Raw genomic sequence first — 87,882 nt, 5'->3', positions numbered from 1 at the left:
TTTCAGAACCCCCTGGCGAATTAAGCATCGGTTTGTTTCCTATATATATGAATTCCTTATGTTTAATTTGGAAAAAGGCAATTCCTATAAACGAATGTTAAACGACTCGTTTTTTCTTATGACCCAAAAAAGACTTCTGGATGGCTGAAAAATTGGTTGAAATTTGTGCTATTACTTCAGGATGTAATAATCGCAATAAGAATGAGGTTAATTTTTTGTGGCTGGATATTTCGCGGAAACAAAACGTAACAGGTAGCGGTTGTGACGGGGTAGTGGTTTAAAAACGCTGACTTTACGCTGACAAAAACTGACAGGGCAGAATAAAATAATGGCCAGCAAATGCTGGCCATTTTCTGTTACGTTGCTTAGAAGCTGGCGTTGCGTGGTGTACGCGGGAACGGAATTACGTCACGCACGTTCTGAACACCAGTAACGTAGGCGATCAGACGCTCGAAGCCCAGACCGAACCCAGCGTGCGGAACGGTGCCATAACGGCGCAGATCGCGATACCAGCTGTAGTCCGCAGGGTTGAGCCCCATCTCTGCCATGCGCGCGTCAAGCACGTCCAGACGCTCTTCACGCTGAGAACCACCAATGATTTCACCGATGCCCGGCGCCAGTACGTCCATCGCTGCCACGGTTTTCCCGTCTTCGTTAAGGCGCATATAGAAGGCCTTAATGTCTTTCGGGTAGTTTTTAACGACAACCGGCGCTTTGAAATGTTTCTCGGCGAGATAGCGTTCGTGCTCAGATGCCAGATCAACGCCCCAGTAAACCGGGTTCTCAAACTTCTCACCGCATTTCTCGAGGATCGCCACCGCGTCGGTATAGTCCACCTGCGCAAAGTCGGCAGAGACGAAACGCTCCAGACGCGCTACAGCATCGCTGTCTACGCGTTCGGCGAAGAACTTCATGTCGTCAGGACGCTCTTCCAGCACCGCTTTGAAGACGTACTTCAGCATAGCTTCTGCGAGACCTGCAACGTCATTCAGATCGGCAAACGCCACTTCCGGCTCCAGCATCCAGAACTCCGCCAGGTGGCGGCTGGTGTTGGAGTTTTCGGCGCGGAAGGTTGGGCCGAAGGTATAGATCTTAGACAGCGCACAGGCGTAGGTTTCGCCGTTGAGCTGGCCGGATACCGTCAGGAAGGCTTCTTTACCAAAGAAGTCTTTGTCGTAGTCGACTTTACCTTCCGGCGTGCGCGGCAGGTTTTCCATGTCCAGCGTCGAGACGCGGAACATTTCGCCTGCGCCTTCCGTATCGGACGCGGTGATCAGCGGGGTAGACACCCAGAAATACCCCTGCTCATCGAAGAAGCGATGCAGCGCCTGGGCCAGCGTATGGCGCACGCGAGCCACCGCACCAATCAGGTTGGTACGCGGACGCAGGTGTGCGACTTCACGCAGGTATTCAATGCTGTGACGTTTTGCCGCCATCGGGTAGGTGTCCGGATCTTCAACCCAGCCAGTCACTTCAATGGCAGAGGCCTGGATCTCGAAACTCTGGCCCTGGCCCGGAGATGCCACGACCACACCGGTGACGATAACGGAACAACCCGTCGTCAGGCGCAGAACGTCATCATTGTAATTGGGCAGAGAATTATTAATGACGGCCTGTACAGGATCAAAGCAGGAACCGTCATAGACGGCAAGGAAGGAGATGCCAGCTTTAGAATCTCGGCGAGTACGCACCCATCCGCGCACGGTGACCTCCTGGTCAACGGCGACACGGCCCTGGAGTACGTCGGCTACAGGCACAACGCTCATAATATTCTCTCTGTTAATAGTCGGAAAAAATAAACACTTGTCCACCCCAAGACGGGGGGATATCTATGTTACCTGCCAACCGCTATCAGACAAGTAAATTTCGCAGTCAAAAGAGAAGAATTGAGAAATAAATAAGGGAAGGGAGCCCTGAAGGCTCCCGTAAGCGCTTAACTGGCTTTTTTGATCTGGGGGAGATCGAACGCTTTGCGCAATGCGCGAACAAACGCTTTGTCATGGCAGATGGTTTTACCCGGGCTGTCAGAGAGCTTAGCCACCGGCTTGCCGTTACATTCCACCAGCTTTATCACGATATTCAGAGGTTTTACCTGAGGAATGTCGCAGGTCAACCGGGTACCGATCCCGAAGCCCAGATTAATTCTGGCATTGAAATGACGATACAGTTCGACGGCTTTCGCCAGGTCGAGATTATCGGAGAAGACCAGCACCTTGCTCATCGGGTCAATGCCGAGTTTTTGGTAATGAGCAATCGCCTTTTCGCCCCATTCAACCGGATCCCCTGAGTCGTGGCGTAACCCCTGGTAACGCTCAGCGAACTCGGGACCAAAGTCGCGCAGGAAGGCATCCATCGTAATACAGTCGGTCAGGGCGATCCCGAGTTGATTCGGGTACTCTTCAAGCCACGCAGCCAGCGCCGCACGCTGGCTGTTAGCCAGGTCCGGGCTAATTTGCTGATGCGCCTGGAACCACTCGTGCGCCTGAGTGCCCATTGGCGTCAGGTTGAGGCGACGCGCCAAATCGTAGTTGCTGGTACCCACGAACCACGGCTCCTGCTGCAGACGTTCAACGATAGCCTGCTGAACCTCGCGAGAGAAGCGGCGACGGGTGCCGAAATCCATCAGGCGGAAGCGGGACATATCCAGCCCTTCGGTCAGCGTTGAGAATGCCTCAAGTTTGTTCTCCAGTGAGGCGACCGCCTGTTCGACGCCCGTTTCAGGCGAACGGTAGCGGTGAGCCAGCTCGCTGATGACGGCCAGAAGCGGCACTTCCCACATGATCACTTCCCGCCACGGACCTTCAAGACGAATATCCAGCTTGCCGTTTTCGTTGGTCACGGTGACCTGTTCAGGCTTATAGCGGAAGTCGCGCAGCCAGTTCAGATAGTCCGCTTTAAAGAAAGGCAGGCCAGAAAGCCACTGATATTCGTCATCGGTGAGCGCCAGATGCTGCATCGCATCGACCTGTTCACGAATGGAGTCTGCGTAGATACCGAGCAAGTCGTCACCACGGCAGCGGAATTCCGCCGCGACGTGAACGTCATAGTAATGGTGGAAAACGGCTTGCTGCATATGCAGTTTATACGCGTCGGTATCCAGCAACGTATGCAGAACCGGAGAAGCGAATTGAGTCATAGGTGCGCTGTAGCATCCTCTCACGGGAGCGTTTAGTACAATAAACAACTCCGGAGTATACCTTGTTTAGTGATTTATTGAACCCCGATCACAACATAAGCACACTTTATGGTCGAGAGCATTTCGTGCCCCGTGTTATACAAATGTAGCGAAAAAGGTGTTTAAGCCTGAAAAGATGAAGATTCTGCATAGCGCGTTTTACGCAACAGGAATATATTGAAACGTTACTCGACAAACGATGCATAAGGTTTTCTATGACACAACAGCCACAAGCCAAATACCGCCACGACTACCGTGCGCCGGAATACCTGATTAGCGATATCGACCTGACTTTTGACCTGGATGCCACAAAAACCGTTGTGACGGCGGTAAGCCAGGTGACGCGCCACAGCGCGACTGCCGTACCGCTGCGTCTGGATGGCGAAGACCTGACGCTGGTCTCCCTGCACATTAACGATGAAGCCTGGTCAGATTATAAAGAAGAAGGCAACCAGTTGGTCATCGACAACCTGCCGGAACGCTTTACGCTGCGCATCGTGAATGAAATCAGCCCTGCCGCCAACACGGCGCTGGAAGGGCTCTACCAGTCAGGCGTGGCGCTCTGTACCCAGTGTGAAGCCGAAGGCTTCCGCCACATTACCTGGTACCTGGACCGCCCGGACGTGCTGGCGCGCTTTACCACCAAAATCATTGCCGATAAAACCCTCTATCCGTTCCTGCTCTCCAACGGTAACCGCGTGGGTGAGGGCGAGCTGGAAAATGGCCGTCACTGGGTGCAGTGGCAGGATCCGTTCCCGAAACCGTGCTACCTGTTTGCGCTGGTGGCGGGTGATTTCGACGTGCTGCGCGATACCTTCAAAACCCGCTCTGGCCGCGAAGTGGCGCTGGAGCTGTTCGTTGACCGCGGCAACCTTGATCGCGCGCCGTGGGCGATGACTTCACTCATTAACTCCATGAAGTGGGATGAAGAGCGTTTCGGCCTTGAATACGATCTCGACATCTATATGATCGTTGCTGTCGACTTCTTCAACATGGGCGCGATGGAGAATAAAGGCCTTAACATCTTTAACTCCAAGTACGTGCTGGCGCGTACCGATACCGCTACCGATAAAGACTACCTCGATATCGAACGCGTTATCGGCCACGAGTATTTCCATAACTGGACCGGTAACCGCGTCACCTGCCGCGACTGGTTCCAGCTGAGCCTGAAAGAGGGGCTGACCGTCTTCCGCGATCAGGAGTTCAGCTCCGATCTGGGCTCGCGGGCGGTCAACCGCATCAACAACGTGCGCACCATGCGCGGCCTGCAGTTTGCGGAAGATGCCAGCCCAATGGCGCACCCGATCCGTCCGGATAAAGTCATTGAGATGAATAACTTTTACACCCTGACGGTGTACGAGAAGGGCGCTGAAATTATCCGCATGATCCACACCCTGCTGGGTGAAGAGAATTTCCAGAAAGGGATGCAGCTTTACTTCGAACGTCACGACGGCAGCGCGGCTACCTGCGACGACTTCGTGCAGGCGATGGAAGACGCGTCCAACGTTGATCTTTCTCACTTCCGCCGTTGGTACAGCCAGGCCGGGACCCCGATTGTCACCGTTAAGGACGACTACAACCCGGAAACCGAGCAGTACACTCTGACCATCAGCCAGCGCACGCCGCCAACCGCCGAGCAGGAAGAAAAATATCCGCTGCACATTCCGTTCAGTATTGAGCTGTACGACAACGAAGGCAACGTCATCCCGCTGCAGAAGGGCGGCCACCCGGTGCACCACGTGCTGAACGTGACCCAGACAGAGCAGACCTTTATCTTCGATAACGTCTACTTCCAGCCGGTGCCTGCGCTGCTGTGCGAGTTCTCCGCGCCGGTGAAGCTGGAGTACAAGTGGAGCGACCAGCAGCTGACGTTCCTGATGCGTCACGCCCGCAACGATTTCTCCCGCTGGGACGCGGCGCAGAGCCTGCTGGCAACCTACATCAAGCTTAACGTGAACCGTTACCAGCAGGGCCAGCCGCTGACGCTGCCGGTGCATGTGGCAGACGCGTTCCGCGCCATCCTGCTGGACGAGAAGATTGACCCGGCGCTGGCGGCTGAAATTCTGACGCTGCCGTCCGCGACTGAAATTGCGGAGCTGTTCGACATCATCGACCCGATTGCCATCGTGGCGGTGCGCGAAGCGCTGACCCGCACGCTGGCGACCGAACTGGCGGATGAATTCCTGGCGCTCTACAACGCTAACAAGCTTGACGCGTATCGCGTGGAGCATGCGGATATCGGCAAGCGTACCCTGCGCAATACCTGCCTGCGCTATCTTGCGTTTGGTGAGGCCGAACTGGCGAACGCGCTGGTGAGCAAGCAGTATCACGAAGCGGATAACATGACTGATGCGCTCGCGGCCCTGGCGGCAAGCGTTGCCGCTGAACTGCCGTGCCGCGATGCGCTGATGCAGGAGTATGACGACAAGTGGCACCAGGATGGTCTGGTGATGGACAAGTGGTTTATTCTGCAGGCGACCAGCCCGGCGGCCGATGCGCTTAGCAAGGTTCGCAGCCTGCTTAAGCACCGTTCGTTCACCATGAGCAACCCGAACCGCGTTCGCTCGCTGATTGGCGCATTTGCCAGCAGTAACCCGGCCGCGTTCCACGCCGAAGACGGCAGCGGATACCAGTTTATGGTGGAAATGCTGACCGAGCTGAACAGCCGTAACCCGCAGGTTGCATCACGTCTGATTGAGCCGCTGATCCGCCTGAAACGCTATGATGCGCAGCGCCAGGCGAAGATGCGCGCCGCGCTTGAGCAACTGAAAGGGCTGGAAAATCTGTCTGGCGATCTGTACGAGAAGATTGCTAAGGCGCTGGCCTGATGTAAAAAGCCCGGTGGCGCTACGCTAACCGGGCCTACGTGGGGGCGCGGGGCATCGGTTTTCTCCCTCTCCCTGTGGGAGAGGGCATCAGGCATTGGCCTTTATCCGCTGAATCTCCGCTTCCCCACGTTTCATCACCCGATTCAGCACTTCGGCTTCCAGCTCCGCCAGTCTCGCCGAGCCCACGCGACGAGGGCGCGGGATGTCCACCGTCAGATCCAAACCGATTTTCCCGTTTTCTATAAGCAATACCCGGTCCGCCATCGCCACGGCTTCGCTCACGTCATGCGTCACCAGCAGTACCGTAAAGCCGTGCGCCTGCCAGAGGGATTCAATCAGATCCTGCATTTCTATCCGCGTCAGGGCATCAAGAGCGCCGAGCGGCTCATCAAGCAGCAGCAGGCCGGGACGGTGAATCAACGCTCGCGCCAGCGCCACGCGCTGCTTCTGGCCGCCCGACAGCGCCGCAGGCCATTCACCTGCACGGTTTTCCAGCCCGACGGCGGCCAGCGCCTGACGGGCTTCATCCCGCCAGTTGCCTTTGAGCCCCAGCCCGACGTTATCAATCACCGTTTTCCACGGCAGCAGGCGCGCATCCTGAAACATCATGCGCGTATCGTCCTGAATATTGGCCAGCGGCGTGGTTCCTGCCAGAATCTCTCCTCCGTTGGGGGCTTCCAGCCCGGCTAAAAGACGCAGGAGTGTGCTTTTTCCGCCGCCGCTGCGCCCGACTACAGCCACAAACTGGCCGGCGGGAATGTGCAGATCCAGCCCGTTAAGGATAGTGTTTTCGCCGTAGCGTTTGGTTACGCCGTTCAGCAGCAGCGGCGTGCCCTGATTTAGTCGTGCGGTATTCATGCTTTCGCCTCCTGAAGGGTATAGGCCGGGTTCCAGCGCAGCCAGCTGCGCTCCAGCCACTGTGCGCTGACGTCGGCGAGTTTGCCGAGCAGTGCATACAGAATGATGGCGACCACCACCACGTCCGTTTGCAGGAATTCGCGGGCGTTCATCGCCAGGTAGCCAATACCGGAGTTGGCTGAGATGGTTTCCGCCACAATCAGCGTCAGCCACATCAGGCCGAGCGCAAAGCGCACCCCGACCATAATGGAGGGCAGGGCGCCCGGCAGAATCACGTGAGCAAAGAGGGAAAAACCCGATAAGCCGTAGCTGCGCGCCATCTCCACCAGACCGCGATCGATATTGCGGATGCCGTGCCAGGTGTTGATGTATATCGGGAACAGCGTGCCCAGCGCCACGAGGAAGATTTTGGCGCTCTCATCGATCCCAAACCACAAAATGACCAGCGGGATCAGCGCCAGATGCGGCACGTTGCGCAGCATCTGGATGGAGGTATCCAGCAGCCTTTCCCCCCAGCGTGAAAGGCCGCTGATCAGACCCAGCACCAGACCGATGCTGCCGCCGATGGAAAACCCAATCACCGCGCGCCAGGAGCTGATCGCCAGATGTTGCCACAGCTCTCCGCTGACGCTCAGCGACCAGAACGCTTCGATAACGCCCTCCGGAGAGGGCAAAATGCGGCTCGACAGCCAGCCGGTAGACGATGCGAGCTGCCAGAGCGCCACAATGCCGACGGGTAAAAACCACGGCGCGGCGCGCAGCAGCCATTTTTGTGAGGTGGCAGACATGGTCACTCCTTAGCTCTGTGCGGCTTTACGGGGAATGAATTCGTTCGCCACGGCTTCGCCCTGCAGCTGGAGCCGCTGCGGCTGCGGAACCTCCGGAATGGCGACATCCAGGTGCGGGAACAGCAGTTCGCCCACCTTGTACGCCTCTTCCAGGTGCGGGTAACCGGAGAGAATGAAGCTGTCGATGCCCAGCTCGGCGTATTCATTGATGCGCGCGGCCACGGTCGGCCCGTCGCCCACCAGCGCCGTGCCCGCACCGCCGCGCACCAGGCCGACGCCTGCCCACAGGTTCGGGCTGATCTCCAGATTCTCGCGCTTGCCGTTGTGCAGGGAGGCCATCCGGTGCTGTCCGACGGAGTCGGTTTTGGCAAACGCAGCCTGCGCCTTTGCGATGGTCTCGTCGTCCAGATGGGAAATCAGGCGGTCTGCGGCCTGCCAGGCTTCTTCATTGGTTTCGCGCACAATCACGTGCAGGCGAATCCCGAAGCGCACTTTGCGGCCATGGGCGGCGGCTTTGGCGCGGACCTGGGCAATTTTCTCTTTCACCAGCTCGGGCGGCTCGCCCCAGGTCAGATAGAGATCGACCTGCTCGGCGGCCAGATCCTGGGCCACATCCGACGATCCGCCAAAATAGAGCGGAGGGCGCGGCTGCTGCACCGGCGGGAAGTAGAGCTTCGCGTCGCGAACGTGAATATGCTTACCTTCAAAGGTGACGGTTTCGCCTTCCAGCAGGCGTCGCCAGACGCGGGTAAATTCGGCGGAGGCTTCATAGCGCTCGGTATGGTCGAGGAACACGCCGTCACCCGCCAGCTCCTGCGGATCGCTGCCCGTCACCAGGTTAAACAGAGCGCGGCCGTTGGAGAGCCTGTCCAGCGTTGCTGCCTGACGCGCCGCCACGGTGGGTGAAACGACGCTCGGACGCAATGCAACCAGGAATTTAAGGCGCTGGGTGACCGGGATCATCGACGCGGCCACCAGCCAGGCATCCTCGCACGAGCGTCCGGTCGGGATCAGCACGCCGGTAAAACCGATTCGGTCCGCCGCCTGGGCAATCTGCTGAAGATAGCCATGGTCAACCGGGCGCGAGCCCTCTTCTGTACCAAGATAGTGTCCATCACCGTGGGTGGGTAAAAACCAGAAAAGATTCAGACTCATGATTTAGCTCCTTCTTTGCCAGCGGGCTGCCAGATGCGTTCGCGAATATTGACCTGTTTTGGTACCAGGCGGTTTTGATAGAAGAGGTCAGCAGTCTGTTGCTGAAGCGCGGCGACGTGTGCGTCGACAGGCGCAATGGTGGTAGGCGGACGGTGACTGAGGTAGCTCGCGATCACCGGCTCAGGTAAGCCCATGGTTTTTGCCAGCAGGGCGATGCTCGCCTGACGCTGGCTCTGGGTCAGGGCATCTGCCTGCGTAAAGGTATCCAGTACGCCCTGAATAAACGCGCCGTTTTTTTCGGCATAAGGGCGTGAGGCGAGGTAGAACGAACCGGTTTGCTTCAGCGTGGTACCGTCTTTCAGCACCCGTACGCCACCCTGCAGTAATGCCGCAGAGTAGTACGGATCCCAGATAGCCCAGGCATCAACGTTCTTCTGCTGGAACGCGGCGCGCGCGTCGGCGGGCGTCAGGTAAACGGGCTGAATGTCGGTGAACTTGAGCCCGGCTTCCTGTAAGGCGCGCAGCAGCAGGTTGTGCGAGCTGGAACCTTTCTGGAAAGCGACCTTACGCCCTTTAAGGTCGGAGACGCTTTTAATGTCACTGTTTTCAGGTACCAGGATGACTTCGGCTTTCGGCTTAGCGGGTTCTACACCGACGTATACCAGGTCTGCCCCGGCAGCCTGAGCGAAAATAGGCGGGATGTCGCCCGTACTGCCCAGATCGATACTGCCGACGTTCAGGGCTTCAAGCATCTGCGGCCCTGCCGGGAACTCCACCCATGAGAATTTGGTGTCCGGGAAGCGTTTTTCCAGCAGCTGGTGGCTTTTTGCCAGCACCATACTGACGCTGCCTTTTTGGTAGCCAATCCGTAAACTGTCCGGTGCGGTTTCTGCGGCATGTGCCAGCGCGGTAAACGCCATCAGGCCAGCCAGTCCGAGGCGGGTTATGGTTTTAAACATGTGCGACTCCCTGCGGCGGATTAAAAGAAGGAACCTGGATATCCCGGCGATGCAGCGCGTGCCAGAAAGTTTCCAGCGAGGCATCAAGGCGCGTTTGCAGATTCGGCGTGAAGTGCGGCTTATGCTGGTAGTCAATGACCTGCGAATCATCCGCGAAAACGCCGTGAAGGATCTCCTGCGCCTTCAGGGCGTTCAGCACCGGCTTCAGGGCGTAATCCACCGCCAGTAAATGGGCCACCGTGCCGCCCGTTGCCAGCGGCAGAACCACTTTGCCGTCCAGTGCGCGCTCGGGGAGAAGATCGAGCAGCGTTTTCAGCGCGCCCGAAAAAGAGGCTTTATAAATCGGGGTCGCAACGATGAGGCCGTCCGCTTCCTTGAGCTGCTCAGTGAGGGTTTTCAACGCGGGGCTGTCGAAGCGGGCATACAGCAAATCTTCAGGTTCGAAGTTATGCAGATTCCAGTGGCACACTTCCACGTCCAGGGCATTGAGCTTGTCGCGGGCATATTCCAGCAGGGCGCTGGAACGCGAAGGGAATCGTGGACTTCCGGCCAGGGTAATGACGCGCATACTTCCTCCTTATAACTAATTGTTTGCTTTTATCTAACATTCATAACAATTTTCAGGAGTGTGACACTGCTCGGTTATTCCACTAAATGATTTATCCGCAATTAAACTGCGAAAAACTGCATAAGAAAGAGAGTGGGAGGTAAACGATTGCGTTTTACGCCGATTTTTTTGCCGCAGGTCAATTCCCTTTCGTGACGGGATCGCCCATAATCCCCTCCCGGTTTGCACACCGGGAATCCAGGAGAGTTCATGTACTACCCCTTCGTTCGTAAAGCCCTTTTCCAGCTCGACCCCGAGCGCGCTCATGAATTTACATTCCAGCAATTACGTCGTATTACAGGAACGCCTCTGGCGGCCCTGGTGCGTCAAAACGTGCCGGAAAAGCCTGTGCAGTGCATGGGGCTGACCTTTAAAAATCCGCTGGGTCTGGCGGCTGGTCTGGACAAAAATGGCGAGTGCATTGATGCCCTGGGCGCGATGGGCTTTGGCTCCATCGAAATTGGTACCGTCACGCCGCGCCCGCAGCCGGGAAATGACAAGCCGCGCCTGTTCCGCCTGGTCGAAGCCGAAGGGTTGATCAACCGCATGGGCTTTAATAACCTCGGCGTTGATCATCTGGTAGAGAACGTGAAAAAAGCCCATTTTGATGGGGTGTTAGGCATCAATATTGGCAAAAATAAAGATACGCCGGTTGAGCAGGGTAAAGATGACTACCTGATTTGTATGGAAAAAGTCTACGCCTATGCCGGGTATATCGCGGTGAATATTTCCTCACCCAATACCCCGGGGCTGCGCTCCTTACAATATGGCGAAGCGCTGGACGATCTTCTGAGTGCCATTAAAAATAAACAAAATGAACTCCAGGCGATCCACCATAAATATGTTCCGGTCGCGGTGAAGATCGCGCCGGATCTTTCTGTCGAAGAATTGATCCAGGTTGCCGACAGTTTGGTTCGCCATAATATTGACGGGGTGATTGCAACGAATACCACGCTCGATCGTTCGCTCATTCAGGGAATGAAAAACTGTGACGAAGCGGGTGGGTTAAGTGGCCGTCCGGTACAATTAAAAAGCACCGAAATTATTCGCGCGCTGTCTGCGGAATTAAAAGGCCGTTTACCGATTATTGGCGTCGGCGGTATCGACTCGGTGATTGCTGCGCGCGAGAAGATGGCGGCCGGTGCGTCACTGGTGCAAATCTATTCCGGCTTTATTTTTAAAGGCCCGCCTTTGATTAAAGAAATCGTTACGCATATCTAATCTTTTTTCTTAATCAGACAACCAGGGCTTTATTTCCAGCCCTGGTTGTTTTATATTCCGTCACTGTTGCTTATTTAGACATTATCGTCTTTTATTACTAGTGTTATAAACGAAGCGGCGAACAGGACATTTTTAGTACAGGACGTTTGGGGACGGGAGAGACACATGCGAATTAAACCTGACGATAACTGGCGCTGGTATTTTTGCGACGAGCATGACCGTATGATGCTCGATTTAGCCAATGGCATGTTGTTTCGTTCTCGTTTTGCCCGCCGAATGTTAACCCCGGACGCGTTTTCTCCATCGGGCTTTTGCGTTGACGATGCGGCGCTTTATTTCTCCTTTGAAGAAAAATGCCGCGACCTGATGCTCTCTAAAGAGCAGCGTGCCGAACTGGTATTAAATGCGCTGGTGGCTATCCGTTTCCTGAAACCGCAAATGCCGAAAAGCTGGCATTTCCTGCCTCACGGCATGGACTGGACGCCAGCAACGGGCGATGCGGCCAGCGTTAACCTGAGCGATACCGCCGAAGAGGTGAGCCTGTTAGTGGTTGAACCGGGCGAAAACGCCGCACTCTGTCTGCTGGCGCAGCCCGGCGTGACGATTGCCGGGCGCGTAATGCAGTTAGGTGATGCGATCAAAGTCATGAATGACAGGTTGAAGCCACAGCTGCGCGTCGATGCCTTCAGCCTCGAACAAGCGGTTTAAGCTTCCAGTTGTACCGACGTTTTCGGTACGCAGCTACAGCACAGGATTGTGCCGTCATTTCCAATTGCAGATTTTTTCAGCGCACTCACTTCTCCCTCCAGCAGCTTGATGCGGCAGCATCCGCAAATTCCCGCGCGGCAGGAATACGGTACGCGAATACCGGCTTGCTCCAGCTGCTCCAGTAAAACCTGCTGATTGTTGCCACGAATAACCTTGCCCTGCCAGTGAATATCCACCCCAGTGGCGACATTCGTCTCAACCTCGACCATTTCTTCTTCCTGGCCTGAGCCGTACACTCGCGCCGGCCCGCGGGCGAGAATTTCAACTTCATCGCCTACGCGGATTGCGCCGCTGGATCGCGGGATCAGGTTCTGGCCGAAATCGACATCGCCGTTGTCCTGCGCGGTACGGAACGATTGCAGCGTTTTCAGCGGCTCGCCGGAAGGATGCTTCTGGCCTTTCTCAGGGCTTACCGTGGTGAAAATGCAGCGGCTGCAGGGTTTGACGACATCAAAGATGACGCTGCCGATGCGGATGACTTTCCAGGTGTCTTCATCCCAGGCGTCCGCTCCGGTCACGACCAGATTCGGGCGGAACTGTTCCATCTGTACGCTGGCTTTACAGCGATTCTGTAAATCACGCAGAGACGCTTCGTTGGTGAGCAGGAACGGGAAGCCATCCGCGAAGGAGAGGGGAACGGCGTCGTGGCGCTTTACGCGACGCGTCAGTTCCGGCCCAACCCACCGCAGCTGCACGTCGCGGGAGAAGAAGCCGCTCAGCCAGCGGTTAATTTCATCCGGGGCGATGCGCGCGGTAAAATGGTTGCCCCATACTTCCGTTGGCGCGTCGACAGCCGCAAAATCCGCAAAGCGAATCACCGCGCTGGAACCGTCCGGCGCGGTAAGGTGCAAACCGTCATGAAGCGGGGAAGGGGTAAAACGAACCATCTGAGGGAACTGGCGTGCGGTGATAAACGTACCGTCAGGCTCGGTGACCATAAAAATACGATCGAAGGCGAACCCGCTCATGTCTGCCAGCGCGTGAGTGACGCCGATGCCGCGCATGGATTTCACCGGATGAATAAAAAGCCTGGATAACGTCGCCACTGCACACTCCCTCGAATGAAAATAAGCCTTCAACTTTATGACATACACGCCATATTAGCTATAATGCGCGACAATTTTCTAAGAGTAAAAGTGACGATATGAATTCTCTGTTTGCCAGTACGGCCCGTGGGCTGGAAGAGCTGTTAAAAACTGAACTGGAAGCCCTGGGCGCGCAAGAGTGCCAGGTGGTTCAGGGTGGTGTCCATTTTGAGGGCGACACGCGGCTTATTTACCAGAGCCTGATGTGGAGCCGTCTGGCGTCGCGCATCATGCTGCCGATGAAGGAATGCAAGGTCTATAGCGACCTGGATCTCTACACCGGCGTACAGATGATCGACTGGACAGAGATCTTCACGCCTAACGCCACCTTCGCGGTGCATTTCAACGGCGTGAACGACGAGATCCGCAACAGCCAGTACGGCGCCCTGCGCGTAAAAGACGCCATTGTGGACTGCTTCACGCGTAAAAATAAGGAACGTCCGAACGTCGATCGCGAAAACCCGGACCTGCGTATCAACGTCTGGCTGAACGGCGACACGGCGAGCATCTCCCTCGATCTGAGCGGCGCGGGTCTGCACCTGCGCGGCTACCGCGATCGCACCGGTATGGCACCAATCAAAGAAACCCTGGCCGCCGCCATCGTGATGCGCTCCGGCTGGCAGCCGGGCACGCCGCTGCTTGACCCAATGTGTGGCTCCGGTACGCTGCTGATTGAGGCCGCAATGCTGGCAACCGACCGTGCGCCGGGGCTGCACCGCGGCCACTGGGGCTTCAAAGGCTGGGCGCAGCACGACGAAGCGCTCTGGAAAGAGGTTAAAGACGACGCGCAGACCCGCGCGCGTAAGGGCCTGGCGGAGTATACCTCTCACTTTTACGGTTCGGATAGCGACCCGCGCGTAATAGAACGCGCGCGCAGCAACGCCCGTCGCGCCGGTATCGGCGAGCTGGTCACCTTCGAGGTGAAAGACGTAGCGAACCTGACCAACCCGCTGCCGAAGGGCCCGTACGGGACCGTAATCAGCAACCCGCCATACGGCGAGCGTCTGGACAGCGAGCCTGCGCTGATTGCCCTGCACAGCCTGCTGGGCCGCAATATGAAGGACTACTTCGGCGGCTGGAACCTGTCTCTGTTCAGCGCCTCGCCGGAGCTGCTGAGCTGCCTGCAACTGCGAGCCGATCGCCAGTTTAAAGCGAAAAACGGCCCGCTGGACTGCGTGCAGAAAAACTATCATCTGGCAGAGAAAGCGGCGGACAGCAAGCCAACCGGCGTGGCAGAGGATTACGCCAACCGCCTGCGCAAAAACCTGAAGAAATTTGAAAAATGGGCGAAGCAGGAAGGGATCGAGTGTTATCGCCTGTACGATGCCGACCTGCCGGAGTACAACGTGGCGGTTGACCGCTATGCGGACTGGGTGGTGATTCAGGAATATGCTCCACCGAAAACCATCGATGCGCAAAAAGCGCGCCAGCGCATGCTGGACGTCATTGCGGCCACCATTGCCGTACTGGGGATTGCGCCGAACAAGCTGGTGCTGAAAACCCGCGAGCGTCAGAAGGGTAAAAACCAGTACCAGAAGATGGGCGAAAAGGGCGACTTTATCGAAGTGGGCGAATACAACGCTCGCCTGTGGGTGAACCTGACCGACTATCTTGATACCGGCCTGTTCCTCGACCACCGCATCGCCCGCCGCATGCTCGGCCAGATGAGCAAGGGTAAAGATTTCCTCAACCTGTTCTCCTACACCGGGAGCGCCAGCGTGCATGCCGGTCTCGGCGGCGCGCGCAGCACTACCACGGTGGATATGTCCCGCACCTATCTGGAGTGGGCCGAGCGTAACCTGCGTCTGAACGGCTTAACCGGACGTCAGCATCGCCTGATGCAGGCCGACGTGCTGGGCTGGCTGCGCGATACCGACGAGCAGTTCGACCTGATCTTTATCGATCCGCCGACCTTCTCTAACTCCAAGCGCATGGAGGATAGCTTTGACGTTCAACGCGATCACCTGCGCCTGATGACCGACCTGAAGCGCCTGCTGCGCAAAGGCGGCACCATTATGTTCTCGAACAACAAACGCGGCTTCCGTATGGATCATGACGGCCTGGCAGCCCTGGGACTGAAAGCACAAGAAATCAGTCAAAAAACGCTGTCTCAGGACTTCGCCCGTAACCGTCAAATTCATAACTGCTGGTTGATTACCGCGGTCTGAAAGGAAAAATAAATGTCATTAATTAGTATGCACGGCGCGTGGCTCTCTTTCAGCGACTCACCGCTTCTCGATAATGCAGAGCTGCATATCGAAGATAACGAGCGCGTCTGTCTGGTGGGCCGTAACGGCGCGGGTAAATCCACGCTGATGAAAATCCTCAACCGCGAGCAGGGGCTGGATGACGGCCGCATCGTATACGAGCAGGATCTGATCGTCTCCCGCCTCCAGCAGGATCCGCCGCGTCATGTGACCGGCAGCGTGTACGATTTCGTGGCGGAAGGCATCTCCGAGCAGGCGGAGTACCTGAAGCGCTATCACGAGATTTCGCATCTGGTGATGACCGACCCGAGCGACAAGAATCTCAACGAACTGGCGAAAGTACAGGAGATGCTCGATCACCACGGTTTGTGGCAGCTGGAAAACCGCATTAACGAGGTGCTGGCGCAGCTCGGGCTGGAACCCGACATGGAGCTGTCGGCGCTCTCCGGCGGCTGGCTGCGTAAAGCGGCGCTGGGGCGCGCGCTGGTCAGCGGCCCTAAGATACTGCTGCTGGACGAACCAACCAACCACCTGGATATCGAAGCGATTGACTGGCTGGAAGGTTTCCTGAAAACCTTCAGCGGCACCATCATCTTCATCTCGCACGACCGTTCGTTTATTCGCAATATGGCGACGCGCATTGTCGACCTCGACCGCGGCAAGTTGGTCACCTATCCCGGCGATTACGACACCTATCTGCTGGAGAAAGAAGAAAACCTGCGCGTGGAAGAGCTGCAGAATGCAGAGTTCGACCGTAAGCTGGCGCAGGAGGAGGTCTGGATCCGCCAGGGCATCAAAGCCCGCCGTACCCGTAACGAAGGCCGTGTGCGTGCCCTGAAGGCGATGCGTCGCGAGCGCAGCGCGCGCCGCGAAGTCATGGGCAGCGCCAAAATGCAGGTGGAAGAGGCGTCCCGCTCCGGCAAGATTGTCTTCGAAATGGAAAACGTTAACTACCAGGTTGACGGCAAGGTGCTGGTGAAAGATTTCTCTGCGCAGGTTCAGCGCGGGGACAAAATTGCGCTCATCGGCCCGAACGGCTGCGGCAAAACCACGCTGCTGAAGCTGATGCTGGGCCAGCTGCAGGCCGACAGCGGTCGCATTCACTGTGGCACCAAGCTGGAAGTGGCCTACTTCGATCAGCACCGCGCGGAACTGGATCCGGACCGCACGGTGATGGACAACCTCGCCGAAGGTAAACAGGAAGTGATGGTAAACGGCAAGCCGCGTCACGTGCTGGGCTACCTGCAGGACTTCCTGTTCCACCCGAAACGCGCCATGACGCCGGTGCGCGCGCTGTCCGGCGGGGAGCGTAACCGTCTTCTGCTGGCCCGTCTGTTCCTGAAGCCAAGTAATCTGTTGATCCTCGATGAACCGACGAACGATTTGGATGTCGAAACGCTGGAATTACTCGAAGAGCTGATCGATGGGTATCAGGGAACCGTGATGCTGGTTAGCCACGATCGTCAGTTCGTGGATAACACCGTGACCGAGTGCTGGATCTTCGAAGGTGAAGGGCGAATTGGCCAGTACGTGGGCGGTTATCACGACGCAAAAGGGCAGCAGTCGCAGTCTCTGGCGCAGAAACAGTCGAAGTCCAGAACAAGTTCTGAACCTGCTGTAACAAAAGCAGAAACTGTCAAGAAAACCTCGGCTAAACTAAGCTATAACCTGCAGCGCGAACTGGAGGGGCTACCTCAGCGTCTTGAAGAGCTGGAGGCCGCGCTTGAGGAGCTGCAAGCGCAGGTTGCTGATGCCTCATTCTTTACCCAATCGCATGACTATACTCAGAAAGTACTGGCTGAAATGTCCGCGGCTGAAAAAGCCCTGGAAGAAGCATTTGAGCGCTGGGAGTACCTTGAGTCTCTGAAAAACGGCGCATAACAGGGATTAAATATGTGTGACCAGCACCATGCCGACAGGCATATATTATGCTCGCAATGCGATATGCTCGTGGCGTTGCCAGAGCTTGGTCACGGACATAAAGCCCAGTGTCCACGCTGTGGCGCGACGTTGACAACCGAGTGGGACGCGCCGCGGCAGCGTCCCACCGCTTACGCGCTGGCAGCACTGTTCATGCTGCTGCTCTCCAATCTCTTCCCCTTCGTCTATATGAAGGTGGGCGGGATGACAAGCCAGGTGGATCTGCTTGAAATCCCGGGCGTGATGTTCTCGGAAGATTACGCCAGCCTCGGCACCTTTTTTCTGCTATTCGTCCAGATAGTCCCGGCGTTTTGCCTGGTCGTCATCCTGCTGCTGGTTAACCGCGTCAGGATGCCGTCATCGCTGAAAATCCGGCTCGCGCGCATCCTTTTTCAGCTCAAAAGCTGGGGGATGGCCGAGATCTTTCTCGCAGGGATACTGGTCAGTTTCGTGAAGCTGATGGCGTACGGCGACGTGGGGATAGGCAGCAGTTTTATTCCCTGGTGTCTGTACTGTGTCCTGCAGCTGCGTGCTTTCCAGTGCGTGGACAGGCGCTGGGCCTGGGACGATATCGCCCCGGCACCGACGCTCGCGCAGACGGTGAAGGTCGGCGTGCCGGGTATCCGCCAGGGGCTCCGTTCTTGTCCGTGCTGTACCGCCGTGCTGCCTGCCGATCTTGAGGTTTGTCCGCGCTGCGAAACGAAGGGCCATGTTCGCCGTAAAAATAGCCTGCAGTGGACGATGGCACTGCTGGTCACGTCCGTCATGCTGTATCTGCCCGCTAATATTCTGCCGATTATGATCACCGATTTGCTCGGCGATAAAATGCCCTCGACGATCCTCGCCGGGGTCATACTGCTGTGGAGCGAAGGATCCTATCCTGTCGCCGGCGTGATTTTCATCGCCAGTATCATGGTGCCCACTTTAAAAATGATCGCCATTGCCTGGCTCTGTTGGGATGCAAAAGGCCACGGAAAACGCGACAGCGAACGCATGCATCTGATTTACGAAGTGGTCGAATTTGTCGGTCGTTGGTCAATGATCGACGTGTTTGTGATTGCCGTTCTCTCTGCGCTGGTGCGGATGGGCGGTTTGATGAGTATTTATCCCGCGATGGGGGCTTTAATGTTTGCACTGGTGGTGATTATGACCATGTTTGCGGCCATGACCTTCGACCCTCGTTTATCGTGGGATCGTGAGCCTGAATCAAGCCATGAGGAAGAGTAAGAGCATGGAAAATAAGAGTGGAGAGGCGAAAGTGCAGAAGGTCAAAAACTGGTCGCCGGTGTGGATTTTCCCCATCGTGACCGCGCTGATCGGTGCATGGATCCTGTTTTATCACTACAGCCATCAGGGACCGGAAGTGACGCTGATTACCACCAATGCCGAAGGAATTGAGGGCGGTAAAACGACCATCAAAAGCCGCAGCGTGGATGTGGGCGTGGTGGAAAGCGCAACCCTGACCGACGATTTAACCCATGTGGAGATTAAGGCGCGTCTTAATGCCGGCATGGAAAAACTCCTGCACGGCGATTCTGTTTTCTGGGTGGTTAAACCGCAGGTGGGACGTGAAGGGATCAGCGGCTTAGGAACGCTGCTCTCAGGTGCCTACATCGAACTGCAGCCGGGTGCAAAAGGCAGCCAGCCGGCGCAGTACCAGCTTCTGGATTCACCGCCGCTAGCACCGCCTGATGCAAAAGGTATCCGCGTGATCCTCGACAGTAAAAAAGCGGGCCAGCTCACGGCGGGCGACCCGGTACTTTTCCGCGGCTATCGCGTGGGTTCGGTGGAGAAGAGCACCTTCGATCCTCAGAAAAGATCCATCAGCTATCAGCTGTTCATCAATGCGCCTAACGATCGTCTGGTTACCAGCAACGTCCGTTTCTGGAAAGACAGCGGCATCGCGGTGGATCTGACCTCGGCGGGCATGCGTGTAGAAATGGGCTCGCTGACAACACTGTTTGGCGGCGGCGTAAGTTTTGACGTACCCGAAGGTCTGGACCTGGGGCAGCCAGTTGCGGAGAACACCGCTTTCCGCCTGTTCGACGATCAAAAAAGCATTCAGGATGCACTCTATACCGATCACATCGACTACCTGATGTTCTTTAAGGATTCTGTTCGCGGCCTGCAGCCTGGGGCGCCCGTTGAGTTCCGCGGTATTCGTCTGGGGACGGTGGGACAAGTGCCTTACTTTGTTCCAGGCCTTAAGCAGATGCTTGATGATGATTACCGTATTCCGGTGCTGATCCGCATTGAGCCTGAGCGCCTGATCAACCAGATTGGTGAGAATCAGGATATCGGCGAGCACATCACCGACCTGATGAATCGCGGTCTGCGCGGCTCGTTGAAAACCGGTAACCTGGTGACCGGCGCACTGTATGTCGATATGGACTTCTATCCAAAAGCGCCGCCGATTACCGGTATGCGTGAATTTGGTGGTTACAAGATCATCCCAACGGTAAGCAGCGGTCTGGCCCAGATCCAGCAGCGTCTCATGGAAACGCTGGATAAAATTAACAATCTGCCTCTGAACCCAATGATTGAGGCGGCGACAGGTTCGTTACATCAAAGCCAGGCGACAATGCAGCGCCTGCAGACCACGCTGGATAACATCAACAAGATCACTGCAAACCAGAGTATGCAGCAGCTGCCGCAGGATATGCAGAAAACGCTGCGCGAGCTGAACCGCAGTATGCAGGGCTTCCAGCCTGGCTCGGCGGCGTACAACAAGATGGTGGCAGATATGCAGCGTCTCGATCAGGTCTTGCGTGAACTGCAGCCGGTTCTGAAAACGCTCAACGAGAAGAGCAACGCGCTGGTGTTCGAAGCGAAAGATAAAAAGGATCCTGAGCCGAAGAGGGCGAAACAATGAAAAAATGGCTAGCGATTGCAGGAGCGATGGTACTCACGGCCTGTAGCTCCGGGAGCGAAACGAAAAGCTACTACCAGCTGCCTCTGGTGACGCAGGCGGTTACGCAAAGTTCCGCCTCGCAGGGTAACCGTCTGCTGTGGGTTGAGCAGGTCGCCGTTCCGGATTACCTGGCCGGCAACGGGGTGGTCTATCAGACCAGCGATGTACAGTACGTTATCGCCAACAACAACCTGTGGGCCAGCCCGCTGGACCAGCAGTTACGCAATACGTTGGTGGCGAATCTGGGCAGCCAGCTTCCGGGCTGGGTTGTTGCCTCCCAGCCTTTGGGAAGCGATCAGGACACGCTGAACGTCACGGTAACGGGCTTCCACGGCCGTTATGACGGTGCCGTTGTCATCAGCGGCGAGTGGCTGTTGAATCATCAGGGACAGCTGATTAAGCGTCCTTTCCATCTGGAGCTAAAGCAGCAGAAGGATGGCTATGATGAAATGGTGAAAGTGCTGGCTCAGGGTTGGGCGCAGGAGTCAGCCAGTATCGCCAGGGAAATTTCACGACTGCCATAAGTAAAATTCATCGTCAAAAACCGCAATCGGCCTGGTGCTGATTGCGGTTTTTTTTTCGTTTTTGCGTCAGGTTGTTACTTGTGCCGGGTCACAATTTTTGTACAAATGATCTTCTGGCTAGCTCACAAATATGACACCCGTATGAATTTTGAACATTGACGCTGGGACTAATTCGGGGTATTCGTTATCTGTGCCTGCGCATCTGGCGCGGACACTGTTTTCTTTCCACCAGACAAAAGAATGAGGGAAACGAGGCATGAAGAGACAGAAACGAGATCGCCTGGAACGGGCTCATCAACGTGGTTATCAGGCCGGCATCGCTGGACGTTCGAAAGAAATGTGTCCTTATCAGACGATAAATCAAAGGTCACAATGGCTTGGAGGCTGGCGAGAAGCCATCGGCGACAGGGCACTTATAGCCTGATAACGTCTCTTTAAAAAAAGAAACCTCCGCACTGCGGAGGTTTCGCCTTTCCGGGGTCGCTTAAAGCGATATCAGAACGCGGAAGTGTCCTGGAACAGACCCACTTTCAGGTCGTTCGCGGTATAGATCAGACGACCGTCTACCAGCACTTCGCCATCCGCCAGGCCCATAATCAGGCGACGGTTAACGATGCGCTTGAAGTGAATACGATAGGTGACTTTCTTCGCCGTAGGCAGAACCTGACCAGTGAATTTCACTTCGCCCACGCCCAGCGCGCGGCCTTTACCTTCACCACCCAGCCAGCCCAGATAGAAGCCAACCAGCTGCCACATGGCATCCAGGCCCAGGCAGCCAGGCATTACCGGATCGCCAATAAAGTGGCAACCGAAGAACCACAGGTCCGGGTTGATATCGAGTTCTGCTTCTACGTAACCCTTATCGAAGTTGCCGCCGGTTTCGGTCATTTTCACGACACGGTCCATCATCAGCATGTTCGGGGCCGGTAACTGTGGGCCTTTCGCGCCAAACAGTTCTCCGCGACCAGAGGCAAGAAGATCTTCTTTTGTATAGGATTCGCGTTTATCTACCATGTTCTCAGTAAGCCTTATTTTAGTGAAGGACGCAGGATAGCTAACACGTGTACGCTGAACAAGTCCGATCAGTTCGAACTGAACCAGCCCAGCCAGCGTAACGGCCATGGATAACGATGGCGAGCATCCTGCTGCGTCGCCTGAGCAATGCGCTCCTGGATAGTCTGCATCAAAGTTGTCTGACCTTCGCCATCCCAAACCAGGTTTGTCAGTAAGGGTAGTGCATCCTCAATCCCTTCGATGGCCCAGATGGCGAATTGTTCCTGTTCAACCGCGTCCAGAATATCCTGGCACAGGCTGAGATGGCGTACGTTAGGCGCCGGAATAATCACACCCTGTTTGCCGTTTAAACCGCGCTGCTGACAGACAGAGAAGAAGCCTTCAATTTTTTCGTTCAGACCGCCAACGGGCTGAGCACGACCAAATTGATCGACCGAACCGGTAATAGCAATGTTCTGGTTGATCGGCACGTCCGCCAGGGCGCTGATTAAGGCGCACAGCTCCGCCATTGAGGCACTATCGCCATCCACTTCGCTGTAGGACTGCTCAAACGTCAGCGAGGCGGAGAAGGGGATTTGCTGCTCAAGCTGCAGCTCAGACATCAAAAATGCCTGCATGATCATCATGCCTTTGGCGTGAATGTTGCCGCCCAGTTCGGCCTTGCGTTCAATATCGGTAAACTCGCCGTCGCCAATATGCACAACGCAGCTGATTCGCGAGGGTTCACCGAACGCGCGCGGATGGCCAGGAAACTCGATCACCGAGAGGGCGTTGATCTGCCCAACGCGTTCGCCTTCTGTCTCGACCAGAATTTGTTCCAGCAGAATTTCATCCTGCATGCGGTCAGCAAGATAGCCTTCGCGCCACTCTCGCTGCGCCAGCATCTGCGTGAGCTGTTCGCCAGTAAACGCACCGTTACCGCTGATCGTACCGACTTCACGCAGCTGCTTGCCGATCCAGAGCGGGCAGAGCGGCAAGGTTTCCTGGTCACCGGTATAGCGAACAGCTTCGCGGATTAAACCCGGCCACGCGTCGGCGGCAGGCGCTGGCAATGCAAAACGTTCCGCCACGGCCATCACCCACTGACACCACTGCGCCATGTCGTCCACATCGGCAATCTGAATGTTGTCTTCGTATTCGCTGTAAACTGCCTGTTCGGCCAGTTCCGGCTCCATCTCCTGGAAGTCCGCCAGCGATTCGCGGTCACCCATCAACACGACGGTCAGCGACAGCGGCATTGACGGCACGGAGACAGGAAGAGGACGAGACTCGTCGTAACCGACCCAGTCAAAGCGCTGTTGGGTCACAACGGTTTTCAGACGCATCCACAGCAGCGGCTGCGAGAGCAAAGTGCGCAGAGAGATGATGAGCACGCCGCCGTTTGCACGATGCACCAGCCCCGGCTGCAGGGAAAGCTCGCCGTTAAACTGACGCAGACAGCCAAACAGCTGTTCAGCCTCGACCCAATTAGCGGTAATTACCTCGCCGTTAGCAGCAAAACGACCGTCGGCCTGGTCCGCCGGTCCGAAGGTAATATTATGCCCCGCGATACGATACTGGCCGCCAAATACCGCGGTGGTGTCCGGCCGCAGCTGGCGCGTGGCATCCCCAAGCAGCGACAGATATTCCGCTTCTTCCGGGGCTTTCAGCAGCATGAAGGGCGATGTCGCCCACGGGCTTAACGTCTGCTCCAGCGCATAATGTAAGCGTGGTTGCGTATCGCTAAGGATGAATTCGTGTTCTTTTGCGAGATCGGGCTGTGCAAACAGTTCCTGATAGCTCTCGGCATCCGGAACAAGGTCACGCCATGCTAGTTTCGTAATGGTCAAAGTTGATGTTTTTTAGTCAGATGTAAAAGAGTGGAGTATACCGTAAGCGGGGGGCTCTACCCAAGCAGGATTGGTGTTTCAGCAGGCGGATTGGCTGCAGTCACTCACAGGATATGATTTCTTTTCAGCAGATCGCTAAAAAACTGATATTCTGAACAGAGTTACGTGGTAACACTGAGATCGCAATGAAATATCAACAACTGGAAAATCTCGAAAGCGGCTGGAAATGGAAGTACCTGGTCAAAAAGCACCGTGAAGGGGAGCTGATCACCTGCTACATCGAAGCCAGCGCTGCGCAAGAAGCCGTGGATATTTTGCTGACCCTCGAAAATGAACCGGTACAGGTCAATGGCTGGATTGAGAAGCACATTAATCCTGCGTTGTTAAACCGGATGAAGCAAACTATCCGCGCGCGACGTAAACGGCATTTTAATGCTGAGCATCAGCATACCCGGAAAAAATCCATCGACCTGGAGTTCGTGGTCTGGCAGCGTCTGGCCGGGCTGGCACAACGGCGTGGTAAGACCCTGTCGGAAACCATCGTGCAGTTGATTGAGGATGCCGAACATAAAGAGAAGTACGCCAACCAGATGTCGTCGCTAAAAAACGACCTTCAGGCGTTGTTGGGCAAAAAATAGATTTTAGTTTTCTTCAGACAATAAAAAACCCCGCATGGCGGGGTTTTTTTATAAGACGATAACTTATGCCGCTGGCTGAGTTACAACGTCTTTAACGCCTTTAACTTCGATCTCTACGCGACGATCTGGTGCCAGGCAGTCGATCAGTGCAGCGCGAGCTTTAACGTTGTCACAGGTGTTGCCAGTAACTGGGTTAGATTCGCCCATACCACGTGGGGAGATCTTGTTAGCTGGGATACCTTTAGAGATCAGGTAATCAACAACAGACTGAGCACGTTTCTCAGACAGTTTCTGGTTGTAAGCGTCAGAACCGATGCGGTCGGTGAAGCCCAGAACCACTACAGAACCGTCTTTAGGATCCAGGTTGCTCAGCTGGGTGTACAGCTGATCCAGTGCCTGCTGACCTTCTGGTTTCAGAGTAGCTTTGTTGAAGTTGAACAGAACGTCAGACTTCAGAGTGAAGTGCTTGGTCTGTACTTCTGGAGCTGGAGCCGGCGCTGGAGCAACAACTGGTGCTGCATCTTCCTGCTGGCCGAAACGGTAGGAAACACCTACGCTCAGCATGCCGTTGTCTGGACGAACGCCAACGGTAGCACCGTCACCGATGTTGTTAACCCACTGGTATTCCAGACGGGTAGCGATGTCACGGGTCATAGCCCACTCAACGCCACCAGCGAATACTGGGGAAACGCCAGTGTCATGGTCGTCGCCAGCGATGTTGTTGCTGGAGTCTGCACGCCATACCATGCCGCCCAGACGGGTGTACACGTCCAGATCGTCAGTTACTGGGTAACCCAGTTTAGCGGTCAGCTGAACGCCCTGAGCTTTGAAAGCGCCATTGATGGTGTCGCCTTTGTATGGCATACGACCTAACCAGTCGTAACCCATTTCAAAGCCAACATACGGGTTAACCTGATAGCCACCGAACGCACCTGCACCAAGCTGGCTCTCGTGAGTAGGGCCATCGTTGTTCAGGCTGCTGTTGTACCAGCCAGTGTCATGGAACTGAGACCAGCCCAGTTTACCACCTGCATACCAGGTATTATCTTTCGGAGCGGCCTGCGCTACGGTAGCGAAGCCAGCCAGTGCCACTGCAATCGCGATAGCTGTCTTTTTCATTTTTTGCGCCTCGTTATCATCCAAAATTCGCCATGAAGGTCTCAAGAGAGAATCACGGTTAAATCCTTCACCGGGGGGCGTGGTCAAATATAAATCTACCGATATCTTCGGCTTAGGCCGAGCACCCCTGGCGATGTAAAGTCTACAACGTAGCTGAAAACTTACAAGTGTGAAGTCTGTCAGGCATATGAAAAAAAAAGTTCCGTATACCTATTATTTAACATTTTTAGAACGAATTTTGTGCAATAAAATTAAGGAGAACCGCACCAGACAAGCCTTGCCGCAATTTTGAGGCCGGGAACTAAAACCGCATCCTGCGGTCAAAAAAAATTCCAGGAAAAATCTTAATTTCACTCAATGATACAAATTTGAGTGAATTTTTAGCCCAGAAAGTTGTCCTCTGCGATAAGAATCTGGACGAACCGGGCGCATGATAAACCCGATCGCATTCCCTTCTTCAGCCGCTTCGGTCAGACGAAAATGTTCCTCTTCCGTCAATTCTTCCGGTAACCACCCGATCACCACGCTGTAATTTCCGGTGCGTAACGCGCGAATCATCGATTCGACGGTATCGCAGGGAGAAAGCTGGTTGATCTGCATAACCTTTGCCAGCGGCAGGCCCGCAGACTGCACCCATTGGCGGCTCAGTTTTTGCTGTGGCGTCAGCCAGAGCTGCCAGCGTGATTGCTGACCAAGCTGCTGTAATAACGGAAGCAGCAGGAGTTGGGTCAACAGAGGCTGGTCTTCACGGTAAACCACTTCACTAATAAGCCCCGTCGAAGCACCCCCAACGGTGTTCTGCGCGACAGTGCCCGCGGTAGAGGAGAGAGAAGTTGAGCGATTTGCATAGCCTGAAGTGTACATATTCATTCCAGCCCTGTAGTTACTGTATGGATATACAGTAACCCCTGTATGCATAAAGATCAACCTCATTTTCGGAAAGCGACTCGCAAAATTCATTCAATGTTGATGCCCTTCGAAAAATCATCTTGCTCAACGACGCTAAGTTGCCTATTTTCCTGCTAACGGATCCGCTAGTAAGAAATTTCGTTGTTACTTTATGATTTTGAAGGGAAATATCATGAAAAAGATATCTTATGAACGGATTTATAAATCCCAGGAATACCTGTCACCACTGGGTGAAATTCATCATCGCGCGCTGTTCGGCGGCTATACCCTGGCAGTGGATGATGCGGTTTTTGCCATGGTGTCAGAAGGTGAGCTCTACCTCCGCGCCTGTGAAGAAAGTGCGAAATACTGTGTGAAAAATGCCGCGTCTTTTTTGACCCTGATGAAGCGGGGCCGTCCGGTGCTTCTCAACTATTACCGGGTGGATGACGGGCTATGGCAGGACAGGGAGCGTCTGCTTCAGCTCTCCACTTTCGCACTTAATGCGGCAAGAAAAGAGCGTTACCAGCGGCATCAGCGCAATCGACTTAAGGACCTGCCAAACCTGACCTTTCAGCTGGAAGTGCTGCTCTTTGAAGCGGGCATCACCAACGAAGAAACACTGCGGGCGCTTGGCGCAAGGGAGAGCTGGCTGAAGATGCGGGCGAAAAATAAAGCGCTGAGTATCAAAGTGCTATTCGCGCTGGAAGGGGCGATCGAGGGGCTGCATGAGGCGGCACTCCCGGCCGGCATTCGCCGGGAGTTGACGGAGTGGTTTAATGCGCTGCCTGAGCCACTGGAGAATCACTCCTCCAGGTAGCGATTTGCTGTTGCAGCCGGCAAATTTCTGGCAGCAGGGCGATGAGCAGGCCAATCTGCTGTAACACCAGAGGCGCTTTGCTGTCGTTACCGGGCTCAAGATGCGCAATACGTTGGGTAAGTTCATCCAGCGCCTGTCTCACGCGCGGTTCATCGGCTGGCCGGTGATGCAGTGCATCATCGACATAACAGACCGCGTCATCCAGCAGATTGAGGATGCCCGGGTTGGTGAGTTTTTCGCGGTGGGCGCCCAGCGTGGAAATATAGCTGGTGAAGGTATGGTTCAGGCAGAGCAGCCGGAAAGCCGTCTCACGAATCTCGGCCGTGGCGCGAGGCTCCGTTGACATGTTAGAGACCACCGAGGCCAGTTCCGCATCGCTGTTGTGCGCATCGCGGCGCGCTATCCGGTAAGCCAGGCGGTTATCGCGGCCCTGATGATACTGCTCAAGGATGGCGTCCAGGTATCGGCAGTTGGCGTTCATAGCCCTGTCTAACACGCGCGGTAGATTACGGAAACGCCAGTCCGGCCAGATAAAGCTGACGGCGGCCCAGGCGATAGCGCAGCCAATCAGGGTATCGAGTACGCGGGGCAGGGCGACCTCGAACCCTTCACCCAGCAGGTTAAAGCAGAGCAGAACCAGCAGCGTGATGAACATTGTGGCATGGGCGTACTGCACGTTGCGAAACGCGAAGAACAGCACGCCGGTGATCACGATCAGGATCAGCTGTCCTTCAATGGACGGCACGAAATAGAGCACCGGAAGGCCAATGGCGACGCCGACCAGGGTGCCGATAATACGCAATGCCAGGCGGTGTCGGGTGGCGTTATAGTTCGGCTGACAGACAAACAGGCTGGTCAGCAGGATCCAGTAGCCGTGGTGCAAACCGGTTATCTGGATAAAAGCATACCCCACGCATAAGACCAGGGACATTCGCACCGCGTGACGAAACAGCGCCGACTCCGGCGTGAAGTTGCGGCTCAGCCTTAGCCACATATCGCTCACGCTGTGCACGCTGTCATCTGCAAGCTGGTTATCCACCTCGCTGCCCGGCAGTGCCATCGCCTGCTCGGACTCAATCGTCGCCAACTGAGCATCAATCGCCCGCAGGTTGTTGAGCAGAAAACCCAGCGCTTTGATCTGTTCCGGTGACGTTCCGCTGGCCTGCACGCGGTCGAGCGCCGCATCAAGATGGCTAAACACGCGTTCGAAGCGGGAGTCGTGCTGATAGGGCGTGCGCAAAAGAATGGAGCGCGCGAGCTGCTGGCATGCCTGTGACTGCATGGACAGCAGGCGCTGAAAGCGGAACATGACGTCGCTGTAGCGGAACTTCTCGCGCAGGGCGGCATACTGAACGTGTGAGGAGCTGGCGCGCTCATGAATGTCCTGAGCGGCAAAATAGTAGTGCAAGGTTCTGCGCGTGCCGCGCTGGCCGCGATCCCCGCGCAGACGGGTAAGCAGCGAGGCTTTCGTCTGGTTAAGGGTGGCGACCAGCTGGCCGTTTGCCAGCGCCAGATCGTAAAGCGGCGCCTGGCTTTCTTCCTCAATATCCGGGTCGAACAGCCGGGATTTCAGTTCCAGATAATGGGCTAGCTGCTCATAGCTGCGGGCAAGGTTATCCTGCAGAGGACGAACCGGGAAGATTAAGTGGCCGGTTAACGTCAGCAGGTTATACCAGATGGCGCCCAACAGCAGCAGCACAGGCTGCTGATACCACTGGTCGTACAGGGAAACGCCCAGCATGGTGTAGATGGCGATCAGCAGGGCCCCAAAGGCGATAGTGGCATAGCGCTGCCCCAGACCGCCCAGCAAAATAAACCCGCTGGTGGAGAGTGTAAGGCCAAGGGCAAACAGCCACGGCCAGGGGAAAAGTAACTCAACGGACGCGGAGGCGATAAAAAAACAGACGAGCGTAATGACCAGATTCCGCAAACGCCCGGCCAGGCGATCGTCCAGATCCGCCAGCGCTCCGGCCACCACCCCCAGCGTGAGCGGGATGGTGAGCTTGACATCATTCAGCCACCACGGCAGGGCAGCCGTGCCGCAAAGCGCGATAAATATCCTGACGTTGTAGAGCCAGGCGCTGTTCCAGGTATAACGGCGAAGCAGTGGACTTAGCATAAACGCGGCCAGCCCTTATTTACTGAAAACGACGACGTGCGTTCGCTTCACGCGCCGCCTGGGCCACTTCGACCGGAACCACCCTGCGCCCGACGGGCCAAAGGGCGATGGCGGCGATCTTAAAGTTCGCGAGCCCGACCGGAATACCAATTATTGAGATGCACTGCGCAATACCGGCAAAAATATGCATGATGCACAGCCACCAGCCGAAGAAAATCAGCCACAGAATGTTCAGCAAAGTTCCCCCTGTATTCATCAGGGCGCTCTTGCTCTCCGGGTTCAGCTCGTTAACGTGGATAGCTTCATTACCGTAGGGGATGAACGAGAGTTTCGTGATTTCCCAGCAGGAACGGGTCAGGGGAAGGGTGAAGATCAGGACGATGCTCACCAGCGTGGCAAAAAGCCAGGAAAGGGTGGTGGCAAAACCGCCCAGCACAAAATTCAACACATTCAGAACGGTACGCATAAACCCTCACTTCCTTTCGATAAATTAACGCCCAATGATTGTAACGTTTTTTTAGGCTGGAGCACCTTAAAACTGGCAGTTAAACTGTCAGGTAAATTATCTCTTCGTGGATTTGGCGGGACATGGAACTGAAAGCAACTTCTTTAGGCAAACGCCTGGCGCAACACCCCTATGACAGAGTTGTTCTGCTCAACGCCGGGGTTAAAGTCTCCGGAGAACGCCACGAATACCTTATTCCGTTTAATCAGCTTCTGGCTATTCACTGCAAGCGCGGGCTGGTGTGGGGCGAGCTCGAGTTCGTTCTGCCTGACGACAAAGTCGTGCGCCTTCACGGTACCGAGTGGGCGGAAACCCAGCGTTTCCACCATCACCTGAACGCGCTCTGGCAGCAGTGGAGCCACGACATGAGCGTGATTGCCGCTCAGGTGCTGCAGCAGGTGCTGGACGATATCGCGCAAAGCAACGCGCAGCAAACGTGGCTGACGCGCCAGCAGACCGCCGGTCTGCAGCAAAAGATTCGACAGGCACTTTCGGCGCTGCCGCTCTCCGTGACGCGTCTTGATGAGTTCGACAATTGTCGCGATGCCTGGCGTCAGTGCCAGGCCTGGCTGAACGATATGGATAAAAGCCGGCTGGCGCATAATCAGGCCTGGACGGACGCCATGCTCACCCAATACGCCGACTTTTTCAGTACGGTGGAGTCTTCACCGCTCAACCCTGCTCAGGCGCGCGCGGTGGTGAACGGCGAGCAGTCGCTGCTGGTGCTGGCGGGGGCCGGAAGCGGTAAAACGTCGGTGCTGGTGGCGCGTGCGGGCTGGCTTCTCACCATCGGGGAGGCCGTTGCCGATCAGATCCTGCTTCTGGCTTTTGGCCGTAAGGCGGCACAGGAGATGGACGAACGCATCCAGGAAAGGCTGCACACCCGGGATATTACCGCCAGAACCTTCCATGCCCTCGCGCTGCATATCATTCAGCAGGGCAGTAAAAAAGTGCCTGCCATCAGTAAACTGGAAAACGACGCGCAGGCGCGACAGGCGTTGTTTATTAAAACGTGGCGTCAGCAGTGCAGTGAGAAAAAGGCGCAGGCGAAAGGGTGGCGTCAATGGCTGGAAGAGGAACTCAACTGGGAGGTGCCGGAGGGCAGCTTCTGGCAGGATGAAAAACTGGCGCGTCGGCTCGGCTCGCGTCTTGACCGCTGGGTCAGCCTGATGCGGATGCACGGCGGCTCGCAGGCAGAGATGATTGAAAGCGCGCCGGAGGCGATCCGCGATCTGTTTTCAAAACGGGTCAAGCTGATGGCTCCGCTATTGAAAGCCTGGAAAACCGCGCTGAAAGAGGAAAATGCCGTTGATTTCTCCGGTCTTATCCATCAGGCGATCGTTATTCTGGAGAAGGGGCGCTTTGTCAGCCCGTGGAAGCATATTCTGGTGGATGAGTTCCAGGATATCTCACCCCAGCGTGCGGCACTGCTCTCGGCGCTGCGGGCGCAAAATAAACATACCTCGCTGTTCGCGGTGGGGGACGACTGGCAGGCCATCTACCGTTTCAGCGGGGCGCAGCTCTCGCTGACGACCGCCTTCCACCACTATTTTGGCGAAGGCGACCGTAGCGATCTGGACACGACCTACCGCTTCAATTCACGGATTGGTGAGATCGCCAACCGCTTTATCCAGCAGAACCCGCACCAGCTGGCCAAGCCGCTAAACAGCCTGCGGGCAGGGGATAAAAAAGCGGTCACCCTGCTGGCGGATGACCAGCTGGAGCCGCTGCTGGACAAGCTCAGCGGCTATGCGAAACCCGATGAACGTATCCTGGTGCTGGCGCGTTATCATCACCTTAAGCCTGCTGCGCTGGAAAAAGCCGCTACCCGCTGGCCGAAACTGCAGCTTGAATTTATGACCATTCACGCCAGCAAAGGGCAGCAGGCCGATTATGTGATTGTGGTGGGGCTGAAAGAGGGCAGCGACGGATTCCCGGCTCCGGCCCGCGAGTCGGTCATGGAAGAGGCCCTGCTGCCGGTGCCGGAAGACTTCCCGGATGCCGAAGAGCGGCGTTTGCTGTACGTGGCCATCACCCGCGCGCGTCACCGCGTGTGGCTGCTGTTCAATAAAGAGGAGCCATCCGTGTTTGTCGATATATTGAAGAGTATTGATGTGCCGGTGGCGCGGAAGCCATAACGGCGTCAGGCAAGATTTCCAGGCCGGGTAAGGCGTAGCCGCCACCCGGCAAAAAAAGCTACTTCAGTCTCTCGGAAAGATAGCGCTGATAGTCCGGAATAAGGATCTCAACCGGCGAGTTAAACTGCGGTGATTCAATGATAAAATCCGCCGTTGACAGGTTCGTCGCCACCGGAATATTCCACACCGTTGCCAGACGCAGCAGCGCTTTGACATCCGGATCGTGCGGAACCGCATTCAGCGGATCCCAGAAGAAGATCAGCACATCAATTTTCCCTTCGGAAATCTGCGCCCCGACCTGCTGATCGCCGCCCATCGGGCCGCTCAGCATCGCATTCACCTCCAGACCCGTTTCGCGCTGGATCAGGTTACCGGTAGTGCCGGTCGCCGAGAGGGCATGCTTTTCCAGCAGCGGCTGATGGCGGCGAACCCAGTTAAGCAGCATTTGTTTACAGTGATCGTGCGCCACCAGCGCAATGTGTTTGCGTTCAGGCAGCGTGCGTGTTGTCAGTTCCATAATCATATCCATCAGGTTAACTGACTACACGATGACGGGAACCGTCTGACGCTGCAAGAGAAAGGCGTAAAAAATGTGGCTTAAGATGAAGGTTGTTGCTTTGCCCACTGTAAAAACCGGGCCCGCGTGTCGGGATCGGCCTGCTGGAACCAGAATTTAAGGCGCTGTTCCGTCAGGCTCTGGGACTGCGGTGGAATGACGTCCAGTTCCGAGACGCCGGATAGCAGCGTACTGTCGTCCGCCATCATGGTAGCAAACTGCGGAAGGGAGGCGCGTTTGCCGGCTTTGTTATAGACCTGCGTTGCGGCCTCGTAGTCCGGGCTTTTTGTGGCGCTGGTCAACGCCAGAATATCCAGCTTGACCGGGATCGGCATTGCATTCCCGTCCAGCAGCTCAACGCGCGGCGAGGCGTCGAAGGCCGCTGATTCCTTCTCCGTTTCAAGGCGAGGCAGGGTAATGTTCACCTGACTGACTTGCCGGGTATTAAAGCTGACAATCAGCGGCGGAGAGATGTACATCCGCTGCTCATGGTTAGTCAGGCCGATCGCTTTTTCGACCCGGAACACCAGCTGATGCGGCCCGTTATCTAACTCAATGCTGTCAGCCCCGCGCAATAAGGAGCTGGAAACCTTTTTCCCGTCCAGAACCAGAAGATCAATGTCGCCAGAGAGCCGAAGCGTGGTGGCAAAAACGCAAACCGGCATCGCTAACGCAATCAGAGCAGTGGCAAAACCGGTTTTCATAGAAGGCTCCCGTCAGAGATACTGTCGCCGCATTAATGTATCTAAATCTTTCGATAATCACGTTTACTAACATATAGACATATTTTGCCGTTTTGCCCTCATACATCTGTATGGGATGGATGGTTGAGATGTGCGCTTTGGCGTACACTTTTAAAAAAGCCAGGAGAAAAACCATGAAAGAGAACGATATTGCCGAGATTCTGACATCCACGCGTACCATTGCGCTGGTGGGCGCGAGCGATAAACCCGACCGTCCCAGCTATCGGGTGATGAAATACCTTCTCGATCAGGGCTATCACGTCATCCCGGTGTCGCCAAAAGTGGCGGGTAAAACCTTACTGGGCCAGCAGGGTTATGCCACGCTCGCTGACGTGCCGGAAAAAATTGATATGGTCGATGTCTTCCGTAATTCCGAGGCGGCGTGGGAAGTAGCGCAGGACGCGATTGCCGTCGGGGCGAAAACATTGTGGATGCAGCTGGGCGTGATTAACGAGCAGGCTGCTGTGCTGGCGCGGGATGCGGGATTGAAGGTGGTTATGGATCGCTGTCCGGCGATCGATATCCCCCGTCTGGGGCTGGCGAAGTAATAAAAAAAAAGCCCGTTCATCGGGCTTTTTTTACACGCTTAGTTCCGCAGGCGCGGAGCCTGTAACTGTTTGCGGATAGTCTGAGCAAGTTCATCCATCGTGGGTTGTTCCGGATGCTCTTCCTGCAGCTCGCTACTTAGCTGCGCTTCGGCAAGGTAGGTATGTACGGGTTGTCCGTCGTCACCTTCCATCACCACATGGTACCAGGGTGCAGCGCGAAGCTCTGCGTTCACCGCCAGTTCGTCCGCTGACGGTTCATCAAGGGAATACTCCGGGTCGATATCCACGACCACACCCAAATACCCAAGCAAAGTGTGGCGGACCTGCTGGCCGATACCGAATTTGCTGGCAATCATAGTCACCTCCCGGGAAATACGACTTACACATTAAGTGCGGGCAATATTTCTCTTTTCAAGTTACATGACGCGACAGGCAAACCCTTTCAGATACAGTCCTTCCGGGTAGGTAGCAATCACGGGGTGATCGGCTGCCTGACGGAACTGCTCTATAAATTGTACATCACGACCAGCATCTATTGCGGCATCGGCGATGATTTTTTGGAATAAATCGGTGGTCATCAGCCCGGAGCAGGAGAAGGTGAGCAGCACCCCGCCCGGGTTCAGCAGCTGGATGGCCAGCATGTTGATATCCTTATACCCACGGCAGGCGCCCATCAGTTGGCTTTTGTTTTCCACAAACTTTGGCGGATCCATCACGATGACGTCGAACTTCTCGTCCTGATCGCGATATTTACGCAGCAGCTTGAAGACGTCGTCGCGAACAAACTCGGCTTTGCTCAAGTCCAGTTTGTTCAGCTCGACGTTCTGTTTTGCCACGTCCAGCGCTTCCTGCGAGGTATCCACGCTGACCACCTGGGCACAACCGCCCATCAGCGCCGAAACGGCAAAACCGCCGGTGTAGGAGAAGCAGTTCAGCACGCGTTTGTCGGCAACGTACTGACGCGTAGCCAGGCGGCTGTCACGCTGGTCAAGGTAGTAACCCGTTTTGTGCCCGCCCTGAATATCCACCAGCAGCTTCATACCGTGCTCTTCAATCGGCAGCAGGGCAGGCGGCAGTTCACCCGTGACCGGGCCCTGCGTCAGCTCCATGCCCTCTTTTTTGCGCACCGCCACGTCGCTGCGGTCGTAAATAGCGCATTCCGGGAACAGGGTTTGCAGGGCGCTAATCAGCGCGGCACGCTGGTATTCCGCCCCTGCGCTGAGGAGCTGCAGCACCAGGAAGTTGCCGAAGCGATCGATGGTCACGCCCGGCAGGCCGTCGGACTCACCGGCAATCAGGCGATAGCTGTCCAGCCCGTCGCGCTTTGCCAGCCACTCGCGCCACTGCTGCGCCTGCTGCAGGCGGCGGACGAAGAAGTCAATGTCGATGGTTTCGTCTTTATCGAAGGTCCAGACGCGTGCGCGGATCTGAGACGCTGGCGAGTAAGCGCCTCGCGCTAACCATTTCCCCTGATGGTCAACAATATCAATGGTTTCACCGAGGCTGGCTTTGCCTTCCATACGGGCAACCGCGCCGGAAAAGACCCAGGGATGACGGCGCAGTAATGACTTCTCGCGCCCTTTGGCTAACACTAAACGTACACTCATAATTTGCTGTTCTGTCGATTTCAGGGAAATGGCGCGTAGAGTAGCACATTCAGCCAGGCGCAATCATCTGCGGATGTCGTTGAGCGTTTCGGCAGATCGTGGAGGAGGTGAGAATGGCCGTGGCGCTGTCACAGTTACAGTCGACTCGCTTACCGATCGGTGAAATCGCATTACAATATGGGTATCTTTCCAGCTCTCGTTTCACCGCCCGTTTCCGGCAGCACTATGGCTGTTTACCGAAAACGCTACGTTAAGGAGAAGAAAAATGTCAAAAGTCTGCACCATTGCCTGGGTCCACGGCGTTGTTCAGGGCGTCGGGTTCCGCTACAGCACCCAGCGCGAAGCGATGACGCTTGGGCTAACGGGATACGCGCGAAATATGGACGACGGCAGCGTTGAGGTGGTCGCCTGCGGCGACGCGGAGCAGGTTGAAAAACTGATGGCGTGGCTGAAAGCAGGCGGGCCGCGCAGCGCCCGGGTTGATAAGGTCTTAACGGAACCGCATCAACCCGGCAGGGAATATGTGAACTTCGGTATTCGGTATTAAATACACTTCACCGGTTTAGGAAGGCCGGCAATTTTGGTGGCCTGTTTTGCCGGGCCCTTCGGGAACAGGCGATACAGATAGCGGCTATTGCCTTTTTCTTCGCCAAATTTGTTGGCCATCGCCTTGACCAGCATGCGGATGGCCGGAGAGGTGTTGAACTCGAGATAAAACTCGCGCACAAAACGGACCACCTCCCAGTGTTCGGGGGAGAGGGCGATACCTTCGTTTTCGGCGATTTTCTCCGCCAGCGGCTCGCTCCATAGCGTGGTGTCTTTCAGATAGCCTTCGCTATCGGTCTCAATTTCCTGGCCTGCAAAAATGAACATAGTGCTCTGTCGATAAAGTAAAAAACGCCCCTAGTCTAGCAAATAAGGGGCGGCGTGAGAAACCTCGACCTACAGAAGAAGCTGGAGCAGATTGTTGGCATTAAGCTTTTTTAGCGCGTTGCATTTATACGTCGACACCTGTTTTTCACTCATCTGCGTCATATGCGCGACATGCCGTACCGATTGTCCGTTCACCAGCCTGTCGAGCACGTTGAACTCCATGCCTGTCAGGCAACAATTCAGGGTGCGCACCCGGCGGGGCTCTCTGGCAAGCAGATACGCCGCATCCGCAACGGCAATCCGGTCATCAATGATATATAAGGTCAGCGTGGCAAACCGCTTTCGCAGATGGGTAGCCAGTGCCCAGCCTTTTTCATTGCACACCAGATACACCGTTCCTTCCCAGCGCCTGGCTTCCAGCTCCAGAAGAATGTCGACCAGCGCCAGGTGCGTCCCCGCGACGGAAAAGCGGCAGCGAACAACGAGGGTGTCGCAGGCCAGCAGCGAACGGCACCACTTTACCGTACCGCTCGAAACCTGCGTCTGAGCGTTACGGCGCAGAAGGGCGTAGCGCAACCCTTCGGCATAAAAACGATTGTTGTCGAGGATGGCGTAACTCACGATGGCCTCTTTATAAGGTACTGGGCGTATAGATAACGCGTAGGGTGCCGGTGTAATCCCCGGCATTTTTACTGCTGGCAGCAAACGCGGGCGTTTTCAGAATGATGGGGGCGGGGACACAAAGTACGCTCTCCCGTCCACCCGGCAGCACAACCTGACGCAGATATTGCGGGTCATTAGTGCCCTGCCAGATCAGCGTTTTGGCATTCGCCGCGGTTTCTGCTGCGCCCGTTACCGGGTTGATCACCGTAACCTGATAATCGAGCCGATCCCGTGCTTCGGTCTGGCTTCCACCGCGTCGTCTGACGGAAAACGCTCCCTCAGTACGGCCCGTGGCCGCTAAACCGTCATCCTCAAAGCGCAGATAGACGCGCGTGCTGGCGCTGTTTTTGCCGTCATACAGGCACATATCCAGCGCGCTCTCGCCCTGGATTTCGCTGCCGCCGGGCCGCCCCGGAAAATTGGTCAGATTGAGGTTAACCAGCGGGGTTGAGTGGGGGAACGCCGGCAGATAAATCTGCTGGTTACCCGGATCGACCACCTCAATGCGTATCGTCGCCTGCCAGCGGGCTATGGTGAGGTAGCCCGGACACCCGACGTTGACATCGTTAAAGTTGCCCCCGCAGTCGGCGCTTCCCCATTCGCGCAGGTTCTGCTTCAACGTTGCGGTCCAGATGCCCGGCTGGGCGAGCTTATCCAGTTCGCCTTTAACGATGTAAAAATCAAAATAGGGTTCCCGGTTCCAGGCCGAGAGATCGCCGGTACCGCCGCTGACAAAGCTGGCAAAGGTGAAAACTTTGTTGTTGATAAACATATGTTTTTCCCCATAGACCTTCACATCTGCTGTTTTATTTGTCGACGTGTGGGTAAAACGCAGCGTAATGGCGTAGGGGGCGGCCGGGTTCGCGGTAAACCAGACCGGCGCTGTCATACACGCTCCGTTCGTCGGGTCGGTGCGGGACTCGCAGGTCAGGGTGTTGCGTCCCCATTTTTGCGGGTCGATAGTGTCGTAACCGCTCGGTTCATGGACCCAGATATCAAAACGCGCAGGCGGCACCGCGCGGTCGTAGCTAATCCCTACGCTGGAATTTCTTCCTGCAGGGACGCCCGCCAGCGTCTGACAGCTCCACAGCGTCAAAAAAAGTAAAACAAAGAGGTAGTTGTTCACATCATTTCCCTTTGGTGAGGTGCTCTGCATTCATGGCCGTTGGCCCCGTAGGCACGTTCCGCCCGGCGAGCATCAGTTGCGCCTGGTGCTGGACCGAATCCGGCAGGGCGGAGAAAGTGAGTTCCCGACACGGGATAGACCCGACATAACGCACCACGTCGCGCATGCTTTTCACGCTCAGTTCACACTGATAAAACTGCTGCTGACGCACCAGATAAAGGTTGCGCAGCAGGGCGTCGCTCTGGGCGCTGAAACCGCCATTGCCGAGATCGTTCCAGCCGTTCACGTTCAGCGGTACGCCGCCCACGAACGGCGAATGATGTTCGTCAGTGAGCTGGCCGAGCCAGGTGTAGCGGGTGGTGGTTTGCACGTCCCGGCGAAGCATTTTGCCCGGCACCATAAAGAGCGTCCGGCTCCCGGAACCCTGCGTGATTTCACTGCTTGCGCCTGATGAGACGTTCAGCGACTCATTAACCGTCAGCGTTGTTGGCTGATAACCCGGCACCGCAAAAAGGGCACGGCTGTTGGCCGGGATATCCGCGGTGCCGCCGTTATCCAGCGAGACGGTGACGCGTGAATCCCGGGAATCTTCAGGCGTAGCCACGTTTACCGCAACGGCAGAAGCCGGGCGTCCATCGCCCCAGCGGCCAAGCCACAGCCCTGAGCGCGACAGGGCGAGGGTGGAGCTGTAGTTGCCGCTGCTGCTTAACGTATGGCGCCCATCCTGGCGGTCCCATGCGTCGTTCACCGTCAGGCTGGCGTTACCAAAACGTCCACCCTGGCGCGTATACGCCGAGGCATTGAGCGAATCGCTGTTAATCCCCGACGCGCTCAGCCCGTATTCATTCTCGCCGCGCGCGTCGGCATACCAGTTGTGCGCCACGTTGTAGCTCAGCTGGTTTTTCTGATGCTGCTGGTGCTGCCAGGTTGCACCAAGCGAGGTATAGCCTGACGCATCACCCTGACGCTTATGCGCCAGTGAGAGGCTAACGCTCAGATAGCCGCCTTTGTCTTTCCCGTCGCGAGAGTGGTCGTTGCGCATAAACAGGTTAATGCTGCTGTTGATGTTCAGACCGCGCGCGCTAAAGGTATTACTCAGCCCGCCCTGCCAGGCCTGCGTGCGGGAGCGGGTCATATACACCGGCTCCCACGGCAGGCCGGCATCGTGACGATCGTCATGGTCAGGCAGTTCCCGGCGCGTAACGTAGCGCCCTTCGTTGCGGTTATCCGAATACCCCAGGTTGGCGTACCACGAGCCGACAGGCACGGAGAACATGATCGAGAGGCTACGATAACAGCCGTTGACGGCGTCAAAACCTGCGCTGCGGGTATCACAATTTTCTGCGGATAACGCGTTGCGGTAGAAGCTCAGCGAAAACCCGTCGTTATAGCTGATTTGCTGAATATTGCCGCGTTGGCCCTTGCTGCCGTAGAGGTAGCTAAAGCGTGTGCTTAATACCCCGTCGATCGGGCCCGCGTTAAAGCCGCGGCTCCAGTCGAGAGCATTTTCCAGGAAGTGCTGCCTTTTCATGACGGTTGCGCCGCTGGTCAGCGCCAGCGTCGGGGTGACGGGCAGGCGTATACCCGCCTGTGCGATCGGGCTGCGTTCATCATTGCGATCGTTATTAGCCGTTTCCCCTGCCTGCATAAACCACTCGACGCGGTCGAATGGCGTAATGCCCGTACGGGTAAACGGAACCTGCTCGGTACGCGTCAGTCGGTTGTTTTCGTAAACTGACAGCGTCACGGTATAGCTTCCATCCGGAAACGCGCGGGTATCCAGAGTTTGTGCCCCGGCATTGAGGTAAAAGCTGGCCAGCAGCTCCTTGCCGCGGCGCGCGTCGATACGCGCATCGTGCGAAAGCAGCACCGTAATGGGCGTGCCCTTCGATTGCTGAATAGGGTTGATCCATGCCCGGGTCGAGCCCGTGCGCAGGCCACGAATTTTTCCCAGCGGCAGCTGGCTGAGGTTAATATTCCCCCCGGCGTTGCTGAACAGGTCGCGGGTATCCATCTCGCCTATCTGTAGATAATATTCACGCCATAAATCCTGGCGGAACCAGGCATTGTTAACGGTCATTTCCTGCTGCTGCTGATGACGCGAGCGTTGTCCCAGCCAGGTCCAGTCGAGGTTAAGATAGCCGTCCTGGGTCAGCGCCAGCGCCCCGTTGCCCTGAACGGTGGCAGACTGATAATCCCTGTCGGCAACGAAATTGATATTTTGCTGATGAATCAACGCGTTTTCGCTGTCCTGGGTGGGCTGATACCACTGGTTTTCCTCCGAGGGCTTTGGCAAAAAGCGCTTATCAAAAAACAGGTTTATGCGAGCATTGTTTTCGTCATAGATGATGGCCGCACGGCGGGTTTCGAGATAATCACACCCCGTCGCGGAGCCGTTACTGCTGCAGGCCAGGTTGCCGTTACGGGCAAGCGGAACGGCCAGCGCTGCGGAAACGGAGCCGATAAGGGCAGGATCGTCGTTAAACTGACGTTTGATGGCCGCGACCACGGTTTCAGGCGCGACAAAACTGACCGTTTCAAGATTGATATCGGTTTCGAAAAGGCCAAGCGACTCGCCGTATAAGCTCACCTCTGTCCACATGCGCTGCGTTTTCGCCAGGTCCTCGAATCCGGCCGGGACGGCCATCTCAGCGCAGGCGAGGTGGACAGATGCGGGTAATAAAGCAACAAAAAGGAGAGTATTTCTGTGAAAAGCCATGAACGAGCCTCGACATCATCCTGACGTCAGAGGGCGGGCGCCCTCTGACGTTATTCCTTAGGTGCTATGGTGTTACGCACCGCCTTCCGTGGTGGTCGCCTGAGTCAGCATCAGGCTTACAACGCCACTGTACTGGCCGGTTTTCAGAATGCCTTTGGTGGTCTGGGAAATGGTCAGAGGCAGAACCGCAGAACCGTTTTCAATGCTGCCCGGGAACAGTTCGGTTCCGGTAAATTCGGCATCGGTGGTGGACAGAGTTTTATCACCCAGAAGAACCGTCATCGGTACAATCTGATCCCCATCCGTGTTGGTGAGCTTAGCTGCGCTAACGAGGCGTACTTTGACGTTACTGGTAGCAGAGTTGGACCATACCTTGGTGTTCAGGCGGTAGCTTTCCAGGCCCCGACCCGGCAGATACTGCATGTCGATGCTGGCTGGCAGCGGCGTGTTATCGGCCTGGGTCATATCCAGCTGTGAATCAACGCTGGAGTTGACGGTAATATCTTTCTGGATCGCCAGCGCGCTGGCAGATGTGGTCATCGCGGCAACGATCATCAGAGGTTTAATAAATTTACGCATTGATATCTCCATATTTTACAAATGAGCACCCTGGCTCTTTAAACAAACCACAAGGGTTTTTACAGTGACGTCGTGTTATTGCACGACGGGTAAGTCAGCTTCTTCAGCGGTTTTTTTCACCCAGTTGAAGTAGCGGAATTTGTATTTCTTGCCGTTTACCTGATTAAGCATTTTTAATTTCCGCTCGGTATCCGGATAAATCGTGGCGTCTTCTTTTATCCATTCACAGACGTCATCTGACTGACAAATACCGATCTCCCTGAGCGGCACGCGCAGGGTGCCGGCGTTGGTGACGGTCCCCCGTGCGGGATCGATATGCAGCGAAACGCGCTCCGTGGCAGGGGCCAGATGTACCAGCGCCCCCCAGATAACATTGACCCCTAGCTTTGCCTTTGCCGTCGCTGCCGTGCTTTCGGGCTGGCCGGGAATAATGCTGTCCGGCTGTTTCACCCCTTCAAAATAGACTCGCCAGGTGGTCTCTTTTTCCGGCGGCGTCAGTGAAACAAGGCGCACCACGCGCATTGCGCCTGCCGCCAGGGCAAATTTATCGGGCGTCACCACGACGCCGCCTTCTTTCCACGAAGCAACGTCAATCTCTTTTTCCTGGGCCGTTCCGGGGTTAAGAATTTTCTTTTGCCTCACCCGAATGAACTGAATATCATCCGTTTTCGATGCCACTTTTATTTGCGCTGCGCCGGCGCTATCCACGTTAAGTTCCATTGGATAGACGCTCATATTGGCCATTGTCATTTCTGAGAAAAATGACAGCGACAGCGCGGCGACATAAAACGCGGTTGTCATATTCACTTTTTGTTTCTGTTTCACATTCAGCCTGCCTGCTCTGAGTTCTTGTGCGGTTTTTAACACCAGGACACCGTCTGCTTTCGTATCGCTTCAGGGCAGGGAAACTTTAACCAGAACAGCAGGTTGTGAAAATTTGTATTAGTTAACCGCTGATATACAGTGATTTATCCTGATTTGCTGGGCTTAAAGTTGTATAGTTAAAAGAAAATGCCGCTACCCAGGATGGGAAGAAAATTCCTGTTGATGAAAAAAGAACCAGCTCAGGAAGCGATTTTCTTGCCGATGTCACAGGGATAAAAAAGCCTGCGGTAATAGCTGAGAGTGAAATATGTTTTTTATATGCAATAATTCGTTGTTATTTGATCCTGAAGCACATGCAATTAGTCTTGTTGCTCAACCGGAGTCTGTATTAACGCTCTCGGCGCCAGCCGTTCGCCTTTTACAGGAGTTTATTCGTCATAAAGGGCACGATCTGAGTCGGGAGGAATTAATTACGCGCGTCTGGGAGGAGTATGGCTTTACGCCGTCTGGAAATAACCTCAACAAAGCGGTCAGTGAATTACGCAAAAGCTTCCAGTCTCTTGGGGAACATCATAATTTCATTGTGACGATACCCCGGTATGGATTCCGTTTTGTTGCCGATGTGATTTGCCAGCCTGCGCAAATTGTTCAACCCGCTGAAGCACAGCCGATCTCTTCCGTCGTGCCGCCAGAGGCAAAACGTCAGCGTATTTACCTTAAATGGGGCGCCGCGGCGGCGGTATTGTTAGCATCAGCACTGGGGTTAGGCCTGCTGTTTAACCAGCAGCAGAAGATCGCTATACCGATGACGCCAAAGCCCGTCGCGCAGAAAATAGCGGGCTGTAGCATCTGGCTTATTAACGATCATGGCCGGCCGCTGGTGCTCTCGAAACTGGCGGGGCTGCTGGAGGCGAATAATGTGGCGTGCGCGCGCGAAGCGTACAATATCTACTATTTCAGCGCCCGCTTTAACCTTGCAGTTGCGGATGAAGTGTTCATTGGTGCATGCCCGGTCAATAAAACCAGCCTGTGCAAAACCATTCGCTATAAAAGCGGGGCAGAAAAATGAAAATGAGACTTCTGTTTGCTGCGGGTGGGGCGCTTGCTGGCGGCGCGCTGGCGCTCTTTATTTATTCCGGGGGCATATATAAGCGTGATGCGCTGGCCTGCAGTACGGAATTTAACTTTACGCGTAACGAGGGAAAAGCGAATGAGGTCCGGGTCAATACCGTGGCCCAGTTCTATTTTCATCGGGACGGCACCGGCTTAACAACGTACAAAGGTGCAGCTATGGCTGAAGGCCGGGGCATGATCGTTGACAGGGATGTGGATTTTACCTGGTCGCGACGGGATGATGATAACGTTATCGTGTTGAGCTACACCAAAACCTGGCGTCGGCATAATGACAATACCCCGGACGAAAAGTGGGGAGGCTTTGCGAGGCCGACAGCCCGCTATTACCTGACGATCTCCGAGCTTGCGCCCGCCGTGTGGCTGATACAGGACCGGCTCTATCCCACCTATATTTGCCGCGGTGACTAGGGCATAAAAAAAGGAGAATGCCTGAGGCATTCTCCTTTTTGTTTCAGCAGGTCTGCTTAATCGCGGCTGGCGAAGCCCAGGATGCTCAGCAGGCTGACGAAGATGTTGTACAGCGACACATACAGGCTCACGGTCGCGCGGATGTAGTTGGTCTCACCGCCGTGAATAATGTTGCTGGTTTCATACAGGATCGCGCCGGATGACAGCAGGATAAACACCGCGCTAATCGCCAGGTGCAGGGCAGGCAGCTGCAGGAAGATGTTTGCCACCATACCAATCAGCACCACTACGATACCCGCCATCAGCATACCGCCAAGGAAGGACATATCCTTGCGCGTGGTCAGCACGTAGGCCGAGCAGCAGAAGAACACCAGCGCGGTACCGCCCAGCGCCATGCCAATCACGTCACCCATACCGGCAGACAGATACGCGTTCAGGATCGGCCCCAGGATATACCCCAGGAAGCCGGTGAAGGCGAACGCGGAAAGAATACCGACCGGTTTATCAGCGGTTTTGTAGGTCAGGAACATCAGACCGTACATCCCCACCAGCGTCAGGATCAGGCCCGGAGACGGTAGCATCAGCACGGTACTGGCGGTAGCGGTGATCGCTGAAAACGCCAGCGTCAGGCTGAGCATGAAATAGGTATTGCGCAGCACCTTGTGGGTGCTGAGTAGCGATGTGCGGTCGCGTGAGGAAGTAATTATACGATCCATGAGTCACTCTCTTATGACAGATGTAATTAACGGAAAGAATAGGAAACGGCGCGCCAGTCTCAAAGTGGTTTTACCCATCTTTACTCAGCACGTTAGCGCTGAAGGTGGTCGTTTCTTCTGCAAAAGCATGTGTAACCAGTATGAACGGCGGTTTAAAAGTATTTACCAGATCAACCTCTTATAGGTTACTGAAAAATATTGCGTTATTGCCTTTCGGGCGCTAAGAGTTATCTCCGGATCGTCATAAAACAGACAATAAGGCGAAGGAAATGAAACCACAAACACGCACGCGCTTTACGCTCTCTTTACTCACCGCCGGGATCCTGTGCGCCAGCACGGCGACCTGGGCGGCTAACGTGCCAGCAGGAACAGCGCTGGCCGAAAAACAGGAACTGGTCAGAAACAATGGCAGCGAACCGGCCTCGCTCGACCCGCATAAAGTCGAAAGCGATATCGAATTCAATATTATCAGCGATTTATTCGAAGGGCTGGTGAGCGTCTCCCCGTCAGGGGAAATCCAACCCCGGCTGGCTGAAAAATGGGAGAACAAGGACAACACCGTCTGGACGTTCCACTTACGTCCGGGTATTACCTGGAGCGACGGGACGGCCATTACCGCAGAGGATGTGGTCTGGAGCTGGCAGCGCCTGGTTGATCCAAAAACCGTTTCACCGTACGCCAGCTATCCCGGCAACATGCATATCGTCAACGCGGCCGATATCGCTCAGGGGAAAAAATCCCCCGACACGCTGGGCGTAAAAGCAATTAACGATACCACGCTGGAAGTGACGCTCACCCAGCCCAACGCGGCGTTCCTGGCGATGCTGGCGCACCCGTCGCTGGTGCCGGTGGATAAAGTGCTGATTGGCCGTTTCGGTGAAAAGTGGACCAAACCGGAGCATTTCGTCAGCAGCGGAGCGTATAAGCTGTCCCAGTGGGTGGTCAACGAACGCATTGTGGCGGAGCGTAACCCGCGCTACTGGGATAACGCGCATACCGTTATTAACAAAGTCACCTATCTGCCGATCACCTCCGAGGCCTCGGATGTGAACCGCTATAAAGCGGGCGAAATTGATATTGTGTATACGGTACCCATTAACCAGTTTGCTCAGTTGAAGAAAACGCTGGGCAGGCAGCTGGACGTCTCCCCGCAGCTGGCGACCTATTATTACGAATTCAACACCACCCGTCCGCCGTTCAACGATGCCCGCGTGCGCAAGGCGCTGAACATGGCGCTGGATAAAGACATCATCGCTGAGAAGGTGATGGGGCAGGGGCAGCGCCCGGCGTGGCTGATTAGCCAGCCGAACATCGGCGGGGTCAAGCTGCAGAATCCGGATTACGCGAGCTGGCCGCTGGACAAGCGTATTGCTGAGGCGAAAAAACTGCTCAACGAGGCCGGGTATAACGAAAGCCATCCTCTGAGCTTCAACCTGCTCTATAACACCTCTGAATCGCACCAGCGCATCGCAATTGCGGCCAGCTCTATGTGGAAGAAAAACCTCGGCGTAGACGCGAAGCTGCAAAATCAGGAGTGGAAAACCATGCTGGACACCATGCACACCCACAACTTTGACGCGGTGCGCTACGCCTGGATTGCCGACTACGACGACGCGGCGACCTTCCTGAACAACTTCCGCACCGGCGACAGTGAAAACACCAGTCAGTACAGCAACCCGGACTACGATCAAGCCTTGATCAACGCCGCAAAGGCCAAAACGCCGGCAGAGCGGGGTAAGTTCTACCAGCAGGCGGAAGACCTGTTGGGCCGTGATGTGCCTGCCGTTCCGGTTTATCACTACGTCCGTACGCACCTGGTGAAACCGTGGGTGGGTGGCTTTACGCCGGATAAGCTGGGGTACTATTTCACAAAAGATATGTACATCAAAAAGCACTAAGCGAGAGGGCTGGATTTTATGCTGATAAAATCGCCGATGTGTTGTCAGTTCAACCGATTGAGCACATTTTGGCTAATTTTAAAGCGAACGATTGCAGCCACTCTTTACAGCATGCGGTGAGGTGTTTATAGTTCGCCTCACTCAGGAAGTGTGGCCGAGCGGTTGAAGGCACCGGTCTTGAAAACCGGCGACCCGAAAGGGTTCCAGAGTTCGAATCTCTGCGCTTCCGCCAGATATAAACCCCAGCTTACTCGTTAAGCTGGGGTTTTTCTTTTGTCTTATCTCAGAGTTGCCTTTTACCAGATTCTGGCCATTCCTTCGCTTGCCGGGCGAACGAGAGTGAAGCCAAATTTAGAATACAGCTCGGGGACATCCGCCATTAAACAAACGTAGGCCCCTCTACAGGCATTGTTATCCAGCCATGCCACAAGCGTTTCCATGATGAGTCTACCGAGCCCCTTTCCCTGATGAAGAGGGTCAACGGCGACGTCGACAATATCAAAATTCAACGCACCGTCTCCCACGATTCGCCCCATACCCACGGGTTTTCCCTCACACAAAATATGCATGCCATAACAACTGCCAGGCAGCGCTTTGCGTGCTGCCTCCAGCGGACGAGGGCTAAGACCCGAGATTTCGCGAAGGCGGCAAAACGCTTCTGCGGAGGGGACGGTTTCAACTACGGTATAGTTTTCATGCATAAAAAGCTCCAGTCAGTATCTCTCGGTGTGTAATCCCCTCGGGCTAAACAGCGTTAGCGCCCGGCGGCGTTTCGCTGGCACAGGCTTACAATGAAACGTGCAACGTCTTAATATTATTGCAGAATGTAGGCCGGGTAAGCGTAGCGCCACCCGGCAAGAAAGGCGAGGTTTATGAACGGATAAAGGCCAGAATATCCGCGTTAATCGTATCCGCGTGGGTGGTATGCATCCCGTGCGGGAAGCCCGGATAGATTTTCAGCACGCTATTCGCCAGCAGCTGGTCCTGCAGAAGGGCGGCATTCTTATAAGGCACGACCTGATCGTCATCCCCCTGCATCACCAGAACGGGAACCGTAATGGTTTTCAAATCCTCTGTCTGATCGGTTTCTGAAAACGCCTTAATTCCCTCATAGTGTGCCCTGGCGCTGCCGATCATGCCCTGACGCCACCAGTTCTGAATGGTGCCCTCTGAAACCTCAGCCCCCGCCCGGTTAAACCCATAAAAAGGACCGCTGGCGACGTCGAGGTAAAACTGGGCGCGATTCGCGGCCAGCGCTTTACGAAAGCCGTCGAAAACCTCTACAGGTGTCCCGCCAGGATTGTTTTCTGTTTTCACCATCAACGGTGGAACGGCGCTCACGAGCACCGCTTTGGCAACGCGCCCCTGCGGCTGGCCGTACTTCGCAACATAGCGAGCCACCTGGCCACCGCCGGTAGAGTGGCCGACGTGCACCGCATTGTGCAGATCCAGGCTTTCAACCACGGCCGACGCGTCAGCCGCATAATGATCCATATCGTGCCCTTCGCTGACCTGGTCCGAACGCCCGTGACCACGGCGGTCGATTGCGATAACGCGATAGCCTTCCGCAAGGAAGAAGAGCATCTGGTTATCCCAGTCATCGGCACTCAATGGCCAGCCGTGATGGAAAACAATGGGCTGAGCCTCTTTTGGACCCCAGTCTTTGTAGTAAATATTGACGCCGTCTTTCGTTGTTACGAATGCCATACCGCAGACTCCTCTGTTAAAGACGCAACGATCGCTGGCTGAGCGCAGAGCGAACCATTATTGTCTTCATGATGTTGGCTTGTTTTGTTTCCCGTACCGACAGTACCCCTAAAGTGTAGGAGAAATAGTAAAACCGGTGGGTTTCATTCGTGTGAATGGTATCCAGAAGGGGAAAGCGAATGATGGGCTCTGGAGTGAGTCCCAGAGCCATCAGAGGAGGGGGCGTTAACGGTTCTCTTCAATATAACGGGCGAGATCGGCCGGGGTTTTCAGCACCGTCGCCACGTCGGTAGGCGGGATCATACAGCCGTAAACGTCCTGCACCTCCAGCACCATGTCGACTGCCAGAATGGAGTCGAGAATGTCGGATTCAATCAGCTCATCGTGAAAGCCAACCTTGCGGGATAACACTTTTTCAAACAGGGCGAGAATATCGTGTTCCATCATTTTTCCTGGGATAATTAATGTGTGCGGGCGTAAGCGTCCAGCAGCTTGCGGTCAATTTTGCCGTTAGGATTTAGCGGCAAAGCGTCTTTTACGATAATTTGTGAAGGCACCATGTAGTGGGGCACCACGTTTGCCAGCGAGGTTTTGATTGCATCCGGTGCCAGCTCCGTCACGCAGAACGCGGCGATGCGCAGCACGCTGCCGCAGGGTTTCATCAGCGGCATCACCACCGCTTCGCTGATGCCGGACATGGCCAGCAGGCGGTTTTCAATCTCGCCGATCTCGATGCGGTAGCCATTCAGCTTGACCTGGCTGTCGTTGCGGCCCTGGCAGTAGATGAGCCCGTCTTCATAACCCAGATCGCCGGTCCGGTAGCCGCGGAACGCATCATTTTCCCGACGCAGCAGTTTTGCCGCGTTCTCCTGCGGCAGGCCTAAATAGCCGCGCATGACGTTTTTGCCCCAGATAATCAGCTCGCCCTCGGCGGAAATCTCCATTCTGCTGTCCGGCATCATCACGCCCACCGGCAGCACCGCGCTGTCGCTGTTAAGGATCTCATCCGTGATCTCAACCACGGTTGTCGCAATGGTCGCTTCCGTTGGGCCATAGGAGTTGATGATTTTGGCCTGCGGGAAACGGCGGCGGAGCTGTTTCACCAGCGCTTTATTGAGCACTTCACCAATGAAGATAAAGACGCTGAGTGCAGGCAAATACTCGCTGTTAAAGTGCGGAGAAAGCAGTTGCTGGTAGGCAAAAGAGGGGGTGGAAACCCAGGCGGAGACCGCGTTGCTTTGCAGTCGCTCGAGCCAGTTCTCTTTCTGGATATCCTCTTTGGCATTCAGCACGATGTGGCCTCCCATCGCCAGGTTCGCCAGCAGAGGGATCAGGGAGAGGTCAAAGCTGAACACCGCGTGGTTCATCAGCACCGGTTTTTCCGGCAGCGAAAAGTCCTGGCTGACCCACTTCATGAAGTGCCATACGCTTTCACGTCCAATCTGCACGCCTTTCGGTTTTCCGGTGCTGCCTGAGGTAAACATGATATAGGCCAGATCCTGCTCCTCCAGGACCTTGCCCGCCTCGCCGGTGGCGATGAACTGCCGCGTCGCCACGTCGTAGTAGTAAGGGGCGCCGGTCAGGTTGCAGATCTCGCGAAGCCGCTCCTGCGGGTAGATGCAGTCCACCGGGATGTACGGAATGTTGTGCAGCAGGCAGCTATAGATTGCCACGGCGAACTCGGCCTGCTGATGGCCGTACAGCACGATCGGCGTACCGTCTGCGGGCTGGCAGCGTCGATAACGCTCTGCCCAGTCCGTCACGGCAGAGGAAAGCTGGAGCCAGCTTAAGGTTTCGTCGCTGCCGCTGATGGCCAGCTGCTGCGGGGAGGCGGGATCGCGCAGTGCCGCACGCAAGAAATCCTGCAGTTCCTGAAGATCGGAGTGATTTTTCATAGAGGTGACATTCCACTGAAGATGTAAAGGGATCCTGCGGCGCTTCCCAGCGTCAGAATTCGTCCCAAAAACGCAACGGCCGGATACTGCAATCCGCGGTGTAACGTTGGGCTGCGTTTGGCTGACCACAGCAGCATGTTGTGCGCGACGGAAATCGCGCCAAACAGCGCGCCGCTGATGACGTAATGGCGTTCCAGGCCATTCCACGCCCCCATGCAGAACAGGGTGCAAAAAATACCGATATTTTGCGCCAGCGTTTTGTTCTGGCGGAAAAAGTTAAACTTCATCAGGTTCATATAGACGGGCATAAAGACCACGTCGCGCAGCCATTCGGACAGGCTGATGTGGAAGCGGCGCCAGAAATCCTGCGGGTTCTTTGCAAGAAGCGGCATGTTGAAGTTTGCCGGAATATTCAGCCCAAACAGCCGACCCGCGCCGATGGCCATATTGCTGTAGCCCGCGAAATCAAAGTACAGATAGGCGCTGTAGGCAATCGACATCACCACGCCCACGGTCAGGGTAAACGGCTTATGGCTCCAGGGCTGCACGACGAGCGAATCGATCAGCATGGCAAACAGGAACTTCTGAATGATGCCGGTAATAATTTGCTCAAGCGCCGTTAAAAACTGCTCGCGGTTCAGGACAAATGCCGGCTTATTCACATCGCTCATCCATGTCCGCCAGCGATACATCGGGCCGGCCAGAATAATAAAGGGCATAAAGAGATAGCAGAAATAGTGCAGGAAATTCTGGCCCTCTTTTTTACTGCGATACAGCAGTACATCCACAGCGCGGAAGGTCATAAAAGAGAGACCGATTGTGCCGAGGTGATAATTAAAATGTAATTTCACCAGAACCAGAGGCAGCAGCGTTAAAACGACCGCCTGCCAGGTTTTTAATCTGCCTTTTTCTTTTAACGTGGCGACAAGATAAAACCAGCAAAAGACGGCCACGGGAACACTGTAATTGCCCTGAAAAATATAACCCCAGCCTAATGCTGTCACCACGGATAAGGAAACTAGCCAGGTCAGACGGTGGCGTAAAACACGATTAACCATCGCAAACACCAGCGCGGATGAAAATAAACAGACAAAAAACATTCCTGAGCTGTACATCATTTCGCCTCAGAATTTTTGATATTCAAAATGCAGCTGCATACTCATGCTGTCATCGACAGCGGTCCATGCAACGACGGTGATCGCCAGCAGTAAATAAAGGCAAAAAAGACGGATCGCGATTTTCATTATTTAAAACTCTGTGCAATAAAGCGAAGCATTGGCACCCAGGCCAGTTCGGTAGGGTGCAGACGATCCCAGTTCCAGCCGTTCTGATACGGCATGGCGTACATATCCAAATACGGGATCTGGTTCTCTTTCAGAATGGTTTGAATCTGCTTATCGAACGGGCGGAAGGTGTCGGTATTGTAAAGCGCCCAAGGGTTAACCGGGTCGACGATAGCAATCACCTGCACGTGATGCGCTTTCAAAAGCTGAACGGTTTTCCTGAACGCGGCGAACTGCCCCGGCACCACCGGCGTGTCATCCCACTGCTGCGGCTTACCGTCCTCGTCGTAAATCGTTTTGTCCATCCACAGCGTGGCCGCGCTCTGATGGCGCTTTTTAATCAACTCGCGGGCATTCGCCAGCGCTTTATCCCAGTCAGGGGAAAGACGGGCGGTTGGCTGCTGAGGCCAGGGCTGCGCCGTCTGTGGCCTGATGTTGAGCAGCGACAGCCAGTCGTTTTTAATCAGGGTGCAGAAGTTTGCAAACTGAAAACTCAGCTCGTCCCACATCAGCGCCGGATGCCAGCCATACACACGCATTTGCCCGAAGGTTAAATGGCTTATCTCTTTCGCATCAATATGCTTCAGGTAATTAACCAGGAACGGGCGCGCCTGCGGATCCTTCATCAGGGGATTAAAAATCGAGCCCGGAAAATTATCCGCATAGATAGCGGGCGGCAGGCCTTTTGAATAAAAGCCGTCAGGCGCCAGAAGCAGCACCACTTTGCTGTTTGCGTTAAGGCTATCTTTAAAACGCGAGAGAAGTAAAAATTGCGTTTCGTCATCGACAAACGCATCGCCATAGGCCACGACGGGCTGGTGCAATTGCTTATTAAAATAATTAAATACGGCGTAATGTTCCTCTTCTGAGGTGGCGACCTCAGACGCACCAAGGAAGAAAATAGCATTCCCTTCTAAAGCATGGGAAATTGTGGCTATTTTTTCCGCCTGTTCTTTTGTCGTCCCTGCCATAGACTTGATCAGCGGCTGGAATTTAAGCGGCGGATCAAAGCTTGTCACCAGCGGGTGAAAACTCAGGACTAAAATGGCCAAAACGGCCATCAGGATATGTAAGCAAAACGTATTTTTGATTTTCATCATCAACCAGTAAGGCGCTATGACAGTAATGCGTTAAAACCCGCATTACCCGGATTTATTACCATTACAAAACACATGGCCGTCTATTTTTTTTGGCATTCTATACCACGGTGATTTAAAAGGATGAGCGTTGCTGTGTAACGGTATGTACAAGGGGGGAAGGGGGGAGGGCAGGAAAGCGTCCGGGTGACTTTTTGCGCAGTCAAACGCCTGCAGGCAAAAATAGAAAAATTCCTGCTTTACAAGGCGCTAATAGATGTTTATAGTGCGCCTCACTTTGGAAGCGTGGCCGAGCGGTTGAAGGCACCGGTCTTGAAAACCGGCGACCCGAAAGGGTTCTAGAGTTCGAATCTCTACGCTTCCGCCAAATTCGAAAACCCTGTGATAGCAATATCGCAGGGTTTTTTCGTTTTACAGCGCAATTACCAGCTCCCCGGAGTGACTCCGCGAACAGCAGAGCGCCACCTGCTGGTCAGCCGCGCTTTTTTCTGCCTCCGACTGCACGCTATCCCTGTGGTCCACCACGCCGTCAATCACCGGCGTCAGGCAGGCGCCGCAGATCCCCATTTCGCAGGACAGCGGCACGTCCACCCCGTTTTCCTGTAATACCTGAGCGATGGTCTTATCCGCAGGCACCGGCCAGCGCTCGCCGGTAGAGGCAAGTTTGACCGTAAAGATCTCGCCTGCGACGCCGCTTGTGACAGGGGGAGCGGGCTGAAACGCCTCGCTGTTGATATGGGCGTCATTCCATCCCTTCGCCGCCGCCACATCGCGCGCTTTCTCCATAAACCCCGCCGGTCCGCACACCCACGCGTGCAGCCCCGCTTCAGGCGCGGGGAAATGCTCCGCCAGCGTGGTTCGTGGGGTGGTGGTATGAATAATGCAGTCACCGCACTGCGAGAGTTCGCGCGCAAACGCCGCGTTTTCCCGGTTTCTGACGTAATAGTGCAGCGTAAACGGCGTTCCGGTCGCTTTCAGCTGCAATGCCATCGCATACAGCGGCGTAATGCCAATCCCTGCTGCCAGCAGCAATACCCGCTCAGCCTGATGCAGCGAAAACAGATTGCGCGGGGCCGAGATTGAAAGCCTCTGGCCCGGACGCAGCGTTTCGTGAACGTAGCGCGACCCGCCGCGCGAGGCGGCTTCTCGCCCCACGCAGATAAGATAGCTCTCGTCGCCACATGCCCCGGTCAGAGAGTACTGGCGGACCACGCCGCAGGGCAGGTGGACATCAATGTGCGCGCCGGGTTGCCACGCCGGTAGCGCGTCGCCGTTTTCGGCCACCAGCCTGACGGCGAGGCTTTTATCCCCCTCGCGCCACAGCCCGTCAACGATCACGTTCAGCATATTGGCCTCCGTCATACCAGGAAAAATTCGCCAAAGCCCATCTTCTTCAGTCCCCGACGGTAGGCAATCGAACTCTTATCTGCCGGAATATGGGCTTCCAGAGTGAGATCCAGCGGCAGACTTTCCGGGCGCTGGGTTTCGACCATCAGGCGATCCTCTTCAAAAATGCGCAGGTTAAAGGCATGCACGTCCTCCACCGGAATATGCAGATCAAAGTTGCGCGCGATGGGCGCGAACATGCGGGTCACCCGTGACGAGACGGGCGAGGCGGCGTTCATAATCACCAGCCTCGATTCACCCGGAAAATGAATCGTCAGGGTGGCGGTAAACGGCAGATGCATTTCAAAATGGCGCAGCCACTGGAACCCTTCTGGCGCCTGCACGGGTGAACTGGCGGGATAGTTGCTCACGGAACTCCAGTAATCGGCCACGAAACCGAAGGGCGTCTCCTGCGGCTGATAGATAGGGACAAGCTGATTATTGGGATCGGCAAAGGTATCGGTATGGATCCACGCAAAGTGGGCAACATCCAGAAACCCCTCCACCTGGCGCCCGGCGAAGCCGTTCACCTCAAACGCCGGGCAGTTGATCTGCTGAAATCCGTCGTCGCTCCAGTGCGGCATGGTGGGCAGCGGCACGGGATTGTCCGGGTCAAACGCCAGGCAGGTCCAGATCAGGCCGAAGCGCTCTTCCACCGCGTAGTTAATCAGGTTCAGCTTCGCCGGAACGGGCTGGTCGGGGCTGGACGGAATGCGGTTGCAGCGGCCGTCTTCACCAAAGCGTAAGCCGTGGTAGGGGCAAATAATCCCGTGATCGTCGTGAAAGCCGAGCGTCAGCGGCACGCCGCGGTGCGGACACACGTCCCGGGCAACCACGACCTGGTCGTTAATTCGGTAAATCACCAGCTGTTCATCCAGCAGGGTGGCCTTGACGGGGGCCGGGCCGACGTCGCAGGCGCGCGCAACCGGATGCCAGCATTTCGCCAGGCGCAGCCAGTCCTCTGGCTCAAACGTGCAGTGGGCGGGTGGTGTCGGTTCTCTTTTCATCGTTGTCCCTCTTGTTTAGCCTAACGGGCCGCCCTGAATGGTCTCGCACAGACCGTTGATAATGCGTTCCCCGGTCTCCTCTTTGAGTTCCTGATACCAGGCCTGCGTCAACGCCATATCTTTCCCGTGGGTGACGTCGCAGCGTTTACGCGCTTTCAGCACCAGGTCACGCACCCGGTCGCAGCGCAGGGCTTCGTACTGCCGCAGCGCCAGCGTAATGTTGTGGTTTTCACGCAGGCATTCGCCCAGCACCACGGCGTCCTCCATGGCCGCGCAGCCGCCCTGGCCGATATCCGGCGTGGTGCTGTGCCCGGCATCGCCGAGCAGCGCGACGTTGCCGCGTACCAGGCTGTCGAACGGCTCGATGTCATGGATTTCAATGCGGTTGGTGGTATCGGGATCCAGCGCGGCGATAAGCTTCTGTACCGGCGGCGCCCAGCCGCGGAAGTAGCCCGTGAGATCGGCGCGCAGGGTGGTGCGATCCTCCGCCAGGCCCGCGGGCAGCGGCACGTCAAAAAAGAAGTAGAAACGACCGCCGGAGACGGGCATCAGCGACACGCGTTTACCCTCGCCAACGAAGGTGGTCCACTGGTGCGCCGGGGCAATCTCTTCATCAATCTTCACCAGCCCGTTCCAGTTCACGTATCCGGCGTAGCGGCGCTCCGGGGTATAGCCCAGCACGTACGGACGAACCGCCGAGTGGCTGCCGTCGGCGGCAATCAGAAAATCACCTGTTGCCGTGGTGCCATCGGTAAAGGTCACGCTTACGCCCGCGTCGTCTTCATGAACGTGTTCCACGCGCTTGCCAAACTGCACCTTGTCGCGCCCCCAGAAGTCCAGCATTTCGCGCTGGAGTTCAGCGCGCGAGACGGGGCAGGGGCGCCCGCCGGTACGCTCAACCAGCGGGGCGAGGCTGAAGCGGGTCAGGGTGTCGCCGCGCCGGTAATCCTTGTAGGCCATAAAACGCATCGGACCGCCGTAGGTTTCGATAATGTCGCCCATGCCGAGGTGCTGCATACACTTCACGCCGTTAGGCCAGATGGAGATGGCCGCCCCGACGGGCCGGATCTCTTTTACGGCTTCGAACACGGTACAGTCGATGCCCGCTTTCTTTAGCGCGACGGCAGCGCTCAGGCCACCAATACCCGCGCCAATGACGATTGCTTTCATGCTTCTCTCCTTTTGCAGGGTGTAAAAACATTCAGCAATTTGCGTACCAGGCTGCAGAGTGGCGAAAACGGCGTTGTAGGAGGTGAGTTTGCACTGCTAAGGTGCGCAAACACGGTGAATATGCCTTTTTATGAATCAATAATTTCCTGTCCAGCCATACAGAATCGACTGTTTCACATCGGCGACAAGAGTGGCGTGGTTTGTGCAACAACCCGGAGGAGGACAATAAAGGAGACACTATGATCGCACTGCACGACTTCAATCATCTTCCTGAGAAAGAGGCTCTCGCGCTGCTCACCCCCTGCGTGGCGCTCCCCGGCTGGGCTGAGGCGCTGGTTTATGGACGGCCTTACCCGAGCCGGAGTGAATTGACGATCGCGGCGCAGGCGCTGATGCAGCGCTGGGATGAGGCGTCGTTAGCGCAAGCCCTGAGCGCGCACCCGCGCATCGGGGAAAAGCCCGCGGGTGCACATGTGGAGGCGGCGCTGTCGCGTCAGGAGCAGGGAGCGGTGAATGACCGTGACGCGGCGCTTGCGCAGGCGCTGCGCGAGGGTAACGCCCGCTACGAGGCCCGCTTCGGCCGGGTATTTCTGATCCGCGCGAAGGGCCGCAGCGGCGAGGAGATATTACAGGCCCTGCGCGCGCGGCTGGAAAACAGCGACGCGCAGGAAGTTCAGGCGGCGCTGGAACAGCTGCGGGAAATTACGCTGCTGCGGCTGGAAGGAGTGATTAGCGAATGAGCACGCTCAGCACCCATATTCTCGATATTTCAACGGGCAAACCCGCCGCGGGCGTGACGGTTCACCTAGAACGGGAGGGCGAAATCATGGCGACGGGCGTGACCAACGTTAATGGTCGCATCACCGAATTTGTCCCTTTCCTGCCCGCAGGCCGCTATCGGCTGGTGGCGGAGATCGGCGGGTGGTTTCGCGCAACCGGCCGGGAGACGATTTACCCCTGCGCGCAAATTGATTTTGTGACGGGAGAAGCGGCAGACGAGCACTTCCATCTGCCGTTTGTGATTGCGCCAGGCGGGTGGTCAACCTACCGGGGCAGTTGACCACACCCGCTCGCCGTTGACCCAGGTCTCACTGATGTTGCGCTCGTCGCCCAGGGTCATCAGCACAAATAGCTGCTCGTAGATATCCTGACAGCGGCGATTGCGCAGGCGCTGCAGCGGCGTCACGTCAGGATCGATAACCACGAAATCCGCCTCTTTGCCGGGGGCGAAGTTGCCAATCTTATCGTCCAGCCTGAGGGCGTGCGCGCCGCCCAGCGTGGCGTGATAAAACGCCTCGCTGGCGCGCAGGCGGTAGCTCTGCAGTTGGCCGACCTTGTAGGCTTCTCCCAGGGTGCGCAGCATGCTGAAGGTGGTGCCCGCGCCGACGTCGGTGCCGATGCCCATCCGCACCTTGTGCTGCCAGCAGGCGGGCAGGCGAAACAGCCCGCTGCCGAGAAACAGGTTCGAGGTGGGGCAAAACGCCACCGCCGAACCGGTGTCGTGCAGGCACTGCCACTCGCTGTGGTGCAGATGAATCGCGTGGGCAAACACGCTGCGCTCGCCGGTCAGGCCGTAGTGGTGATATACGTCCAGATAGCGCTCGTGCTCCGGCCAGAGATCGTTCACCCAGGCCACTTCGTTTGGGTTTTCGCTGAGATGGGTCTGCAGCCAGGTATCCGGAAACTCCTCTCTGAGCAGGCTGACCGCGGCGAGCAGCTCGGGTGAGGACGTTGGGGCAAAGCGCGGCGTAATGGCATACCCCAGTCGCCCCCGATGGTGCCAGCGCTGGATCAGCTCCCGCGTCTGCCGGTAGCTCTGCTTTGCATCTTCGCTCAGGTAGTCCGGCGCGTGCCGGTCCATCATCACCTTTCCGGCGATAAGGCGCATGTTGAGGCGCAGGGCTTCGGTAAACAGCGCTTCGACCGATTGCGGATGCAGCGTGCAAAACACCAGCGCGGTGGTGGTGCCGTTGCTCACCAGTTGGTTAATGAAAAATTCGGCGATCTCTTTCGCGTAGGCTTCATCGGCAAACTGGCTCTCCACCGGGAAGGTGTAGGTGGTCAGCCACTCCAGCAGCTGTTCGCCAAAGGCGCCGATCATCTCCGTTTGTGGATAATGAACGTGGGTGTCGACAAAACCGGGCAGCAGCAGCCTGCCGCGCAGGTCCGTATAGCCTTTGTGGGGGGCGAGATACTGCTCGCCCTCCTGCCACGCCATGTGCGCCAGAATTTTTCCGTTCTGGATAAACAGCAGCCCGTCCTCAAGGTAGCGGGCGTGTTGGGCAATCGCGTCTGCGCTGTCGCAGACCTGGGCGATATCGAAAAATGCACCGCGTATCGCAGTCTGGTATTCCATCGTGGGTCCTGCCTTCGTGTTTGCGTAGCGGGTTAAAAAGCTCAGCAAGAACGGTGCCAGAATGAACGGGCCGCAGATAAACTGCGGCCGGAGGGAGGGGTTACTCTTTTTGCGTCGCCACGCGGGAGCTGAACGAGGCCGCGCCTGCCGTCTCGCGCTCTTCCCGCGCCAGCCAGCGGTAGGTCACGCCGCCGAGGAAGACGCCGATAAACCAGCTGAAGTTTGCCACTTCATGCAGGGCCGGGATAAAGCCAATCACCAGACCTACGGCAACGGATGGGATCAGCGCGCCAATGGCCTTCGGGTTAAAGCCGTTGCGGTACCAGTATTTGCCCTTTGGCGTATCGTCGAAGAGATCGTCTACCGACACCTTGCCGCGCTTAATCAGGTAGAAATCGGCAATCAGAATGCCGAACAGCGGGCCGATAAACGCCCCGAGCACGTCCAGGGTGTAATGGATGAGCTCCGGCGAGTTGAACAGGTTCCACGGGGTGAGCAGGATCGAGCCGACGGCGGCAATCATCCCCCCGGTGCGGAAGCTGATCTTCTGCGGCGAGCAGTTAGAGAAATCAAACGCCGGTGAGACAAAGTTCGCGACGATGTTGATCCCGATGGTGGCGGTGATCATCGTCAGCAGGCCAATTGCCACGGCCAGATCGTTACCTACGCGGCTGACGGTTTCGATCGGGTCGGTGATCATGCGGCCAAACAGCGACTGGGTGCCGGAGACAATCACCACGGTGACGATGGAGAACAGCAGGAAGTTAAACGGCAGCCCCCAGCGGTTGCCGCGGCGGATCTCACCCATGCTTTTGCCGTAGCGGGAGAAGTCGCCAAAGTTGAGCAGCGGGCCGGAGAAGTAGGAGACCACCAGCGCGGTCGCGGTGATCATCTGCCAGGTTTGCTCGCCCGCGCTCAGGGATTTGCTGGCGAGGGTGAAAGAGATCCCGTCAAAACCGGTCTTGTATACAATCCAGCCCGCGAGGGCCAGCATCACCACATAGACCGCCGGACCGGCGATATCAATAAAGCGCTTAATGGCGTTCATGCCGTGCCAGAAGACCATCGCCTGAAGAACCCACATGATGGCAAAGCAGATCCAGCCCAGCGGCGACAGGCCCAGGAAGGCACCGGTGGTAAGGCTCGCCAGAGAAGGCCAGAACTTCAGCACCACCAGCATCAGCGCGTTGGCGGCAAGCCAGGTCTGGATGCCGTACCACGCAAAGGCGATAAGCCCGCGGATCACCGCCGGAATATTGGCCCCGAAGACGCCAAACGCCTGACGGCTGATCACCGCATAGGGCACGCCCGCCATCTGGCTCGGTTTGGCTACCAGGTTGGCGCACAACTGCACAATGCAGATCCCCACCAGCAGGCAGAGCAGCACCTGCCAGCTTGCCAGCCCGAGCGTAAAGAAGCTCGCGGCAACAACGTAACCCCCCATGCTGTGAACGTCGGACATCCAGAAAGAAAAGATGTTGTACCAGCTCCAGTTCTGGTCACGCGTCGGTGCCAGATCCTCATTGCAAAGACGTGGGCTGTAAACCGCACCGGAATCAGCGGCCGTACTCTGCTGTGCGTTTTGACTGTTTGGCATGAAACCTGCTCCTGTGAATGAAAACCCGTTGAGTGGGAGTGCAAACGGTGTTGCAGGATCCAGGCCAAAATAATAAATCTTGTATGCAATATTTTATTTTTATGTATACGATTCGATAACGGAAAGTAAAATTCGGAGTGGTGAATGAACAACATAAACGCCCTGCAGACCGCGCCAGACCTGCATGACAAAGACGAAACCATCTTCCAAGCGCTGATGACCGCGATTGTCGAACATCAGCTGCTGCCGGGGAGCAAATTGCCGGAAGAGGCGCTGGCCGAGGTGTTTGGCGTGAGCCGCACGGGCATCCGCAAGGTGCTTCAACGACTCGCCGCTGTGCAAATGGTCACCCTGACGCCCAAACGTGGTGCACACGTCGCCAGCCCGACGGTGGAAGAGGCGCGGCACATCTTCCGCACCCGCGCGCTGCTGGAGGTCGCAAACCTGCCGGACGTGCTGGCGCACTGTCAGCCGCCGCACCTTGCAGCGCTGGAGGCCATTATTCGTCAGGAGCAGCAGGCGCACGAGGCGTACGACGGCCCGGCGGCAATCCGACATTCCGCCAGTTTCCACATACAACTGCAGGCCATCTCCGGCAACCAGGTGCTGACGGAGATGGTGACAAGCCTGAGCCAGCGCTCCTCGCTGGTGATTGCTACCTGGGGTGCGCCGTGGCGTCAGGGCTGCCGCTGCAACGATCACGAACAGCTTGTGGATCTGTTGCGTCAGAAGGCGCTGCAGCCGCTAAGCGATGCCCTCATGCACCATTTTGAACATATCGTTGCCAGCCTTTGCTTCGAGCGGGCGGGCGAGTGCCTGCCTGATTTTGCCCGGCTGTTTGCCGGCCACAAGGAGTCGTAATGTCATCTGTCTGTATACAAGTGATCAACCCCAACACCAGCCTCGCGATGACGGAAACCATCGGCGCGGCGGCCCGAGCGGTGGCGGCGCCGGGAACGGAGATCCTCGCGGTCTGTCCGGGCGCGGGCGTGCCGTCTATCGAGGGCCACTTTGATGAGGCCATCGCCGCCGTCGGTGTCCTGGAACAGATCAAAAAAGGCAGGGAGCAGGGCGTGGACGGTCACGTGATTGCCTGCTTTGGCGATCCGGGCCTGCTGGCGGCGCGCGAGCTGGCGCAGGGGCCGGTTATCGGCATCGCCGAAGCTGCCATGCATATGGCGACGCTGGTCGCGACGCGCTTTTCGGTGATCACCACGCTGCCGCGCACGCTGATTATTGCCCGCCATCTTCTGCACCAGTATGGCTTTCAGGACAAGTGCGCGGCGCTGCACGCTATCGATCTCCCGGTGCTGGCGCTGGAGGACGGCAGCGGTCTGGCGCAGGAGAAGGTGCGCGCGCGCTGTATACAGGCGCTGAAAGAGGATGGCTGCGGCGCCATCGTGCTCGGCTGCGGCGGCATGGCGACCCTTGCGCAGGAGCTGACCCGCGAGCTGCGCGTGCCGGTGATAGACGGCGTCAGCGCGGCGGTGAAGATGGTGGAATCGCTGGTTGCGTTGGGGCTCTCGACCAGCAAGCATGGGGATCTGGCCTTCCCGGAGAGCAAACCTTTAAGCGGGCATTTTCAGGCATTGAATCCATTTTAACTTTTGGGGGTGGTATGGGGCTTTTCGAACAGGATTATCCGCGGGATCTGCGCGGCTACGCGGGCAACCCGCCGCACGCGCGGTGGCCGAATGAGGCGCGCATCGCGGTGCAGTTTGTGCTCAATTATGAAGAAGGGGCGGAAAACCACGTTCTGCACGGCGATGCCGGGTCCGAGCAGTTCCTGTCGGACATCATCGGTGCGGCCAGCTATCCGGACAAACATATGTCGATGGACTCCCTTTACGAATACGGCAGTCGCGCCGGGTTCTGGCGGATCCACAATGAATTTCAAAAACGCGGCCTGCCGCTGACGGTCTTTGGCGTGGCGATGGCGCTGGCGCGTCACCCGGAGATTGTTGAGGCGATCAAAGCCGCGGATTACGACGTGGTCAGCCACGGCTGGCGCTGGATCCACTATCAGAACATGGACATCAGCCAGGAGCGCGACCACCTGCATAAGGCGGTGCAGGTTCTTACCGACCTGTTCGGCAAGCCGCCAACCGGCTGGTACACCGGGCGTGACAGCCCCAACACCCGCCAGCTGGTGGTAGAGCACGGTGGTTTTGACTACGACAGCGACTACTACGGCGACGACCTGCCCTTCTGGACGGAAGTGGCCTGCGGCGACGGCACCCAAAAGCCGCACCTGATCGTGCCCTATACGCTGGATGCGAACGACATGCGCTTTGCGACCGCGCAGGGGTTTAACACCGCCGAGCAGTTTTATACGTACCTGAAGGACAGCTTTGACGTGCTGTACGAGGAGGGGGAGAGCGCGCCAAAGATGATGTCCATCGGCATGCACTGCCGCCTGCTGGGGCGGCCGGGGCGCTTCCGCGCGCTGCAGCGGTTCCTGGATTACGTTCAGCAGCACGAGCGGGTGTGGGTCTGTACCCGCCAGCAGATTGCTGACCACTGGCGGGAAGTGCATCCGTTTCAGAAGTAATTGTGCGATGTTTTGCCGGGTGGCGGTTGCGCCTTACCCGGCCTACGGCTACGACATCAAACTCACCTGCGCCGCCACGATCCGCCACCCGCAGGCAAACCTTACCCACGTCTGCTGCTGGCGGCCAATCCGCTCCGTACCTTCACGGGTAAACTCGGTGCTGCACACGGCATAATCCTCCCCGAAGGTGGTAATCACGGTGTGGCGCAGCGTCCGCTGAAGCCCAGCAGACGGGCGCGCCGCCCTAAAGGCGCGGATTTCATCGATCCCGTACAGGTTTTCACCCGCCCCCAGACGCACCGTGTTTTTGTCGTGCCAGAATAGCTCGTCCAGCACGGCAATGTTGTTACTCACCAGCGCGTCTTCATAGCGATAAAACGCGGCGGTCACCTCGGCAACCACCCACGGCAGGTTAATGTCATCGTGATTGATCATGCTGCAACCTCCGCCGGGCGGGCATCGGTGATGCCGCTCTCTTCCAGCACGCGCGCGACGCGCAGGCAGGCCTGCTCGTTAAACGGCGCGGCAATCAGCTGCAGGCCAATCGGCGCGCCATGTGCGGTGCGCAGCGGAACGGTGGTCACGGGCAGGCCCAAAAATGAAATCGGCTGGGTCAGCATCCCCATGCTGGCGCGGATGGGGAGCGGCTGACCGTTAATCTCCATGGTTTGCTCGCCGATCCGCGTGGCGCTGCGCGGCGTCGCGGGGGCGATCAGCACGTCGGCCTGGGCAAACAGCGCGTGAAACGCCTGCCGCGCCTGCGCGCGGAACCGCTGGGCCTGAATATACCAGGCGGAGGGGATCATCGCGCCTGCCAGCAGTCGCTCCCGGGAGTGCGGCTCAAAGCGCTCGGGCTCGCGGCGAAGCGCGGGCAGGTACTGATTTCCCCCTTCGGAGGCGCTGATGATAAACGCCGCGGAGCGCGCCAGCTCGGCGTCCGGAAACTGCAGCTCATCCTGCACGTCGAGCGCCTTCGCCACCCGCGCCACGGCGTCTCTGGCCTGTGCGTCGCACCAGGTGGTGAAGTAGCCGCCGAGCACCGCGCAGCGCAGGCCGTCAAGCTCGCGGTCTAGCAGGGGGCGCGTCTGCTCGCGCGAGCTCTCTGCCTGAAAACGGTCGCTGCTGTCCCGGCCCTGCAGCGCGTCGTACACGGACGCCAGGTCGCACACCCGGCGGGCAAAGGGGCCGATATGATCCAGGCTCGCAACAAACGGATGGCTGCCGGATCGTGACAGGCGGCCAAAGGTGGGCTTGAGGCCATAGATGCCGCACAGGGAGGCCGGAACGCGAATCGACCCGTTGGTGTCGGTGCCGAGCGAAAAGTGCACCAGCCCGGCGGCCACGGCGGCGGCTGAACCGCCAGAGGACCCGCCCGCAATGCGCGTCAGGTCGTGCGGGTTACGCGTCGCGCCGTAGTGGCTGTTCTCGGTGGTAAAGCCGTAGGCGTAGGCGTCCATATTCACCATCCCGGACAGCAGCCCGCCCGCGCTGCGCAGCTGGCGCACGGCGAAGCTGTCAGCGGCCGCAGCGGGACGCTGGCTGAACAGCTCGGCGCCCGCGAGGGTGGTGTGTCCGGCAACGTCGAACAGGTTTTTCACCGCGTAGGGCACGCCCGCCAGCGGCGGCAGGGGGCGCTTTTCGCGGCGCAGGGTGTCGATGTTCTCGGCCTCGGCGAGCATGCGTGCTTCCGTCACGGTGGTCCAGGCATTGATCTGCGGATTAACGCGCCCAATCGCCTCCAGCGTCTGGCGGGCAATCTCATGGGCGCTCAGCTCGCCCGCACTCAGCGCCTGTTGAATGTCGCTGATACTCATCTCGTGTAGCGTCATGCTTTATACACTCCTGCGATCTCCAGACGGTCGTCGAGCGGCAGCGCCATCAGCGGGGCGGCCATGCTGGCAATGCGGCTGAACTGCAACTGCAGCTCAGCGCGGCGGGCATCGTCCAGCGTCACGCCGAGCACGGACTCCATTTGCGCAAGATACGCCTGCCAGTCGGGTTGTTGTGTCGTCATTGTTTTCTCCTCAGTATCCGGCGGCCGCGCCGTTGCTGCGCGGGTCAAACGCCCCTTCAAACAGCCCGTTGGGGTGGCGGACAATCGCGCCCGCGTGGCCCATCGCTTCACTGAAGTCAGGGAATATTTCTACCTCATGTCCGAGTACCTGAAGCCGTAAGACCGTCTCAGCGGTAAAGCGTCCTTCCAGCTTTAACGTGTCTGAGGTTTGTCCCCAGGTGCGCCCCAGCAGCCAGCGCGGGCGGGAAATGCTCTCCTGCAAGGGCACGCCCTGAACCACGTAGCGGGTAAAGAGCGCGGCCTGGGTTTGCGGCTGTCCGTCACCGCCCATCGATCCGTAGACCATTACGCGCCCGTCCTTAAGTCGCGCCGCCGCCGGGTTCAGGGTATGGAAAGGCTGTTTGCCCGGCGCGAGGGCCAGAAGATGGGCGGGGTCGAGGCTGAACGACGCTCCCCGGTTCTGCCAGACGATGCCGGTATCGGGCAGCACCACGCCGCTGCCGAACTCGTGATAAATACTCTGGATAAACGACACGGCAAGCCCGCTGTTATCCATCACCCCCATCCACACCGTATCGCCGGGCCCTTTTCCGGTTCCCCACGGCGCGGCGTGGCCGTCGTCAACCCTGTCGGCAAGCGCCTGCAGGGCGGCGGGATCCAGCAGTTTCTGAATCTCGGTTTTCAGTTCACGCGGGTCGGTAATGTGGGCATCGCGCAGGCCAAAGGCCAGCTTGGTGGCTTCAACGATGCGGTGAATGGTGTCCGCGTCGTCGGCCTCCGCCATATTCAGGCGGTCGGTGATGCCGAGTATCGCCAGCGAGACCAGCCCCTGCGTCGGCGGGGCATGGTTAAAGATCTCCCCCTGCTGATGCTGCAGCTTCAGCGGCGCGGTGCGCCGGGCAACGTGCGCGTTAAGATCGGCCAGCGTCACGGGGAGAGCCAGCGTCTCCATGCCGTGCGCCAGGACTTCCGCCAGCGGGCCGCGATAAAAGCTGTCCAGACCGTCCTCCGCCAGGCGCGTCAACGTCGTGGCCATGGCGGGCTGATAAAAGCGGCTCCCGACCTGGGGCGGCTTACCGTTCACCAGCCACGTTTCCGCGAAGCCGGGGATGGCCTTAAGCTCGTCGAATTTACTGGCCGTGGCATGGGCCTGTGAGGCCGTGACCGGGGTGCCGTTTTGCGCATAGTCAATAGCGTCGGCCAGCAGGCGGGCCAGCGGCAGCGACTTGCCGGTCATCTCGCATGAGACTTTCAGCGCCTCGTCCCAGCCGCTCACCGTGCCGGCGACGGTCAGCGCCGCCTGCGGTCCGCGATGGGGAATGTGCGTGAGCCCGTCGTAGGCGGCAAGCGTCGCGCGCGATCCCGCCGCGCCGCTGGCATCAATGGCGATGGGGTCGCCTTCTGGCGGCACGATAAGCCAGAAGCCATCGCCGCCCAGCCCGTTCATGTGGGGGTAAACCACGGCGATGGTGGCCGCCGCCGCGACCATCGCTTCAATCGCGCTGCCGCCTTCGCGCAGCACCGCCAGCGCGCTCTGGCTGGCAAGATGGTGGGGCGCAACGGCCATGCCGTGCGTGGAGACGTTGCTTTGCATGAGAAGTCCTCGTAACACTGAAAGTCACAAGGCGCTGCAAAAGCTGTTCCAGTTCTGAAAGAAAAGTTTCAGTAAACTGGCACGTATAATGAATACGTATAAAGAAAGGTATAATGTGATGAAACAAAAGTTACAGAGGCGCTATGGAACAACTGGATGAACGTCTGAAAGCACAATACCCGTCGCTGTCGCCGCAGGAGCAGCGGGTGGCAGACTTTATATTCGACCATTTTGACGACCTGATCAGCTACAACAGCGCCGAGCTGGCGCAGCTGAGCGGGGTGTCGAAAGCCACGGTCAGCCGCCTGTTTAAGCGTCTGGGCTATGAGAAATATAAGGATATGCGCGACGAGCTGCGCACCCTGCGCCAGAGCGGGATGCCGCTCACCGATAACCGCGATGCGGTGCAGGGCAACACGCTGCTGGCGCGCCACTACAAGCAGGAGATGGCGAACCTGACCCAGTGGGTCAATGCCCTTGACGCGCAGCAGTTTGCCGACGCCATGGCCTGCATGGTCAAGGCGCGGCGCATCGTCATTATTGGCATGCGTAACGCTTATCCGGCGGCGCTCCACCTGCGCCAGCAACTGCTGCAGGCGCGCGGTCAGGTGCTGGTCCTGCCGCAGCCGGGCCAGAGCCTGAGCGAGGAGCTGGTGGACTTAACGCCGGACGATCTGGTGGTGATGATGGCCTTCCGCCGCCGCCCGCGCATCATTCGTCCGCTGATGCAGCAGCTTCAGAGTAGCGGTATTCCGGTGCTGCTGATGTGCGAGCCGCAGGCCCACAGCCTGTTTCCGCTGGCGAGCTGGCAGCTCTGCGCCCCGCTGGACAGCGTCTCCGCCTATGACAGCTACTCCTCCGTCAACAGCCTGATCAACCTGCTGGCGAACGCCTTCCTGCATGACATTCTCGATAAAGGCCGTCCGCGCATTCACGAGATTGCCTCCCTCTACCAGCAGCTGGACGAACTCGAACAACGATAATGGGGCATCAGACTGGTGCTTTGCATTGAAATGGTGCAATTGAACGGGGCGAAAATAGAGAGTATTTTCGCCCCGTCCGCGTTTTATCAGGCTTTAAGAGAAAATTCCCCGCTTCGCCTTATCTGGCACATTAGTTGCAAAATCACATTCAAAGAATCTTTTGTTTCATGTTAACGTTACGGGGAAGCACCATGAAAAAACTGTTTATTGCACTGGCCGGGGCCGCATGTCTCTTCACTCAGCTGCCCGCAAAGGCTGACCAGCTTCAGGATATCGAGAAGCGCGGCACCATTCGCATTGCCGTTCCGCAGGATTTCCCGCCGTTTGGCTCGGTAGGGACCGATCTGCAGCCGCAGGGCTACGACATAGACATGGCGCGCTATCTGGCGAAACAGATGAAGCTCAAGCTGCAACTGGTGCCGGTGACCAGCGCCAACCGCGTGCCGTACCTGCAAACCGATAAGGTGGACCTGGTCATTTCCAGCCTCGGTAAAAACCCGGAGCGCGAGAAGGTGATCGACTTCAGCCGCGCCTACGCGCCGTTCTTCCTCGGCGTGTTTGGCCCGAAAGGGGCCGAGCTGAAGGACGCCGCCGCGCTGAGCGGAAAAACCATCGGCGTGACGCGCGGGGCAGTGGAGGATATGGTGCTGACCGGCCTGGCACCGAAAGACGCCAACGTGAAACGCTACGAAGACAACAACACCACGCTCTCGGCCTACCTCTCCGGCCAGGTGCAGTACGTGGCGACCGGCAACCTCGTGGTGGCGGCCATTTCGCGCCAGAACGCGGATAAAGCCCCGGTGCCGAGCTTTATGCTGAAAGACTCACCGTGCTTTATCGGCCTGAAGAAGAACGAACCGGCCCTGAAGGCGAAAGTGGATGCGCTGATTGAGCAGGGCATCAAGGACGGCACGCTGAACGGCCTGTCTGAGCAATGGCTGAAGGCCCCGCTGCCGGCAAACCTTGGCGCCTGAGCCTATGACGGAGCAACTTGATTTTTCAGCCCTCTGGCCGCACTGGCCGGAGCTGCTGGCCGGGCTGTGGGTCACCATTCAGCTGACGGTAATGGCAACCGTCGGCGGGCTGGCAATCGGGATTTTCGGCGCGGCGATCCGCAGCGGACGCACCACCTGGTACAGCCGGATCTGGGGCGGCTACGTGGAGATCATCCGCAACACGCCGTTTGTGGTGCAGCTGTTTTTCATCGTCTTCGGCCTGCCGAATCTGGGCCTGAAGATGACGGCAGGGGAAGCGGCGCTGCTGGCCATGGTGGTGAACCTGGGCGCGTACAGCACCGAGATTATCCGCGCGGGCATTCAGGTCACGCCGAAAGGGCAGTGGGAGGCCGGGCGCGTGCTGGGGCTGACCCGCCCGCAGACCTTTATCCGCGTGGTGCTGCCGCCCGCGCTGCAGCGCATTTATCCGGCGCTGGTGAGCCAGTGCATCATCGTGATGCTCGGTTCGTCGGTGGTGTCGCAGGTCTCGTATGAAGAGCTGACCTTCGCCGCCAACCTGATCCAGTCCAGAACGTTTTTGAGCTTTGAGGTCTATCTGGTGACAACCGGGATTTACCTGGCGCTGTCGATTACCCTTCGCCAGCTGATGATGGCGGCAGGACGCAAATGGCTGGGAGTGCAGGCATGATGACCACCTTTACCGACTGGGACATTATTCGCAACCTGCTGCTGGCCGGACGCTGGACGGTGCTGCTGTCGCTGGTGGCGTTCGTCGGCGGGGCGGTGGTGACCCTGCCTCTGCTGCTGCTGCTGCTGCGCCTGACGGGCGGGCGCACGGTGAAGCGCATTATCCGCGGCTATATCGAGCTGTTTCAGGGCACGCCGCTGCTGATGCAGCTGTTCCTGGCCTTCTTCGGCGTGGCGCTGTTCGGCATCGACGTCTCGCCGTGGACCGCCGCCTCGCTGGCGTTAACCTTCTACACTAGCGCATTTCTGCTCGATATCTGGTACGGCAGCATTCGCGCCCTGCCGAAGGGGCAGTGGGAAGCCTCGCGCTGCCTGGGCCTGACCTTCGGCCAGACCCTGTTTCGCGTGGTCGCTCCGCAGGCGCTGCGCATCGGCATCGCCCCGACGGTGGGCTTTGCGGTGCAGGTGATCAAAGGCACCGCGCTGGCGTCGATTATCGGCTTCATCGAGCTGACCAAGGCCGGCACCATGCTGACCAACGTGACCTATCAGCCGTTTAAGGTCTTTGCGCTGGTGGCGCTCGGCTACTTTATTCTGTGTTATCCGCTGTCGCGCTACAGCCGCTATCTGGAGACCAAATTCAATGCCTCTCATCACCATTAATCAGGTGCAGAAGTACTACGGCGATAACCATGTGCTCAAGGGCGTCGATCTGGATATCGATATGGGCCAGGTGATCTCCATTATCGGGCGCAGCGGATCGGGCAAAAGCACGCTGCTGCGCTGCATCAACGGCCTGGAAGGGTATCAGGACGGAAGCATCAAGCTGGGCGGCATGACCATTACCGACCGGGATTCTCAGGCGCGCGAAATCAGCCGCTCGGTCGGGATGGTGTTCCAGAGCTTCAACCTGTTCCCGCACATGACGGCGCTGGAGAACGTGATGCTCGCCCCGCGTCGGGTACTGAAGAAAAGCGCCGCCGAATGCCGCGAACTGGCCCAGCGCATGCTGGAGAAAGTGGGGCTTGGCGATCGTCTGGATTACTACCCGTCGAGCCTCTCCGGCGGCCAGCAGCAGCGCGTGGCGATTGCCCGCGCGCTGGCGATGTCGCCTAAAGTTTTACTCTGCGACGAGATCACCTCCGCGCTCGACCCGGAGCTGGTGGGCGAAGTGCTCAAGGTGCTGGAGCAGCTGGCGGCCGAGGGGATGACCCTGATTCTCGTGACCCATGAAATGAATTTTGCCCGCGAAGTGGGCGACCGCGTGGTGTTTATGCACCAGGGGAAAGTCTGGGAGCAGGGCGACAGCAAAACGCTGTTCGCCAACCCGCAGACCACGGAACTGAAGCAGTTCATCTCCTCCGTGCGCGGCCTCAACTGATAAGGACTTAACAATGGATATCGCACACTTTCCGCAAATCAACCCGCCCCAGCGCCTGCTGATGGGGCCGGGGCCGATCAACGCCGACCCGCGCGTGCTGCGCGCCATGTCGAGCCAGCTGATCGGCCAGTACGATCCGGCCATGACCCACTACATGAACGAGGTGATGGCGCTCTATCGCGGCGTGTTTCGCACCGAGAACCGCTGGACGATTCTGGTGGACGGCACCTCCCGCGCGGGGATTGAAGCCATTCTGGTCTCCGCCATCCGCCCCGGAGATAAAGTGCTGGTGCCGGTCTTTGGCCGCTTTGGCCACCTGCTGTGCGAAATTGCCCGCCGCTGCCGCGCGGAGGTGCACACCATCGAGGTGCCGTGGGGCGAGGTGTTTACCCCGGACCAGGTGGAGGATGCGATTAAGCGTATTCGTCCGCGCCTGCTGCTGACCGTGCAGGGTGACACCTCCACCACCATGCTGCAGCCGCTCGCCGAGCTCGGCGCCATCTGCCGCCGCTACGACGTGCTGTTTTACACCGATGCCACCGCGTCGCTCGGCGGCAACGCGCTGGAGACCGACGCATGGGGACTGGACGCCGTCTCGGCCGGGATGCAGAAGTGCCTCGGCGGCCCGTCGGGCACGTCGCCGATCACCCTGAGCGCGCGCATGGAGGAGGCGATCCGCCGCCGCAAATGCGTTGAGGAGGGCATTCGCACCGACGCCCACCGCGACGGCGATGAGGAGATGATCTACTCCAACTATTTCGATCTCGGCATGGTGATGGACTACTGGGGGCCGGAGCGCCTCAACCACCACACCGAAGCGACCACCGCGCTGTTTGGCGCCCGCGAGTGCGCGCGTTTGATCCTGCAGGAAGGGCTGGATAACGGCATCGCCCGCCACAGGCTGCACGGCGATGCGCTGCTGAAGGGCATTCAGGCGATGGGGCTGGAGACCTTTGGCGATCTGAAGCACAAGATGAACAATGTGCTGGGCGTGGTCATCCCGCAGGGCATCAACGGCGACCAGGTGCGTAAGCTGATGCTGGAGGATTTCGGGATTGAAATCGGCACCTCGTTTGGCCCGCTGCACGGCAAGGTGTGGCGCATTGGCACCATGGGCTATAACGCGCGCAAGGACTGCGTGATGACCACCCTGAGCGCGCTGGAGTCGGTGCTGAACTACCTGAAATTCACCACCACGCAGGGGGCGGCGATGCAGGCCGCGTGGGACCACTATCGCCGCGAGACGCCGCAATGAGCCCGGCGGCAGAACGGGTGATGGCCCGCGCCGACGCGCTGGCCGCCATCAGCGAAACCCCGGATGCGCTGACCCGGGTTTATCTCTCCACGCAGCATCTGCAGGCCAACCAGCTGGTGGGGCAGTGGATGAGCCAGGCGGGAATGACCGTCTGGCAGGACAGCGTGGGCAACATCTGCGGACGCTATGAGGGGGCGCAGGAAGGGGCGCAGGCGGTGCTGCTTGGATCGCATCTGGATACCGTGCGCAACGCGGGACGCTACGACGGCATGCTCGGGGTGCTCACGGCCATTGAAGTGGTGGACAGCCTGCATCAGCAGGGTGTGCATCTGGCGCAGGCCATCGAGATTGTCGGCTTTTGCGATGAAGAGGGCACCCGCTTCGGCATTACGCTGTTAGGCAGCCGGGGGCTGACGGGCACCTGGCCGCAGGGCTGGCTGGAAAAAACTGACGCCAGCGGCATCAGCGTGGCGCAGGCGATGACCCAGACGGGGCTCGATCCTGCCCGCGTGTCGCATGCCGCAAGGCGTCAGGAAGATTTCAGCGCCTATCTCGAGCTGCATATTGAGCAGGGGCCGTGCCTTGAGCAGGAGGCGCTCGCGCTTGGCGTGGTGGAAGCCATTAACGGCGCCCGTCGCCTGAACTGTCGCTTCACCGGCGAGGCCGGACATGCGGGAACCGTGCCGATGCTCCACCGCAGAGACGCGCTGGCCGCCGCCGCCGAGTGGATGGTTATCATTGAAAACGCTACCCGACAGCAGGGCGGCAACCTGGTGGCGACGGTCGGGGAATTGCGCTGTCTGCCGGGAGCGGTCAACGTGATCCCCGGTGAGGTTCAGCTCTCGCTCGATATTCGCGGCCCGCAGGATGCACCGCTGGACAGGTTGCTCAACGACCTGCTGGAACATGCCCGGGCGATCGCATCGCGCCGCGGGCTGGCATTTAGCGCCGAGGAGTTTTACCGCATTGCCGCCACGCCGTGCGATCTGCACCTGCAGAACGTGCTGGGGGAGGCCGTCAAATCGGTACAGGGACGTTCGCTGTCGCTGCCCAGCGGCGCGGGCCACGATGCGATTGCCATCGCGGAACGCTGGCCGGTGGGCATGCTGTTCGTTCGCTGCAGGGGCGGAGTCAGCCACCACCCGGCGGAATCGGTGATGGCTGAGGATGTTGCGCTGGCGATTGAGGCGTTTTCGCGTGCGGTGATCCAGCTGGCGGATCGCGTTACTCCAGCCCCAGCGTATACTGCGCGATCTTAAAGTAGATAATCAGCCCGGTACCGTCGATAAGCGTCGCGATAAACGGCGCGGAGACGACCGCCGGGTCAATGCCGCAGCGCTTGAGCACCATCGGGATCACTGACGATACAATCGCGCTCCAGAGCGTAATGCATACCAGCGTCAGGCTGACGATAAGCGTGATTTCCAGCCCGATACCCATCATCCAGGCGCGGATGCACCCGGCAATACCGAGCGTCACGGCAATCATCAGCGAGGTGGTCATCTCTTTGCGCAGCACGCGGCCCACGTCGCGCAGATGCACTTCACCCAGCGCCATGGCGCGCACCAGCGTGGAGGTGATCTGCGTTCCGCTGTTGCCGCCCGTGCCGATCAGCAGCGGAATAAAGAACGCCAGCGCGATGGCAGACTCCAGCGCCTCTTCGAAGTGCTGGATCACCGAGCTGGTGTAGGCTTCCGCGACAAACAGCAGCAGCAGCCAGACGGAGCGTTTCTTCCACAGGCTGAAGGCGCTGGTTTCCAGATAGGGCTTCTCCAGCGGCAGCGTCGCCCCCTGAAGCTGGGCGTCTTCGGTGACGTCATCTTCCAGCAGATGGGCGATTTCGCGCTCGGTCAGGCAGCCGACGAGCTTGCCGTGGGTCACCACCGGCACGACGTCCGCGTCGCCGTGGGCCAGAAGTCCGGCGACATCGGCTCGTTCATCTTCCGGTTTGACCTGCAAAAACTGTGAAATCATCAGGCTTTTAATTGGCTGCACGGTATCCGTGACCTGCAATAATTTGCGTACCGCAATCATGCCCGCCAGGCGTCCATGGTCTTCAATAAAAATATGCGACGGAATATCATCGTCTTTTAATTTTTCGAAGAATTGCTCGCGCGCCAGCGCCACGCATAATGAAACGTCGAGGACAATAAAATCGGTATTCATATATTGCGCGACCGCGCTGTCATTGAATGCCAGGTTGTGGTTGTGAATAGCGTAAGACATAGTGAATTCCCTTTGAATAATAAAATCTCTCAGGGGCGAGCAAGACAGGGCATGTCGGAAAGGAGATCCCCACGTCCTGGGTTCAGCACTGTACACCGTATCCCGCAAGGGAAGTTATACTGACAAAGCCTTGATTCGACAGTGCCTGTTTTACCCTGTGCCGGTTCTCTCGAACCCACCAGAGCGATAACGTGTATTTGTACAGGAGCCTCGCCATAACGAGATCGTTGTAAAGCGTGAGGAATAATACGCCTGTTTAAATTTATCGCTCAGGAAATTAAATAATGTTTAAGGAAGGTTTAGGTAAATCTTATTAATAAAATGTTGAGGGTTTATTTAAGGTTATTCCTTTTAAATGGAGGATTAATTAACGGGGGGAAGGAAAATGGCGTGGTTTGATAATCTGCTGAATCATTTTGCGCTTTATCCGGCACATCTGTTCGCGCTGTTATTCGTAATGGCGCTGAGCAAGTCCACGGTGCTGATCTCCTCCGTGCTGCCGCCCGCCTCGGTGATGCTGCTGGCGGGCATCGGCGTCAGCCAGGGGAGCATGCACCCGGCGCTGGCGTGGCTCGCCGTGGTGCTGGGGGCAACGGCGGGATCGGTGCTGAACTACCATATCGGCCAGCTGATGGGGCACACCCGGCTTGTCGCGTGCTTTACGGCGAAGCATGCCGCTACGTTTTTACGGGTTCAGCATCAGCTGCAAAAAAACGGTGTCATCGTACTGTTTACGTCACGCTTTCTGGCGGTGTTGCGTTATGTCGTGCCGCTGGCGGCGGGGATGCTCAGGCTGAACGCCGTCAAAGTTTACGCCGTCAGCCTGCTTTCCGCCTGTGCATGGGCGGCGCTGTATGTCGGCGCGGTCACCGGCATCAGCGCCTTTTGAGTTACAGACTCCCCATTCCGCCGTCCACTAGCAGCTCCGTTCCTACCGTGTAGCTCGACTCGTCGGACGCCAGATAGAGCGCGGCTTTTGCCAGCTCCGTCGTCGAGCCCATTCTGCCGAGCGGCACCAGCTTGATGATCTCCGCCATCATCGTGTTAAGCGTCTCTTCGCTTAAGCCCGTCTTCGTAAATGCCGGCGTTTCCACCGGACCGGGGCTCAACCCGTTGACGCGGATCCCGCGCGGCAGCAGCTCCGCCGACAGCGTACGCGCCAGCGACAGGAGGGCGGCCTTGCTCGCGGCATACACGCTGCTGGTGGGCAGGCCGATGCGTGCGCTCACGGAGCCGCAGAGGATCACCGACGACGGGTTATTCAGCAGCGGCAGCAGCGCCTGAATTAAAAAGAACGGTCCCTTCAGGTTGATGCCCATCAGGCGGTCCCACGCATCCTCCTGCCAGGCTTCCAGCGGCGCGTGCGTCACGTCGCCAGCGTTGAGAAACACCGCGTCCAGGCGTGGCCAGCGAGCGGCGAGAGTTTCCGCCAGCGCTTTTTGCGACGCGATATCGCCTGCGTCGGTTGGGATCACCCAGGCCTTATCGCCCAGAATGCGCTCTGCTTCGGCGAGGGTGTCCGGGTTGCGTCCGGTTACGGCGACGCGCGCCCCTTCGGCGATAAACGCCTGCGCTGTGGCAAGACCAATGCCGCTGGTGCCGCCAGTAATCAGCGTATATTTATCGGTTAAACGACCCATGTTCTTCTCCTGAAATGTCACTGGAGAAAGCACTATAGAAACGTTAGTATCGAAAGGAAACTAGGTACCAAATGGATACTAACGAGGCAAGAGGTGTGCTATGGCAGAAATGCTGGAGGTGTGCTGCGAAAAAAAATCTGAGGCGTATACCTGCCCGATGACGCAGTTTGTCAATCTGATATCCGGTAAGTGGGCGATCCCCATTCTCTATCGCCTGATTGTGTTCAACACGCCCGTACGCTTTGGCGATCTGCTGCGTGCCGCTGCCCCCATCACGCAGAAAGAGCTGACGAAGCAGCTCCGCCTGTTTGAGCAGCGCGGGCTGGTGACGCGGACGGTCTACCCGGAGATCCCCCCGCGCGTGGAGTATCAAATTACCGAGCTGGGGTTAACCCTGCAGGACGCACTTTCGCCGCTGGCCGCCTGGATGAGCGAGTACGGCGACCAGCTTGAGCGTTAGGCTACTGTTTCACGTAGCGCGGTGCCGGAACCCCGGTGCGCGCGCTGTTAAACAGCTCAAGGCGCGCCGCTTCGTAGCGATCCCACAGGGCGGCGTCATGCATCGGCGGAATAGTGATCTGTTCGCCCTGATCCAGACCCGCCAGTGACGCATCGACCATATCGTCGGTGGTCATCACCGACCCTTCCGGCAGATCGTTCACCGTAACCCCTGAATGGCTCCAGATCTCCGTCGCCGTCGCGGCGGGCAGCACGGCCTGAATGCGCACGCTGCTATCGGCAAATTCTTCCTGCAGTCCGCGGGTAAAGCTCAGTACCCAGGCTTTGGTGGCGCTGTACAGCGCGCTGCCCGCACGGACATGGAGCGATAACACCGAGGCGATATTGATCAGCGTCCCGCGATTGTTCTGCGCCAGGCGGGGCAGGATGGCGTAGGTCAGACGCATCAGCGCCGTGGTGTTGAGGGTGTTGATGGCCTGATGCTGCGCCACATCGCCCGCAAGGAACGGGGCCATCTGCGCGGTGCCCGCGTTGTTTACCAGCGTATCGATGGCGGTATTGTGGCGCAGTTCATTTTCCACGGCGCGGATCCCGGCTTCATCGCTGAGATCGGCCACCAGTATAGCGACGGCCACGCCATAGCGCGCGCGCAGGTCGGCGGCGAGGGTTTTCAGGCGATCCTCGCGGCGGGCGACCAGGACCAGGTTAGCGCCGCGCGCGGCAAGGCGATCGGCATAGACGGCCCCGATCCCGGAAGAGGCGCCGGTAATTAAGGCGGTGGTGATTTGCGTAGTCATCATGTGTTACCTCAAAGCAAAGTGGGTTATTTGGTTTCAATATGAAACTGAATTAACTCTCTGCTATTTGGTTTTATAATGCAACCATTTTGCCGGGCATTTTGTGCTTTTGCCGTTGGGAACGATCAGGAGGGGAGTTTAGCCACGATCTCTTCAGGCGTCAGCTCGCGCCCATCGTCGGCGATAAGCGCCAGTTTACGCAGGGGTTTGCGCTGTTCGCTATCGACGAGAACGGTGCCGCATTCGTTTTCCGCGAACAAAAATTCATTGCCCCACTGGGAGAGAGCAACCAGCACCGTCTGGAGCGCGCGTCCCTTGTCGGTCAGAACGTATTCCTGCCAGGCGCTGCCGTCGGAGGCGGGCTGAAGCTGGAGGATGCCTTCATCGACCAGCAGCTTCAGCCGCGAGGTGAGCATGTTTTTCGCGATACTGAGGCTTTTCTGAAACTCACCGAAGCGTTTAATCCCGCGCAGCGCGTCGCGAACGATCAGCAGCGACCACCAGTCGCCAATGATATCCAGCGAACGGGCGACGGGGCAGGTGCTCTCTTCAAGGCGGGTGCGTTTCACGGTCAGGTCTCCGGTGGGGTATGGTTTTATTATAAAACTAATTAGCGCCCACCGTAAGCACGTTAATCATCAGTTTGAGAAATGCTTCCCGAAAAAACTGTCACGAATCTGTCACACTCACTGGAATATTAAAAAAACGTGAGGAACGAGGGATGAGAAAAGCACTACTCGCAGTGGCCGTGGCAGGTACCCTTTCAATGGCCTTTGGCGCACAGGCGCAGGAGACGCCGAAAGGCTATCAGCTGGAGCAGGTGTTAATCATGAGCCGTCACAACCTGCGCGCGCCGCTCGCCAACAACGGCAGCGTGCTGGAGCAGTCCACGCCGAAGCAGTGGCCGGAGTGGGACGTGCCGGGCGGTCAGCTCACCACCAAAGGCGGCGTGCTGGAAGTCTATATGGGCCATTACATGCGCGAGTGGCTGGCAGAGCAGGGGATGGTGAAGACGGGAGAGTGCCCGCCAGCGGATAGCGTTTATGCTTACGCCAACAGCCTGCAGCGTACTGTCGCCACCGCGCAGTTCTTTATTACCGGCGCGTTCCCGGGGTGCGACGTCCCCGTGCATCATCAGGAAAAAATGGGCACCATGGATCCGACCTTTAATCCGGTGATTACCGACAACTCGCCGGAATTCCGCGAAAAAGCACTCAAGGCGATGGAGTCCGAGCGGCAGAAAATGCAGCTTGGTGAAAGCTATAAGCTGCTGGAGCAGATGACAAATTACGCCGATTCCCCGTCCTGCAAAGAGAAAAAAGTCTGCTCGCTGGCAGACGCGAAAGATACCTTCAGCGCCGACTATGAAAAAGAGCCTGGCGTATCCGGGCCGCTGAAGGTGGGTAACTCGCTGGTGGATGCGTTCACGCTGCAGTATTACGAAGGGTTTCCGGCCGACCAGGTGGCCTGGGGTGAAATCAAGACCGACCAGCAGTGGCGCGTGCTGTCGAAGCTGAAGAACGGCTATCAGGACTCGCTGTTTACCTCCACCGAGGTGGCGCAAAACGTGGCGAAGCCGCTGGTGAAATATATCGATAAAACGCTGGTCACCGAACAGGCGAAAGCGCCTAAGATTACTCTGCTGGTAGGGCACGATTCGAACATCGCTTCACTGCTCACCGCGCTGGATTTCAAGCCGTATCAGCTGCATGACCAGCAGGAACGGACTCCAATTGGCGGCAAGATTGTCTTCCAGCGTTGGCACGACAAAAACAGCAATCAGGAGCTGATGAAAATTGAGTATGTCTACCAGAGCGCGGAGCAGCTGCGCAACGCCAGCGTGCTGACACTGCAGTCGCCCGCGCAGCGCGTGACGCTGGAGCTGAAGGGCTGTCCGGTGGACGCGAACGGCTTCTGTCCGGTTGATAAATTCAATGCGGTCATGAATAACGCGGCGAAGTAAAAGAGAACCCCCCGCATGGCGGGGGGGAAACGCTTAGACGTTTTTACGTTCGATGGTTTGCTCGCCCCAGAAGAGCGAGTCTTTGTCCGTTTTTTCGAAGGCGCGAATCAGCACTTCATCGTTGCCTTCTTCCCAAATCTGCTCGGCCAGCTTTTCGTCGTAGTTCGCGACTTCAAAGATGGCTTCGGCAATCTCCGGAGAGGTGTTGCGTAAACTTGCCCATTCGCCCACGTGGTGAGCTTTGGATTCCTGTGTTGGCATACTTTTCCTCCTGTTGGGTTAGCCGTTCAGTTTTTTAGCGAGACCCGCGACGTATTCACCCTGATAGCGGGCGATAGAGAGTTCTTCATTGCTTGGCTGACGTGAGCCATCCCCACCGGCAATGGTGGTTGCGCCGTACGGCGTCCCGCCGCGCACCTGAGAAACGTCAAACAGCTCCTGCGCGCCGTAGCCAATCGGCACAATCACCATCCCATGATGAGCAAGGGTAGTCCAGGTTGAGGTAATCGTCTGCTCCTGGCCGCCGCCGGTGCCGGTAGAGCTGAATACGCTGGCGAGTTTGCCGTACAGCGCCCCGGATGCCCAGAGCCCGCCGGTTTGATCGAGGAAGGTACGCATCTGGCCTGACATATTGCCGAAGCGGGTCGGGGTGCCGAAGATAATGGCATCATACTCCGCCAGCTCCTGCGGGGTGGCGACCGGGGCATTTTGTGTTTTTCCCCCGGCTTTGGCGAACGCTTCCGCCTGCATGGTTTCCGGTACGCGTTTTACCACAACCTCAACGCCGTCCACTCTGTTTGCACCTTCTGCTACCGCGTGAGCCATGGTTTCAATGTGTCCATACATGGAATAATAGAGCACCAGAACTTTTGCCATTTTGCATCACTCCTCGTTGGTTTTTCTGACAGCGGATCGCTGCGTTCATTTAAAGATATGACATCACGGCCAGACTGCAAAAATGAACGGCATTTCTTTGATTTATAACAACATGGTTACAATAAGGTGCTGTAGCAAAATGAAACAACTTTCTGGTCGTCGAATTTTAAAATGATAAGAAAGGCTTATAGATTTCCGTCACGTTATCTGACCCGAAAGGCGGATATCATGTTGCAGAATATTACCCGTGGCTTGCCGGATAGCCTCAGTCCACTAAGCTTAGTTTCACGCGGCACAGATAAAGGCCCTGTCCTTTAGCCGCGAGGTGAAAGAATCCTCTTTTACTGAATGCAATATGATGTCTAATGTTTCACACTCTGGAGGTTAGAGATGGCAAACCATCGTGGTGGTTCAGGTAATTTCGCTGAAGACCGTGAAAGAGCATCAGAAGCAGGTCGTAAAGGTGGCCAGTCTAGCGGGGGTAACTTCAAGAACGACCCTCAGCGCGCATCAGAGGCTGGTAAAAAAGGGGGTAAAAATAGCCACGGCAGCAATAAGTAGTACGCCGGGTTGACTCCCTGCCGCCGGGTTTCCCGGCGGTTTTTTTATGTCTGCAACATTGAACTGTAACCAAAGGCAACGCACACTACAGAATTGATCTCACTTGTTGGTGTCGCATGTCCGTCTCACGCTTTAAATTCTCCATAAAACCGCAGGAAGCCATCCTTATTCTCATCACCATGTTCTGGGGCGGGACCTTTCTTGCCGTCCAGTACGCGGTGACCCTCAGCGATCCGTTCTTTTTTGTCGGCCTGCGCTTTGCGACGGCGGCGATAGCCGTGGGGCTGATCTCTCTTAAAACGCTGCGGGGTCTGACGCTGAAGGAACTCAAGGCCGGCGTGGCGATTGGGATTGCGATAGCGATGGGCTACAGCCTGCAGACGTGGGGATTGCAGACCATCTCCAGCAGCAAATCCGCTTTTATTACCGCCATGTACGTGCCGCTGGTGCCGCTGCTGCAATGGTTATGCCTCGGGAGGCTACCGGGGCTGATGTCCTGCATTGGCATCGTGCTGGCGTTTATCGGCCTGATTTTATTAGCCGGGCCGGAAAATAACCTGCTGGCGCTGGGGCCGGGCGAGATCATTACCCTCGTCGGGGCCATTGCCATCGCGGCGGAAATTATTCTGATCAGCGCCTGGGCTGGGAAAGTGGACGTCAAGCGCGTGACGGTGGTGCAGCTCGCGACGGCGTCGCTGGTGGCCTTCGCGACGATGGTGCCAGCCGGGGAATCCGTGCCGCCGATGTCCACGGGGCTGGTGGTGGTCGCGCTGGGGCTTGGCATCTTCAGCGCCATTATCCAGGTGACCATGAACTGGGCGCAGCGCAGCGTATCGCCAACGCGGGCGACGGTGATCTACACCGGTGAACCGGTCTGGGCGGGGATTTTCGGACGACTGGCCGGCGAGCGTTTACCGCTGCTGGCGCTGGTGGGCGCGGCGTTTATTGTCGCCGGGGTGCTGGTGAGCGAGTTGAAGTTAAAAAAACGACGTAAGGCGATTGCCGGGGTAGGTGCTGAACAAGGTGCAGATAGCTAACAACGCGCACGCTACTGTTTTGCCCGGCGGCGCTACGCTTGCGCGGGCCTACATCCCAACTGTAGGCCGGGTAAGCGTAGCGTCACCCGGCAAGAAAGTGATACACATATCAGGTGGACGGGGTGATGGCTTCCCCTTGCGCCACATCCCCTTTCCGGCGGCTCAGCAGGGCGTTAAGCAGGATCGCGCCGAAGGTCGCCGTACCAATCCCGCCAATCGTAAACCCGCCCAGCGTCAGGGCAAAATCGCCCGCGCCCAGCACCAGCGTGACGGCCACCATGATCAGGTTGCTGTTCTGGCTGAGGTCGACCCGATGTTGTACCCAAATGCGCGCCCCGGCCACGGCGATCAGCCCGAACACCACAATCGACGCGCCGCCGATGACCGGTGACGGAATGGTGTGGATCAGTGCGCCGAACTTCGGTGAGAAACCAAGAAGGATCGCCATTACCGCCGCCGCCACGAAGACCAGCGTTGAGTAGACCTTGGTCACCGCCATCACGCCGATGTTTTCCGCGTAGGTGGTCACGCCGCTGCCGCCCACGGAGCCTGAGAGCATGGTCGCCAGCCCGTCGCCGACGAACGCGCGGCCCATGTACGGATCCATGCTGCGCCCGGTCATTCCCGCCACCGCCTTCAGGTGCCCTAAGTTTTCCGCCACCAGGATCACCGCCACCGGGGCGATAAGCATCATCGCCTGCGTGTTAAAGGTGGGCGAGGTCACCTGCGGCAGACCGAACCAGGCGGCCTGATGGAGCAGGGTAAAATCGACCGGCTTGCCCATGCCGAACACGTTCGCCAGCAGGGCGTAGATCAGACAGGCGACAATCAGCCCGACCAGGATCAGCAGACGCTGGATCATCCCGCGCGTAAAGACTGCCACCAGGCCGATGCACAGCACCGTGATCACCGCCATCCAGCTTTCAAACGGCGAAGCGGAGACGCTTTTCACCGCAATCGGCGCGAGGTTCAGGCCTATCGCCATCACCACCGCGCCGGTGACGACGGGGGGCATCATCCGTTCGATCCAGCGCGTGCCGATCTTCATCACAACGAGACCAATCAGGGTATAGACCAGCCCGCAGGCGATGATGCCGCCGAGGGCCACGCTCAGGTTGGGGTTGATTCCCTGGCCGTTAAAACCGGTAGTGGCGATCACCACGCCGACAAAGGCGGCGCTGGAGCCCAGGTAGCTGGGCACGCGCCCGCCGGTAACAAAAAAGAACAGCAGGGTGCCGATTCCCGACATCAGAATAGACAGGTTGGGATCGAGCCCCATCAGCATCGGCATCAATACCGTCGCGCCAAACATCGCGACTGCATGCTGGACGCCCATTACCATGGTTTGCCCGAGCGGGAGGCGTTCATCCGGCGCGACCACGCCTGCTTCAGTGGAGGTCGATTTCAACTGCCAGTGGGGAAATCCGAACATGGTCTGTCTCCTTAAAGCGCCTTAGCAGGCGGGTCGCATAAGCGCGTGGTAGCTGCGGTCAAACCACACCAGACCTTGCGGGGCGGGGTGGCGAATAATCGATACGATGTCGCAAAACAGAATGTCGTGAGTACCGACGCTGACCACCTGGCTGATGCGGCAGTCAAAGGAGGCCAGCGCATCCTCCAGACGCGGGCAGCCCGTGTCGCCCGTCTGCCAGCGGGCGGCGGTAAAGCGTTCCGCCATCGGCGTTTTGCCGCCAAACAGATTGGATAAAGACTCCTGTCCGGCACTCAGGGTATTCACGCACAGGGTGCGGTTTTCGCTGAACGTGGGCCAGACCGACGCGCCGCGGTTCAGGCACACCAGCAGGGTGGGAGGGGAATCCGTGACGCTGCATACCGCGCTGGCGGTAAAGCCCGCCATCCCCGCCGGGCCGTCGGTGGTGATGATGTTGACCGCCGCGCCAACGCAGGCCATGGCGTCGCGAAAGGTTTGTTTATCCGGTGTCATCACGATCGCTCCTTACGCCAGTCCGCAGGCATCGTCGAAGGTCAGGCGCGGCAGGCGCCCGTAAAGTTTGCGCGTATCGCCATAGCCAATGTTGATCAGCAGGTTGCTTTTAAGCGTTGTGCCGGTGAAAAAGGCCTCGTCGACCTTTTGTCGGTCAAAGCCCGACATCGGGCCGGTGTCCAGCCCCAGGGCGCGACAGGCGAAAATCAGATACGCGGCCTGCATTGAGCTGTTGCGAAAGGCCGTCTCTTCCGCCAGCGCGGGACTTGCGGTAAACCAGCTTCTGGCATCGCCGTGCGGGAACAGCTCGGGCAGGCGCTCGTAGAATTCCCCGTCCCAGGCGACTATCGCTGTCACCGGGGCGGTAAGCGTTTTCTCGAGGTTGCCGCTGGAGAGCGCCGGGCGCAGCTTCTCTTTTCCCTCTGCGCTTCGCACAAAGATAATGCGCGCCGGTGAGCAGTTGGCAGACGTTGGGCCCCATTTCATCAGGTCATACATCTCGCGCAGCGTCTCGTCGCTGACCGGCATATCCAGCCAGCCGTTGTGGGTGCGGGCACTGGTGAACAGCGTTTCCAGCGCGGCGGGGGTAATGGCTTCGCTCATTAAAGCTCCTTATAAAGCGGGTTCAGGGCTGTGCAGCAGGCTGGCAAGCCCGTTCAGCAGCAGGGTGTTAAAGGTGTCCGGCTCGGTGACGTTGCAGGCATGTCCGCCCTGGCGCATGACCGTTTTGTGGGCGTGCGGGAGGGCGGCGTGCAGTTCAGCGGAACAGACGGACGGCACCAGCACGTCGTCGGCGGAACAGATAATGTGCACCGGGCAGCGAATGCGTGCGGACTGGCGGCGGAAGTCGGCTTTTTTCAGGGCGCTGAGCCTGAGCAGCAGGTTGGTTTTACCCTGGAAATGGGCCAGCGCCAGCGCTTCTTCGGCCTCCAGACGCGGCGCGCGGGCGGCCATCCAGTCTGCCGGGTAAAGAAACAGCGGCTGCGCCTCGACCCACGCCTGCGCGCCGCCGGAATGCAGCAGCCGCTCGCGAACGTCAAAACAGCGGCGGGTGTGGGCATTGAGGGTCAGCCAGCCATTGACGCACACCAGCGCGGTGAGGGCGTCGGGCCTGTCGAGGGCCAGTTGCAGGCCGACCAGCGCGCCGAGCGCGTGCCCGACGACGCTGTAGCGCGCAATGCCTGCGTCAGCCAGCGCCTGGGCGAGCTCGTCTGCCATCTGCGCAAGGCTGTAACCCTCCGGCAGGGTGTCGGGGTTATTGCCCGTTCCCCGCTGGTCATAGCACACCACCTGATACTCCGGCTCCAGCGCGGCCTGCTGGGGCAGCCAGTAGCTGCCGCTGCCGCCGAGACCGGAAATAAAGACCACCACGGGCGCACCCTCGTACGGCGGCGGCGAGACGGAAAGTTTCATGCCTGCCTCACTTCGCGATGTGCGCAACGGTGGCGATCTCAACCAGCGCGTCCTGTTTTACCAGCCCGCACTGAATGCAGAACCGCGCCGGTTTATCGCCGGGGAAGAACTCGGCGTAGATTTCGTTAATCGCGGCGTAGTTTTTCCAGTCGGTGATAAAGATGCTGTTGAAGGTCACGTCCTCCATGGTGCCACCCGCCGTTTCGATCACGGTTTTGATCGTCTCCAGCACGTGGCGGGTTTGCGCCTTTGGGTCGTTGATAAATACCACGTTGTTGTCTTTATCAAACGGCAGCGTGCCGGAGACATACACCACGCCGTCGGCGAGGGTGCCGGGGACAAACGGGGCGATGGGCGTGCTGGTGCCCGGCGGGATGATTACGGATTTCGGCATCGTGTGTCTCCTCAGGCGATACGGGCGAGCGGAGGATTCAGGGCGTCGCAGAAATCCGCAACGTTACTGACCCAGCCAAAAAAGGTTTCGATATTGAACAAAGCTGCCTTTTGGGCGAATTCCGGCCCGGCCTGATGGGTCGCGTCTTCCAGCACCACGCCGAAATACTCGAGGAAAAAGCCGTCGCGCAGGGTCGATTCCACGCAGACGTTGGTGGCAATGCCGGTGAACACCAGGTGGCGAATGCCCCGGCTGCGCAGCAGGCTGTCGAGCGGGGTGTTGAAAAAGCCGCTGTAGCGCGGTTTCGGCAGGACGATATCGCCCGCCTGCGGGACCAGCTCGTCCACCAGCTGATAATCCCAGCCGCCTTTGGCCAGCAGCTTGCCCTGCAGTTCGGGCCGCTTGCGCATGGTTTTCAGGGCGTTCGACTTGTGGAAGTTGGGCGAGCCGGGGCCGCCTGCCTCGACGTACTGGTCATCCCAGCCGTTCTGGAACCAGATGATGAGCATTCCCGCCGCGCGCGCGGCGGCGACGGCGGTTTTGATGTTCTCGATCACCGGCCTTGTGGCGGAGACGTCGAACCCCGCCAGATCCAGATAACCGCCCTGGCTGGCATAGGCGTTTTGCATGTCTACCACAATCAGCGCGCTCTGCTGCGGCGCAAAGGTGATGGCTTCCGGGCGAGCGTTTAAGGTCATCATTACGCCACCTCCTTCGTGACGGCAGGAATGTGGGCGCGGCACTGCATCAGCGGCTGGATGCGCTCGCCGAAGGTTTCCACGCCGGTGAGGAAATCATCGAAGGTCAGCAGGACGCCCTCCGCGCCGGGTACGGCCGCCACTTCGTCGAGCATCCTGGCAACGCTGGCATACGAGCCGACCAGCGTGCCCATGTTGATATTGACGGCGGAGGTCGGGTCGGCCATCTGGCGCACGTTGGTGTCTGCGCCGGAACGGGTGTCTTTCTGGCTCTGCTCGGTAAGCCAGCTCAGGGCTTCGTCGTCAGCGCCGTCCTTATACCGCTCCCATTTGGCGCGTGCGGCGTCGTCGGTTTCGTCGGCAATGACCATGAACAGCACGTACGAGCCCACGTCGCGCCCGGTTTTGTCGGCGGCCTCCTTCATGCGCGCGGCGGTCGGGGCGAAGGCGGCAGGGGTATTAACGCCTTTGCCGAAGCAGAAGTTAAAGTCGGCGTATTTCGCGGAGAATTCCATCCCCGCGTCGCTCTGCCCGGCGCAAATCACCTTCATCGGCACCGACGGCTGCGGGCTGACGCGGCAGTCGTTCATGGTAAAGAAGTCGCCTTTGAAGTCGCTTTTGCCGGTGCCCCACAGGTCGCGCAGGACCTGTACGTATTCGGTCAGGTAGTCGTAGCGACGGGAGAAGTAATCGTCGCCCGGCCAGAGTCCCATCTGCTCGTACTCCGGTTTTTGCCAGCCGGTGACCAGGTTAACGCCAAAGCGCCCGCCGGAGATGGAGTCGATGGTGGAGGCCATGCGTGCCACGATCGCGGGCGGAAGGGTGAGGGTGGCCGCGGTGGCGTAGATCTGGATCCGCGAGGTAACCGCTGCCAGCCCGGCCATCAGAGTGAAGGACTCCAGGTTGTGATCCCAGAATTCCGTTTTGCCGCCAAAGCCGCGCAGCTTGATCATCGAAAGCGCAAAGTCGAAATGGTAGTGCTCCGCTTTCTGCACGATGGCTTTGTTCAGCTCAAAGGTCGGCATGTACTGCGGTGCAGTGGTCGAGATAAGCCAGCCGTTGTTGCCGATGGGTACAAATACGCCAATTTTCATCACGAACCTCTCTTCATTACGTCGCAGGTGTAACGGTAGTTTTGCAAAGGCAATGCCAGTTTTGAAAACGCTTGTGTTATTAATGTGTTAATAAGAGGTTGGGGGATTGACGCCGCTAAATGTGGACTAAATGGTCAAAAACATTGCACAGAAAACAGGCACTCATGCGCGATGGGAGTGCAGAAGGTCGTGGCGAGGCGGGGGTTTTGCTATGCTGAGCGCAGGAAAGAAAATGGAGAGCGGAAATGACACAAGGCGCAGTGAAAACACCCGGAAAACGTTCGCAGGCGGTGAGCGCCAAGAAGCAGGCGATCCTTAGCGCCGCGCTGGAGACCTTTTCACAGTTTGGCATTCACGGCACGCGCCTGGAGCAGGTGGCGGAGCAGTCCGGGGTGTCTAAAACCAATCTGCTCTACTATTACCCGTCGAAAGAGGCGCTGTATGTGGCGGTGATGCAGCAGATCCTCGACATTTGGCTGGCGCCGCTCAAGGCATTTCGCGAAGAGCTGGCCCCGCTGGTGGCTATCGAGGAGTACATTCGCCTGAAGCTCGAGGTGTCGCGCGATTACCCGCAGGCGTCAAGGCTGTTTTGTCTTGAGATGCTGCAGGGTGCGCCGCTGCTACAGGCGGAACTGACGGGGGATTTAAAGCAGCTGGTGGACGATAAGTCGGCGATTATCGCCGGATGGGTTGCCAGCGGAAAGCTGGCCCCGGTCGACCCGCAGCACCTGATCTTTATGATTTGGGCCGCTACCCAGCATTACGCTGACTTTGCGGCCCAGGTCGAGGCGGTAACCGGTAAAACGCTCCAGGACGAGGCGTTTTTCCAGAGCACCCTCGAAAACGTGCAGCGGATGATTATCGAAGGGATCCGCGTGCGTTAATTGCCCGGCGGGAGAGGGCAGCTTAAGTCGCCCTCTTCACACTGCATCAGCGAGGCCAGAAACGCCTCGCGCTCCACGGTTTTTTCCGCCAGGCACTGGTTAACAATCATTGGCTGGACGCTCCCGCCTTCCGTCCCCGAACCGATAAACGCGCAGTCCGCGTCGCGTAGGGTAATCCACGCCTGTTGCGCTTTTTTCAGCAGGTCGCGCTGGGGGGCCGCCGCGCGTTTGATGGCGGCCTGGTAGGTCTGGTTGAGTTTTTTATCGGCTGCCTGGTACTGCTGCGCGCTACAGGTGTTCAGTTCAAGCTGCGTAGTGGCGTTGTCGCACTCGTTGGCCAGCGCGCTGGTGCTGAGCAGCAGTGCCGCACCGGCGATAAGATATCGTTTCATATACTCCCCAATAAAATAAGGCTCCGTCTCCGGAGCCTTATTAGCACAGCGTTAGCCGATTGTCATCAGGCTGGCGTTACCGCCCGCCGCCGCGGTGTTGACGCTGAGCGAGC

At 57.6% G+C, this 87,882-nt stretch carries 89 protein-coding genes, 2 tRNA genes, 2 pseudogenes and 1 riboswitch (1 of these 94 cut by a window edge); of the genes and pseudogenes, 38 read left to right on the top strand and 55 right to left on the bottom strand.

What is annotated here, in order from left to right; genetic code table 11:
• Positions 1–365: 365 nt before the first annotated feature.
• Both asnS and pncB read right to left on the bottom strand, forming a co-directional pair.
• Entirely contained in the window at positions 366–1,766 is a 1,401-nt protein-coding gene (gene asnS, locus IM284_RS06645; protein WP_028012584.1) for an asparagine--tRNA ligase, read from the bottom strand.
• Positions 1,767–1,933: 167 nt separating this feature from the next.
• A complete protein-coding gene (gene pncB / locus IM284_RS06640) occupies positions 1,934–3,136 on the bottom strand; it encodes a nicotinate phosphoribosyltransferase (RefSeq protein WP_045630030.1) in 1,203 nt (400 codons plus the stop codon).
• Positions 3,137–3,390: 254 nt separating this feature from the next.
• On the opposite strand from pncB, the gene pepN reads away from it, so the two are divergent.
• A complete protein-coding gene (gene pepN, locus IM284_RS06635) occupies positions 3,391–6,003 on the top strand; it encodes an aminopeptidase N (protein ID WP_047368221.1) in 2,613 nt (870 codons plus the stop codon).
• An 87-nt stretch (positions 6,004–6,090) separates the two neighbouring features.
• Here pepN and ssuB read toward each other — a convergent pair whose 3' ends face one another.
• From ssuB to ssuE, 5 genes are read right to left on the bottom strand one after another with little or no spacing between them, the layout of a single operon-like run.
• Entirely contained in the window at positions 6,091–6,861 is a 771-nt protein-coding gene (ssuB, locus tag IM284_RS06630) for an aliphatic sulfonates ABC transporter ATP-binding protein (RefSeq protein ID WP_047368222.1), read from the bottom strand.
• Positions 6,858–7,649, bottom strand: coding sequence for an aliphatic sulfonate ABC transporter permease SsuC (gene ssuC / locus IM284_RS06625; RefSeq protein ID WP_047368223.1), 792 nt, complete (start codon positions 7,647–7,649; stop codon positions 6,858–6,860). The genes ssuB and ssuC overlap by 4 nt, the downstream gene beginning before the upstream one ends.
• Positions 7,650–7,658: 9 nt before the next feature.
• The gene (gene ssuD / locus IM284_RS06620) at positions 7,659–8,804 is read right to left on the bottom strand and encodes an FMNH2-dependent alkanesulfonate monooxygenase (RefSeq protein WP_045330795.1); all 1,146 of its coding nucleotides are present in this window, start codon (positions 8,802–8,804) and stop codon (positions 7,659–7,661) included.
• Entirely contained in the window at positions 8,801–9,763 is a 963-nt protein-coding gene (locus tag IM284_RS06615; RefSeq protein ID WP_193055758.1) for a sulfonate ABC transporter substrate-binding protein, read from the bottom strand. Before IM284_RS06615 ends, ssuD begins: the two co-directional genes overlap by 4 nt.
• Positions 9,756–10,331 (bottom strand): NADPH-dependent FMN reductase, encoded by a 576-nt coding sequence (gene ssuE / locus IM284_RS06610; protein ID WP_028012591.1) that lies wholly within the window; start codon positions 10,329–10,331, stop codon positions 9,756–9,758. The genes IM284_RS06615 and ssuE overlap by 8 nt, the downstream gene beginning before the upstream one ends.
• Before the next feature lie 249 nt (positions 10,332–10,580).
• Here ssuE and pyrD point away from each other — a divergent pair, with 249 nt between their 5' ends.
• Complete coding sequence (pyrD, locus tag IM284_RS06605; protein WP_047368225.1) at positions 10,581–11,591, top strand: quinone-dependent dihydroorotate dehydrogenase; 1,011 nt, start codon at positions 10,581–10,583, stop codon at positions 11,589–11,591.
• 165 nt (positions 11,592–11,756) lie between these two features.
• The gene (zapC, locus tag IM284_RS06600; RefSeq protein ID WP_028012593.1) at positions 11,757–12,299 is read left to right on the top strand and encodes a cell division protein ZapC; all 543 of its coding nucleotides are present in this window, start codon (positions 11,757–11,759) and stop codon (positions 12,297–12,299) included.
• On the opposite strand, the gene IM284_RS06595 is transcribed toward zapC, so the two are convergent.
• On the bottom strand, positions 12,296–13,405 hold the full coding sequence (locus IM284_RS06595) for a YcbX family protein (protein WP_047368226.1): 1,110 nt from the start codon (positions 13,403–13,405) through the stop codon (positions 12,296–12,298). The genes zapC and IM284_RS06595 overlap by 4 nt on opposite strands.
• Positions 13,406–13,503: 98 nt before the next feature.
• Between IM284_RS06595 and rlmKL the strand changes: the two genes are divergently transcribed.
• The 6 genes from rlmKL to rmf all read left to right on the top strand — a co-directional run bounded on the left by rlmKL (position 13,504) and on the right by rmf (position 21,430).
• Positions 13,504–15,612: a bifunctional 23S rRNA (guanine(2069)-N(7))-methyltransferase RlmK/23S rRNA (guanine(2445)-N(2))-methyltransferase RlmL gene (gene rlmKL / locus IM284_RS06590; RefSeq protein WP_028012595.1), complete on the top strand. Its 2,109-nt coding sequence runs from the start codon at positions 13,504–13,506 to the stop codon at positions 15,610–15,612.
• A gap of 12 nt (positions 15,613–15,624) precedes the next feature.
• On the top strand, positions 15,625–17,532 hold the full coding sequence (locus IM284_RS06585; RefSeq protein ID WP_047368227.1) for an ABC transporter ATP-binding protein: 1,908 nt from the start codon (positions 15,625–15,627) through the stop codon (positions 17,530–17,532).
• 12 nt (positions 17,533–17,544) lie between these two features.
• Entirely contained in the window at positions 17,545–18,798 is a 1,254-nt protein-coding gene (gene pqiA / locus IM284_RS06580) for a membrane integrity-associated transporter subunit PqiA (RefSeq protein WP_028012597.1), read from the top strand.
• A gap of 4 nt (positions 18,799–18,802) precedes the next feature.
• Positions 18,803–20,443, top strand: coding sequence for an intermembrane transport protein PqiB (gene pqiB, locus IM284_RS06575; protein ID WP_028012598.1), 1,641 nt, complete (start codon positions 18,803–18,805; stop codon positions 20,441–20,443).
• Positions 20,440–21,006, top strand: coding sequence for a membrane integrity-associated transporter subunit PqiC (gene pqiC / locus IM284_RS06570; RefSeq protein WP_028012599.1), 567 nt, complete (start codon positions 20,440–20,442; stop codon positions 21,004–21,006). Before pqiB ends, pqiC begins: the two co-directional genes overlap by 4 nt.
• 256 nt (positions 21,007–21,262) lie before the next feature.
• Positions 21,263–21,430, top strand: a complete 168-nt coding sequence (rmf, locus tag IM284_RS06565; RefSeq protein WP_013097261.1) for a ribosome modulation factor — start codon at positions 21,263–21,265, stop codon at positions 21,428–21,430.
• A gap of 71 nt (positions 21,431–21,501) precedes the next feature.
• On the opposite strand, the gene fabA is transcribed toward rmf, so the two are convergent.
• Both fabA and IM284_RS06555 read right to left on the bottom strand, forming a co-directional pair.
• Positions 21,502–22,020, bottom strand: a complete 519-nt coding sequence (gene fabA, locus IM284_RS06560) for a bifunctional 3-hydroxydecanoyl-ACP dehydratase/trans-2-decenoyl-ACP isomerase (RefSeq protein ID WP_000227926.1) — start codon at positions 22,018–22,020, stop codon at positions 21,502–21,504.
• Positions 22,021–22,088: 68 nt separating this feature from the next.
• Positions 22,089–23,849, bottom strand: a complete 1,761-nt coding sequence (locus IM284_RS06555; protein WP_047368228.1) for a Lon protease family protein — start codon at positions 23,847–23,849, stop codon at positions 22,089–22,091.
• A gap of 185 nt (positions 23,850–24,034) precedes the next feature.
• On the opposite strand from IM284_RS06555, the gene matP reads away from it, so the two are divergent.
• Complete coding sequence (gene matP / locus IM284_RS06550; protein ID WP_023332611.1) at positions 24,035–24,487, top strand: macrodomain Ter protein MatP; 453 nt, start codon at positions 24,035–24,037, stop codon at positions 24,485–24,487.
• A gap of 63 nt (positions 24,488–24,550) precedes the next feature.
• Here the strand turns inward: matP and ompA are convergent, their stop codons facing one another.
• Both ompA and sulA read right to left on the bottom strand, forming a co-directional pair.
• A complete protein-coding gene (gene ompA, locus IM284_RS06545; protein ID WP_108780329.1) occupies positions 24,551–25,606 on the bottom strand; it encodes a porin OmpA in 1,056 nt (351 codons plus the stop codon).
• Positions 25,607–25,960: 354 nt separating this feature from the next.
• Positions 25,961–26,470 (bottom strand): SOS-induced cell division inhibitor SulA, encoded by a 510-nt coding sequence (gene sulA / locus IM284_RS06540; protein WP_041910604.1) that lies wholly within the window; start codon positions 26,468–26,470, stop codon positions 25,961–25,963.
• A gap of 217 nt (positions 26,471–26,687) precedes the next feature.
• Between sulA and IM284_RS06535 the strand changes: the two genes are divergently transcribed.
• Positions 26,688–27,314 carry a TfoX/Sxy family DNA transformation protein gene (locus IM284_RS06535; protein WP_041910603.1) on the top strand — a complete coding sequence of 209 codons (627 nt, stop codon included), beginning with the start codon at positions 26,688–26,690 and terminating at the stop codon, positions 27,312–27,314.
• On the opposite strand, the gene yccS is transcribed toward IM284_RS06535, so the two are convergent.
• Both yccS and IM284_RS06525 read right to left on the bottom strand, forming a co-directional pair.
• Positions 27,271–29,433: a YccS family putative transporter gene (yccS, locus tag IM284_RS06530; protein ID WP_041910602.1), complete on the bottom strand. Its 2,163-nt coding sequence runs from the start codon at positions 29,431–29,433 to the stop codon at positions 27,271–27,273. The two genes, IM284_RS06535 and yccS, sit on opposite strands and share 44 nt — an antisense overlap.
• Before the next feature lie 19 nt (positions 29,434–29,452).
• Positions 29,453–29,899: a YccF domain-containing protein gene (locus tag IM284_RS06525; protein WP_041910601.1), complete on the bottom strand. Its 447-nt coding sequence runs from the start codon at positions 29,897–29,899 to the stop codon at positions 29,453–29,455.
• Between the two features lie 122 nt (positions 29,900–30,021).
• Here IM284_RS06525 and helD point away from each other — a divergent pair, with 122 nt between their 5' ends.
• Positions 30,022–32,076: a DNA helicase IV gene (gene helD / locus IM284_RS06520; protein WP_193055757.1), complete on the top strand. Its 2,055-nt coding sequence runs from the start codon at positions 30,022–30,024 to the stop codon at positions 32,074–32,076.
• Positions 32,077–32,134: 58 nt separating this feature from the next.
• On the opposite strand, the gene mgsA is transcribed toward helD, so the two are convergent.
• Complete coding sequence (gene mgsA, locus IM284_RS06515; protein ID WP_041912035.1) at positions 32,135–32,593, bottom strand: methylglyoxal synthase; 459 nt, start codon at positions 32,591–32,593, stop codon at positions 32,135–32,137.
• 80 nt (positions 32,594–32,673) lie between these two features.
• Entirely contained in the window at positions 32,674–33,336 is a 663-nt protein-coding gene (locus IM284_RS06510) for a DUF2057 family protein (RefSeq protein ID WP_047368229.1), read from the bottom strand.
• Between the two features lie 173 nt (positions 33,337–33,509).
• Between IM284_RS06510 and IM284_RS06505 the strand changes: the two genes are divergently transcribed.
• A complete protein-coding gene (locus IM284_RS06505; RefSeq protein WP_028012609.1) occupies positions 33,510–33,923 on the top strand; it encodes a CoA-binding protein in 414 nt (137 codons plus the stop codon).
• Between the two features lie 38 nt (positions 33,924–33,961).
• On the opposite strand, the gene hspQ is transcribed toward IM284_RS06505, so the two are convergent.
• Positions 33,962–34,279, bottom strand: a complete 318-nt coding sequence (gene hspQ, locus IM284_RS06500; protein WP_008499919.1) for a heat shock protein HspQ — start codon at positions 34,277–34,279, stop codon at positions 33,962–33,964.
• A 60-nt stretch (positions 34,280–34,339) separates the two neighbouring features.
• Complete coding sequence (rlmI, locus tag IM284_RS06495; protein WP_047368230.1) at positions 34,340–35,530, bottom strand: 23S rRNA (cytosine(1962)-C(5))-methyltransferase RlmI; 1,191 nt, start codon at positions 35,528–35,530, stop codon at positions 34,340–34,342.
• A 22-nt stretch (positions 35,531–35,552) separates the two neighbouring features.
• Here rlmI and IM284_RS23725 point away from each other — a divergent pair.
• Both IM284_RS23725 and yccX read left to right on the top strand, forming a co-directional pair.
• Positions 35,553–35,784, top strand: a pseudogene (locus IM284_RS23725) (helix-turn-helix domain-containing protein); the annotation flags it as partial.
• Between the two features lie 11 nt (positions 35,785–35,795).
• Positions 35,796–36,077: an acylphosphatase gene (gene yccX / locus IM284_RS06485; protein ID WP_028012610.1), complete on the top strand. Its 282-nt coding sequence runs from the start codon at positions 35,796–35,798 to the stop codon at positions 36,075–36,077.
• On the opposite strand, the gene tusE is transcribed toward yccX, so the two are convergent.
• The 6 genes from tusE to IM284_RS06455 all read right to left on the bottom strand — a co-directional run bounded on the left by tusE (position 36,074) and on the right by IM284_RS06455 (position 42,357).
• Positions 36,074–36,403 carry a sulfurtransferase TusE gene (gene tusE, locus IM284_RS06480; RefSeq protein WP_028012611.1) on the bottom strand — a complete coding sequence of 110 codons (330 nt, stop codon included), beginning with the start codon at positions 36,401–36,403 and terminating at the stop codon, positions 36,074–36,076. The genes yccX and tusE overlap by 4 nt on opposite strands.
• Positions 36,404–36,472: 69 nt before the next feature.
• Positions 36,473–37,024 (bottom strand): LuxR C-terminal-related transcriptional regulator, encoded by a 552-nt coding sequence (locus tag IM284_RS06475; protein ID WP_047368231.1) that lies wholly within the window; start codon positions 37,022–37,024, stop codon positions 36,473–36,475.
• Positions 37,025–37,034: 10 nt separating this feature from the next.
• Positions 37,035–38,192 (bottom strand): CfaE/CblD family pilus tip adhesin, encoded by a 1,158-nt coding sequence (locus IM284_RS06470; RefSeq protein ID WP_052954322.1) that lies wholly within the window; start codon positions 38,190–38,192, stop codon positions 37,035–37,037.
• Position 38,193: 1 nt separating this feature from the next.
• Complete coding sequence (locus IM284_RS06465; RefSeq protein WP_047368232.1) at positions 38,194–40,911, bottom strand: TcfC E-set like domain-containing protein; 2,718 nt, start codon at positions 40,909–40,911, stop codon at positions 38,194–38,196.
• Positions 40,912–40,983: 72 nt separating this feature from the next.
• On the bottom strand, positions 40,984–41,490 hold the full coding sequence (locus IM284_RS06460) for a CS1 type fimbrial major subunit (RefSeq protein WP_047368233.1): 507 nt from the start codon (positions 41,488–41,490) through the stop codon (positions 40,984–40,986).
• A 75-nt stretch (positions 41,491–41,565) separates the two neighbouring features.
• On the bottom strand, positions 41,566–42,357 hold the full coding sequence (locus IM284_RS06455; RefSeq protein ID WP_236307368.1) for a fimbrial protein: 792 nt from the start codon (positions 42,355–42,357) through the stop codon (positions 41,566–41,568).
• 265 nt (positions 42,358–42,622) lie between these two features.
• On the opposite strand from IM284_RS06455, the gene IM284_RS06450 reads away from it, so the two are divergent.
• Together IM284_RS06450 and IM284_RS06445 are read left to right on the top strand one after the other, a co-directional pair.
• On the top strand, positions 42,623–43,384 hold the full coding sequence (locus IM284_RS06450) for a winged helix-turn-helix domain-containing protein (RefSeq protein ID WP_047368235.1): 762 nt from the start codon (positions 42,623–42,625) through the stop codon (positions 43,382–43,384).
• Complete coding sequence (locus IM284_RS06445) at positions 43,381–43,857, top strand: hypothetical protein (RefSeq protein WP_047368236.1); 477 nt, start codon at positions 43,381–43,383, stop codon at positions 43,855–43,857. Before IM284_RS06450 ends, IM284_RS06445 begins: the two co-directional genes overlap by 4 nt.
• A 56-nt stretch (positions 43,858–43,913) precedes the next feature.
• Here the strand turns inward: IM284_RS06445 and yccA are convergent, their stop codons facing one another.
• The gene (gene yccA, locus IM284_RS06440) at positions 43,914–44,573 is read right to left on the bottom strand and encodes an FtsH protease modulator YccA (RefSeq protein ID WP_013097244.1); all 660 of its coding nucleotides are present in this window, start codon (positions 44,571–44,573) and stop codon (positions 43,914–43,916) included.
• 269 nt (positions 44,574–44,842) lie between these two features.
• Between yccA and IM284_RS06435 the strand changes: the two genes are divergently transcribed.
• Positions 44,843–46,471, top strand: a complete 1,629-nt coding sequence (locus tag IM284_RS06435; RefSeq protein ID WP_047368237.1) for an ABC transporter substrate-binding protein — start codon at positions 44,843–44,845, stop codon at positions 46,469–46,471.
• A 144-nt stretch (positions 46,472–46,615) separates the two neighbouring features.
• Positions 46,616–46,703, top strand: a tRNA-Ser gene (locus IM284_RS06430).
• A gap of 64 nt (positions 46,704–46,767) precedes the next feature.
• On the opposite strand, the gene IM284_RS06425 is transcribed toward IM284_RS06430, so the two are convergent.
• From IM284_RS06425 to IM284_RS06400, 6 genes are all read right to left on the bottom strand, one after another.
• Positions 46,768–47,172, bottom strand: coding sequence for a GNAT family N-acetyltransferase (locus IM284_RS06425; RefSeq protein ID WP_047368238.1), 405 nt, complete (start codon positions 47,170–47,172; stop codon positions 46,768–46,770).
• 169 nt (positions 47,173–47,341) lie between these two features.
• A complete protein-coding gene (locus IM284_RS06420; protein WP_047368239.1) occupies positions 47,342–48,178 on the bottom strand; it encodes an alpha/beta fold hydrolase in 837 nt (278 codons plus the stop codon).
• 225 nt (positions 48,179–48,403) lie between these two features.
• Positions 48,404–48,622: an acyl carrier protein gene (locus tag IM284_RS06415; protein WP_028012621.1), complete on the bottom strand. Its 219-nt coding sequence runs from the start codon at positions 48,620–48,622 to the stop codon at positions 48,404–48,406.
• A 17-nt stretch (positions 48,623–48,639) separates the two neighbouring features.
• On the bottom strand, positions 48,640–50,073 hold the full coding sequence (locus IM284_RS06410; RefSeq protein WP_047368240.1) for an AMP-binding protein: 1,434 nt from the start codon (positions 50,071–50,073) through the stop codon (positions 48,640–48,642).
• Positions 50,070–51,188, bottom strand: a complete 1,119-nt coding sequence (locus IM284_RS06405; RefSeq protein ID WP_041910592.1) for an MBOAT family O-acyltransferase — start codon at positions 51,186–51,188, stop codon at positions 50,070–50,072. The genes IM284_RS06410 and IM284_RS06405 overlap by 4 nt, the downstream gene beginning before the upstream one ends.
• A 128-nt stretch (positions 51,189–51,316) precedes the next feature.
• On the bottom strand, positions 51,317–52,453 hold the full coding sequence (locus IM284_RS06400) for a D-alanyl-lipoteichoic acid biosynthesis protein DltD (RefSeq protein ID WP_047368241.1): 1,137 nt from the start codon (positions 52,451–52,453) through the stop codon (positions 51,317–51,319).
• Between the two features lie 279 nt (positions 52,454–52,732).
• Here IM284_RS06400 and IM284_RS06395 point away from each other — a divergent pair.
• Positions 52,733–52,820: transfer RNA gene (locus IM284_RS06395), tRNA-Ser, on the top strand.
• A gap of 44 nt (positions 52,821–52,864) precedes the next feature.
• On the opposite strand, the gene IM284_RS06390 is transcribed toward IM284_RS06395, so the two are convergent.
• From IM284_RS06390 to hpxO, 3 genes are read right to left on the bottom strand one after another with little or no spacing between them, the layout of a single operon-like run.
• On the bottom strand, positions 52,865–53,800 hold the full coding sequence (locus IM284_RS06390) for a PDR/VanB family oxidoreductase (protein WP_047368242.1): 936 nt from the start codon (positions 53,798–53,800) through the stop codon (positions 52,865–52,867).
• 11 nt (positions 53,801–53,811) lie between these two features.
• Positions 53,812–54,846: a molybdenum cofactor-independent xanthine hydroxylase subunit HpxD gene (gene hpxD, locus IM284_RS06385; protein WP_041910590.1), complete on the bottom strand. Its 1,035-nt coding sequence runs from the start codon at positions 54,844–54,846 to the stop codon at positions 53,812–53,814.
• 15 nt (positions 54,847–54,861) lie between these two features.
• Positions 54,862–56,016 carry an FAD-dependent urate hydroxylase HpxO gene (hpxO, locus tag IM284_RS06380; RefSeq protein ID WP_047368243.1) on the bottom strand — a complete coding sequence of 385 codons (1,155 nt, stop codon included), beginning with the start codon at positions 56,014–56,016 and terminating at the stop codon, positions 54,862–54,864.
• A gap of 239 nt (positions 56,017–56,255) precedes the next feature.
• On the opposite strand from hpxO, the gene uraD reads away from it, so the two are divergent.
• Both uraD and uraH read left to right on the top strand, forming a co-directional pair.
• Positions 56,256–56,756: a 2-oxo-4-hydroxy-4-carboxy-5-ureidoimidazoline decarboxylase gene (gene uraD, locus IM284_RS06375; RefSeq protein WP_047368244.1), complete on the top strand. Its 501-nt coding sequence runs from the start codon at positions 56,256–56,258 to the stop codon at positions 56,754–56,756.
• Positions 56,753–57,076: a hydroxyisourate hydrolase gene (gene uraH, locus IM284_RS06370; protein WP_047368245.1), complete on the top strand. Its 324-nt coding sequence runs from the start codon at positions 56,753–56,755 to the stop codon at positions 57,074–57,076. Before uraD ends, uraH begins: the two co-directional genes overlap by 4 nt.
• Here the strand turns inward: uraH and guaD are convergent.
• On the bottom strand, positions 57,056–58,372 hold the full coding sequence (guaD, locus tag IM284_RS06365; RefSeq protein WP_193055756.1) for a guanine deaminase: 1,317 nt from the start codon (positions 58,370–58,372) through the stop codon (positions 57,056–57,058). The genes uraH and guaD overlap by 21 nt on opposite strands.
• Positions 58,373–58,472: 100 nt before the next feature.
• On the bottom strand, positions 58,473–59,969 hold the full coding sequence (locus IM284_RS06360; protein ID WP_047368247.1) for an NCS1 family nucleobase:cation symporter-1: 1,497 nt from the start codon (positions 59,967–59,969) through the stop codon (positions 58,473–58,475).
• Between the two features lie 144 nt (positions 59,970–60,113).
• On the opposite strand from IM284_RS06360, the gene IM284_RS06355 reads away from it, so the two are divergent.
• From IM284_RS06355 to puuE, 3 genes and pseudogenes are all read left to right on the top strand, one after another.
• Positions 60,114–60,830, top strand: coding sequence for a GntR family transcriptional regulator (locus IM284_RS06355; RefSeq protein WP_045630054.1), 717 nt, complete (start codon positions 60,114–60,116; stop codon positions 60,828–60,830).
• Positions 60,830–61,667 (top strand): annotated as a pseudogene (gene hpxA, locus IM284_RS06350) (allantoin racemase). The gene IM284_RS06355 and the pseudogene hpxA overlap by 1 nt, the downstream one beginning before the upstream one ends.
• On the top strand, positions 61,621–62,520 hold the full coding sequence (gene puuE / locus IM284_RS06345; RefSeq protein ID WP_370552116.1) for an allantoinase PuuE: 900 nt from the start codon (positions 61,621–61,623) through the stop codon (positions 62,518–62,520). The pseudogene hpxA and the gene puuE overlap by 47 nt, the downstream one beginning before the upstream one ends.
• Before the next feature lie 48 nt (positions 62,521–62,568).
• Here puuE and hpxZ read toward each other — a convergent pair whose 3' ends face one another.
• Genes hpxZ through hpxW form a run of 4 tightly spaced genes read right to left on the bottom strand, consistent with a single transcriptional unit; the run spans position 62,569 to position 66,128 of the window.
• The gene (gene hpxZ / locus IM284_RS06340; protein WP_045261685.1) at positions 62,569–62,955 is read right to left on the bottom strand and encodes an oxalurate catabolism protein HpxZ; all 387 of its coding nucleotides are present in this window, start codon (positions 62,953–62,955) and stop codon (positions 62,569–62,571) included.
• Positions 62,952–64,349, bottom strand: coding sequence for an AtzE family amidohydrolase (locus IM284_RS06335; protein ID WP_047368250.1), 1,398 nt, complete (start codon positions 64,347–64,349; stop codon positions 62,952–62,954). Before IM284_RS06335 ends, hpxZ begins: the two co-directional genes overlap by 4 nt.
• The gene (hpxX, locus tag IM284_RS06330) at positions 64,346–64,534 is read right to left on the bottom strand and encodes an oxalurate catabolism protein HpxX (RefSeq protein ID WP_028012637.1); all 189 of its coding nucleotides are present in this window, start codon (positions 64,532–64,534) and stop codon (positions 64,346–64,348) included. Before hpxX ends, IM284_RS06335 begins: the two co-directional genes overlap by 4 nt.
• A 10-nt stretch (positions 64,535–64,544) precedes the next feature.
• Positions 64,545–66,128, bottom strand: a complete 1,584-nt coding sequence (gene hpxW, locus IM284_RS06325; protein ID WP_047368251.1) for an oxamate amidohydrolase — start codon at positions 66,126–66,128, stop codon at positions 64,545–64,547.
• A gap of 143 nt (positions 66,129–66,271) precedes the next feature.
• Between hpxW and hpxU the strand changes: the two genes are divergently transcribed.
• The 7 genes from hpxU to hpxK all read left to right on the top strand — a co-directional run bounded on the left by hpxU (position 66,272) and on the right by hpxK (position 72,649).
• Positions 66,272–67,111 carry a MurR/RpiR family transcriptional regulator HpxU gene (hpxU, locus tag IM284_RS06320; protein WP_045261682.1) on the top strand — a complete coding sequence of 280 codons (840 nt, stop codon included), beginning with the start codon at positions 66,272–66,274 and terminating at the stop codon, positions 67,109–67,111.
• Between the two features lie 191 nt (positions 67,112–67,302).
• Entirely contained in the window at positions 67,303–68,085 is a 783-nt protein-coding gene (locus tag IM284_RS06315) for a transporter substrate-binding domain-containing protein (RefSeq protein WP_045261681.1), read from the top strand.
• Between the two features lie 4 nt (positions 68,086–68,089).
• Complete coding sequence (locus tag IM284_RS06310; RefSeq protein ID WP_047368253.1) at positions 68,090–68,755, top strand: amino acid ABC transporter permease; 666 nt, start codon at positions 68,090–68,092, stop codon at positions 68,753–68,755.
• A complete protein-coding gene (locus tag IM284_RS06305; protein ID WP_193055759.1) occupies positions 68,755–69,417 on the top strand; it encodes an amino acid ABC transporter permease in 663 nt (220 codons plus the stop codon). Before IM284_RS06310 ends, IM284_RS06305 begins: the two co-directional genes overlap by 1 nt.
• The gene (locus tag IM284_RS06300; protein WP_008499843.1) at positions 69,398–70,135 is read left to right on the top strand and encodes an amino acid ABC transporter ATP-binding protein; all 738 of its coding nucleotides are present in this window, start codon (positions 69,398–69,400) and stop codon (positions 70,133–70,135) included. The genes IM284_RS06305 and IM284_RS06300 overlap by 20 nt, the downstream gene beginning before the upstream one ends.
• Positions 70,136–70,148: 13 nt before the next feature.
• Entirely contained in the window at positions 70,149–71,390 is a 1,242-nt protein-coding gene (locus IM284_RS06295; protein WP_047368254.1) for an alanine--glyoxylate aminotransferase family protein, read from the top strand.
• Positions 71,387–72,649 (top strand): allantoate amidohydrolase, encoded by a 1,263-nt coding sequence (gene hpxK, locus IM284_RS06290; protein ID WP_047368255.1) that lies wholly within the window; start codon positions 71,387–71,389, stop codon positions 72,647–72,649. Before IM284_RS06295 ends, hpxK begins: the two co-directional genes overlap by 4 nt.
• On the opposite strand, the gene IM284_RS06285 is transcribed toward hpxK, so the two are convergent.
• Positions 72,615–73,616: a magnesium transporter gene (locus IM284_RS06285; RefSeq protein WP_045630063.1), complete on the bottom strand. Its 1,002-nt coding sequence runs from the start codon at positions 73,614–73,616 to the stop codon at positions 72,615–72,617. The two genes, hpxK and IM284_RS06285, sit on opposite strands and share 35 nt — an antisense overlap.
• A 60-nt stretch (positions 73,617–73,676) precedes the next feature.
• Positions 73,677–73,846: riboswitch (M-box (ykoK) riboswitch) on the bottom strand.
• 155 nt (positions 73,847–74,001) lie between these two features.
• Between IM284_RS06285 and IM284_RS06280 the strand changes: the two genes are divergently transcribed.
• Positions 74,002–74,505, top strand: a complete 504-nt coding sequence (locus IM284_RS06280; RefSeq protein ID WP_047368256.1) for a DedA family protein — start codon at positions 74,002–74,004, stop codon at positions 74,503–74,505.
• A 1-nt stretch (position 74,506) separates the two neighbouring features.
• Here IM284_RS06280 and IM284_RS06275 read toward each other — a convergent pair whose 3' ends face one another.
• Positions 74,507–75,256, bottom strand: coding sequence for an SDR family oxidoreductase (locus IM284_RS06275; protein ID WP_047368257.1), 750 nt, complete (start codon positions 75,254–75,256; stop codon positions 74,507–74,509).
• A gap of 100 nt (positions 75,257–75,356) precedes the next feature.
• Between IM284_RS06275 and IM284_RS06270 the strand changes: the two genes are divergently transcribed.
• Entirely contained in the window at positions 75,357–75,716 is a 360-nt protein-coding gene (locus tag IM284_RS06270) for a helix-turn-helix domain-containing protein (protein ID WP_023335206.1), read from the top strand.
• A gap of 1 nt (position 75,717) precedes the next feature.
• On the opposite strand, the gene IM284_RS06265 is transcribed toward IM284_RS06270, so the two are convergent.
• Both IM284_RS06265 and IM284_RS06260 read right to left on the bottom strand, forming a co-directional pair.
• Positions 75,718–76,512 (bottom strand): SDR family oxidoreductase, encoded by a 795-nt coding sequence (locus tag IM284_RS06265; RefSeq protein WP_028012646.1) that lies wholly within the window; start codon positions 76,510–76,512, stop codon positions 75,718–75,720.
• Between the two features lie 125 nt (positions 76,513–76,637).
• Positions 76,638–77,081, bottom strand: a complete 444-nt coding sequence (locus IM284_RS06260; RefSeq protein WP_047368258.1) for a helix-turn-helix domain-containing protein — start codon at positions 77,079–77,081, stop codon at positions 76,638–76,640.
• Between the two features lie 152 nt (positions 77,082–77,233).
• On the opposite strand from IM284_RS06260, the gene agp reads away from it, so the two are divergent.
• Positions 77,234–78,475 carry a bifunctional glucose-1-phosphatase/inositol phosphatase gene (gene agp, locus IM284_RS06255; RefSeq protein ID WP_047368259.1) on the top strand — a complete coding sequence of 414 codons (1,242 nt, stop codon included), beginning with the start codon at positions 77,234–77,236 and terminating at the stop codon, positions 78,473–78,475.
• A 33-nt stretch (positions 78,476–78,508) separates the two neighbouring features.
• Here the strand turns inward: agp and IM284_RS06250 are convergent, their stop codons facing one another.
• Positions 78,509–78,736 carry a YccJ family protein gene (locus tag IM284_RS06250; protein ID WP_028012649.1) on the bottom strand — a complete coding sequence of 76 codons (228 nt, stop codon included), beginning with the start codon at positions 78,734–78,736 and terminating at the stop codon, positions 78,509–78,511.
• Positions 78,737–78,754: 18 nt separating this feature from the next.
• Positions 78,755–79,351 carry an NAD(P)H:quinone oxidoreductase gene (gene wrbA, locus IM284_RS06245; protein WP_041910554.1) on the bottom strand — a complete coding sequence of 199 codons (597 nt, stop codon included), beginning with the start codon at positions 79,349–79,351 and terminating at the stop codon, positions 78,755–78,757.
• A 390-nt stretch (positions 79,352–79,741) separates the two neighbouring features.
• On the opposite strand from wrbA, the gene IM284_RS06240 reads away from it, so the two are divergent.
• The gene (locus IM284_RS06240) at positions 79,742–79,912 is read left to right on the top strand and encodes a general stress protein (protein ID WP_001273664.1); all 171 of its coding nucleotides are present in this window, start codon (positions 79,742–79,744) and stop codon (positions 79,910–79,912) included.
• Between the two features lie 116 nt (positions 79,913–80,028).
• Entirely contained in the window at positions 80,029–80,949 is a 921-nt protein-coding gene (locus IM284_RS06235; protein WP_047368260.1) for a DMT family transporter, read from the top strand.
• Between the two features lie 109 nt (positions 80,950–81,058).
• Here IM284_RS06235 and rutG read toward each other — a convergent pair whose 3' ends face one another.
• Genes rutG through rutA form a run of 7 tightly spaced genes read right to left on the bottom strand, consistent with a single transcriptional unit; the run spans position 81,059 to position 86,493 of the window.
• The gene (rutG, locus tag IM284_RS06230) at positions 81,059–82,381 is read right to left on the bottom strand and encodes a pyrimidine utilization transport protein G (RefSeq protein WP_047364260.1); all 1,323 of its coding nucleotides are present in this window, start codon (positions 82,379–82,381) and stop codon (positions 81,059–81,061) included.
• A 21-nt stretch (positions 82,382–82,402) separates the two neighbouring features.
• Positions 82,403–82,894, bottom strand: a complete 492-nt coding sequence (gene rutF / locus IM284_RS06225) for an NADH-dependent FMN reductase RutF (protein WP_047364261.1) — start codon at positions 82,892–82,894, stop codon at positions 82,403–82,405.
• Positions 82,895–82,906: 12 nt separating this feature from the next.
• A complete protein-coding gene (locus IM284_RS06220; RefSeq protein ID WP_047368261.1) occupies positions 82,907–83,497 on the bottom strand; it encodes a malonic semialdehyde reductase in 591 nt (196 codons plus the stop codon).
• Between the two features lie 9 nt (positions 83,498–83,506).
• Positions 83,507–84,307, bottom strand: coding sequence for a pyrimidine utilization protein D (gene rutD, locus IM284_RS06215; protein ID WP_047368262.1), 801 nt, complete (start codon positions 84,305–84,307; stop codon positions 83,507–83,509).
• A gap of 7 nt (positions 84,308–84,314) precedes the next feature.
• Positions 84,315–84,701, bottom strand: a complete 387-nt coding sequence (gene rutC, locus IM284_RS06210; RefSeq protein ID WP_041910550.1) for a pyrimidine utilization protein C — start codon at positions 84,699–84,701, stop codon at positions 84,315–84,317.
• 11 nt (positions 84,702–84,712) lie between these two features.
• Entirely contained in the window at positions 84,713–85,402 is a 690-nt protein-coding gene (rutB, locus tag IM284_RS06205; protein ID WP_047368263.1) for a pyrimidine utilization protein B, read from the bottom strand.
• Complete coding sequence (gene rutA, locus IM284_RS06200; RefSeq protein WP_041910549.1) at positions 85,402–86,493, bottom strand: pyrimidine utilization protein A; 1,092 nt, start codon at positions 86,491–86,493, stop codon at positions 85,402–85,404. The genes rutB and rutA overlap by 1 nt, the downstream gene beginning before the upstream one ends.
• Positions 86,494–86,738: 245 nt before the next feature.
• Here rutA and rutR point away from each other — a divergent pair, with 245 nt between their 5' ends.
• Entirely contained in the window at positions 86,739–87,377 is a 639-nt protein-coding gene (rutR, locus tag IM284_RS06195) for an HTH-type transcriptional regulator RutR (RefSeq protein WP_028012659.1), read from the top strand.
• Here the strand turns inward: rutR and IM284_RS06190 are convergent.
• Together IM284_RS06190 and putA are read right to left on the bottom strand one after the other, a co-directional pair.
• The gene (locus IM284_RS06190) at positions 87,374–87,769 is read right to left on the bottom strand and encodes a lysozyme inhibitor LprI family protein (RefSeq protein WP_041910548.1); all 396 of its coding nucleotides are present in this window, start codon (positions 87,767–87,769) and stop codon (positions 87,374–87,376) included. The two genes, rutR and IM284_RS06190, sit on opposite strands and share 4 nt — an antisense overlap.
• Positions 87,770–87,820: 51 nt before the next feature.
• A protein-coding gene (gene putA, locus IM284_RS06185) for a trifunctional transcriptional regulator/proline dehydrogenase/L-glutamate gamma-semialdehyde dehydrogenase (protein ID WP_047368264.1) crosses the window boundary here: on the bottom strand, positions 87,821–87,882 show its final stretch. Its footprint extends 3,901 nt past the window's final position; 62 of the gene's 3,963 nt are visible here — the last part of the coding sequence; its start codon lies beyond the right edge, outside the window — the gene reads right to left on this strand; the stop codon is at positions 87,821–87,823.

The organism is Enterobacter cloacae complex sp. P12RS, assembly GCF_014895875.1.
GTDB lineage: Bacteria > Pseudomonadota > Gammaproteobacteria > Enterobacterales > Enterobacteriaceae > Enterobacter > Enterobacter bugandensis.
Note: the sequence above shows the minus strand (reverse complement) of the source record. Positions and strands in the feature narration are given on the sequence as shown.

Excerpts from the sequence above, each read along its gene's own strand:
- IM284_RS06310 (WP_047368253.1), top strand. The coding sequence starts at position 68,090 with ATGACGGAGCAACTTGATTTTTCAGCCCTCTGGCCGCACTGGCCGGAG.
- IM284_RS06615 (WP_193055758.1), bottom strand. The coding sequence starts at position 9,763 with ATGTTTAAAACCATAACCCGCCTCGGACTGGCTGGCCTGATGGCGTTT.
- IM284_RS06235 (WP_047368260.1), top strand. The coding sequence starts at position 80,029 with ATGTCCGTCTCACGCTTTAAATTCTCCATAAAACCGCAGGAAGCCATC.
- IM284_RS06315 (WP_045261681.1), top strand. The coding sequence starts at position 67,303 with ATGAAAAAACTGTTTATTGCACTGGCCGGGGCCGCATGTCTCTTCACT.
- pncB (WP_045630030.1), bottom strand. The coding sequence starts at position 3,136 with ATGACTCAATTCGCTTCTCCGGTTCTGCATACGTTGCTGGATACCGAC.
- helD (WP_193055757.1), top strand. The coding sequence starts at position 30,022 with ATGGAACTGAAAGCAACTTCTTTAGGCAAACGCCTGGCGCAACACCCC.
- rutF (WP_047364261.1), bottom strand. The coding sequence starts at position 82,894 with ATGACACCGGATAAACAAACCTTTCGCGACGCCATGGCCTGCGTTGGC.
- IM284_RS06415 (WP_028012621.1), bottom strand. The coding sequence starts at position 48,622 with ATGGAACACGATATTCTCGCCCTGTTTGAAAAAGTGTTATCCCGCAAG.
- pqiC (WP_028012599.1), top strand. The coding sequence starts at position 20,440 with ATGAAAAAATGGCTAGCGATTGCAGGAGCGATGGTACTCACGGCCTGT.
- IM284_RS06585 (WP_047368227.1), top strand. The coding sequence starts at position 15,625 with ATGTCATTAATTAGTATGCACGGCGCGTGGCTCTCTTTCAGCGACTCA.
- hpxO (WP_047368243.1), bottom strand. The coding sequence starts at position 56,016 with ATGAAAGCAATCGTCATTGGCGCGGGTATTGGTGGCCTGAGCGCTGCC.
- ompA (WP_108780329.1), bottom strand. The coding sequence starts at position 25,606 with ATGAAAAAGACAGCTATCGCGATTGCAGTGGCACTGGCTGGCTTCGCT.
- hpxD (WP_041910590.1), bottom strand. The coding sequence starts at position 54,846 with ATGAAAAGAGAACCGACACCACCCGCCCACTGCACGTTTGAGCCAGAG.
- hpxW (WP_047368251.1), bottom strand. The coding sequence starts at position 66,128 with ATGCAAAGCAACGTCTCCACGCACGGCATGGCCGTTGCGCCCCACCAT.
- hpxZ (WP_045261685.1), bottom strand. The coding sequence starts at position 62,955 with ATGATCAATCACGATGACATTAACCTGCCGTGGGTGGTTGCCGAGGTG.
- wrbA (WP_041910554.1), bottom strand. The coding sequence starts at position 79,351 with ATGGCAAAAGTTCTGGTGCTCTATTATTCCATGTATGGACACATTGAA.
- IM284_RS06400 (WP_047368241.1), bottom strand. The coding sequence starts at position 52,453 with ATGAAAATCAAAAATACGTTTTGCTTACATATCCTGATGGCCGTTTTG.
- IM284_RS06450 (WP_047368235.1), top strand. The coding sequence starts at position 42,623 with ATGTTTTTTATATGCAATAATTCGTTGTTATTTGATCCTGAAGCACAT.
- IM284_RS06445 (WP_047368236.1), top strand. The coding sequence starts at position 43,381 with ATGAAAATGAGACTTCTGTTTGCTGCGGGTGGGGCGCTTGCTGGCGGC.
- IM284_RS06240 (WP_001273664.1), top strand. The coding sequence starts at position 79,742 with ATGGCAAACCATCGTGGTGGTTCAGGTAATTTCGCTGAAGACCGTGAA.
- IM284_RS06460 (WP_047368233.1), bottom strand. The coding sequence starts at position 41,490 with ATGCGTAAATTTATTAAACCTCTGATGATCGTTGCCGCGATGACCACA.
- pqiA (WP_028012597.1), top strand. The coding sequence starts at position 17,545 with ATGTGTGACCAGCACCATGCCGACAGGCATATATTATGCTCGCAATGC.
- IM284_RS06405 (WP_041910592.1), bottom strand. The coding sequence starts at position 51,188 with ATGTACAGCTCAGGAATGTTTTTTGTCTGTTTATTTTCATCCGCGCTG.
- IM284_RS06390 (WP_047368242.1), bottom strand. The coding sequence starts at position 53,800 with ATGCTGAACGTGATCGTTGACGGGCTGTGGCGCGAGGGGGATAAAAGC.
- IM284_RS06250 (WP_028012649.1), bottom strand. The coding sequence starts at position 78,736 with ATGCCAACACAGGAATCCAAAGCTCACCACGTGGGCGAATGGGCAAGT.
- IM284_RS06280 (WP_047368256.1), top strand. The coding sequence starts at position 74,002 with ATGGCGTGGTTTGATAATCTGCTGAATCATTTTGCGCTTTATCCGGCA.
- yccS (WP_041910602.1), bottom strand. The coding sequence starts at position 29,433 with ATGCTAAGTCCACTGCTTCGCCGTTATACCTGGAACAGCGCCTGGCTC.
- rutC (WP_041910550.1), bottom strand. The coding sequence starts at position 84,701 with ATGCCGAAATCCGTAATCATCCCGCCGGGCACCAGCACGCCCATCGCC.
- IM284_RS06435 (WP_047368237.1), top strand. The coding sequence starts at position 44,843 with ATGAAACCACAAACACGCACGCGCTTTACGCTCTCTTTACTCACCGCC.
- IM284_RS06525 (WP_041910601.1), bottom strand. The coding sequence starts at position 29,899 with ATGCGTACCGTTCTGAATGTGTTGAATTTTGTGCTGGGCGGTTTTGCC.
- asnS (WP_028012584.1), bottom strand. The coding sequence starts at position 1,766 with ATGAGCGTTGTGCCTGTAGCCGACGTACTCCAGGGCCGTGTCGCCGTT.
- IM284_RS06300 (WP_008499843.1), top strand. The coding sequence starts at position 69,398 with ATGCCTCTCATCACCATTAATCAGGTGCAGAAGTACTACGGCGATAAC.
- hpxK (WP_047368255.1), top strand. The coding sequence starts at position 71,387 with ATGAGCCCGGCGGCAGAACGGGTGATGGCCCGCGCCGACGCGCTGGCC.
- yccX (WP_028012610.1), top strand. The coding sequence starts at position 35,796 with ATGTCAAAAGTCTGCACCATTGCCTGGGTCCACGGCGTTGTTCAGGGC.
- fabA (WP_000227926.1), bottom strand. The coding sequence starts at position 22,020 with ATGGTAGATAAACGCGAATCCTATACAAAAGAAGATCTTCTTGCCTCT.
- rutD (WP_047368262.1), bottom strand. The coding sequence starts at position 84,307 with ATGAAACTTTCCGTCTCGCCGCCGCCGTACGAGGGTGCGCCCGTGGTG.
- rutR (WP_028012659.1), top strand. The coding sequence starts at position 86,739 with ATGACACAAGGCGCAGTGAAAACACCCGGAAAACGTTCGCAGGCGGTG.
- IM284_RS06265 (WP_028012646.1), bottom strand. The coding sequence starts at position 76,512 with ATGACTACGCAAATCACCACCGCCTTAATTACCGGCGCCTCTTCCGGG.
- IM284_RS06335 (WP_047368250.1), bottom strand. The coding sequence starts at position 64,349 with ATGACGCTACACGAGATGAGTATCAGCGACATTCAACAGGCGCTGAGT.
- IM284_RS06275 (WP_047368257.1), bottom strand. The coding sequence starts at position 75,256 with ATGGGTCGTTTAACCGATAAATATACGCTGATTACTGGCGGCACCAGC.
- pqiB (WP_028012598.1), top strand. The coding sequence starts at position 18,803 with ATGGAAAATAAGAGTGGAGAGGCGAAAGTGCAGAAGGTCAAAAACTGG.
- pepN (WP_047368221.1), top strand. The coding sequence starts at position 3,391 with ATGACACAACAGCCACAAGCCAAATACCGCCACGACTACCGTGCGCCG.
- hspQ (WP_008499919.1), bottom strand. The coding sequence starts at position 34,279 with ATGATTGCCAGCAAATTCGGTATCGGCCAGCAGGTCCGCCACACTTTG.
- rlmI (WP_047368230.1), bottom strand. The coding sequence starts at position 35,530 with ATGAGTGTACGTTTAGTGTTAGCCAAAGGGCGCGAGAAGTCATTACTG.
- tusE (WP_028012611.1), bottom strand. The coding sequence starts at position 36,403 with ATGTTCATTTTTGCAGGCCAGGAAATTGAGACCGATAGCGAAGGCTAT.
- IM284_RS06190 (WP_041910548.1), bottom strand. The coding sequence starts at position 87,769 with ATGAAACGATATCTTATCGCCGGTGCGGCACTGCTGCTCAGCACCAGC.
- sulA (WP_041910604.1), bottom strand. The coding sequence starts at position 26,470 with ATGTACACTTCAGGCTATGCAAATCGCTCAACTTCTCTCTCCTCTACC.
- pyrD (WP_047368225.1), top strand. The coding sequence starts at position 10,581 with ATGTACTACCCCTTCGTTCGTAAAGCCCTTTTCCAGCTCGACCCCGAG.
- ssuE (WP_028012591.1), bottom strand. The coding sequence starts at position 10,331 with ATGCGCGTCATTACCCTGGCCGGAAGTCCACGATTCCCTTCGCGTTCC.
- IM284_RS06295 (WP_047368254.1), top strand. The coding sequence starts at position 70,149 with ATGGATATCGCACACTTTCCGCAAATCAACCCGCCCCAGCGCCTGCTG.
- IM284_RS06360 (WP_047368247.1), bottom strand. The coding sequence starts at position 59,969 with ATGCCAAACAGTCAAAACGCACAGCAGAGTACGGCCGCTGATTCCGGT.
- IM284_RS06270 (WP_023335206.1), top strand. The coding sequence starts at position 75,357 with ATGGCAGAAATGCTGGAGGTGTGCTGCGAAAAAAAATCTGAGGCGTAT.
- IM284_RS06410 (WP_047368240.1), bottom strand. The coding sequence starts at position 50,073 with ATGAAAAATCACTCCGATCTTCAGGAACTGCAGGATTTCTTGCGTGCG.
- uraD (WP_047368244.1), top strand. The coding sequence starts at position 56,256 with ATGATCGCACTGCACGACTTCAATCATCTTCCTGAGAAAGAGGCTCTC.
- IM284_RS06220 (WP_047368261.1), bottom strand. The coding sequence starts at position 83,497 with ATGAGCGAAGCCATTACCCCCGCCGCGCTGGAAACGCTGTTCACCAGT.
- IM284_RS06425 (WP_047368238.1), bottom strand. The coding sequence starts at position 47,172 with ATGCATGAAAACTATACCGTAGTTGAAACCGTCCCCTCCGCAGAAGCG.
- yccA (WP_013097244.1), bottom strand. The coding sequence starts at position 44,573 with ATGGATCGTATAATTACTTCCTCACGCGACCGCACATCGCTACTCAGC.
- rutA (WP_041910549.1), bottom strand. The coding sequence starts at position 86,493 with ATGAAAATTGGCGTATTTGTACCCATCGGCAACAACGGCTGGCTTATC.
- IM284_RS06535 (WP_041910603.1), top strand. The coding sequence starts at position 26,688 with ATGAAAAAGATATCTTATGAACGGATTTATAAATCCCAGGAATACCTG.
- IM284_RS06285 (WP_045630063.1), bottom strand. The coding sequence starts at position 73,616 with ATGTCTTACGCTATTCACAACCACAACCTGGCATTCAATGACAGCGCG.
- IM284_RS06505 (WP_028012609.1), top strand. The coding sequence starts at position 33,510 with ATGAAAGAGAACGATATTGCCGAGATTCTGACATCCACGCGTACCATT.
- agp (WP_047368259.1), top strand. The coding sequence starts at position 77,234 with ATGAGAAAAGCACTACTCGCAGTGGCCGTGGCAGGTACCCTTTCAATG.
- IM284_RS06420 (WP_047368239.1), bottom strand. The coding sequence starts at position 48,178 with ATGGCATTCGTAACAACGAAAGACGGCGTCAATATTTACTACAAAGAC.
- ssuD (WP_045330795.1), bottom strand. The coding sequence starts at position 8,804 with ATGAGTCTGAATCTTTTCTGGTTTTTACCCACCCACGGTGATGGACAC.
- hpxX (WP_028012637.1), bottom strand. The coding sequence starts at position 64,534 with ATGACGACACAACAACCCGACTGGCAGGCGTATCTTGCGCAAATGGAG.
- IM284_RS06465 (WP_047368232.1), bottom strand. The coding sequence starts at position 40,911 with ATGGCTTTTCACAGAAATACTCTCCTTTTTGTTGCTTTATTACCCGCA.
- uraH (WP_047368245.1), top strand. The coding sequence starts at position 56,753 with ATGAGCACGCTCAGCACCCATATTCTCGATATTTCAACGGGCAAACCC.
- rlmKL (WP_028012595.1), top strand. The coding sequence starts at position 13,504 with ATGAATTCTCTGTTTGCCAGTACGGCCCGTGGGCTGGAAGAGCTGTTA.
- rmf (WP_013097261.1), top strand. The coding sequence starts at position 21,263 with ATGAAGAGACAGAAACGAGATCGCCTGGAACGGGCTCATCAACGTGGT.
- zapC (WP_028012593.1), top strand. The coding sequence starts at position 11,757 with ATGCGAATTAAACCTGACGATAACTGGCGCTGGTATTTTTGCGACGAG.
- rutB (WP_047368263.1), bottom strand. The coding sequence starts at position 85,402 with ATGATGACCTTAAACGCTCGCCCGGAAGCCATCACCTTTGCGCCGCAG.
- rutG (WP_047364260.1), bottom strand. The coding sequence starts at position 82,381 with ATGTTCGGATTTCCCCACTGGCAGTTGAAATCGACCTCCACTGAAGCA.
- IM284_RS06510 (WP_047368229.1), bottom strand. The coding sequence starts at position 33,336 with ATGAAAACCGGTTTTGCCACTGCTCTGATTGCGTTAGCGATGCCGGTT.
- IM284_RS06305 (WP_193055759.1), top strand. The coding sequence starts at position 68,755 with ATGACCACCTTTACCGACTGGGACATTATTCGCAACCTGCTGCTGGCC.
- matP (WP_023332611.1), top strand. The coding sequence starts at position 24,035 with ATGAAATATCAACAACTGGAAAATCTCGAAAGCGGCTGGAAATGGAAG.
- guaD (WP_193055756.1), bottom strand. The coding sequence starts at position 58,372 with ATGGAATACCAGACTGCGATACGCGGTGCATTTTTCGATATCGCCCAG.
- ssuB (WP_047368222.1), bottom strand. The coding sequence starts at position 6,861 with ATGAATACCGCACGACTAAATCAGGGCACGCCGCTGCTGCTGAACGGC.
- hpxU (WP_045261682.1), top strand. The coding sequence starts at position 66,272 with ATGGAACAACTGGATGAACGTCTGAAAGCACAATACCCGTCGCTGTCG.
- ssuC (WP_047368223.1), bottom strand. The coding sequence starts at position 7,649 with ATGTCTGCCACCTCACAAAAATGGCTGCTGCGCGCCGCGCCGTGGTTT.
- mgsA (WP_041912035.1), bottom strand. The coding sequence starts at position 32,593 with ATGGAACTGACAACACGCACGCTGCCTGAACGCAAACACATTGCGCTG.
- IM284_RS06355 (WP_045630054.1), top strand. The coding sequence starts at position 60,114 with ATGAACAACATAAACGCCCTGCAGACCGCGCCAGACCTGCATGACAAA.